This is a genomic window from Streptomyces sp. NPDC041122, from assembly GCF_055592445.1.
The window spans coordinates 162,570-245,569 of record NZ_JBVIYQ010000013.1; the positions used below are offsets into that span (position 1 = coordinate 162,570).

At 73.5% G+C, this 83,000-nt stretch carries 69 protein-coding genes and 1 pseudogene (1 of these 70 only partly in view); 31 read left to right on the forward strand and 39 right to left on the reverse strand.

Annotated elements, in window-relative coordinates; all coding sequences use genetic code 11:
* From ACZ6B8_RS36840 to ACZ6B8_RS36860, 5 genes are all read right to left on the reverse strand, one after another.
* A protein-coding gene (locus ACZ6B8_RS36840) for an HD domain-containing protein (RefSeq protein WP_471610056.1) crosses the window boundary here: on the reverse strand, positions 1-4,656 show its 5' portion. 168 nt of this gene lie to the left of the window's left edge; the window shows 4,656 of its 4,824 coding nt (coding positions 1-4,656); its start codon is at positions 4,654-4,656; its stop codon lies beyond the left edge, outside the window.
* 10 nt (positions 4,657-4,666) lie between these two features.
* On the reverse strand, positions 4,667-5,035 hold the full coding sequence (locus ACZ6B8_RS36845; RefSeq protein ID WP_471610057.1) for a Pepco domain-containing protein: 369 nt from the start codon (positions 5,033-5,035) through the stop codon (positions 4,667-4,669).
* Between the two features lie 61 nt (positions 5,036-5,096).
* Complete coding sequence (locus ACZ6B8_RS36850) at positions 5,097-6,323, reverse strand: Cmx/CmrA family chloramphenicol efflux MFS transporter (protein WP_471610099.1); 1,227 nt, start codon at positions 6,321-6,323, stop codon at positions 5,097-5,099.
* 306 nt (positions 6,324-6,629) lie between these two features.
* On the reverse strand, positions 6,630-7,706 hold the full coding sequence (locus ACZ6B8_RS36855; RefSeq protein ID WP_471610058.1) for a GNAT family N-acetyltransferase: 1,077 nt from the start codon (positions 7,704-7,706) through the stop codon (positions 6,630-6,632).
* Between the two features lie 42 nt (positions 7,707-7,748).
* Positions 7,749-8,441, reverse strand: a complete 693-nt coding sequence (locus ACZ6B8_RS36860) for an HD domain-containing protein (RefSeq protein ID WP_471610059.1) — start codon at positions 8,439-8,441, stop codon at positions 7,749-7,751.
* A 131-nt stretch (positions 8,442-8,572) separates the two neighbouring features.
* Between ACZ6B8_RS36860 and ACZ6B8_RS36865 the strand changes: the two genes are divergently transcribed.
* Positions 8,573-9,247 carry a maleylpyruvate isomerase family mycothiol-dependent enzyme gene (locus ACZ6B8_RS36865; RefSeq protein WP_471087989.1) on the forward strand — a complete coding sequence of 225 codons (675 nt, stop codon included), beginning with the start codon at positions 8,573-8,575 and terminating at the stop codon, positions 9,245-9,247.
* A gap of 12 nt (positions 9,248-9,259) precedes the next feature.
* Here the strand turns inward: ACZ6B8_RS36865 and ACZ6B8_RS36870 are convergent, their stop codons facing one another.
* Positions 9,260-10,240, reverse strand: coding sequence for a hypothetical protein (locus ACZ6B8_RS36870; protein ID WP_471610060.1), 981 nt, complete (start codon positions 10,238-10,240; stop codon positions 9,260-9,262).
* 164 nt (positions 10,241-10,404) lie between these two features.
* Here ACZ6B8_RS36870 and ACZ6B8_RS36875 point away from each other — a divergent pair, with 164 nt between their 5' ends.
* The 3 genes from ACZ6B8_RS36875 to ACZ6B8_RS36885 all read left to right on the forward strand — a co-directional run bounded on the left by ACZ6B8_RS36875 (position 10,405) and on the right by ACZ6B8_RS36885 (position 14,361).
* A complete protein-coding gene (locus tag ACZ6B8_RS36875; protein ID WP_471610061.1) occupies positions 10,405-12,720 on the forward strand; it encodes a heavy metal translocating P-type ATPase in 2,316 nt (771 codons plus the stop codon).
* Positions 12,721-12,931: 211 nt separating this feature from the next.
* Entirely contained in the window at positions 12,932-13,639 is a 708-nt protein-coding gene (locus tag ACZ6B8_RS36880) for a copper homeostasis protein CutC (protein WP_471087983.1), read from the forward strand.
* 122 nt (positions 13,640-13,761) lie between these two features.
* Entirely contained in the window at positions 13,762-14,361 is a 600-nt protein-coding gene (locus ACZ6B8_RS36885) for a DUF2165 domain-containing protein (protein ID WP_471087981.1), read from the forward strand.
* A gap of 15 nt (positions 14,362-14,376) precedes the next feature.
* Here the strand turns inward: ACZ6B8_RS36885 and ACZ6B8_RS36890 are convergent, their stop codons facing one another.
* Together ACZ6B8_RS36890 and ACZ6B8_RS36895 are read right to left on the reverse strand one after the other, a co-directional pair.
* Positions 14,377-16,461: a HelD family protein gene (locus ACZ6B8_RS36890; protein WP_471610062.1), complete on the reverse strand. Its 2,085-nt coding sequence runs from the start codon at positions 16,459-16,461 to the stop codon at positions 14,377-14,379.
* Between the two features lie 398 nt (positions 16,462-16,859).
* Positions 16,860-19,490, reverse strand: a complete 2,631-nt coding sequence (locus ACZ6B8_RS36895; RefSeq protein WP_471610063.1) for a helicase-associated domain-containing protein — start codon at positions 19,488-19,490, stop codon at positions 16,860-16,862.
* Positions 19,491-19,902: 412 nt separating this feature from the next.
* Between ACZ6B8_RS36895 and ACZ6B8_RS36900 the strand changes: the two genes are divergently transcribed.
* Entirely contained in the window at positions 19,903-21,543 is a 1,641-nt protein-coding gene (locus tag ACZ6B8_RS36900; RefSeq protein ID WP_471087975.1) for a DNA repair helicase XPB, read from the forward strand.
* 103 nt (positions 21,544-21,646) lie between these two features.
* On the opposite strand, the gene ACZ6B8_RS36905 is transcribed toward ACZ6B8_RS36900, so the two are convergent.
* Together ACZ6B8_RS36905 and ACZ6B8_RS36910 are read right to left on the reverse strand one after the other, a co-directional pair.
* A complete protein-coding gene (locus ACZ6B8_RS36905; RefSeq protein ID WP_471610064.1) occupies positions 21,647-21,994 on the reverse strand; it encodes a hypothetical protein in 348 nt (115 codons plus the stop codon).
* Entirely contained in the window at positions 21,957-23,057 is a 1,101-nt protein-coding gene (locus ACZ6B8_RS36910) for a glycosyltransferase 87 family protein (RefSeq protein ID WP_471610100.1), read from the reverse strand. The genes ACZ6B8_RS36905 and ACZ6B8_RS36910 overlap by 38 nt, the downstream gene beginning before the upstream one ends.
* 646 nt (positions 23,058-23,703) lie before the next feature.
* Here ACZ6B8_RS36910 and ACZ6B8_RS36915 point away from each other — a divergent pair.
* Complete coding sequence (locus ACZ6B8_RS36915; protein ID WP_471610065.1) at positions 23,704-24,789, forward strand: hypothetical protein; 1,086 nt, start codon at positions 23,704-23,706, stop codon at positions 24,787-24,789.
* Between the two features lie 19 nt (positions 24,790-24,808).
* Here ACZ6B8_RS36915 and ACZ6B8_RS36920 read toward each other — a convergent pair whose 3' ends face one another.
* Genes ACZ6B8_RS36920 through ACZ6B8_RS36935 form a run of 4 tightly spaced genes read right to left on the reverse strand, consistent with a single transcriptional unit; the run spans position 24,809 to position 28,874 of the window.
* Positions 24,809-25,798 carry an ABC transporter substrate-binding protein gene (locus ACZ6B8_RS36920; protein ID WP_471610066.1) on the reverse strand — a complete coding sequence of 330 codons (990 nt, stop codon included), beginning with the start codon at positions 25,796-25,798 and terminating at the stop codon, positions 24,809-24,811.
* A gap of 57 nt (positions 25,799-25,855) precedes the next feature.
* On the reverse strand, positions 25,856-26,749 hold the full coding sequence (locus ACZ6B8_RS36925; RefSeq protein ID WP_471087967.1) for an ABC transporter ATP-binding protein: 894 nt from the start codon (positions 26,747-26,749) through the stop codon (positions 25,856-25,858).
* Positions 26,746-27,879, reverse strand: coding sequence for a FecCD family ABC transporter permease (locus ACZ6B8_RS36930; protein ID WP_471087965.1), 1,134 nt, complete (start codon positions 27,877-27,879; stop codon positions 26,746-26,748). The genes ACZ6B8_RS36925 and ACZ6B8_RS36930 overlap by 4 nt, the downstream gene beginning before the upstream one ends.
* Entirely contained in the window at positions 27,876-28,874 is a 999-nt protein-coding gene (locus ACZ6B8_RS36935) for a FecCD family ABC transporter permease (protein ID WP_471610067.1), read from the reverse strand. The genes ACZ6B8_RS36930 and ACZ6B8_RS36935 overlap by 4 nt, the downstream gene beginning before the upstream one ends.
* Positions 28,875-29,013: 139 nt before the next feature.
* On the opposite strand from ACZ6B8_RS36935, the gene ACZ6B8_RS36940 reads away from it, so the two are divergent.
* Complete coding sequence (locus ACZ6B8_RS36940) at positions 29,014-29,643, forward strand: HAD family hydrolase (protein WP_471087961.1); 630 nt, start codon at positions 29,014-29,016, stop codon at positions 29,641-29,643.
* A 37-nt stretch (positions 29,644-29,680) separates the two neighbouring features.
* Here the strand turns inward: ACZ6B8_RS36940 and ACZ6B8_RS36945 are convergent, their stop codons facing one another.
* The gene (locus ACZ6B8_RS36945) at positions 29,681-29,932 is read right to left on the reverse strand and encodes a hypothetical protein (protein WP_471610068.1); all 252 of its coding nucleotides are present in this window, start codon (positions 29,930-29,932) and stop codon (positions 29,681-29,683) included.
* 192 nt (positions 29,933-30,124) lie between these two features.
* Here ACZ6B8_RS36945 and ACZ6B8_RS36950 point away from each other — a divergent pair, with 192 nt between their 5' ends.
* A complete protein-coding gene (locus tag ACZ6B8_RS36950; protein WP_469251846.1) occupies positions 30,125-30,508 on the forward strand; it encodes a cold-shock protein in 384 nt (127 codons plus the stop codon).
* Between the two features lie 90 nt (positions 30,509-30,598).
* Here the strand turns inward: ACZ6B8_RS36950 and ACZ6B8_RS36955 are convergent, their stop codons facing one another.
* The 4 genes from ACZ6B8_RS36955 to ACZ6B8_RS36970 form a co-directional block, all read right to left on the reverse strand.
* A complete protein-coding gene (locus tag ACZ6B8_RS36955; RefSeq protein WP_471610101.1) occupies positions 30,599-31,474 on the reverse strand; it encodes a 1,4-dihydroxy-6-naphthoate synthase in 876 nt (291 codons plus the stop codon).
* A 97-nt stretch (positions 31,475-31,571) separates the two neighbouring features.
* Positions 31,572-32,420 carry a futalosine hydrolase gene (gene mqnB / locus ACZ6B8_RS36960; protein WP_471610069.1) on the reverse strand — a complete coding sequence of 283 codons (849 nt, stop codon included), beginning with the start codon at positions 32,418-32,420 and terminating at the stop codon, positions 31,572-31,574.
* A complete protein-coding gene (locus ACZ6B8_RS36965; protein WP_471087957.1) occupies positions 32,390-32,899 on the reverse strand; it encodes a DUF2771 domain-containing protein in 510 nt (169 codons plus the stop codon). The genes mqnB and ACZ6B8_RS36965 overlap by 31 nt, the downstream gene beginning before the upstream one ends.
* A 321-nt stretch (positions 32,900-33,220) precedes the next feature.
* Positions 33,221-34,615, reverse strand: coding sequence for an MFS transporter (locus tag ACZ6B8_RS36970; protein WP_471610070.1), 1,395 nt, complete (start codon positions 34,613-34,615; stop codon positions 33,221-33,223).
* Positions 34,616-35,361: 746 nt separating this feature from the next.
* On the opposite strand from ACZ6B8_RS36970, the gene ACZ6B8_RS36975 reads away from it, so the two are divergent.
* Complete coding sequence (locus tag ACZ6B8_RS36975) at positions 35,362-36,300, forward strand: DUF3027 domain-containing protein (RefSeq protein WP_471087953.1); 939 nt, start codon at positions 35,362-35,364, stop codon at positions 36,298-36,300.
* Between the two features lie 999 nt (positions 36,301-37,299).
* Positions 37,300-40,506 carry a sacsin N-terminal ATP-binding-like domain-containing protein gene (locus tag ACZ6B8_RS36980; protein WP_471610071.1) on the forward strand — a complete coding sequence of 1,069 codons (3,207 nt, stop codon included), beginning with the start codon at positions 37,300-37,302 and terminating at the stop codon, positions 40,504-40,506.
* A gap of 115 nt (positions 40,507-40,621) precedes the next feature.
* On the opposite strand, the gene ACZ6B8_RS36985 is transcribed toward ACZ6B8_RS36980, so the two are convergent.
* Both ACZ6B8_RS36985 and ACZ6B8_RS36990 read right to left on the reverse strand, forming a co-directional pair.
* On the reverse strand, positions 40,622-41,002 hold the full coding sequence (locus ACZ6B8_RS36985; protein WP_471610072.1) for a hypothetical protein: 381 nt from the start codon (positions 41,000-41,002) through the stop codon (positions 40,622-40,624).
* Complete coding sequence (locus ACZ6B8_RS36990; protein ID WP_471610073.1) at positions 40,999-41,319, reverse strand: hypothetical protein; 321 nt, start codon at positions 41,317-41,319, stop codon at positions 40,999-41,001. The genes ACZ6B8_RS36985 and ACZ6B8_RS36990 overlap by 4 nt, the downstream gene beginning before the upstream one ends.
* A 93-nt stretch (positions 41,320-41,412) precedes the next feature.
* On the opposite strand from ACZ6B8_RS36990, the gene ACZ6B8_RS36995 reads away from it, so the two are divergent.
* From ACZ6B8_RS36995 to ACZ6B8_RS37005, 3 genes are all read left to right on the forward strand, one after another.
* Positions 41,413-41,637 (forward strand): hypothetical protein, encoded by a 225-nt coding sequence (locus ACZ6B8_RS36995; protein ID WP_471610074.1) that lies wholly within the window; start codon positions 41,413-41,415, stop codon positions 41,635-41,637.
* Positions 41,638-41,963: 326 nt separating this feature from the next.
* Complete coding sequence (locus tag ACZ6B8_RS37000; RefSeq protein WP_471087932.1) at positions 41,964-42,140, forward strand: hypothetical protein; 177 nt, start codon at positions 41,964-41,966, stop codon at positions 42,138-42,140.
* 225 nt (positions 42,141-42,365) lie between these two features.
* Positions 42,366-43,241, forward strand: a complete 876-nt coding sequence (locus tag ACZ6B8_RS37005; protein ID WP_471610075.1) for a calcium-binding protein — start codon at positions 42,366-42,368, stop codon at positions 43,239-43,241.
* A gap of 7 nt (positions 43,242-43,248) precedes the next feature.
* On the opposite strand, the gene ACZ6B8_RS37010 is transcribed toward ACZ6B8_RS37005, so the two are convergent.
* Both ACZ6B8_RS37010 and ACZ6B8_RS37015 read right to left on the reverse strand, forming a co-directional pair.
* On the reverse strand, positions 43,249-45,660 hold the full coding sequence (locus tag ACZ6B8_RS37010; protein ID WP_471087925.1) for an HAD-IC family P-type ATPase: 2,412 nt from the start codon (positions 45,658-45,660) through the stop codon (positions 43,249-43,251).
* A 177-nt stretch (positions 45,661-45,837) separates the two neighbouring features.
* Positions 45,838-46,098 carry a DUF2530 domain-containing protein gene (locus tag ACZ6B8_RS37015; protein ID WP_471087922.1) on the reverse strand — a complete coding sequence of 87 codons (261 nt, stop codon included), beginning with the start codon at positions 46,096-46,098 and terminating at the stop codon, positions 45,838-45,840.
* Between the two features lie 200 nt (positions 46,099-46,298).
* Between ACZ6B8_RS37015 and ACZ6B8_RS37020 the strand changes: the two genes are divergently transcribed.
* Entirely contained in the window at positions 46,299-47,753 is a 1,455-nt protein-coding gene (locus tag ACZ6B8_RS37020) for an NCS2 family permease (protein WP_471610076.1), read from the forward strand.
* A gap of 27 nt (positions 47,754-47,780) precedes the next feature.
* Here ACZ6B8_RS37020 and ACZ6B8_RS37025 read toward each other — a convergent pair whose 3' ends face one another.
* The gene (locus ACZ6B8_RS37025) at positions 47,781-47,984 is read right to left on the reverse strand and encodes a ribbon-helix-helix protein, CopG family (protein ID WP_471087916.1); all 204 of its coding nucleotides are present in this window, start codon (positions 47,982-47,984) and stop codon (positions 47,781-47,783) included.
* Positions 47,985-48,126: 142 nt separating this feature from the next.
* Between ACZ6B8_RS37025 and ACZ6B8_RS37030 the strand changes: the two genes are divergently transcribed.
* Entirely contained in the window at positions 48,127-48,564 is a 438-nt protein-coding gene (locus ACZ6B8_RS37030; protein ID WP_471087913.1) for a MarR family winged helix-turn-helix transcriptional regulator, read from the forward strand.
* A 102-nt stretch (positions 48,565-48,666) separates the two neighbouring features.
* Entirely contained in the window at positions 48,667-50,013 is a 1,347-nt protein-coding gene (locus ACZ6B8_RS37035) for an MFS transporter (protein ID WP_471610077.1), read from the forward strand.
* Between the two features lie 66 nt (positions 50,014-50,079).
* Here ACZ6B8_RS37035 and ACZ6B8_RS37040 read toward each other — a convergent pair whose 3' ends face one another.
* The gene (locus ACZ6B8_RS37040; protein WP_471610078.1) at positions 50,080-50,622 is read right to left on the reverse strand and encodes a GNAT family N-acetyltransferase; all 543 of its coding nucleotides are present in this window, start codon (positions 50,620-50,622) and stop codon (positions 50,080-50,082) included.
* Positions 50,623-50,646: 24 nt separating this feature from the next.
* Between ACZ6B8_RS37040 and thpR the strand changes: the two genes are divergently transcribed.
* Positions 50,647-51,255: an RNA 2',3'-cyclic phosphodiesterase gene (gene thpR, locus ACZ6B8_RS37045; protein WP_471610079.1), complete on the forward strand. Its 609-nt coding sequence runs from the start codon at positions 50,647-50,649 to the stop codon at positions 51,253-51,255.
* A 180-nt stretch (positions 51,256-51,435) separates the two neighbouring features.
* Here the strand turns inward: thpR and ACZ6B8_RS37050 are convergent, their stop codons facing one another.
* The 3 genes from ACZ6B8_RS37050 to ACZ6B8_RS37060 form a co-directional block, all read right to left on the reverse strand.
* The gene (locus tag ACZ6B8_RS37050) at positions 51,436-52,425 is read right to left on the reverse strand and encodes an aldo/keto reductase (protein ID WP_471087900.1); all 990 of its coding nucleotides are present in this window, start codon (positions 52,423-52,425) and stop codon (positions 51,436-51,438) included.
* Positions 52,426-52,490: 65 nt separating this feature from the next.
* Positions 52,491-53,081: a Uma2 family endonuclease gene (locus ACZ6B8_RS37055; protein WP_471610080.1), complete on the reverse strand. Its 591-nt coding sequence runs from the start codon at positions 53,079-53,081 to the stop codon at positions 52,491-52,493.
* Between the two features lie 81 nt (positions 53,082-53,162).
* Positions 53,163-53,714 (reverse strand): MarR family winged helix-turn-helix transcriptional regulator, encoded by a 552-nt coding sequence (locus ACZ6B8_RS37060; protein WP_471610081.1) that lies wholly within the window; start codon positions 53,712-53,714, stop codon positions 53,163-53,165.
* A 15-nt stretch (positions 53,715-53,729) separates the two neighbouring features.
* On the opposite strand from ACZ6B8_RS37060, the gene ACZ6B8_RS37065 reads away from it, so the two are divergent.
* Positions 53,730-54,266 (forward strand): carboxymuconolactone decarboxylase family protein, encoded by a 537-nt coding sequence (locus tag ACZ6B8_RS37065; RefSeq protein WP_471610082.1) that lies wholly within the window; start codon positions 53,730-53,732, stop codon positions 54,264-54,266.
* A gap of 41 nt (positions 54,267-54,307) precedes the next feature.
* Complete coding sequence (locus ACZ6B8_RS37070; RefSeq protein ID WP_471087888.1) at positions 54,308-54,448, forward strand: hypothetical protein; 141 nt, start codon at positions 54,308-54,310, stop codon at positions 54,446-54,448.
* A gap of 15 nt (positions 54,449-54,463) precedes the next feature.
* Here the strand turns inward: ACZ6B8_RS37070 and ACZ6B8_RS37075 are convergent, their stop codons facing one another.
* Entirely contained in the window at positions 54,464-56,569 is a 2,106-nt protein-coding gene (locus ACZ6B8_RS37075; RefSeq protein ID WP_471610083.1) for a tetratricopeptide repeat protein, read from the reverse strand.
* Between the two features lie 69 nt (positions 56,570-56,638).
* Complete coding sequence (locus tag ACZ6B8_RS37080) at positions 56,639-57,355, reverse strand: SGNH/GDSL hydrolase family protein (protein WP_471610084.1); 717 nt, start codon at positions 57,353-57,355, stop codon at positions 56,639-56,641.
* Positions 57,356-57,440: 85 nt separating this feature from the next.
* Between ACZ6B8_RS37080 and ACZ6B8_RS37085 the strand changes: the two genes are divergently transcribed.
* A complete protein-coding gene (locus ACZ6B8_RS37085; RefSeq protein ID WP_471087878.1) occupies positions 57,441-58,460 on the forward strand; it encodes a TolB-like translocation protein in 1,020 nt (339 codons plus the stop codon).
* Between the two features lie 47 nt (positions 58,461-58,507).
* Here ACZ6B8_RS37085 and ACZ6B8_RS37090 read toward each other — a convergent pair whose 3' ends face one another.
* Complete coding sequence (locus ACZ6B8_RS37090; RefSeq protein WP_471087875.1) at positions 58,508-59,266, reverse strand: TetR/AcrR family transcriptional regulator; 759 nt, start codon at positions 59,264-59,266, stop codon at positions 58,508-58,510.
* A gap of 126 nt (positions 59,267-59,392) precedes the next feature.
* Here ACZ6B8_RS37090 and ACZ6B8_RS37095 point away from each other — a divergent pair, with 126 nt between their 5' ends.
* Both ACZ6B8_RS37095 and ACZ6B8_RS37100 read left to right on the forward strand, forming a co-directional pair.
* Positions 59,393-60,394: an ATP-binding cassette domain-containing protein gene (locus ACZ6B8_RS37095; protein ID WP_471610085.1), complete on the forward strand. Its 1,002-nt coding sequence runs from the start codon at positions 59,393-59,395 to the stop codon at positions 60,392-60,394.
* The gene (locus ACZ6B8_RS37100; protein WP_471610086.1) at positions 60,391-61,221 is read left to right on the forward strand and encodes an ABC transporter permease; all 831 of its coding nucleotides are present in this window, start codon (positions 60,391-60,393) and stop codon (positions 61,219-61,221) included. The genes ACZ6B8_RS37095 and ACZ6B8_RS37100 overlap by 4 nt, the downstream gene beginning before the upstream one ends.
* Before the next feature lie 105 nt (positions 61,222-61,326).
* On the opposite strand, the gene serC is transcribed toward ACZ6B8_RS37100, so the two are convergent.
* The 7 genes from serC to ACZ6B8_RS37135 all read right to left on the reverse strand — a co-directional run bounded on the left by serC (position 61,327) and on the right by ACZ6B8_RS37135 (position 68,112).
* On the reverse strand, positions 61,327-62,445 hold the full coding sequence (serC, locus tag ACZ6B8_RS37105) for a phosphoserine transaminase (protein WP_471087866.1): 1,119 nt from the start codon (positions 62,443-62,445) through the stop codon (positions 61,327-61,329).
* Positions 62,446-62,616: 171 nt separating this feature from the next.
* The gene (locus ACZ6B8_RS37110) at positions 62,617-63,837 is read right to left on the reverse strand and encodes a cytochrome P450 family protein (RefSeq protein WP_471610087.1); all 1,221 of its coding nucleotides are present in this window, start codon (positions 63,835-63,837) and stop codon (positions 62,617-62,619) included.
* Positions 63,834-65,105: a cytochrome P450 gene (locus ACZ6B8_RS37115; protein WP_471610088.1), complete on the reverse strand. Its 1,272-nt coding sequence runs from the start codon at positions 65,103-65,105 to the stop codon at positions 63,834-63,836. The genes ACZ6B8_RS37110 and ACZ6B8_RS37115 overlap by 4 nt, the downstream gene beginning before the upstream one ends.
* A complete protein-coding gene (locus ACZ6B8_RS37120) occupies positions 65,102-65,746 on the reverse strand; it encodes a GTP-binding protein (protein WP_471087860.1) in 645 nt (214 codons plus the stop codon). The genes ACZ6B8_RS37115 and ACZ6B8_RS37120 overlap by 4 nt, the downstream gene beginning before the upstream one ends.
* Entirely contained in the window at positions 65,727-66,083 is a 357-nt protein-coding gene (locus ACZ6B8_RS37125) for a DUF742 domain-containing protein (RefSeq protein WP_471087857.1), read from the reverse strand. Before ACZ6B8_RS37125 ends, ACZ6B8_RS37120 begins: the two co-directional genes overlap by 20 nt.
* The gene (locus ACZ6B8_RS37130) at positions 66,080-66,541 is read right to left on the reverse strand and encodes a roadblock/LC7 domain-containing protein (protein WP_471087854.1); all 462 of its coding nucleotides are present in this window, start codon (positions 66,539-66,541) and stop codon (positions 66,080-66,082) included. The genes ACZ6B8_RS37125 and ACZ6B8_RS37130 overlap by 4 nt, the downstream gene beginning before the upstream one ends.
* Positions 66,538-68,112 (reverse strand): sensor histidine kinase, encoded by a 1,575-nt coding sequence (locus tag ACZ6B8_RS37135; RefSeq protein WP_471610089.1) that lies wholly within the window; start codon positions 68,110-68,112, stop codon positions 66,538-66,540. The genes ACZ6B8_RS37130 and ACZ6B8_RS37135 overlap by 4 nt, the downstream gene beginning before the upstream one ends.
* Before the next feature lie 396 nt (positions 68,113-68,508).
* Between ACZ6B8_RS37135 and ACZ6B8_RS37140 the strand changes: the two genes are divergently transcribed.
* Positions 68,509-71,217 carry an FAD-binding and (Fe-S)-binding domain-containing protein gene (locus ACZ6B8_RS37140; protein WP_471610102.1) on the forward strand — a complete coding sequence of 903 codons (2,709 nt, stop codon included), beginning with the start codon at positions 68,509-68,511 and terminating at the stop codon, positions 71,215-71,217.
* 411 nt (positions 71,218-71,628) lie between these two features.
* Here ACZ6B8_RS37140 and ACZ6B8_RS37145 read toward each other — a convergent pair whose 3' ends face one another.
* On the reverse strand, positions 71,629-72,540 hold the full coding sequence (locus ACZ6B8_RS37145; RefSeq protein ID WP_471087848.1) for a LysR family transcriptional regulator: 912 nt from the start codon (positions 72,538-72,540) through the stop codon (positions 71,629-71,631).
* A 182-nt stretch (positions 72,541-72,722) separates the two neighbouring features.
* Between ACZ6B8_RS37145 and ACZ6B8_RS37150 the strand changes: the two are divergent.
* From ACZ6B8_RS37150 to ACZ6B8_RS37185, 8 genes and pseudogenes are all read left to right on the forward strand, one after another.
* A pseudogene (locus ACZ6B8_RS37150) lies at positions 72,723-73,637 on the forward strand (EamA family transporter); the annotation flags it as partial.
* A 230-nt stretch (positions 73,638-73,867) separates the two neighbouring features.
* A complete protein-coding gene (locus ACZ6B8_RS37155; protein ID WP_471610090.1) occupies positions 73,868-74,677 on the forward strand; it encodes a TIGR03084 family metal-binding protein in 810 nt (269 codons plus the stop codon).
* 83 nt (positions 74,678-74,760) lie between these two features.
* On the forward strand, positions 74,761-76,464 hold the full coding sequence (locus tag ACZ6B8_RS37160) for an acyclic terpene utilization AtuA family protein (protein WP_471610103.1): 1,704 nt from the start codon (positions 74,761-74,763) through the stop codon (positions 76,462-76,464).
* Complete coding sequence (locus tag ACZ6B8_RS37165) at positions 76,461-78,065, forward strand: acyl-CoA carboxylase subunit beta (RefSeq protein ID WP_471610091.1); 1,605 nt, start codon at positions 76,461-76,463, stop codon at positions 78,063-78,065. The genes ACZ6B8_RS37160 and ACZ6B8_RS37165 overlap by 4 nt, the downstream gene beginning before the upstream one ends.
* A 54-nt stretch (positions 78,066-78,119) precedes the next feature.
* Complete coding sequence (locus ACZ6B8_RS37170; RefSeq protein ID WP_471610092.1) at positions 78,120-80,021, forward strand: acetyl/propionyl/methylcrotonyl-CoA carboxylase subunit alpha; 1,902 nt, start codon at positions 78,120-78,122, stop codon at positions 80,019-80,021.
* Positions 80,018-81,214: an acyl-CoA dehydrogenase family protein gene (locus tag ACZ6B8_RS37175; RefSeq protein WP_471610093.1), complete on the forward strand. Its 1,197-nt coding sequence runs from the start codon at positions 80,018-80,020 to the stop codon at positions 81,212-81,214. Before ACZ6B8_RS37170 ends, ACZ6B8_RS37175 begins: the two co-directional genes overlap by 4 nt.
* 35 nt (positions 81,215-81,249) lie before the next feature.
* Positions 81,250-81,984, forward strand: coding sequence for an enoyl-CoA hydratase family protein (locus ACZ6B8_RS37180; protein ID WP_471610094.1), 735 nt, complete (start codon positions 81,250-81,252; stop codon positions 81,982-81,984).
* Complete coding sequence (locus ACZ6B8_RS37185) at positions 81,972-82,586, forward strand: TetR/AcrR family transcriptional regulator (RefSeq protein WP_471087830.1); 615 nt, start codon at positions 81,972-81,974, stop codon at positions 82,584-82,586. The genes ACZ6B8_RS37180 and ACZ6B8_RS37185 overlap by 13 nt, the downstream gene beginning before the upstream one ends.
* Positions 82,587-83,000 lie beyond the last annotated feature (414 nt).

Here is an 83,000-nt window from a genome sequence, read left to right on the forward strand (position 1 = left end):
GGAGGCCAGCGTGGCGAGGGAGACCCGTGTGCGGGGCCTCTCCCTGCGCCAGGCCTCGACGTCCGTCCAGGCGCCCGGAGTGAGCGCGTCGAGCAGCGTGATCTCGGCTTCCGTCTCGTGCTTGCGGGACGGGGAGGGCTCGGCGATCTCGAAGCCGAGGCCGGTCAGCTGCTCGGCCACGGAGTCCGTGTACGGGCCGTCGCCGGCGTCTTCGGCGTCCATCGCGTGGGGATCCATGCCGACGTGCAGCGCGACGGCCCTGAGCTCCATGGGCGGGACCGGTCCGTAGTCGTTCGGGTCGGGCAGGTTCGCGTAGAGCACGGCGGTCACGTCCTCGTCGGACAGCCGGGACAGCGCGGAGGGGTCCGGGGTGCAGGCGTACCCCAACGAGACGAGGCGGGAGGCCGCCTCGGCGAGGGAGATGTCGGCCGCGTTGGCCCGCGACGCGATGCTGAACAGGGTGACGGGTGCCTCGTCGTCGGCTTCCGCGAGACCGGCCCCCACGACTCCCGTGCCCAAGAAGGCGATTTCCTCCCGCGTCGGCAGCTCCCCCTCGTCGTCGGGCGGGACGGGCACGTCGTACCCCAACCCACGGAGCTGCGCCGCCGCGGAGGCCACGGACTGGCCGGTCCGTCGGGAGACCGCCGTCAGGTAGCGGAGCGGGACCGGGCGGTCCACGTCCGGCGAGTCACTCTCGTACTCCAGGAGCGCCCGGTCGTCGTCGGTCAGCGTGTCCGGCAGGGAGGCGCGCGGCGGAACAGCGAACCCGAGGCCCTCCAGGAGCAGGGCGACCTGATGGAGCCCGACGCCGGTGGCCTGCGCCACCGACGCCAGCTGTGCCGGTGAGATCTGCCGGGCCGCCTCCGGGGCGGGAGGTTTCGCGTACCCGCTCCACAGCATCTTGAGGACCGATTCCTCGTCGGCGGTCCATCCGTGCCGCTCGGGACACTGCTCGGTCACCGTGAATCCGAGTTCCCGCAACCGCTGTGCGGCCCGGGAGGTCGGGATCTCGGCCAGTGCCGCGCTCATGCAGACCTGCGCGGCGGGCAGTGCCGCCCCGGGTTCGAGCCAGCCGTCCGGGTCGCCGAGCGGGCGCAGCAGGGGAAGGTCCTTGCGGAGCACGGCGGTCGCCCCGTGCAGCGGCGCGGTGCGGTAGCCGAGTGATGTGAGGCGGCCGACGGTCTCGGCAGCGGACAGGCCGGTGAGCTCGACCCGCTCGAAGACGTCGGCCGCCGTGAGCTCCTGGCCCGGGTCCTGCCAGTGGGACAGCGCGTCGAGGCTGAGCACACCGAAACCCGCGAGCGTCGTCGACGGGTGGCCGAGCAGTCGGCGGCCGGTCGCCTGGGGACCCCTCACCCAGGACTCCAGGCCCAGATCCCAACGGGGGAACAGCGTCACATCTCCGTGCCGTGCCAGCAGTGCGATGTCCGACGGCCGCGCGCACGGAAGGTCCTCGAGGTCCGACGGGGGCAGTGTGAGCGGCGCGCCGAGCCCGGCCCGGTACAGCGTGAGGAGGCGCCAACGCAGCACCTCTTCGGGCAGGTTGAGCAGGAACGAAGCGGTGTGGTGCCGCGCGCCTTCCGGATAGCGACCGGTCACCAGGGGGAGCAGGGTCTCGTCGGGAGGGAAGAAGCCGACCTCCGCATAGGGCAGCGAGACGTCCCCCAGCTGCCAGGGCTGGTTGACGCGCTGGGCCTCCTCGGCGACCCGGTCTCCGAAGGAGACGGAATGCTCGCAGACACGGGTCAGCCACTGGGCGGTGGGCAAGGGCGTCCCGGGTGCGAAGAGGCTGGGCACCGCGGCCGTCATCCGCTCCTCGACGTGGTCCCGGTCGAAGGAGCGGAGGTTGCGCCGGTCCACCGTCAGTTCGGGGCGGTGCTCTCCGTGCAGGTTGACCAGGGCGCCGTACGGGGTGGTGCGGTGCATCAGGTTGTCGGCACTGGCGTACACCCCGTCCGCCAGGACCCAGCCCCGGCTGTCCACCCACCAGAGGTCGGGGTCGTCCGAGGGAAAGCAGACGCCGCCTCCCCGCAGGCTGACCCAGCTGCTGGTCAGTTGCAGTTCCATGCCGATCGGCGACGGTTCTCCCGGTAGCCACTCGTGCTGCCGCGACCCGTGCTCGGCCGTCGTACGGTACGGCGCCACCCACAGCACCTTCTGCAGCGCGGTCACACACGACACGGGGGCGCCGTGCTGGGGCAGGAGCAGCCGCACCGTGGTGCCCGAGGCGTCCGCGGGGCCCAGGTCCTCCACCCGGAACAGGTTGCCGGGTCCGGCAATCGACACTTGGAGGAGGCGGCCGGGGCGGCCGTCCCGGCCCATCCGGCACGTGCGTACGACGATCTCGTCGGCCAGCATGAAGTAGCTCAGGACCCCGATGCCGAAGCGCGAGTTGGGGTGCAGTTCGATCTTCGGGTCGGGCAGTTCCGCCCAGGCCGCCTGCTCCTCGATGTACTCGGGCAGGTCGACGAAGCGGGCGCCGCCCTGGGAGAAGACGTTGCTCAGTTCGTCGATGCCCATGCCGATGCCGTTGTCTCGACACTCCAGGTAGGGCCGGCCGTTCTCGCCAACCCCCTGGACGAACGCGATCCGCCCCTCCCAGCGGACGGACGTCCGGCCGGTGCGGTGCAGGTACTGCGTACGGCAGTCCGCGTAGCGCACCGCGTCCAGCGCGTTCTGGTACAGCTCCCGGACCGCCAACTCGCGCTCGCCATAGAGCTCTTCGCCCATCAGCAGCTCTTGGACCCGGTCCTCGGCGAGCTGGAAACGGATGCCGTTGGACAACTGGTCCGGTGTGTTGCCACCTAGCCGGACCCGTGAGCCGTCCGCGTACGGTGGCAGCGTCGACAGAGGGGCGAGCGTCGGGTTGTGCGCCTTGTTGATGTCGCGGAGCAGGCTGTCCACCCGCGACGCGTGCTCGCGCAGGGCGATCTGCACCGCAGGGTGACCGCACACCGCGTTCAGGGAGCGGCCCGTGCCCGACGTGCGCCAGTCCGAGGTCCGGACCGTGGCGCGGAGTTCCTCCAGGTTCACGCTGTCCGAGATGCCCAGGTGCTCCACGACGATCTCGGGGAGGTCGACGGGGTCCACCGCCATCGCGTACGCCGCCTTCGTGAGCGCGGCGACCAGCGGCTCGCGTACCTCGTGCTCGTCGGGCGCGCTCGCGGCGACCGTGTCGCGGTCGTGCAGGCCGTCACCGCGCGCGGTGGCGAAGGGGGCCGCGCGGTGCTCCTGGAGGAAGCGCATCAGGCGTTTTTCCGAGAGGGACTCCGTCACCCAGCGAGGGTGGTCGGAGCCGTTCGCGGGAGCGCCGACGAGGAGTTTCAGGGACTCCGCCGCGTACACCTCCGGCTGCTGGATCAGCCAGCGGTGGTAGAGCCACCAGCGGATCCGCTCCACCGAGCCGTCCGTCACCTTGGCCTGCTCCAGAGCGCGCAGCCTGCGCTTGATCCGCGGGAAACCCTGGGCGAACTTGCGGAAGCGGTCCTGGTCCGGGACCGGCCCCTTCGCGTCGTTGGCCAGCACGTCGCGGCGCCGCTCCGCCTCCTGCGTCCAGAAGGTCTGCTCGACCAGCGGGAGGAGGACGGCGAGCGCGGCCTCGGAAGGAGAGAGCTCGACGCCGTCGGCGAGCCGGTGCGTCAGGAAGCCGAGCCGGTCGTGCGTGCGCAGGGCCAGTTCCGCGTCGTGCCACGGGTCGGCGTGCAGGGCGGCCGCCGCCTTCTCGTACCCGGCGGCGAGACCCGTCGCGAGTGTTCCGCAGAGCTCGTGCAGGGTGTCCCGCGTCGGTCCCGGGCGCGTGCGCTGCCACACGGGGTGCTGGGCGACCGACCGGATCCACGGGTGGGCCTCGCTGTGCCGGTCGGGGCCGGGCAGGAGCGGGAAGTCCTGTTCGCCGGGCGGTAGTTCGGAGACCACCCTGATCTGTTGCGGGGCGCGGTCCGGCCGCTTGTAGGCACGGTGCAGGGCGGTGACGCGGATCTGGGTCTCCTGGAAGAACTCCTGGAGACGCATCGCGTGAGGGATCTTCTCGATCACGTCGCCGACGGCCCGCGTGAAGAGACTGAACGACTCGCCGGGCGCGATGCCGGTGTCGGAGCCGGGGGCCGCGCTCTCCGACTCCTTCACGAACAGCGCCTGCTGCGACGCCGAGCACCCGTACACGTACGCCACCTTGCGGCGCAGTGTGGCGGCGATCGTCCGGCGGGTCCAGCTCCGCAAGCCGGGCGGGCTCGCCTTCGCATCCCGTTGGACACCCTCACGGCAGGCGTCGATGAGGAAGACGACGTGACTCGCGGGTGAATCCTCCAGCTCCCTGCGCCAGTCGATCTCGATGCACGCGTCGGAGAACGGTTCGACGTCGTAGGTCGCGTCCTCGGGAACCAGGAAGTCCTGGCCCTCGAAGTGGTAGCCGTGTCCGCTGAGCAGGATCCACAGCGTGTCGTCCGGCCGTGCGTCCCGCAGGAAACCGCGGACCTGGGCGTGTACGGCGCTGGGAATGATGCCGCGCTTGTTCTCGACGATCTCCGCCGACCGAAACCCGCGGTCGGTCAGGACGTCACGCAGCCGCGCCAGATCGTCCTGGATGAACGGCAGGCTGTCGATGTGCGGCTCGTCGTAGTCGCTCGCGCCGATCAGGAGGGCCTTGTGCTGTGACACGGTCGCGCGCTCAGGCCGTCGGGCGCTTGAACGTCAGGGTCAGGCCCCTGGTCCCCTGTACCTGTCCGGTGCCGATGAGCTGGATGGAGCCGCTCGCGGTCACCTGGAACGAGAGCTGCGCCTCCGCGAAGGCGAGCGTGTTGTCCCGGTCCGCGACCTCCTTGAAGACCTGCTGCAGTGCGTCGACCGTCTCGGCGAGGTTCTTGCGGAGCGGGCCGAGCGGTACGGAGCGCAGTACCGAGTCGCCGTCCCGGCTGAAGAGACCCTTGGAGTCGGCGCCCGGGCCGCCGAGGTCCGTGTCCTCGTCGGTCGCGTCGACCCAGAAGGCCAGCGACTGGCCCTCGAACCAATCCGTCGCGTCGTCGTTCGCTCTCGTCATGCCGCCCCACCCCTGATTCGAGAGCCCCGGGGTCGCCGTGATCCCCGGGGCCCCGTCAACTTTAGTTCCAGGAAGGGTTTTTGGTGTCATCCTCGGAGCGGTTGGAGGGGGAGACGAAGGCCGTGGTGACGACGCGACTCGGGGTCCTCCGGTGCAGGCGCAGGGACAGCGCCACCGCGACGATCGCCGTCGCCGTCATCGCCGCGCCGGCCCACGCCGTGGCCCGGTAGCCGAAGTCGAGGTCGATTACCGTGCCGCCGAGCCAGGGGCCGCCCGTGTTGCCGAGGTTGAACGCCGCCGTCGTGGTCGCGCCCGCGAGGGTCGGGGCGGCGCCCGCGACGTTGAACATACGGGCGTTGAGCGCGGGCGCCGTGTAGAACGCGGAGACGCCGAGCAGGAAGCTCAGCGTGATCGCCGCCGCCGGGGTGGCCGCGAACAGGGCCAGGGCGATCAGGAAGACGGTGGACGCGGCGATGCCGCTCAGCAGGACGCCGAAGAGGTGGGCGTCCGCGACGCGCCCGCCGATCGTCGTGCCGACGAGGGCGCCGAGACCGAAGAGGCCGAGGATCGTCGGGACCCAGCCCTCGGAGAGGCCGGCCACGTCCGTGAGGAGCGGGGAGAGGTACGAGAACGCGCAGAAGACGCCGCCCGCGGCGAGGGCGGTGACGGCGACGGAGAGCCAGACCTGACGGTCCGCGTAGATCGAGACTTCCCTCTTCAGCCGGGGCTTCTCGGCGGGGAGCGGGATGCGGGGGATGAGGGCGAGCACGCCGACGAGCGCGACGGCGGAGGCGGCACCGACCGCCCAGAACGCGGAGCGCCAGCCGAGGTTCTCGCCGAGGAAGGCGCCCGCGGGGACGCCGAGCACGTTGGCGATGGAGAGACCGCCGATCATGACCGCCATGGCGCGGGCGCGTTGGTGGAACTCGACCATCGCGATGGCGACGGCGGCGCCGACGGCCCAGAAGCCGGCACAGGCGAGTGCGCTGACCACGCGGGAGGCGAACAGGATCTCGTAGGTGGGCGCGAGGGCACCGGCGACCTGGCCGAGGCCGAAGACGGTGATGAGGGCGACGAGGGTGGTGCGGCGGGGGAGCCGGAGGGTCGCCACGGCGAGGAGGGGGGCGCCGATGACCATGCCGATGGCGAAGGCGGAGATGAGGAGGCCGGCGCGGGGGATGGAGACGTTCATGTCGTCGGCGATGGGAGGGAGGAGTCCGGAGAGCATGAACTCGCTGGTGCCGAGGGCGAAGACGGCGAGGCCGAGCATGTAGACGGCTATGGGCATGCGGGCGGCCGCGCCGGACTCGGGGGTGGGGGCGGAATTCGGCATAACAGTGGTGAACGCCGGGGTGGCACCTGTCATTCCGTGGGGCGGGGCCGTGGTGCCCGAGCTGTCGGCCCGTCTCGGGTTCCGGGGGCCCTACGCGGACCCTGCGTCGCGGGACAGACGGGTGGGCGGGCGGCGAACATCCGCCGCCAAGCGGCGGGCCTGTTCGGCCCCGCAGAGGGAGCGAGGGAGGAACCCCCATCCCCCGACCCCGCCCCCGCCCCCGCCCCCGGCGAGAATCCGCACCGGGGCGAAGGAAGACGTTCAGGCCCGGCGCAGGCCGTATGCGAAGTTCGTGTCGCGGTCCGGCAGCCGCTCGTATCCCGCCCGCGCCGCCACGGCCTGGGACGGGACGTTGTCCGGCTCGACCACCGCCAGGAGCGACGTCACCTCCGGGTGCGTGAGGGCCCACTGCGAGAGCGAGCGCAGCGCCCCCGAGGCATACCCCCGCCCCCGCGCCCCCTCCACCAGGTCGTAGCCGACCTCCACGCAGCCGTTGTCGTCCGGCGGCCCGTGGAAGCCCATGCCGCCCACGGCCAGCTCGTCGTCGGTGCGGACCAGGACGTACATGCCCCACTCGGGACGGTGCACCCCGGCCGCGTACGCCTTCGTCACCATCTCCGCCGCCCGGCGCGACCCGTCGAAGGGGCCGTCGCCCAGCCACTCGAAGCCGCCCGTGCCACCCGCGGCGAGGTCCGCCGCCGCGGCGGGCGTCACCTCGCGCAGGGCGACGGGGCCGGCCGGCAGGGAGTCCGCGTTGCGCCAGCGCCAGTGCGGGAGCCGGGCGCGGCCCGGCAGCGTGCCGCGGCCGGTGGCCCACAGGAGCGTGGTCCACGGGGTGCCGCCCGCGGGGGCGGGCGGGACGTGCGGGAAGAGGTGGGTGAGGACGGCCTCGCAGAGGGCGGCGGGCGGCTCCGCGGCGACGTCCAGCGCGGCGGCGATGTCGTGGGTGTGGAGCAGCGCCTCCGCCACACCCATGGCCGCGAAGCCCGCCGCGTCCGCGCTGCCCGCGGGGTACGGGTGGAAGGCGCGCACCCCGCGCGGTGTCGTACGGACGACCGCCGCCAGGATGCCGCCCGTCGCCTCGATCGCGCGGATCGCGCCCTCGGGAGCCGTGCCCTTGTCGAGCACGGCCTCGAAGGGGACGTACGCGTCGGTGGGGCGGCCGGTCAGCTGGCCCGCGTACGCGACGAAGTCACCGGCGATGTGTTCGGCCGTGTACAGACAGCTCCAGTCGAGCCCGCCCGCCTTGACGTTCCAGTCGCGGTCCAGCGCCGCGCGCAGCACCTTCGCCGTGTGCGCCACGGTCTCGTCGATCCTGTCCCCACCCATGAGAAGCATGCGGTGAGGGTACGGGAGCGGGGCCCGTGCGGTCCGCCCCTTTTACGGGGCCAGCAGGGCCAGCTCGGTCGCCAGGTTCTCGCGGGCCGGCGCCTCCCAGTTGGCCGCGCCGTACGGGGTGCGGAACAGCCGCGGCAGCGAGATCAACTGGCGCAGCACCTCCGCCCTGCCCTGGCGGAACGCCTCGTCCGGCACGAAGCCGTACTCCTCGCGGACGGCCGCCGCGTAGGCCGCGTACGCGTCCGGGGCCGCCGCCAGGATCGCCAGGTCGGCGTCGCACAGCGCCTCGCCGTTGCGGTCGCCCTCGGCGGGGTCGTGCGTGACGGTGAGGCGGACCAGCCGGGCGACCTCGGCGACCTGTAGCTGCGTCAGGCCCGCTTCGGTGAGGGCCCGTTCGGCTAGGCGGGCGGACCGCTCCTCGTTCTCGGAGCGGTCCGGCGCGTACACCGCGTCGTGGAACCAGGCCGCCAGCCGCACCAGTTCGACGTCGTCGGCGTGCTCGGCCAGGACGTCGAGGTGGTCGAGGACCGCCGCCAGGTGGGCGGTGGTGTGGTACTTGCGCTGCGGTTCGGACCAGCGGGCCAGGAGCCGGTCCGCGTAGGGCGCGGGGTCGGGGGCGCCTTCGCTCGACCGCGACAGGGTCGCGTGCCAGCGGGTGCGGAGCGCGGCGTGCAGCGGCTCGTCGTGCGGCTCATCGCGTGGCTTGTCGTGCGGCTCGTTGTCGTGGTCGGCCATGTGGCGACTTTAACGCGGCCGGTGCGGGGCGGGATCGCCCGTGTCGGGCGGGGCGGGGTCGCGCGTGGGGCGGGGCGGGATCCGGTGGGCGGGCCATTGCACCGCGCCGTCGCGCCCTGTTGGCTTCGCCCATGACTCTTGCCGACGAGACGTACGAACCCGAACGCGCCGGGCGCCTTCTCCACGCCGAGCGCGACGCCCTGGTCCCGCTGCTGCGGGCCGCGCCCGACGAGGCGTACGCGATCCGTACCTGCTGTCCCGGCTGGACCGTGCGGCATGTGCTCGCGCACTGCGGCTCCGCGCTCATGCGGGTGGTGGAGAGCCGCTTCGAGGAGGGGGTGTTCAGCCCGGAGGCCAACGACCGTGACATCGCCGAGCGCGCCGACTGGTCCAACTCCCGTGTGGTGGACGAGTTGGAGCGCGGCATGACGGAGGCGGGGCCCGCGCTCGCCGCCGCCCGGGGGCGTCTGGACGGCGTCGCGCTGGGGGAGTGGGTGCACGCGGGTGACGTACGGGAGGCGTGGGGGAAGCCGGGTGCGTACGCCGGGGACGGGCTGGTGGACGCGCTGGAGCTGCTCGTCCGGTTCAGCAGGTCGGACTTCGCGGCCGCCGCGCCGCCGCTGCACGCGGACCTCGACGGCCGCGACGAGCCCCTGGTCCTCGGCACCCCCGACGGCACGCGCCCGCCGGCCCGCTACATCGGCGACGCCCCGACCCTGATCCGCCTCTGCACGGGACGTCCCCTGACCGGCACGCGATACGAACTGGCGGGCGCCACGGAGCAGGAACTGGCGCTCTTCGGCTGAGGCGCGCCGGCCCTAGTGCCGGTGGGCGTCGGCCCCGTCGGCCCCGTCGGGCGCCGTGCGCCCGCCTCCGCCCTCGCCCCCGCCCCCGCCCGCGCCCGCGTGGACCGTGAACGCCGCCGTGTGGACCTCGCCCCCGTGCCGGAAGTCCAGGAACAGGCGGTACGCCCCCTTGCTCGGGGCCGTCGCGCCGAAGGTGATGCCGGGGCCCGCCTTCGTCCTTCCGTCGCCCGGCGCGCCCACCGGGTGCACGTGGAGGTGCGCGAGGTCGCCCGCGCGCAGGGCGACCAGGTGGCCGTACGCGCCCAGATAGGGCTGCAGGTCGGTCACCGGCCTGCCGTTCCGCGCCACGTTCAGCGTCAGGTCGCCGCCCGCGCCCGTCTTCAGCTCGCCCTTCAGGGTCACGTCGTATCCGTCGACCCGGGCGGTCGTGGCGGGCGCGGGCAGCTCCTTCGGGCGGTACGTTCCCGACGCCCCGAGGTCCGCGCCCAGCGTCACGCCCTCCTTCGCGTCCCCCTTCGCGCCCTCGGGGCGGAAGTCGGCGAAGACGCGGTAGCCGCCCGCGTCGGGCAGGTCGACCGGTGTCGACCAGGTGCCGTCCGCGGCCCGCTCCGGGTGCAGATGGCGGTAGACGGTCAGGTCGCGTGAGGCGACGACGAGGTGGAGTTCCCTGTCGTGCTCCGTGCGGTACGCGGTGACGTTGCGGCCCGAGGCGTCCTCGACGACGGCGAACCGCAGCCGCTGCTTCTCGCCCGCCCGTACCCGGGGCGTCTTCAGGTCCAGCGTGTAGCCGCGGTCGGAGATCTGCAGGCCGCCGGGCTTCTCCTTTGCGTCCTGGCCCTCCCGCCGGTCGCCGTCGTGTTCGTCGTGTTCCCCGTGCCGTGCCGCCGGGGCCTCGTCGGTGACGGGGTCGATGCCCCTGCCCACGCCGTACGCGGTGCCGAAGGTCGCGGCGACGGCCGTGGCGAACGCGGTGATCTTCAGTGCGGTGTTCATGACGGCTCCTGGTATCCGGTGTCCGATGCGGCCGACAATACCCCTGGGGGGTATGAAGTCAAGCGTTTCGGCGCCCTTGCGCCTGGTACCCCCCAGGGGTATACATGGGCTCGTCAGCGATACCCGCCCTGGGTATCGGCAACCCGCCCGTACAGGAGCAGCCCATGGCCGCGTCCGCTCCCGCCTCCGCACCCGACAGTGCGCCCGCCCCCGCACCCGTCTCCGCGCCCTCCCGCCGGGTCGAGCTCGCCATCGGCGGCATGACCTGCGCCTCCTGCGCGGCCCGTATCGAGAAGAAGCTCAACCGCATGGCCGGCGTCACGGCGACCGTCAACTACGCCACCGAGAAGGCCGAGGTCAGCTACCGCGGCGACGGTGTCTCCGTGCCGGACCTGATCGCCACCGTCGAGGCCACCGGCTACACCGCGCGGGAGCCCACCCCCTACGCCGCCGGGAACGAGCCGGGTGAAGGCGGCCCGGGCGCCGAGGGCGACGGTGAACTGCGGCCCCTGCGGCAGCGGTTGACCACCGCCGTGCTGCTCTCCGTGCCCGTCATCGCGATGGCGATGGTCCCCGCGCTGCAGTTCACCTACTGGCAGTGGCTCTCGCTGGCGCTGGCCGCGCCCGTCGTGACGTACGCCGCCTGGCCCTTCCACCGGGCCGCCGTCACCAACGCCCGGCACGGCGCGGCCACCATGGACACGCTGATCTCGGTCGGTACGTCGGCGGCGTTCCTCTGGTCGCTCTGGGCGCTGTTCTTCGGCACCGCGGGCACGCCCGGCATGACGCACCCCTTCGAGCTGACCATCGCCAGGAGCGACGGCGCGGGCAACATCTACCTGGAGGCCGCGGCCGGCGTCACCGCCTTCGTCCTCGCCGGGCGGTACTTCGAGGCCCGCTCCAAGCGGAAGGCGGGCGCCGCCCTGAAGGCGCTGCTCGAACTCGGCGCCAAGGACGTCACCGTGCTGCGTGACGGTGGGCGTGAAGTGACCGTCCCCGTGGGCGAGTTGGGGGTCGGCGACCGGTTCCTGGTGCGGCCCGGCGAGAAGATCGCCACGGACGGTACGGTCGTCGAGGGCTCGTCGGCCGTGGACGCCGCCATGCTCACCGGGGAGTCCCTGCCCGTCGAGGTCGCCGTCGGCGACGCGGTCACCGGCGCCACCCTCAACGCCGGCGGGCGGCTCGTCGTCCAGGCCACCCGGGTCGGCGCCGACACCCAACTCGCCCGGATGGCGCGGCTCGTGGAGGACGCGCAGAACGGCAAGGCCGCCGCCCAGCGCCTGGCCGACCGGATCTCCGCCGTGTTCGTGCCCGTCGTCATCGGGCTCGCGCTCGCCACCCTCGGCTTCTGGCTCGGCAACGGCGCGGGGCTCACCGCCGCCTTCACCGCCGCGGTCGCCGTACTGATCATCGCCTGCCCGTGCGCCCTCGGGCTCGCCACCCCGACCGCCCTCCTGGTCGGCACCGGCCGCGGCGCCCAGCTCGGCATCCTGATCAAGGGCCCGGAGGTCCTGGAGGCCACCCGCCGGGCCGACACCGTCGTCCTGGACAAGACCGGCACCGTCACCACCGGCAGGATGACCCTGCTCGCCACGCACACCGCCCCCGGCACCCCGGTCACCGACGTCCTGCGGCTCGCCGGGGCCCTGGAGCACTCCTCGGAGCACCCCGTCGCCCGGGCCGTCGCCGCCGCGGCGGCCGCCGAGGTGGGCACGCTGCCCGTGCCCGAGGACTTCGCGAACGTCGCGGGCCTCGGCGTGCAGGGCGTCGTCGAGGGACACGCGGTCCTGGTCGGCCGCGCCCAGCTCCTCGCCGGCTGGGAGATCCAACTGCCGGAGCCGCTGGCGCGCGCCCGGGCCGGGGCGGAGGCCGCCGGGCGTACCGCCGTCGCGGTCGCCTGGGACGGCGAGGCGCGGGCGGTCCTGGAGATCGCCGACGCGGTCAAGGACACCAGCGCCGAGGCCGTCGCGCGGCTGCGCGCGCTGGGCCTGACCCCGATCCTGCTGACCGGCGACAACAAGGCCGTCGCCGCGTCGGTCGCCGCGGAGCTCGGCATCGCGCCCGGTGACGTGATCGCCGAGGTCCTGCCGCAGGACAAGGTCGACGTGGTGAAGCGGCTGCAGGCCGAGGGGCGCGGCGTGGCCATGGTCGGCGACGGCGTGAACGACGCGGCGGCGCTGGCCCAGGCCGACCTGGGCCTGGCGATGGGCACCGGCACGGACGCGGCGATCGAGGCGGGCGACCTGACGCTGGTACGGGGCGACCTGCGCGCCGCGGCCGACGCGATCCGGCTCTCGCGCCGCACCCTCGGCACGATCAGGTCCAACCTCTTCTGGGCCTTCGCCTACAACGTGGGCGCGCTGCCGCTGGCCGCCGCCGGACTGCTCAACCCGATGATCGCGGGGGCGGCCATGGCCTTCTCCTCGGTCTTCGTGGTCGGCAACAGCCTGCGTCTGCGGCGGTTCGAGCCGCTGGCGTAGACCGCCGGCGGCGGGCCGGCCCCCGGTCCCCCCTCCGCGATCACCTCTCCACCCCGGCGCGAGCGGCTCGGCTCGCGCCGGGATGTTCTGCGCGTAGGCTGGTAATTGGACTAGACCTATGCCAGGTTTCCGGGGGTGAATCCGGGAGCCGGGCCGCCACGGTCAGCCACCCGAGTCCGAGCCGCAGCGACCCCAGAAGGAAGAGACATCCATGAGCAAGCGTGCAGTCCTGGAGGTGATCGCCCTCGACGCCGAGGACGCCGTCGCCGCCCAGGCCGGCGGAGCGGACCGCCTCGAGCTGGTGACCGACATGGCCGCGGACGGCCTCACCCCGTCCCGCGAGACCTTCGCCGCCATCCGCTCCTCCGTCGACATCTCGCTGCGCGTCATGCTCAGGCTGGCCGACGGGTTCGCCGCGGGCGACGTCGACGCACTGGTCACCCGCGCCCACGAGCTGCGGGGCGAGGGCGCCGACGAGTTCGTGCTCGGCTTCCTCGACGAGGCGGGCGGCCCCGACCTGTCCGCCGTGGAGAGCCTGGTCGGCGCGCTCGACGGCTGCCGCTGGACGTTCCACCGCGCCATCGACCGCGCCGCCGACCGCGACGCGCTGCGCAAGCAGCTCGCGGACCTGCCCGGCCTGGACACCTACCTCACCGCCGGCTCCGCGGCCGGCGTCGACGACGGCCTGCCGACGCTGCTCGCCGAGGCGGCCCGGCGCGGCGAGCCCGGATACGAGCCGCAGCTCCTGATCGGCGGCGGCCTGCGCCTCGACCACCTGCCCCGGCTCAGGGCGGCGGGCGTCGACGCGTTCCACATCGGCGGGGCCGCACGCCCCGACGGCTGGTCCGCCCCGGTCTCCCCGGCGGCGGTCGCCCAGTGGCGGGCCGCGCTCGACGGACAAGAGGTTCTCGACGGATAAGAGGTGGGGGCGGGGCGGCGGGCGTGGGCCGGATCCGGCGGCGCCCGGTGCCTCCGTGTGCCGCCGGGTTGATCGCCCTCTTGAGGGACGCGATAGAACTGGGTCGACACGGAGGGGATTTCATGCCGACACCAGCACACCAGCCGCGCCCCGCGGAGCGCATCCTCGCGGCCGGGACACAGCCCGTCGCCGCGATGCTGCTCACCGGGACCGTCGCGCTCTACATAGCGCTCGTCGCGTTCGGGAACATCACCGACTTCGGCACCAACCAGCAGTTCGTACGCCATGTCCTGTCGATGGACACCACCTTCAAGGGCAACGGCCTGAGATGGCGCGCGGTGGATTCCACCGCCCTCCAGGACACCGCCTACGTCGCGATCATCGCCTGGGAGACCCTCGCCGCCCTGACGCTCCTCGCGGCGACGGTCCTGTGGGCCCGGGCGCTGCGCCGCCCCGCGGGGACCCCGCGCACAGTCGGTCTGCGCCGGGCCCAACGGGCCGGGTCCATCGGCCTGTTGATGATCCTCGTGCTCTTCGGGGTCGGGTTCATCGGCATCGGCGGCGAGTGGTTCGCCATGTGGCAGTCGCAGGCCTGGAACGGCCTGGACGCGGCCACGCGCGTCGTGACCCTCGCGGGCATCGTGCTCGTCGTCACGCACCTGCCGTCCGCCGGGGCGCCGGCCCCGGCGGAGGCCCATGACCTGGAGAAGACCGGGAGTTGAGCCGGGCGCCCGAGCTCAGCCGAGCTGGGCCGGAAGGCCGGCGCGGTGCACGACGACCAGTCCCGACACGGCGCGGGTCAGCGCGACGTAGAGCCGTCGCAGCCCCGTCCGCTCGTCGGGCTCGCCGTCGACCACGGCGGCCGGCTCGTCCAGGACCACGTAGTCGTACTCCAGGCCCTTCGCGAGCGACGCGGGCACCAGCGTCAGCCGGGTGTCCGGCGTCGTCTCCTCGCCGGGGGAGAGATACGTGAGACCCGCCGCCGTCAACGCCCCCGCGAGCGCGGGGATACGGGCGTCCGCGGCGATCAGCCCGATGGACCCCTCCTGCCGCAGCGACTCGACGCAGGCGGCGAGGCAGGCCGCGTCGAGGGCGTCGGAGTCCGACGCCTGCCCGCCCCCGTCCGCCACCCGCCGTACGGCGAGCGAACCCGGCGACTCCCGCACCGACTCGACCGCCGTCAGGCCGGGCGCGATGTCCGGGAGCAGCCGGGACGCGTACGCGATGACCTCGCGCGGCACGCGGAAACCGGCCGTCAGCTCCTCCACGACCGCGTCGCCCTTGCCGAGGTGCGCCAGCGCCTCGTCCCAACTCGGCGTCGCCCAGGGCGTGGTGCCCTGCGCGAGGTCGCCGAGGACCGTCGCCGAACCGGTCGTGCAGCGCCGCCCCACCGCGCGGTACTGCATCGGTGACAGGTCCTGCGCCTCGTCGAGCACGACATGGCCGAGGGAGTGGGTGCGGGTGACGAGGTCGGTGGCCTCGTCGATGAGGACGGCGTCCGCGGCGGACCACGTGGCGGACTTGACGCTCCGGGCGGGCTTGGCCCACAGCACGGCCTTCTGCTCGTCCTCGGTGAGGATCCCCGCGGCGTGCTCGGCGAGGAAACCGGCATCGGACAGCAGCCGCAGCACGAGCTTCGCGGGATCGACGGGCGGCCAGAGCGCCTTCACCGCCGCCTTCACGGCGGTGTTCCGCGCCACGGCGTCCTGCACCCGGTCGTCCGGCGCCTCGCCCGCCTGCTCCATGCGGACGAGGACGGCGTGCGCGATGCGCTGCGGCAGGGCGTCGCGGGCGGCGCCGTAGCGGATGTCGCGGGCGAGCAACTCCGCGACGATCTCCTCCAGTTCGTACGCGGGCACCCGCCACCGGCGCGAGCCGCGCACCACCACGACGGGTTCGGTGGGCGGGGTGACGTGCGAGCGCACGGCGTTGCGCAGCACCGCGGCCATCCGCGCGTCGCCCTTGACGACGGCGGCGACGGCGTCGTCCGTGCCACGCACCTCCACATGGGCGACCAGATCGTCGACGGTGGCCTGCTTGACCTCCAACTCGCCGAGCGCGGGCAGGACCTGCTCGATGTAGTGCAGGAAGGAGGCGTTCGGGCCGATGACGAGGGTGCCGGTGCGGGCGAGCCGGTCCCGGTGGGCGTAGAGCAGATAGGCGACCCGGTGCAGGCCGACGGCGGTCTTGCCGGTGCCGGGCCCGCCCTGCACGCACACGCTGCCGCCGAGCCCGCTGCGGACGATCTCGTCCTGCTCGGGCTGGATGGTCGCGACGATGTCCCGCATCGGACCCACGCGCGGCCGCTCGATCTCCTGCTGGAGCAGCTTGCTGGTGCGCTCGTCCTCGGTGGCGTCGCTGAGGTGCTCGTCCTCGTACGCGGTGAGGTCGCCGCCCGTGTAGCCGAACCGGCGGCGCAGCGCGATGTCCATCGGGTCCTTCTTGGAGGCCCGGTAGAACGGCTGCGAGACCGGCGCGCGCCAGTCGACGACCATCGGGTCGCCGCCGGCGTCGTGCACGTGCCGCCGCCCGATGTAGAACTGCTCCCCCTCGGCGCCCTCGGCCTGCTCGGCGCCGGGTGCGTGCAGGTAGTCGAGCCGGCCGAAGAACAGCGGTGTGTGGGCGAGATCGGCGAGCGACTTGATCCGCTCGTCGAGCTGCCGCTCCAGAACGGCGGCGTTCACCCAGTTCGCGGTGACGTCGCGGATGTCGAGGGCCTCGGCGTCCTCACGCATGGCGCGCAGCGCGGAACGGGACGCGGCGAGGTGGCCTCGTTCGCGGGCGAGCGGATCGGCGGGGTCGGTTTCGGCGTGCGCGTGCACGGGGTGCCTCCGGCGGTTCAGCGGTGTCGTGTGCGGGCCTCGGCTCGGGTGGTGCTCAGGTCGAGGTGCCACCCGGTTTCCGTCCGGACGGCGCCGCTCCGCGGGGGAGGCGGGGAAGGGGGCATCCTAGAGCGCGTCCCACAATCCTGACGAATGCTTTTCCCAAGCCGACCCTCACCAGAGGGGGACGCCCCGTCAGGGGCGCGAGGAACGGCGCGCCCAACCACAACACCGCCGCACGAACCCACGAGCCCCGCCCTCTCCAGGGGTGCGGGGAACTGCGCGCCCAGCCACAACGGCGCCGCACGAACCAACGACCCCCCAGGGGCGCGGGGAACTGCGCAAAAAAACCACGACGACCCGCACACCCCCACGGCCAAGGGGACCCCCGGTCAAGCTCACCCCTCGGCGAGCTCCGCGACCCCCGTGACGCGATGCAAGGGATACGTTCGGACCTCGTCCGCCGTGTGGTCGTACGCCGTGACGAAGCCCCCCTCCACGCGGACCGGCGCGATCACGCGCTGACTCGCGGAGCCCTCCGCGTTCACGTAACCGATCCACACCGCCTCCCCGGTCAGCACCGCGGCCTGCATGGTCGCAAGGGTCTCCGCCGCGGTGGTGCGCGGCAGCCTGCCGTCCGCCGCGGCCGGCACCTCCTTGCGGGGCGCCGTCGACGCCAGGTCACCCGCACGGATCGCCCGTACCGCCGCGTCGATGAGCGTGGCGCCGGGCAGCGGCGGCCCGTCGGGCACCGGTTCGGGCGCCGACCGGGGCGGCGTGCGGTGCGCGTGGGCGCGGGTGATCAGGACGTCGCCCTCCGCGCTCTCCGCGGCGGGCGCGAACCCCATGGCGCGCAGCCCGTCCAGGAGCGCGCCGGGGTCCGCCTGGGCGGCGAGCACGGTGGGCGCGAGCCGACGCAGCCGCAGGCTCTGGGCGCGCTTGTCGGCCATGATCTCGTTGAGCAGGGCCTCGTCGTCGCAGCGCACGTACGCGGAGGCCGCGCCGATCCGCAGGTGGCCGTGTTTCCGCGCCACGTCGTCGATCAGATACGCGAGGGGCTGCGGAACCGGCGTACGCGAGTGGGCGGCCAGGAAGGCGTGCAGGTCGGACGCGGACTGACCGGCGTCGAGCGCGCGGCGTACGGAGCCGGGCGTGAAGCGGTAGACGGTGGCGCCGCCCTTCGACTCGACGTCGGCGAGCACGGCGAGGGCGTCGGCGAGCGGCCGCCGGAGCGGGCCGGGGGCGACGGCGGTGAGGTCGGCCTGCAGCAGGACGTGGTCGAGGGGCTCGGGCAGGAGCGGCGCGAGGAGCCGGGCGGCGCGGGCGGCGGCGACACCGCGCTCGGCGAGGTCCTCGCCGCCACCGGCCACGGCGCCGGCCCCCGAGGCGGCGCCGGCCTCCGCAGCGCCGCTGGGCAGCAACGCCCGCCCGTGCGCGGAGAGCGCGCCACGCCCCGTGACACCCAGCAACTCCGCCTCGTCCAGGGTCCATTGAGCGATACGGGAGCGCAGGTCGCGCGGGGTGGGTGAGTCGGAGGGGTTGGCGGCTCCGCCCAGGGCGGAGCCGTGGGAAGAAACCGCCGCACCGGAGCCGCCCGGGGCGGCGGCCCCCTGGGCGCGCCCGGCGGCCGGCCGCTCCCAGCCGAGGCGGGCCAGCAGCGACTCCGGCAGGGGCGCCGTGCCCTCGGGCAGCGTGGCGAGCAGCGCCAGGACCCGCCGGCGGACCTCGGGGGCCGCCGAACGGTCCAGGTGCGGGCCGAGCGCGGAGAGCGTGCGGTCCTTGCCGTCACGGCCGCCGACCAGCCCCGCCGTACGGGTGGCCGCGAGCCAGGCGGTGGCGAGCGCCGCCCAGCGCTCGCCCGCGGGCAACTCCAGCCACTCGTCGTACGCGGGCGTCGCGGCGTACCGCTCGTCGGCCTCGCCGTCGGAGGCCAGCAGGCCCGCCGCGTAGGCCAGTTCGACCCAGAACGCGGCGAGCGACTCGGACGTGTCGAGCGCCACGGCGGTCCGCTTCAGGTCGCGCACGCTCAGGCCGCCGGCACGCAGGACGGTGGGGCCGCCCTCGTCCCAGTCCTTCAGGAGCTCCTCGACGGTGGCGAGCGCGGTGTACGCCTGGCCCGCGGCGGTCGCGTCCACAACCTGTGGACGGTGTTCGCGCGCGCCCGCCACGGGCGGCGGCGTCGGCTCGGGCGCACGGTGGGCGCGGCCCGCGCGCAGGTGCAGGGCGGCCTCGCGGGGCAGGACGACGGTGCCGGGCGCGGTCGGCAGCAGCAGCCCCCGGTCGATGAGCCAGCGCAGATGGCGGGCCGGATCGGCGGTGACCTGCCCGTACGGCGGCCCCCACACCAGCCGGGACAGCACCTCCACGGACTCCGCGGGCGCCTCGTCGAGCAGCGCCGACATCCGGGTGCGGTCGGTGAACAGCGCGGTCAGCGCCTGTACGGCGGAGACCGGGTCGTGGGTGGTGGGCAGCCCCGCCGCGGCGACGATGTCCTGCACCCGGGTCGGCGACATCCCGGCCGTGGCCTCGGCGACGGTGGGCCCGAGGCCGGTCGGGGAGGGGTGCTGCGGGGTCGGGGCGAGCAGCTCGCGGGCGGTCCGCACGAGCCGCAGCCGGTCGTCCGGGCCCCACACCAGGGCCTGCTCGTGCAGGGTGGCCAGCGCGCGGGGCAGCGCGGCCTCGACGTCGGCGTCCCCGTCGTCGCCGCCGAGCAGGCGCAGCACCTCCTCGTACGAGGTGGGGTCGGATGCCACGGCCAGCACCTCGGCGACCTGCTGCGCGAACCGGTCGAGCCGCTCCAGGGCGCGTACGACGGAGGCGCGGGTCCCCGCGCGGGTGGCGAGCTGGGTCAGATCCGTGGGCACGGGGCTGAGCAGGTCGGGCCGCGCCCGCAGCAGCCCGGCGAGCGCGCCGTCCGCCCGCGACCGCAACGCCTCGGCGAGGGACCGCGGCGCGTCGGCCCCGCGCGACGCCGCGGAGTCACGGGCGCTCGCGCCGGCGCGGTCGGTGGGCTGCGGCTGGGTGCTCATCCGGTTCACGGTAGCGGGTCGGGGGGAGAGGACGGGGTTGGCGAGCACGGGTGGCGGCACCGTACGGGAGACCGCCTACCTCGAGGGCAAGGCGGAGGGGGAAGCCAAGGGTGGGGCCAAGGGCGGGGCCACGGCCATTCTCCGGGTCATCGGGGGGGGCGGGGGATCGACGTGTCGGAGGAGACCCCGCGAGCGGATCGGTACCTGCGCCGATCTGGCCGTCCTGAACCGCCGGCTGGAGCGTGCCGTGCACGCCGGGGCCGTCGTCGAGCTCTTCGTGGAGGACGGCACCGGGCCCCGCGGGGCCCGAACATCCTGAGGGGGCCGCTCGCGCGGCTGTAGCGGACGTCACCGTCGCGGAGCCCGCGCATGCGGCACACTGGACGTTTGGCCTTAACGAAAGGGCGCTCGCGTGAACGGTCCCCTCATCGTCCAGTCGGACAAGACCCTCCTGCTCGAGGTCGACCACGAGCGGGCCGACGCCTGCCGCCGTGCCATCGCGCCCTTCGCCGAGCTGGAACGGGCCCCCGAGCACATCCACACCTACCGCGTCACCCCCCTCGGCCTGTGGAACGCGCGGGCCGCCGGCCACGACGCCGAGCAGGTCGTGGACGCCCTCGTGGAGTTCTCCCGCTACCCCGTCCCGCACGCCCTCCTCGTGGACGTCGCCGAGACCATGGCGCGGTACGGGCGGCTCACCCTTTCCAAGCACCCCACCCACGGCCTCGTCCTCACCACCACCGACCGGCCGGTCCTCGAGGAGATCCTGCGGTCGAAGAAGGTGCAGCCGCTCGTCGGCGCGCGCATCGACGCGGACACCGTCGCCGTGCACCCCTCCGAGCGCGGCCAGGTCAAGCAGACCCTGCTGAAGCTGGGCTGGCCCGCCGAGGACCTCGCCGGGTACGTGGACGGCGAGGCGCACAAGATCGACCTGGACGAGAGCGGCTGGTCGCTGCGGCCCTACCAGCAGCAGGCCGTCGAGGGGTTCTGGCACGGCGGGAGCGGTGTCGTCGTCCTGCCCTGCGGAGCCGGCAAGACCCTCGTCGGCGCGGGCGCCATGGCGCAGGCCAAGGCCACCACGCTCATCCTCGTCACCAACACCGTCTCCGCCCGCCAGTGGAAGCACGAGCTGGTCAAGCGCACCTCCCTCACGGAGGACGAGATCGGCGAGTACAGCGGGACCCGCAAGGAGATCCGGCCCGTCACCATCGCCACGTACCAGGTGCTCACGACGAAGCGGAAGGGTATCTACCCGCACCTCGAACTCTTCGACTCCCGCGACTGGGGCCTCGTCATCTACGACGAGGTGCACCTGCTGCCCGCGCCCGTCTTCAAGTTCACCGCCGACCTCCAGGCCCGCCGCCGCCTCGGCCTCACCGCCACCCTCGTACGGGAGGACGGGCGCGAGTCCGACGTCTTCTCGCTCATCGGGCCCAAGCGGTTCGACGCCCCGTGGAAGGAGATCGAGGCGCAGGGTTACATCGCGCCCGCCGACTGCGTCGAGGTCCGCGTCAACCTCACCGACGGCGAGCGGCTCGCTTACGCCACCGCCGAGGCCGAGGAGAAGTACCGCTTCTGCGCCACCACCGCCACCAAGCGGAAGGTCACGGAGGCGCTGGTCAAGAAGCACGCGGGCGAGCAGACCCTCGTCATCGGCCAGTACATCGACCAGCTCGACGAGCTCGGCGAGCACCTGGGTGCGCCCGTCATCAAGGGCGAGACCACGAACGCGCAGCGCGAGAAGCTCTTCGACGCCTTCCGGGAAGGCGAGCTCTCCGTCCTCGTCGTCTCCAAGGTCGCCAACTTCTCCATCGACCTGCCGGAGGCGACCGTCGCCATCCAGGTCTCCGGCACGTTCGGCTCGCGCCAGGAGGAGGCGCAACGGCTCGGCCGGGTGCTCCGGCCCAAGGCCGACGGGCACGAGGCGCGCTTCTACTCCGTCGTCGCGCGCGACACCATCGACCAGGACTTCGCCGCCCACCGGCAGCGGTTCCTCGCCGAGCAGGGGTACGCGTACCGGATCGTCGACGCGGACGAGTTGCTGGCGGGCTAGCCACCCTCCCCCCTCGCGGGGCGGGCGAGGACCGGTGATCGGCTCGGGGCGGGCGAGGACCGGTGATCGGCTCGGCCCACTCGGCTGAGCCGATCACCGGTCGTCAGCCCGCGAACAGCACCGCCGGCATCGCCACCACCGACGTCAGCGCGAACGCCGTCCGCAGCCACGCCGCGTCCGAGTCGCGCGGCGTGAGCCAGCCCGCCGCCAGACAGCCGACGCCCCCGAGGGTCCCGAGGACACAGCGGACGACCAGGTCCTGGTGCGCCGTCGACGACGCGTCGCCGAGCTCCGCGTCGAGCCCGACGATCCACCAGGCGAGGGCGAGGAGCAGCAGGACGGCGGGGGTCGCGAGGCCCAGTGCGAGGTTGCGGGCGGGTCGGGGGACGGGGTGCGCCGCGGCGTCGGCGGCGTTACGCGCGGCCCACTCGGCGCGGGTCTCTGAGCTCATGGGACGAGTCAACCGCCGTGCGGGGGAGCGGTACCTCCGTCCGCGTACTCAGGTACGTACTCAACATCGGCAGCAGCGCCAGCGCGAGGAGCGGATACGGCGCCGCCAACGGCTGCTGCCACCACGGCAGGTGCAGGTCCAGGTCGCCCCGGTGCGGGAGCAGCCAGAACGTACGGGCCGTGAAGAGCGCGGCCACGGCGGCCGCCGTGCGCGTCCTGCCCTCGGCGGCCAGGACCGCGAGCAGCGGCACGCACCACACCCAGTGGTGGGACCAGCTGATGGGGCAGATCAGCAGCGTCGTGAACGCGGTCAGGAGTACGGCGCGGGGCTCGGTGGGCGCGCGCTGCACCAGCCACAGGCCGAGGGCGGCCGTGAGGGCGGCGGGGACGGCCCAGGCGGCGCCCGGTGCCGCGTCGTGCAGCAGGCGGGCGGCCAGGCCCTGCAACGACTGGTTGTCGACGATCCACGCCTTGCCGACGCGGCCCGTCTCGAAGACCCGGCGGGTGAAGAACTCGACGCTGGCGGCGGGCAGGACGAGCGCGCCGAGCGCCACGGTGCCGGCGAGGCCGGCCAGCGCGGTGACGCCCTCGCGGACGCGTCCGCGGAGGAAGAGGTACGCGATGAAGACGGCCGGCGTCAGCTTGATCCCGGCGGCCACCCCGATGGCGAAACCTCTGCCGAGGGCGGTGGGGGGCCGGGTGAGGTCCCAGAGGACGAGGCAGGCGAGGACGAGGTTGATCTGGCCGAACAGCACGGTCTGGAAGACGGGTTCGAGCCAGAGGGCGAAGGCGGTGGCGCTGATGACGGTGCTGGTGGCGGTGGGGAGGGCTGGGCCTGCGAGGCGGCGGGAGAGGTGGACGAGGAGGGCGAGGAGGGCGATGTTGCCGAGCAGGAAGGCGGTCTTGAGGGCGGGGAGGGGGAGCCAGGTGGTCGGTACGAAGAGGATGGCGGCGAACGGGGGGTAGGTGGCGGGGAGGTGCCAGCGGGTGACGGTGAACCCGTACAGATCGCCGCCCCCGGCGACGGCGGCACCTTCGGCTCGGTAGACGAGGGTGTCGGCCATGGGGATGCGCTGGGTGGCGCAGAGGGCGAGGAGGAGGGCGAGGGAGGTGGCGAGGGCGGCGACGCTGAGTGCCGGTCGCGTCGCGATCCGTGACTTCACGGGGGGACAGTAGTGGATGGGGTGGGTGGGGGGCTGGGGTCTGCGCCTGGGGTTCGTCTGTGGGTGCGGGGCCGTGGGGGTATGTGCGTACTCGCCATCCCTGCGCCACTGCCTCGCGGACAATGTTGCTATTGCGGGCTCGGTGCTCCGTGCGCACATACCCCCACGTCCCCTCCCGTCTCGTACGCGGGTGCGGCCCGCCCGCCTGCTCCTACTCCGACTGTGCGGTGCGGGGCAAACGGGTGGGTGGGTGGGGTACATCCGCCGCGAAGCGGCGGGTCTGTTCGAACCCGCGGGGAGAAGACGGGCGATGGACCCACCCGGAGACATCCGCCGCGGAGCGGCGGGCCTGTTCGAACCCGCGGGGGGGGAAGGCGGGCGAAGGACCCACCCGGAGACATCCGCCGCGAAGCGGCAAGGCTGTTCGGGACCGCAGGGAACAGACGAGGGCAGAACCCACCCGCATAGGCGCCCCCGCCAGAAAAAGGTACCGTCGAGAACCGCACAACCCGCGGCGCGTCAACGCAGCCGCCCCGGAGGGGACTTCGTGGGGATCGAGAGCGATCAGCTGGTCTACGACTATCTGAGCCGGGTCGGAGACCTGGCCCAGCAGCGGCAGTTGCCGTCCGGCGATCGGATGAGACTCGTCGCCGAGTTGCGCAACCGCATCGAGCGCGGCCGGGACCAGTCCGCCGGCGGCGACGGCCCCGCCGTCGTCCGCCGCATCCTCGCCCGCATCGGCACCCCGGAAGAGGTCGTCGAGGCGGCCGGCGGCGCCTCCGGCGACGTACGGGATGACGTACCGGATGCGCGGGACGTACGAGAGGCCGCGCGGCCCGAGCCCCGTCCCGCCGTCCCCACGCAACGCAACCGCCGCCGTCCCCCCGCCGAGGACGGCGGCGGGCGGCTGCGCCGCATCGTGCCGCGGCCCCGCCGCCCCGCCGCCCCGGATCCCGACGACTCCCCCGACTTCGAGGGCGCCGCGCCACCGCACCTCGCCGGCGCCGACGAACTGGGAACCAGTGGTTCCCAGCCCGACTGGTGGCGGGTGGACAGCAGTCCGTTCGGGGGCGCCGACACCGTCCCCGGCTTCGTCGGCGGCGTGGAGATCCCCGAGATACTCAAGCCGCCGCCCGCCCGCGACGACGAGGGCCGGCCCGGCAAGGGCGGGGCCGAAGCCGATGACGCGGACGCGGAAGAGGACGGCACGGACGGCTTCGCGTACGTGGAGGACGACGGGGCGCGGCACCGGCGGCGGCTGTGGCGGCTGCCCCGCCGCGGCGACGGCGCCGCCTTCAGCAACCCGCTGCTCCTGCTCGCCGCCGCCCTCCTCACCGTCGGCGCCGTCCTCGGCAACTTCCTCGCCCTCGGCGTCGGCTGGCTCATCGCCTACGCCTCGCGCCGGCTCTCCCGCGCCGAGGTGAAGCTCGCCGTGCTCGGGCTGCCGGGGCTCGCCCTGGCGGCCGGGATCGGCTGGCTGTGGGGGCGGTCGGAGGGCCGGTGGGGGGACCCGATCCGGGACGGGCACATGAGCGACGCCATCGCCGACACCTGGCCGTGGGTGGTGCGTGGCGCGGCCGTCGCCTCCGCCCTCTTCCTGCTGTGGCGGTCCCAGCGGCAGCAACGGTCGTGAGCCGTACGGGGGTTGTGGGTCAGGGGTTGGGGGTCAAGTCCTTCTGCAGTTCGTCCAGGATCTTGTCCGCCGCCGTGTAGCCGATGCCCTGGATCCACAGCTCGTCCTCGACCGTGTGGACGTCGCCCGACTTCACCGCCCTCATGTTCTTCCACAGGCTGCTGCCCGTCGTCCGCGTCTCCTTGGACTTCTTCGGATCGCCGTACGTGGAGCGGAAGATGACGTCGGCGTCGGCGAGGTCGATCTTCTCGGGCGACAGGTCGTAGGAGAAGCCGTCCTTCGCCTTCGCGGAGATCGGCGCGCGGCCGAGGCCGACGTCCTTGAGGATCGTGGCGATGTAGCTCCGGTCGCCGTAGAGGCGGATGTCGGCGCCCTCGATGAAGCGCAGGATGTTGACCTCGGTCCGCTCCGCCTTCGCCCGGCCACCGATGGCCCTGGTGACCCGCTGGGCGTGGGCCCGGTAGGCGGCGACGGCCTTCTTCGCCTCGGCCCGCTTGCCGAGCGCCTCGGCGTGCAGCCGGAAGTTCTCCTTCCAGGGGTAGCCGGTGGTCTCCGTCATGACGGTCGGCGCGATCGCCTCGAGCTGGTCGTACTTGGCCGCGTGCCGGATCTTCGAGGTGAGGATCAGATCGGGCTTGAGCGCGGCGATGGCCTCCATGTTGGGGTTCATCATCTCGCCGACGTCCTTGACGCCGCTGACCTCGTCCTCGGGCAGATAGCCCGGGAACCCGGACTCCGCCTCGACGTGCGTGGCGCCGACCGGGCGCACGCCGAGCGTGAGCGCCGAGTCCAGTTCGGCGGTGTCGAGGACGACCACCCGCCGGGGTGCCTCCGGGACCTTCACGTCGCCCATCGCCGTCCTGACGGTACGGGTCCTGCCGGAGCCCGCCGCGTCGTCGGAGCCCGACGAGCCGCAGGCGGTCAGCGCGAGCGTGCCGGTCACGGCGGCCAGGGCGCCGGTGAGCAGGGCCCGGCGGCGCGACGGGGTGCGGGGGAGCGGGTGGGTCATGAGTTCGCCTTTCACGTGGCCTTGGGGAGAGCCTTGGGAGGGTGCAGGCGGTGCGGCTCATGGGGATGCGACGGATCCGGGGGCGGGATCGGGGGCGGGGCCCGGAGGGGGGTCGGGGGCGGACGGTGCCGTCGCGTCCCGCGGCGGGGACCACGGCGGGCCCGGGACCACCAGCGGGGACCCCGTCACCGGGTCCGGCACCACCACGCAGTCCAGGCCGAAGACCTCCCGTACGAGATCCCTGGTGACGACCTTCGCGGGGGCGCCCTCGGCGACGACCTCGCCCGCCTTCATGGCGACGAGGTGGTCGGCGTACCGCGCCGCCTGGTTGAGGTCGTGCAGGACCACGACGACCGTCCGGCCCGGGGCGCCCCGCGGTGCCGGCGCCGCCAACTGGCGGATCAGGTCGAGGACTTCGACCTGGTGGGAGATGTCCAGGTAGGTGGTGGGCTCGTCCAGGAGCAGCAGGCCGGTGTCCTGGGCGAGGGCCATCGCGATCCACACGCGCTGGCGCTGGCCGCCGGAGAGCTCGTCGACGGGGCGTTCGGCGAGGGCGCTCACGTCGGTACGGTCCATCGCCTCGGCCACCGCCCGCTCGTCCTCGTCGGACCACTGTCTCCACCAGCGCTGGTGCGGCTGGCGGCCGCGGGCGACGAGGTCGGCGACGGTGATCGCCTCGGGGGCGGCGGGGGCCTGCGGGAGCAGCCCGATCTGCTGGGCGACCCGCTTGGTGGGGAGCCCGGCGAGCGACGCGCCGTCCAGGAGCACGGCGCCGCTCCTCGGTCTGAGGAGCCGGCCGAGCGCCCGCAACGTCGTGGACTTGCCGCAGGCGTTGGGGCCGACGATCACCGTGACCCGGCCGTCGGGGATCACCAGGTCGAGGCCCTCGACGACGGTGCGGTCCGCGTAGGCGAGGGTCAGCTCGCGGGCCGTGAGACGGGCGGCGGTCACGACGGGCCTCCAGAGCGGACGGGGCGGCTGCCGCCGGTGCGGACGGCGTGGCTGCCGCCGGTGCGGTGGCCCCGCACGATCAGCCAGATCAGGTACGGGGCGCCGACCGCCGCCGTCAGGACGCCCACGGGGAGTTCGGTGGGCGAGAAGAGGCGGCGGGCCAGCAGGTCGGCGACGACGACGATCAGAGCGCCGAGCAGCGCCGAACCCAACAGCGGGATCTGTGCGGTGCGGGTCAGCCGGCGGGCGGTCTGCGGGGCGAGGAGCGCCACGAAGTCGACGGGTCCCGCGGCGCCGGTGGCGACCGAGGCGAGGACGACGCCGAGCAGCACCAGGCCGAGGCGCACGTGTCCCAGACGCGTCCCGAGGGCCGTCGCCGTGTCGTCGTCGAGGGTGACCTCGCGCTGGGCGCGGGCGGCCCACAGGACGCACGGCAGGAGGACGAGCAGGGTCAGGGCGAGCGGGGTGGCCTCGGCCCGGCCGCGGCCGTTGAGGGAGCCGGTCATCCAGATCTGCGCCTGCTGGGCGACGAGGTAGTCGCCCTTGGTCATGAAGAGCGTCGTCACCGAGCGCAGGGCGACGGCGAAGCCGATGCCGATGAGGACGAAGCGGGTGGCGTGCAGCCCGCCGCGCCACGCGAAGACGTACACGAGGGCCGCCGCCGCGATGCCGCCGAGCACGGACAGACAGGGCAGGACGGTGGTGGAGGTGACCCCGTAGGTGAGCGCGCCGACCGTCAGCGCGCTCGCGCCCTGGCTGACGCCGATGATGTCGGGGCTGGCGAGCGGGTTGCGGGCCACGGTCTGGATGAGCGCGCCGGCCACGCCGAACGCGGCGCCCGCCAACAGCCCGACGGTCATACGGGGTTCGCGCAGCGTGCCCACGACCAGCGCGTCGGCGGAGGGCCGCCCGAGGAGCACCCGCACCACCTCGACGGGCGATACGAAGGACTCGCCGACGCAGAGGTAGGCGAGGCAGCCGGCGGCGAGCAGCAGGGCGAGCGCGGCGGCCACGGCGGCGGCCCGCCGGTGCACGAGGAAGGTGGCCCGGCGCAACCGGAGCACGGCGTGACCGGCGGGCCGGCCCCGGGCCGCGGGCCGGGTCCGGGCGGTGGACGAGGTGGCGCTCACGCGGCCACCGCCCTGCGGCGTACGAGGGTCACCAGGAAGGGCACCCCGATGAGCGCGGTCATCACGCCGGCGGGGACCTCGCCGGGCGGGAAGAGGATGCGTCCGGCCGTGTCGGAGACCAGCAGCATCACCGGGCCGAGGGTGGCGGCGAGCGGCAGCACCCAGCGGTGGTCGGTGCCGATGAGGGCGCGGGCGATGTGCGGGACGGCGAGGCCGATGAAGGCGATCGGCCCGGCGGCGGCCACGCCCGCCCCGGTGAGGACCGTCGCGCCGAGCCCGCCGGCCACCCGGACCGCCGTGACGTTCTGGCCGAGCCCCTTGGCGACGTCCTCGCCGAGCGCGAGCGCGTCGAGGCCGCGGGCGACGGCGAGGACGAGCACCAGGCCGACGAGGAGGAACGGCCAGAGCCGGCCGACGATCTCGGCGTCCCGGCCGGAGAGTGAGCCGACCTGCCAGAACCGGAACTCGTCGAGCGCGGCGGCCCGGGTGGTGAGCACCCCGGTCGTCACGGAGACGAGGAGCGCGTTGATCGCGGCGCCGCCGAGGGCGAGTCTGACCGGTGTCGCGCCGCCACGCCCCGAGGCCGCGACGGCGTGGACGGCGACGGAGGCGGCTCCGGCGCCGGTGAACGCCCACCAGACGTATCCGGGCAGCGTGTGCACCCCGGCGAAGGCGATGGCGAGGACGACGCCGACGGAGGCGCCCTGGCTGATGCCGAGGATGCCGGGGTCGGCGATGGGGTTGCGGGTCATGCCCTGCAGGACGGTGCCGGCCAGCGCGAGCGAGGCGCCGACCAGCACGCCGATCACGGTGCGCGGCAGCCGCATCTCGCGGACCACCTCGGCGGATCCGCCGTGCCCGCCGTGCAGCAGCGCGTCGGCCACGGCGGAGGGGGCGACGGCGCGGGCGCCGACGGCGAGGCTGAGCAGGACGGCGAGCAGCAGGGCCACCACGGCCGCGGCCAGCACGGCGGCACGTCGGACGGGCACACGCATCGGCTGGGCTCGTTTCCGGGAGAGGACGGCACGGGGCGGAACGTGGCGGCTCGGCGGGAGTTACGGGGCCGGTGGGGCTTGGTAAGGCTTGGCTAAGTCTACGTGCGGGCGGGGCCGTCACCCTCGGCAGAATGGGTTCATGAGCTCACACACCCTGACCGTCGGCTTCGACCTCGACATGACCCTGATCGACTCCCGGCCCGGTATCAAGGCCGCCTACGAGGCGCTTTCCGCGCGGACGGGAACGTACGTCGACGCCGACCTGGCCGTGACGCGGCTCGGCCCGCCCCTGGAGGAGGAACTGCGGAACTGGTTTCCGGAGGAGAGGATCCGGGAGACGGGCGACCTCTACCGTGAGATCTACACCACACACGCGATCGAGCCGACGCTCGCGATGGCCGGGGCCCGCGAGGCCGTCGCCGCCGTCCACGCGCACGGCGGCCGCGCGATCGTGGTGACCGCCAAGCACGAGCCCAACGCCAAGCTGCACCTGTCGCACCTCGGCATCGAGGCCGACGCCGTCATCGGCTGGCTGTGGGCGGAGGCGAAGGCCGAGGCGCTGCGCGAGCACGACGCGTCGGTGTACGTCGGGGACCACACCGGTGACGTACGCGGTGCGCGTACGGCGGGCGCGCTGTCCGTCGCGGTGGCGACCGGACCGTGCGACGCAGCGGAACTGCGCGCGGCGGGCGCGGACGTGGTCCTCGGCGGCCTCGCGGAGTTCCCGGCCTGGCTCGACGCGTACGTGGCGCGGGGCGCCGCCGGCTAGTCCGCCGCCCGGCCGGTTCGCGTCGTGAGGTGTGCCGTCAGCCGGTATTGGAGCGTGCCTGGCGTCGCTGGGAGGCGATGCCGCGGAGCACGCCGGCCCCGGCGATGAGGAAGCCGACGCCCATCAGCATGCACACCGCGTACGCGATGGACGGAAAGGGGTCGGTGCCCAGGAACAGCGGGGCCACCGTGACCAGTGTGGCCACGGCTCCGACGAAGAAGACGATTGCTCCGGTCCGGACCATTCCATCGCCCGGTCCGGCGGAATTCGCTTGGGTTTTGTCACGCACCCCACCAGGGTAGTTCCCAGCGCGAAGGAAGAATCCGGGGACGTCTTGTCACCGGCCCCCGGACCAATAGTCTTGGTTCCGGCGGGTCGAGCGACCCGCTGTAGTGCTATCCAGAGCCGTTTTCGCTCCGCCGTACCGGACGGGCGGAACCGGCACAGACGAGTACGACGAGTACGAGGACGAGGACTTCACGTGCCTACCGGCAAGGTCAAGTGGTTCAACAGCGAGAAGGGCTTCGGCTTTCTCTCCCGCGACGACGGCGGCGACGTCTTCGTGCACTCCTCAGTACTGCCCGCCGACGTCGACACACTCAAGCCCGGCCAGCGCGTGGAATTCGGCGTCGTCGCCGGGCAACGCGGTGATCAGGCCCTTTCCGTGGCGATTCTCGACCCGACCCCTTCGGTGGCGGCCGCGCAGCGCCGTAAACCCGATGAACTCGCCTCGATCGTCCAGGATTTGACGACCCTGCTCGAAAACATCACGCCGATGCTGGAGAAGGGCCGCTACCCCGACAAGGCGTCCGGCGCGAAGATCGCGGGCCTGCTGCGGGCGGTCGCGGACCAGCTGGACGTGTGACGCGCGCCGTGTGACGTGCGGCGCGCTCCTCCCGCCGGGAGGCGCGCACGTTCCCGGCGGGAGAACCGCTCGAATGTCGCTGGGACGTCCCTAGGGGAACGCCAGCGCGTCGGGGCCGAGGGGCGGGACGAGTCCCTCGGCCGCGGCACGCGTGAGGAGCCCCCGCACCGCCGCGTAGCCGTCCTCGCCGAGGTCGGCCGTGAACTCGTTGACGTACAGACCGATGTGCTGGTCCGCCACGGCGGGGTCCATCTCCTGGGCGTGCGCCAGGACGTACGGGCGGGAGGCCTCCGGGTCCTCCCACGCCATGCGGACCGACGCGCGGGCCGACTCGGCGAGCCGCTCCAGCGCCGCCGCGCCGAGGCTCCGCTTCGCGATGATCGCGCCCAGCGGGATGGGCAGGCCCGTCGTGGCCTCCCAGTGCTCACCCATGTCGGCGAGGCGGTGCAGGCCGTAGTTCTGGTACGTGAAGCGCGCCTCGTGGATCACCAGGCCCGCGTCGACCTTGCCGTCGCGCACCGCCGGCATGATCTGGTCGAAGGGCAGCACCACGATCTCGCCCACGCCGCCGTCGGACAGCGTGTCCGCCGCCCACAGCCGGAAGAGCAGGTACGCCGTCGACTTCTCGCTCGGCACGGCGACCGTCCGGCCCGTGAGGTCGACGCCCGGTTCCCGGGTGAGGACCAGCGGACCGCAGCCGCGGCCGAGGGCGCCGCCGCAGGGCAGCAGCGCGTACTCGTCCAGGACGTACGGCAGCACGGCGTACGAGACCTTCAGGACGTCCAGGTCCGGCGAGCCGGCCAGGTCCCCGGGGGCCGAGGAGTGGGCGGCCGCGGCGCGCTCCGCGATGCCGTTGGTGATGTCGATGTCCGCGAACGTCACGTCCAGCTCGGGGGCGCCGGGCACCCTGCCGTGCGCCCACGCGTCGAAGACGAACGTGTCGTTGGGGCAGGGGGAGTACGCGATGCGGAGGGGGCTGGGGGCGGGTTCGGCTCCGGGGCCGGGGGTGGAGCTGGGGACGGGGGTGGCGTCGGGGGTTTCGCCGTTCGCGGGGTTCAGGGGGTCAGGCGTGGGTGTCATGTGTGTTCCAACTCCTCAGGACCGGCGCGCACTTCCCGAACGCGTCGCTCAGCGCGGCCAGCGCGTCGGCGATCCGCCAGGCGGCGCGGTCGCGCGGGCCGACGGGGTTGGAGACCGCGCGGATCTCCAGGACCGGCAGGCCGTGCAGGGCCGCCGCCTCGGCGACGCCGAATCCCTCCATCGCCTCGGCGAGGGCCCGCGGGTGGCGTCGCCGCAGTTCGGCTGCGCGGTCGGCGGAGCCGGTCACGGTGGAGACGGTCAGGACGGTGCCGGTTGCCGCGGTGGCGGTGGCGGTGGTTGTGGTGTCGGTTGCCGCGGTGTCGGTGCCCGCGGTGCCGGTTGTCGTGGCGCAGGCCTCGACCAGCTTCCGTACGAGCGCGGGCGGCGGGCGGTGCGTGATCGCGCCGAAGCCGAGCTCGGTGACGGGGGCGAAGCCTTCGGGGGTCTCGGCGCCCAGGTCGGCGACCGTGATCTCGTCGGCGATGATCAGGGAGCCGACGGGGGCGTCGGGTGCGAAGCCGCCGCCGATGCCCGCCGAGACGACGAGGCCGTAGGGGTGGCCGGTGGCCGCGGCGCGGGCGAGTGCGGTCGCCGTGCCCGCCGCGGCCGCGGCCGGGCCCACGCCCACGGCCAGCACGTCGATGACCGGGCCGCCGCCCCTGGCCGACGTCGTCAGCGCTCGGGCCACCGCGTCCCGTTCGGCGGGGACGGCGGTGGCGACGAGGACGCGCGGGGAGTGCACGGGGGCGGTGTGCGGGGCGTGCCGGGCGTGCGGGGCGCTCTTGTGCGGGGTGTCCGTGGTCAGGAGTCCTTCTCGAACTTGAACGACCACAGGCCCGTGGCCTTCGTCCCGGAGCCCTTGCCGCCCTCGAGGAGGCTGACGGTCGACTTGCTGCCGCCACCGCCGTACTGCTGGTTGAAGAAGACGCTGCCGGGGATGACGACGTACGTCTTCTTGCTGGCCTCGGTCAGCGGCTGACCGTTCATCAGCAGGGTCCAGCCCTTGTCGGCGATCTTGGGGTCGACGCCGAAGCGGACCTTCTCGTCGGGGTCGACCTTGATGGTCTTGACGTCCTTGTCCTGCAGGCAGGGCTTCAGCTGCGACGTCTCCAGCTCCTTGCCGTCGTTGTAGCAGGAGGCTTCGGTGTGCACCGAGTCGCCGCCGACCGTCACGGTGGCCAGCGGCGTCGGCTTGTCACAGGCGGAGAGGGCGAGGAGTCCGGCGGAGACGGCGCCAAGCGCGGCCACGGTGCGGCGGCGGCGCGCCGCGCGGTTCACATTCGCGGCTCCGCCGCGGAGCAGGGAGGTCATGGGCGAAGGCTATCGGGCGCGTCGGGGGGTGCTGTTACGCGGGGGTCGCGGGCGTGCCGTGGCGTGGGCGGCTGCGCTTCGGGGTGGGGTGCGTTTTGGGGTGTGCGCGGTGAGGGGAGGGGGGTGGGCTGGTGTTGTGTGGCGGGTGGCGGTTCTGGTCGGCAGGGGTGTGGGGGTGGCGGGGCCGTGGGGGTATGTGCGTACTCGCCATCCCTGCGCCGCGCCGCACGGACATGGGCGCCAGTGTGGGCTCGGTGCTCCGTTCGCACATACCCCCACGTCCCCTCCCGGCCGCTTTCGGCCGTCGGTCGTGGTGGCGTCTCACTTCACCCGGGAACGGTGGGGGCCGGTGCGGTGGGAGGAGGTGAGGAGGCCCCGGGCCGTCGACAGCCAGCCGATGGCCACGATCGCCGCCGCCACCGAGAGGCCCAGGGGGCCGATGAGGGGCAGGACGATGCCGATGCCGCCGCCCAGTACCCAGGCCATCTGGAGCAGCGTCTCCGAACGGGCGAAGGCGGAGGTGCGGACCTGTTCGGGTACGTCCCGTTGGAGCAGGGCGTCCAGGGAGAGCTTGGAGAGGGCCTGCGCGAAGCCGGCGCAGGCGCCCAGGCAGGCGACGCCGACCGCGCTGAAGAACAGGGCGGCCGTCACGGCGACGCCCAGGACCACGGCGACGACGGTCACGATGATGACCTCCGGCGCCCGTGACTTCAGCCAGGCGCCGACGGCCGTGCCCAGGGCGTTTCCCGCGCCCGCCGAGACGCCCACTATGCCGAGGGAGACCGCGGCGCTCTGGCCCGCGAGCGGGTGCTCGCGGAGGAGGAAGGCGAGGAAGAAGATCAGGAAGCCGGAGAGGCAGCGCAGGGCGGCGTTGGCGACCAGGGCGTGGGTGACGGCGGGGCCGACGGTGCGCAGGCCCATGCGGCGTTTGCGGGTGGTGTCCCCGGCGGCTTCGGCGCGGGCGTGCAGATGCAGGTGCTCCTCGTCGGCGGCGAGCAGCGCCTTGCTCTCGCCCTTGGACGAGTCGACCTTTCGCGGCAGCGAGAAGGAGAGGAACATGCCGGAGATGAAGATCACGAAGGCGCCGTAGAGCGGCCAGCGCGGTCCGAGCGCCTGCAGTCCCGCGCCCGCGGGTGCCGCGACGGCGGTGGCGAGAAGGCCGCCGAGGGTGACCCGCGAGTTGGCCTTGACCAGGGAGAAGCCGAGCGGCAGGAGCCGCGGTACGACGGCGCTTCTGACCACGCCGTACGCCTTCGAGGCGACGAGCACGCCGAGCGCGGCCGGGTACAGCTCGACGCTGCCGGTCGCGACGGCGCCCGAGAGGACCAGGGCGAGCAGGGCGCGGGCCAGCATCGCGCCCGCCATCGCGGCGCGGCGGCCGTGCGGGAGGCGGTCCAGGAGGGGGCCGATGACGGGGGCGAGGAGGGTGAACGGCGCCATGGTGATGGCGAGGTAGAGGGCGACGCGGCCGCGGGCCTCGTCGGTCGGCACCGAGAAGAAGACGGTGGAGGCGAGGGCGACGGTGATCATGACGTCGCCGGCGCCGTTCACCGCGTGCAGTTCGATCAGCTTGCCGAGGCCCGACTCGCCCGCTCCGTGGGCGTGGGTGACCTTGCGGATGCCGCGGGCCGTGCCGGTGAACGGGAGGTGCAGGGCGCGGCCCAGCGCGCGGGCGGTCCGCCTCGCCGGGCCCGGCGAGACGGTTCCTACGGACATCGACCTGGTGGGGGCCACTCCGTCATAGTGCCCTGTTGGGGGGCGGCTATCGCGAATACTGGCTGTGAGCCGTGGCGAACCTCTCCGCCGCTCCGCGCCGGGCCTTGTCCGCGCCGGTTGCCCCGCCCCGCAACCGCCCTTCTCCTCCGGCTCCCGGCACCGGGTGGGCGCCCTCCGCCGCTCCGCGGCGGCCCTTCCGGCTCCCGGCACCGGGCTGCGGGTCTGCTTCGCCGCTCCGCGGCGGGTTGCCCGCCCGCCCACCCGTTTGCCCCGCGACGCCGGGTGGGCGCCCTCCGCCGCTCCGCGGCGGCCCCTCTGGCTCCCGGCACCGGGATGTGGCCCTGCGTCGCCACTCCGCGGCGGGTTGTCCGCCCGCCCACCCGTTTGCGTGGGGTGTGAGATGGGCGGGTGGGTGGGGAAAACGCCGCGGAGCGGCGGCGCGTGAGGGGTTCGGGGCCGGGGGAGGTGGCGCGGAGAGGGGCCACCGACGCACCCCCCGGAGGACGGCTCGGGACGCGACGACGTACGTCGGTGTAGGCCCAGGGGCCAGGAGAAGGTAGCGTGCGTAGCGCGCCGCGGCGGTTGTTCCTGGCCGCGCGCCTCTCGGTCATCCCGCAGAATGGGTGACGTAGGTGCGCCCGGGAACGTCGGGCGCGGACGTTGACGCGGCCCTCTGGTCCGCTCCGCCCGCTCTCCCGCGTAAGGGTGGCGCACTCGTGAGACGGCGTAGGAGAGAAGCGATACTTGTGAGCGCAGCGACAACGCGAAGCCGTACCCCGCGCACCCCGCGTACCCCGGACCGCCTGTGCGCCGAGGCGGTCGGCCTGGCGCGTGCCGCGGCCGAGGAGGCCGCCGCGCCCGGAGTGGTCGGCGAGCATGTCGAAGTCGTCGTCGAGGGCGACCGCGTCGTCACGCACCTCTTCGAGTGCAAGGAATTCGGTTACCGCGGCTGGCGCTGGGCGGTGACGGTCGCCCGTGCCTCGCGGGCGAAGGTCGTCACGCTCGACGAGACGGTGCTGCTGCCGGGCCCCGACGCGCTCCTCGCCCCCGAGTGGGTGCCGTGGAGCGAGCGGCTCCGGCCGGGCGACATGGGGCCGGGCGACCTGCTGCCGACGGACGCGGAGGATCTGCGCCTCGAGCCCGGTTACTCGGGCGAGGAGGAGCCGCCGCCGAACTCCGTGGTGTCGCAGGAGATGGCCGAGCTCGTCGAGGCGGAGGACGCCGAGGTCACCGCGGGCCCGCCCGCGGAGCTGCCGGTGCCGCCGGCGCGGGGCTCGATCGCGGCGGTCGCCGAAGAGCTGGGCATGCGGCGGGCGCGGGTGCTGTCGCGCTACGGCCTGCATGTGGCCGCGGACCGCTGGGACGAGGTGCACGGCGCGAAGACGGCGATGGCGCAGGCGGCGCCGGCGGCGTGCGTCAGCTGTGGCTTCCTCGTACGGATCGGCGGTTCGCTCGGTCAGGCGTTCGGTATCTGCGCCAATGAGTTCGGGCCCGCGGACGGGCAGGTCGTGTCGTTGTCGTACGGGTGCGGCGGGCACTCGGAGGCGGCGGTCATGCCGAAGCCGCCGCGGCCGGCGCCGCCGGTCCTGGACGAGACCCGGGTGGACGTACTGCCGCTGCGGCCCGCGGCGGACTCCGGTTCGGTGAGCGCGGCGGGTCCGAGCGAGGACCTCGGCCACTCGTAGTTCCGGCAACGGGTGACGGTTCCATCCGGCACTGTCCGGCGCCCGGCACGCACGGTTCCGCTCCGGCACCCGGGCCGCTCAGGCCTCCGAACGCCCCTCGCCGGGCGACGGACCCGGCGACCCGCCCGCCACGGGTTGCCTCTGTTCACGGTGCACGGACGCCGCTCGCCGGGCTGATGCGCGCCCTCGGGGCCCGGAACTCGGCCGGTGCGCGCCCCTCGTGGGGGTGATGGTGGCCGCCTTTCGGTGTCCGGTGGGGCCGGGCCCCGGTCGGCGCGGGCCACGCCCGGCCGCGGTGCGTGCGCGCCGCTCGCGGGCCGGCGTTCGTCCGCCTTCAGCGGTCCCGTAGCCCGGCTTGAGCTCCACGGGGTGGTGGCGGATTCGTCCTCGTGTCCGGTGTGGCCCGGGCTCGGGTGGTGCGGGGCCGGCCTGATCGGGGTGCGCACGCGCTTGCGGGTGCCGTGGGATCGTCCGAGGGCCCGTCGTACGTCCGCCGGCACCGGTGTGTGCACCCGCCACCGGGGCACCCGTGCCGCCGCCCGATCCGCCTGCCCCGGGGCGCCCGCCCCCGGCGAGCGGTCCGGCCGAGACGCACCGGCCAGGCCTCCGCCAGGCCACCGCACCCGCGCCCCGCCCCAACCCGGGCACGCCCCCCCCGCCGAGCGCCCCCGCGCCCCGTTCACCCACCCTTCGCCGCCGAGCGGGGCCTCCCGGGTGAACCGCCAAGCACCCCCGAGCCCCCGCCGCTCGCCCCGTCACCCTCCGCCGCCTGGCGGGACCCGCATCGCGAACCGCCGAGCACCCCCCGCACCTCCTCACCCTTCACCGCCCAGCGGGCCGGGGCGGTGTGGGCGAGGGGAGTGGGTGGGTCCCCGTACTCTTCGTAGGACCAAGACCGGGTGACCGACCGGGAACGATCCGGCGGGGGCCTCGCGCCCTGCCGGGCGGGGCCGTCGCGGGGGCCGGATCGTGTGGGCGACGCAGAGGAGAGAGACGACCGTGAGCAAGAACGTGTGGCCGGCGGCCGAGGGTACCGACCCCTTCGGCACCGCCCGCCTCCGCCGCGGAGTCCTCGACGCGTGGGCGGCGGCCCCGGCCCGGTTCCGGGAGGACGCCAACGCCGAGGAGGACCTCGCCCTCGGCGGCTACCGCGACCGGCTCGTGGTCGAGCTCGCCCAGAACGCCTCCGACGCCGCCGCCCGCGCGGGCGTCCCCGGACGGCTCGCCCTGACGCTGCGCGACGGCGTCCTCGCCGCCGCGAACCGCGGCGCCCCGCTGGACGCCGCCGGCGTCGAGTCCCTCTCGACCCTGCGCGCCTCCGCGAAGCGGGAGGAGACCGCCGAGCAACAGCGGCACAGCGTCGGCCGGTTCGGGGTGGGTTTCGCCGCCGTGCTCGCGGTCAGTGACGAGCCCGCCGTGGTCGGCCGGACCGGTGGCGTCCGCTGGTCGCTCTCCGAGGCCCGTGAACTGGCCGCGGAAACCGCCCGGTTCAGCCCCGGCCTCGGCGACGAGGTCCGTCGCAGGGACGGTCACGTCCCGCTGCTGCGGCTCCCGCTGGCCGCCGAGGGCACCGCGCCCGAGGGCTACGACACCGTCGTCATCCTGCCGCTCCGCGACGCCGCCGCCGAGGATCTGGTCGCCCGGCTCCTGGACGGCGTCGACGACGCGCTGCTGCTCGCCCTGCCCGGCCTCGACGAGGTGAGCGTCGAGACCCCGGACGGCGCCGTGCGCACCCTGCGCCGCCGCACCGAGGCCCCGTACACCGTCGTCGAGGACAGCCGGGACGGCACGACGCGGTGGCGGACCGTCAGCCGGCAGGGCCCCCTGGAGCCCGCGCTGCTCAAGGACCGGCCGGTCGAGGAGCGGCTGCGGCCCCACTGGTCCGTCACCTGGGCGGTCCCGGCGGGCCCCGACGGCGCCCCCGTGAAGCCCCGCACCACCCCGGTCGTGCACGCGCCGACGCCGAGCGACGAGCCGCTCGGCGTACCGGCGTTGCTCATCGCCTCGTTCCCGCTCGACACCGCGCGGCGGCACGCGGCGCCCGGGCCGCTCACCGACTTCCTCGTGCGGTGCGCGGCGGAGGCGTACGTCGAGCTGCTCGCCGCGTGGCGGCCCGTGGCCGAGGAGATCATCTCCCTGGTGCCCGGGCCGCTGGGGCGCAGCGAGCTGGACGGGGCGCTCCGGCAGGCCGTTCTCGAACTGCTGCCCCGCACCGCCTTCCTGCCGCCCGCCCTGCCGCCCGCCCTGCCGCGCGGCAAGGACGGCGGCACGGGCGGCGACGCCTACGGCAGCGAGGACGGCGATGCGTACGCCGACGAGGGCGACGCGCTGCCCGAGGCGCTCCGGCCGCGGGACGCGGAGGTCGTGGAGGGGGCCGGCGCCGACACCGTGCGGGTGCTCGCCGAGGTGCTGCCGAGTCTGCTGCCCGCCGGGCTCGAACGCCGTGCCGAGCTGCGCACCCTGGGCGTCGCCCGGGTGCCGCTCACCGAGGCGATCGACCGGCTCGCGGGTTTGGAGCGGGAGCCCGGCTGGTGGCGGCGGCTGTACGACACGCTGGCCGGGGTGGACCCGGACCGGCTGTCGGGGCTGCCGGTGCCGCTGGCGGGGGACACGCCCCGGACGCGTACGACGATCGGGCCCCGGCAGGTACTGCTGCCCGCCTCGGGCGACGAGCGCGACCCCGCCGCCCTGGCGCGGCTCGGTCTGAAGGTCGCCCACCCGGACGCGGTGCACCCGCTTCTGGAGAAGCTCGGCGCGCTGCCGGCCACGCCCCGTGCGGTCCTGACGACGCCGCAGGTGCGGGCCGCGGTCGCCGCCTCGCTCGACGACGACACCTGGGACGAGGAGGCGCTGGACGCCGAGGAGTTGGCGGACGTCGTCCTCACCCTGGTGCGGGACGCGAACCTCGCCCCTGGCGACGAGCCGTGGCTCGGCGCGCTCGCCCTGCCCGACGAGGAGGGCGAGTTGGCGCCCGCCGGTGAGCTGGTGCTGCCCGGCAGCCCCTTCGCGCAGGTCATGCGGGAGGACGAACTCGCCTTCGTCGACGAGGAGCTGGCCGCTCGCTGGGGCGAGCAGCCGCTCGCCGCGTGCGGGGTGCTCGCCACGTTCGCCCTCGTACGGGCCACCGATGTCGTCCTCGATCCCGACGAACTGGAGCCGCGCGAGGGCGACTTCGCGGAGCCGGACGACGCGGGGCTGCTCGACGCCGTGGACGTGTGGTGCGAGGACGTGCTCGACCGGCTGCCCGACACGCCGGTGCCGCCGGTCGCCACGGAGATCGTCGCGGTGCGGGACCTCGACCTGGTCGACGACGACTGCTGGCCGCAGGCCCTTGCGATGCTGTCGCGCCCGCCGCTGCGGGACGCGCTGACGCAGCCGCTGCGGGTGCTGCTGCCGGACGGGACGACGGAGACCGTGCGGTCGTACGCGGCGTGGTGGCTGCGCGGCCATCCGGTGCTCGACGGCCGCAGGCCCGCCGGGCTGCGGGCGGAGGGCGGCGATCCGTTGCTGGCGGGCCTGTACGACGCGGCCGACGCCTCCGGGTTCGGCGACGAGCAGGTGCTGCGGGCGCTGGGTGTACGGACGTCCGTCGGCGCCCTCTTGGAGGAGCCGGGCGGCGCGGCCGAGCTCCTCGACCGGCTCGCGGACCCGGAGCGTACGGTCTCCGCGCCCCAACTGCACGCCCTGTACGGGGCGCTGGCCGACCTCGACCCGGAGCAGGTGACCCTGCCGGACGAGCTGCGCGCGGTGGTGGACGGCGAGGTCGTGGTGGTCGACGCGGCGGACGCGGTGGTCGCCGACGCCCCGGACCTGCTGCCGCTGGCGGGCGGGGTGGCGCTGCTGCCGGTGCAGCCGGGCCGGGCGGGGGATCTGGCCGAGCTGTTCCAGGTGCGGCGGCTGAGCGAGACGGCGGCGGTGGAGCCGTCGGGTGAGGGCGTCGAGCACGAGGTCCCGGAGCCGGTGCGGATCCTGCTGGGCCCGTCGGCCCCTTCGACGTACGTCGAGTACGACGAACTGGTCGCGGGCGGCGTGGAACTGGACTGGCGCCGCACCCCGGACGGCGTGGTGCACGCGGCGACGCTGGAGGGCGTGGCGGCGGGCCTGGCCTGGGCCGCGGGTCAGTGGCCGCGGCGCTTCGAGGTGGCGGCGCTGCTGGAAGATCCTTCACGGACGGGGGAGTTGGCGCGGGACCGCTGGTTCGACTGACGGTTCGCCGGCTCCAGCGGGGCGGTTGTCGCGAAGCGCTGGCTCGACCGCCCGTCGAATGCGGCCGGTGGGGCACGCCATCATCCCCACCTCCCGATTGCCGGCTGCACCAGGTCTACGACGCGGACGCCGAATCAGCAGCCCTCTCCACCGCTTCGAAAATGTCCGCATCGGTCTCCCGCTGCCACGGGGGAAGCTCGGGCCAGTCGGCGACGTAGGCGGGCTTGGGGTCGCCGAAGTGCAGGTACATCTGCGCGGTCCACGCGGTGGCGACGAACCGGCTCTTCTGCTCGCGCGACAGTCGCGTCGCATGTCCTTCGGACAGGGCGAGGAGCTGGGCGACCTGGTCGAAGACCGCGCCGGCCGCAGCGCGTTCCCAGTCCGGGGTGTCTTCCCACGGGGTGATGTAGGAGGCTTTGGGGTCGCCGGGGAAGTGCTTGAGCACTCCGGCGATCCACGCCTCGCGGAAGACCTGCCCACCGTCGATGTCACTCACGACGTCCACCCTTCGCTGCTCGGCCAACCGGTCAGCGCACCGATGCGGGCGTCGAGTTCGGCGACTCTGCGATCTCCGGACAGTGACGCGTAGGCGGTGCGCAGCGCGCCGAGTCTACGAGCCACGTATCCGGAACAGGACTCACGGGCCAACTTCAGGGCCTCGCCTGCGTAGGTGGTGAGCTGCTCGACGTCACGGCGTCTGGCACCGATCGCCGCGAGGTCGGTGAGGACGGCGCCGCGCCTGCGCGGGGCGAGGCCCGGTGCGAGAGCGTCGAGTCGCAGGGCGGCTTCCCCTTCCGGGGATGCCTCGTTCACTACGAAGCACCGGAGATCTCCGCGCACCTCCTCGACCACGGGTGGGCCACGCCTACGCGGGCCGGTGACGTGTATGCGCTCGGTGCGAGCCTGATGATGGCTGCCACCGGCCGTCGCGCCGTCAGCTACCCCGATCACGCCGACCGGCCCGAACAACGCGCCGCGATCGTCCGGGGCAACCGCCGCTCGGTGAATGTGAAGGGCCCGCTGCGGCTGCTCATCGAGCAGATGCTCCGCCGTGCCCCAGAGCGGCGCCCCGCCATCGCGCACATCGTCCGCACGCTGGAGACGCTCTCACCGCTACGGATTCATCCCTGACGGAAACCGGATGCCCACCACCCGCGACGCCCGCGCGACCTGTTTCTGGGAGGCCGCGCCCAGAAGCGAACGGCCCCGCGCGGAGTCGGCACGGGGCCGCTGGTTCGACTGACGGTTCCTCCTCGGGTGGCTGTGAGCCCTTGTGTCCCCGTTGTGCTTGATCCAATACTTTGAGTAAGGTTCAGGCCAAGGGGAAATTCGGGTTGACCACCCGAGTTCCATGGAATCCATGTGGGTGGGGGAACAATGCGCGCACCGTGTGGTGGGCAGACCGTGGGGGCCGGGCGGAGAGCGCCGGCCGCCGCGCCGGGCACCGGAGAGATCCGATGAAGTCTCTCCTCGCGCAGATCGCCGTGATCCTGATCGTTTTCCTCGGCCTGCTGGTCGTGCTGGGGTCGGGGGTCGGCATGCTCGAACTCCTGCTGTGGGCGGCCGCGCAGGCCGCGCTCATCACGTACGCGATCCGGCGCTACCGCCGGTCCGCGCGCGTCTCCGGCGCCTGATCCGGGGTTCGTCTGCTGCGACGGGTCCCTCTGCCGTGCGGCGGGGGCACCCGTCGGCCCCCGTTCCCGCGAGGTCACGAGCTCTCCGTACTTTTCACACTCTGCGTACAACCATTGGCCAGGGATGTGGGTCTGATCTTGCGAGTCAACAGACTCCTAGATCACTGGGGCCCGCGTGACGGCGTGCAACGCACCGCGGGCCCCCTTCTCCACTTGGGGAAACACATGCGCATCCGTGCCACCGTGGCCGCACTGTCCGGCACCCTGGCCCTTTCCGCACTCGCCGTCCCGGCCGCTCAGGCCGCCGACGGTCCGTCCGCCGCTCCGCAGCTCGCCGCCTCCGTCGCCAAGGTCGCGCAGGGTGCCGACACCCGCGCCGACGCCGGCGTCGGAACCCGCGCCGCCGCGGGCACCGCCAAGATCACCAAGGTCTCCGTCAACGGTGGCAAGGACGTGGCGATCGGCACCACCGAGAAGAAGAAGTTCAAGGTCTCCGTCACCGCGACCGCCCCGTCGGGCATCGCGGCGGGCAGCGCCTTCATCTGGCACGGCCCGGACAAGAACCACGCCGACGCCGTCCTCGCCCCCGAGGACTTCGAGGGCACGTGCGTGGCCGTGAACGCGACCACCTCGACCTGCACCGTCACCGTCGTCGCCGACCCGAAGATCGACATCTTCGCGAACACCGCGGCCGGCGGCGGCTGGAAGGTCTTCGCCAACGTGGGGGCCAACGACGGGACCGGGGCCGGCGTCGAGGACGCCAAGGCCGACGCCGGCGTCCTGCGCGCCGCCCGCCTCACCACCAACGCCTCCCCCGAGCCCGTCAAGAAGGGCAAGACCCTCACGGTCACCGGCGCCCTGACCCGCGCCAACTGGGAGACCTCGAAGTACGCCGGCTACACCCAGCAGAGCGTCAAGCTGCAGTACAAGAAGAAGGGTGCCAGCAGCTACACCACCCTCAAGACGGTCAAGTCCGACACCAAGGGCAACCTGAAGACCACGGTGAAGGCCTCCGCCGACGGCTCCTTCCGGTACGTCTTCGCCGGTACGTCCACCACCCCGGCCGTGACCTCCACCAGCGACTTCGTCGACGTCCGCTAGTCCGCCGCTACGCCGGGAAGCGGCGGTCCACCCAGCGGTAGACGAGCTCCACGGCCAGTGAGGCCACCGCCGCGATCGCGACCGCCGCCCACGGCATCGTCGTGCCCACCAGCTTCAGCTGGAAGAAGTCCTGGAGCCAGGGCACGGTCAGCACGAGCAGGAAGCCGAGACCCATCGCGCCGATCAGACCGACCCGCCACCACGTGTAGGGGCGGGCGATGATCGCGAGCACCCACATGGCGATCAGGAACAGCGCCAGCGTGGCCGCGCTGGTCTCGGCCTCCCGCGCGCCCGCGCCGTCGTAGTGGTGCCGGGCCAGCAGGTACGTGACGAAGGTGGCGACGCCCGCGATCACGCCGCCCGGGATCGCGTACCGCATCACCCTGCGCACGAAGTGCGGTTTCGCCCGCTCCTTGTTGGGCGCGAGCGCGAGGAAGAACGCCGGGACGCCGATGGTGAGGGTGGACAGCAGCGTCAGGTGGCGCGGCAGGAAGAGGTACTCGACCTGTGCGCAGACCACGAGCAGCGCGATGACCACCGAGTAGACGGTCTTCACCAGGAACAGCGTGGCGACACGGGTGATGTTGCCGATGACCCGGCGGCCCTCCGCGACCACCGACGGCAGCGTCGCGAAGCTGTTGTTGAGCAGCACGATCTGCGCGACCGCGCGGGTCGCCTCCGAGCCCGAGCCCATCGAGACGCCGATGTCGGCGTCCTTGAGGGCGAGGACGTCGTTGACGCCGTCACCGGTCATCGCGACCGTGTGCCCGTGCGACTGGAGCGCGCCCACCATGTCGCGCTTCTGCTGCGGGGTGACCCGGCCGAAGACCGTGTGGTCGTCCAGCGCCTGCGCCATCCCGTCCCGTTCGGCGGGCAGCTTGCGGGCGTCCACGGTGTTGTCCGCGCCGGGCAGCCCGAGCTTGCCCGCGACCGCGCCCACCGAGACCGCGTTGTCGCCGGAGATGACCTTGGCCGCGACGTCCTGCTCCGCGAAGTAGCGCAGGGTGTCGGCGGCGTCGGGGCGCAGCCGCTGCTCCAGGACGACCAGGGCGCTCGCCCGCGCTCCCGCGGCCACGTCCGGGGCGTCGAGGTCGCCGGACGCGCGGGCGAGCAGCAGCACGCGCAGGCCCTGCTGGTTGAGCTCCTCGATCTCGCCGAGGGAGGGGTCGCCGTCGGGCAGCAGTACGTCGGGCGCGCCGAGGAGCCAGGTGGAGGTGGTGCCGTCGCCCTCGCTGAAGGAGGCGCCGCTGTACTTGCGGGCCGAGGAGAAGGGGAGCGACTCGGTGCAGCGCCACTCCTCGCTGTCGGGGTAGGCGTCGATGATCGCCTGGAGCGAGGCGTTGGGGCGCGGGTCGGACTCGCCGAGGGCGCCGAGGACGGTGCGGACACGGCTCTCGTCGTCGTCGCCCAGCGGGCGCACCTCGGTGACGTCCATGCCGCCCTCGGTGAGGGTGCCGGTCTTGTCGAGGCAGACCGTGTCGACGCGGGCGAGCCCCTCGATGGCGGGGAGTTCCTGGACGAGGCACTGCTGGCGGCCCAGCCGGATCACGCCGATCGCGAAGGCCACGGAGGTCAGCAGGACCAGGCCCTCGGGGATCATGGGGACGATCCCGCCGACCGTGTAGGCGATGGACTCCTTGAAGTTGTCGTCCTTGACGACGAGCTGGGAGATCACCAGGCCGATGGAGGTCGGGATCATCAGCCACGTCACGTACTTGAGGATCGTGGAGATGCCCGAGCGCAGCTCGGAGTGGACGAGGGTGAAGCGCGACGCCTCCTCGGCGAGCTGCGCGGCGTACGCCTCGCGGCCGACGCGGGTGGCGGTGAACGCGCCGCCGCCCGCGACGACGAAGGAGCCGGACATCATCCTGTCGCCGGGCTTCTTGATGACCGGGTCCGCCTCACCGGTCAGCAGCGACTCGTCGACCTCCAGGCTGTCGGCCTCCACGGTCTCGCCGTCGACCGGGATCTTGTCGCCGGGGCCGAGCTCCACCAGGTCGCCGAGGACGATCTCCGAGGTGGAGACCTCGGCGGCGGTGCCGTCGCGCCGTACGGTCGGTTTGGCCTCCCCTATGACGGCCAGCGAGTCCAGGGTCTTCTTGGCGCGCCACTCCTGGATGATGCCGATGCCGGTGTTGGCGACGATCACGAAGCCGAAGAGGCTGTCCTGGATCGGCGCGACGAAGAGCATGATCACCCAGAGCACGCCGATGATCGCGTTGAAGCGGGTGAAGACGTTGGCCCGGACGATCTCGCCGAGCGAGCGCGAGCTGCGCACGGGGACGTCGTTGACCTCGCCGCGGGCGACCCGCTCGGCGACCTCCGCCGCCGTCAGTCCGGTGGCCCGGTCGGCCCGGCCCGCCGGGACCGGCACCGGGTGGACCGGGTCGAGTTCTGCGCCCGCGTCGATATGCGTCATGCATTCGACGGTAAGGGCGGTCTTGCGGCTTCACCCCTCGAGTGCCCGAAAGATCCGACTCCGGTAGGACGTGGTCGGTCCCGTGGTCGTACGGCGTACTGCGGACGCAGGACGTCCGGCCCCCGGGGGACCGGGACCTTCGGCCCTACTGCCGCGGCGCGACTACCGCGCCCGCGGTCACTGCTGCGCCTGCGCCGCCTTCGCCCGCTTGATCGCCGCGTCCCGCGTGCGGACGTACCAGATGCCGATGAGGCCGAGGCCGGCGCCGGCCAGGCAGGTCCACACCCACCAGGTCGCGTCGCGGTCGTCGAACCAGCCGTAGAACGGGAGCTGGACCAGGAAGAGGACGAACCAGAGGATCGTGCCGCCGGTGATGGTGGCGACCACGGGGCCCTCCAGGGGCTCCGGCGCCTCGTGCTTGGGGGTCCACTTCGCCATGGGGACAGCTTACGAGGCGGCGCCGGGGCGGCGTACACCCGTTGCGCGCGTGGGGTCTACGCGCGGAGATAGCGATTTCTCTCTCATGTATTCATACTGAAACGGCTCGTTAATGGCCGATTGCTTTCGTACGAATGAACAAGTCGAACCGAAATCGGCGCCGAACGATCTTCCCCATCTCTGAGTCCACGAGGTCCCGCATGCCTTCCTCGGCCACCGCCCCGGTCGACGCCAGCAAAGAGCCGCCGAAGCCCCCGAAGAACGGGCTCGACGGTTTCTTCAAGATCTCCGAGCGGGGTTCGACCCTGGCCCGTGAGGTCCGCGGCGGCTTCGCCACCTTCTTCGCGATGGCCTACATCGTCGTGCTGAACCCGATCATCCTGGGCAGCGCCAAGGACATGTACGGGCATCAGCTCGACAACAAGCAGCTGGTCACCGCGACCGTGCTGACCGCGGCCTTCACCACGCTCCTGATGGGCGTCATCGGCAACGTCCCGATCGCGCTCGCCGCCGGCCTCGGCGTGAACACCGTCGTCGCCCTCCAGCTCGCGCCCCGCATGTCGTGGCCGGACGCGATGGGCATGGTCGTCCTCGCCGGCCTCGTGGTCATGCTGCTCGTCGCGACCGGGCTGCGGGAACGCGTGATGAGCGCGGTGCCGCTGGGCCTGCGCAAGGGCATCGCGATCGGCATCGGCCTGTTCATCATGCTGATCGGCCTCGTCGACTCCGGCTTCGTCTCGCGCATGCCGGACGCCGCGCACACCACCGTCCCGCTCCAGCTCGGCGGCGACGGACACCTCAACGGCTGGCCCGTCCTGGTCTTCGTGCTCGGCGTGCTGCTCACCCTGGCGCTGCTGGTGCGCAAGGTGCCGGGCGCGATCCTGCTCAGCATCGTCGTCATGACGGTCGTCGCGATGATCATTCACTCCGCCGCGGGCCTCCCGTCCGAGTCCTGGGGCCTGACCAGCCCCCAGTGGCCCGGCAACCCCGTCTCCACCCCGGACTTCGGGCTCGTCGGACAGATCAGCCTCTTCGGCGGCTTCGAGAAGGTCGGCGTCCTGACCGGCGTCCTCTTCGTCTTCACCGTGCTGCTCTCGTGCTTCTTCGACGCGATGGGCACGATCATGGGCATCGGCGACGAGGCGGGGCTGACGGACTCCCGCGGCAACATGCCCGGCATCAACAAGGTGCTCTTCGTCGACGGCATCGCGGTCGCCGCGGGCGGCGCCTCGTCCTCCTCCGCCACCACCTGCTTCGTGGAGTCCACGGCGGGCGTCGGCGAGGGCGCCCGTACGGGCTTCGCGAACGTCGTCACCGGCGGGCTCTTCGCCGTCGCGCTCTTCCTCACGCCCCTCGCCACGATGGTGCCGTCCCAGGCGGCCACGCCCGCGCTGCTCGCGGTGGGCTTCCTGATCCTCTCCGGCTCCATCCGGCAGATCGACTGGGCCGACTACACGATCGCGATCCCGGCGTTCGTGACGATGCTGATGATGCCGTTCACGTACTCCATCACCAACGGCATCGGCATGGGCTTCATCACCTTCACCGTGCTGCGGCTGGCCGCCGGGCGCGGCCGCGAGGTGCCGGTCGCGATGTACGCGGTGTCGGCCGTGTTCGCCTTCTACTACCTGATGCCGGCGCTGAACCTCACGTAGCCGCCGGGGGCGCCGTCCGCGGGGCGGTCACGCGGCCCCGTAGAACTTCTCCGTCTCCCCGTAGAACCTCGCCGTCTCCTCGACGGACGTCTTGAACCGTTCGTCGAAGTCGTCCCGAATGAGCGTCCGGACCACATAGTCCTGGACGCTCATTCCTCTTTTGGCCGCGTGCTGTCGGAGCCGGTCGAGCAGCTCACCGTCTATGCGCAGGCTGAGCACTGGCGATCCCATGCGTGTCAGGGTCACGGCGCCCCGCCGCCGGTGCGTCACATTCCGAAGTCACCTCACTCGTTCGGGTGACGAAATGGTTCGGCGTGAGTCAGCAGGGAATCCGAGTGGTCCTTAGCTAGGGTAATGAGTTACGCTAACGAACATGCCGGACCTCTCCCATGGCGACGACGCCGCCGCCGTGAACGCCTTGCGCTCCGCTGTGATGCGCCTGTCCCGTCGACTCAAGCACCAGCGCGTCGACGAGTCGCTGAGCCCCACCGAGATGTCGGTGCTCGGCACCCTTGCCCGCTGCGGCTCCGCCACCCCGGGCGAACTCGCCCGCAAGGAGCACGTGCAGCCGCCGTCGATGACCCGCATCGTCGCCCTGCTCGAGGCGAAGGGACTGGTCCGTCTCGAACCTCACCCCGAGGACCGCCGCCAGAAGGTGGTGACCCAGACCGAGACGGCCGAGGCCATGCTCGAGGAGAGCCGCCGCAAGCGGAACGCCTGGCTGGCCGGTCTGGCCGCCGAGCTCGACGAGGACGAGTGGGCGCGTCTGCGCGCCGCCGCTCCCGTCCTGGAGAAGCTCGCGCACCTGTAGTCCCGCGGCGCCCCGCGGGACGCGCCAGCAGCCCCGCGGAACCCCGCGGGCACTCCCGCGGACCGCGGGAGCCGTACCGACGCCCAAGGAGGCGAACCTACTTTGAGTACGGGATCCGGAGCAGACTCCGCCCCCGCACCAACCGCCCTCGACCAGTCCGCCCGCCCCCGTAAAGCCTCGATGTTCAGCTCGCTGAAGATCCGCAACTACCGGCTCTTCGCGTCCGGGGCGGTCATCTCCAACACCGGCACCTGGATGGCCCGGATCACCCAGGACTGGCTGGTCCTGAGCCTGACCGGATCCTCCGCGGCCGTCGGCATCACCACGGCCATGCAGTTCCTGCCGATGCTGCTGTTCGGTCTGTACGGCGGTGTGATCGCGGACCGCTTCGCCAAGCGGAACCTGCTCTTCGTCACCCAGGGCGCGATGAGCCTCAGCGGGCTCTTCCTCGCCGCCCTCACGCTCAGCGGCAACGTCCAGGTCTGGCACGTCTACTTCGCGGCGTTCTTCACCGGTCTCGTGACCGTCGTCGACAACCCGACGCGGCAGTCCTTCGTGTCCGAGATGGTCGGCCCCGACCAGGTCCGCAACGCCGTTTCGCTGAACTCCGCCAACTTCCAGTCCGCGCGTCTCATCGGTCCCGCGGTGGCGAGCGCGCTGACCGCGGCGGTCGGGCCCGGCTGGGCGTTCCTCGCCAACGGCCTGTCCTTCCTCGCGCCGCTCACCGGTCTGCTGCTGATGCGCACGGCCGAGCTGCACCGCACGCCGCGCAGGCCGCGCGGCAAGGGGCAGCTGCGGGAGGGCCTGAACTACGTCTCGAAGAACCCCGAGCTGATCTGGCCGATCGTCCTCGTCGGCTTCATCGGCACCTTCGGCTTCAACTTCCCGATCTGGCTGAGCGCCTTCGCGGACGACATCTTCCACGGCGGCGTGGGGATGTACGGGCTGTTCAACACCCTGATGGCGGTCGGCTCGCTGGTCGGCGCGCTGCTCGCGGCCCGGCGCGGCAGCTCCCGGCTGCGGTTCCTGGTGGGAGCGGCCGTCGCCTTCGGCGTGCTGCAGATCGTGGCCGCGGTCGCGCCGGAGTACTGGATGTTCGTCGCGCTGATCGTGCCGATGGGCATCCTCGGCCTGACGGTGAACGTCACCGCCAACTCCTCGGTGCAGATGGCCACGGACCCCGAGATGCGGGGCCGCGTCATGTCGCTGTTCATGATGGTCTTCACCGGCGGCACCCCGCTGGGCGGCCCGCTCTTCGGCTGGCTGGCCGACGCGTACGGCGTCCGCGTGAGCATGGCCCTGGGCGGCCTGATCTGCGCCCTGGCCGCGGCCGGCGTCGGCCTGATGCTGGCCCGCGCGGCGGACCTCCGCCTGAAGGTGGACCTGCGCCGGGGCCGGCGGCACGTGCAGTTCGTGCCGAGGGAACGGGAGCTGGCGACGGCGGCCTGACGCCCGCGGGCCGGCTGCGGCGGGCCGGAACGGCTGGACCGTGCCGCCCGCCGCGGGTGAGGCGCCTCAGACGCGACGGGCCAGCACCTGGCCCGGCCAGGTGCCGTCCGGGCCCGCGAAGGGGACGGTCCGTTCGAAGCCGTTGCTCTCGTAGTACGCGATGAGCTTGCCGTCGTCGCCCGCGTAGCAGTCGACCCGGAGCAGGGACATGCCCTGTCTGCGGGTCTCCTCGGCCGCGTGCGCGAGCAGCGCGCGGCCCACGCCGCGGCCGGCGTGGCGGCGGTGGTCGGCGGCCAGCAGGTGGACGTAGCGCTCGGGTTCGTCGGCCCGCGGGATGATGTCGCCGCCGGGCCCGTCCGTGAGCGTCACCGTGCCCACCACCTCGCCGTCGATCTCGGCGATCCAGGGCTCGCCCGTCGTCAGGTACTTCTCGATCATCGCGACGGCCTTGGGATTGGCGGACCAGGGCTTGGTGCCCCACTGGCCCGTGCGGCCCTGCGCGACGAGCCACTCCACCGCCCCGTCGAAGAGGGCGGTGACGGCGGGGATGTCGTCGGGGCCGCCCCTCCTGATCCGCACCGGTGCCATGTCGATGTTCATGTCATTCATGCGCGGAGGCTAGCGTCACCCTCCATGAGACTCTTCGCCGCGGTCCTCCCTCCCGACTCCGCCACCTCCGAACTGGCCGCCGCGGCCCACGCGTTGAAGCAGCTGCCGGGCGCCGGCGAGCTGCGCTGGACGGCCCGCGACAGCTGGCACTTCACGCTCGCCTTCATGGCGGACGTCGACGAGGCGACCGTGCCGGACCTCGCCGCCCGCCTGGAGCGGGCCGCGCACCGCACACCGCCCTTCTCCCTCGCCCTGCGCGGCAGCGGGCACTTCGGGGAGCGGGCGCTGTGGGCGGGCGCCACGGGCGACGTGGAGGCGCTGCGGCTGCTCGCCCGGCGGGCGGACGCGGCGGCGCGCAAGGCGGGCATCGCGATGGAGGAGCACCGGCACTACCGCCCGCACCTGACGCTCGCCCGGGGCCGCGGCGAGAGGGATCTCGGGCCGTACGTGGACGCGCTGGCCTCCTTCGAGGGCACCGCGTGGACCGTGGGTGAGCTGACGCTGGTCCGCAGCGATCTGCCGCGCGGCGGGGTGCCGGGGGAGCGGCCGCGGTACGAGGCGGTCGGGCGCTGGGTACTGGGAGGCGGCGCGGGGGCACGGGGTGGCGCGGGGGCGCCGGGCGGCGCCGGTTAACCTCGACGGTGTGGACCCGAAAACCAGAAACCGGATCATGGCCGGTGTGCTCGTGCTGATGTTCGTCGTGGTGGCGGTGGCGGCCGCGGTCGGCGGTTAGGACCGGTAGGCCCCCGGCCGACGCGGGCCGCCCCGCTCATCTCCCGTACGAGCCCGCCGGGTGCTGTCTCCCGCCGGGAATCACCAGGCGAACGACTCCGGCGACGGGCCGGGGCCCGGGAAGATCTCGTCCAGCGCTTCGAGCAGCTCCGCGGAGAGTTCCAGCTCGACGGCGCGCAGCGCGGAGTCGAGCTGTCCGGCGGTGCGCGGGCCGACGATCGGCGCGGTGACGCCGGGCCGCGTCAGCAGCCAGGCCAGCGCGACCTCGCCGGGCTCCAGGCCGTGCTTGTCCAGCAGGTCCTCGTACGCCTGGACCTGCGCGCGGACCTCCGGCTTGGCGAGCTCGGCGGCGGCGCGTCCGCCGCTGCGCCGGGCGCCCTCCTGCTTCTTCAGCGCGCCGCCGAGCAGCCCGCCGTGCAGCGGCGACCAGGGGATGACGCCGAGGCCGTACTCCTGGGCGGCGGGGATGACCTCCATCTCGGCGTCGCGCGCGGCGAGGTTGTAGAGGCACTGCTCGCTGACGAGGCCGTAGCCGCCGCGCCGCGCGGCCGTCTCGTTGGCCTGGGCGATCTTGTAGCCGGGGAAGTTGGAGGATCCGGCGTAGAGGATCTTGCCCTGCTGGACCAGGACGTCGACGGCCTGCCAGATCTCCTCGAACGGGGTGTGCCGGTCGATGTGGTGGAACTGGTAGATGTCGATGTAGTCGGTCTGCAGCCGCTTCAGCGAGGCCTCGACGGCGCGGCGGATGTTGAGCGCGGAGAGCCGCTCGTGGTTGGGCCAGGCGGGCTCCTCCTGGGGAGCCATCTTCCCGTACACCTTGGTGGCGAGCACGACCTTGTCGCGCCGCTCGCCGCCCTGCGTGAACCAGGTGCCGATGATCTCCTCGGTACGGCCCTTGCCGGCGCCCTGGCCGTAGACGTTGGCGGTGTCGAAGTAGTTGACGCCCGCGTCGAGCGCGGTGTCCATGAGCGAGTGGCTGTCGGGTTCGTTGGTGAAAGGCCCGAAGTTCATGGTGCCGAGCGTGAGCCGGCTGACCTTGAGCCCTGTGCGTCCCAGCTGCGTGTACTTCATGGGGCCCCAGCCAAGGGGGTGGAGTGGGCTCTAGGCAAGGGGGAGCGGTGGTGCGGACGGGCGGGTCAGTCGTGGGGGAAGCCGTCGGTCTTGAGGACGAGGTCGAGAACGGTGCCGGTCAGGTCGATCTCCTCGCCGAAGTCGGACTTCGACTCCGTGCGGTACTCGCCGTCCTTGGGGTCGGTGTAGACGTGGCAGCGGGCCTGGTAGGGGTCGGCGACGAGGTACACGGGAACCCCGGCTGCGGCGTACGCGGCCTTCTTCGGGCCGTAGTCGTTCAGGCCGGTGCCCCGGGAGATGACTTCGGCGACGAACTCGACGTCTCGGTACTGCCAGCGGCCTTCCCGGTTCGGCTCAGCGCCGTCCTTCAGCTTCGCGAGGTCGGGGCAGAAGCCGTTCTGGTCGCCGGGGAAATCAATGCGTACATCCGTCATCAGCAGGGTGTCCCGGCCGAACCTGTCGTCCACCGCGTAAAGCACCCTCCGGATGATCTGCCAGTGCACGTTCCGCTGCGGCACCATGGAGACAGCCCCCTCGACGACCTCTGCCTTGATTCCTTCGGGGACCATCCGCTCGATGAGCTCGAACCACCGGTCCAAGTCCCATTCGACGTCGTTGTCGGCCATCTCGATCCTGTCGGTCTCTACGACGGTCATCGTGGCGCTCCTCCCCGGCCGCCCCCGGTCGAGTACGGCCGCGCGGTACAACGATACGCACGGAGCCGGGGTCACGTCCGGTCACGGGCCGCCCAGCCAGCCCGCCGCGTCGAGCCGGAACGCGTCCGCGGGGACGACCCCGCGCAGGCCGGCCTCCAGGTCACGGAGGCGGCGCGGGCCCATCGCCCCCGCCCACTCCGCGCGCAGCTCGTCGAAGACGGCCGCCGAGCGGCGCAGTGCGTCGATGCCGTGCGGGGTGAGGCGGACGAGCTTGCGGCGGGCGTCGGCGGGGTCGTCGGTGCGGGCCGCGTAGCCGAGGGCGATGAGCCGGTCGACCGTTTTGCCGGCCGCCTGCTTGGAGACGCCGAGGCGCCGCCCGACCTCGCTGGCGGTGGCGCCCTCGACGCCGATGGCCTGCATCGCGAATCCGTGGGCGGGGTGGATGTCCGGGTGGCCCTGGCGGGCGAGTTCGGCGTGCAGGCGGTCGATGAGGGTGCGGAACCCCGCGAAGAGGAGCAGGGGCAGTTCGTATCCCCGGCCCGGGTCGGCCGCCATGTCTCCCGCGTCCCCCCTTTCTCCCTTGCCGTAACCGACAACCTGGTTTACCTTCTTGTCGTCAACCATGTTGTCCATTTTACGGGCCCTCGCATGACCCCGCGGGCTCACTGGGGGTACGTGATGTTCACCGAGCACACACTGGAAACCGCGCCGGGCGCCTCGCGGGAGGCCATGCGGAAGACGGCAGTCGCCTTCGGGAAGGTGCCGGAGGCGGTGGCGCGCCTCGCGGAGTCGCCGGAACTCCTGAACGGGTTCCTGGAGTTGAGCGCGACCTTCGAACGGTCGACGCTGGACCCCCTCGCCCGGGAGGTCGTCATCATGACGGTCGCCGTCCGCAACGAGTGCCACGTCTGTGTGGCCCTGCACGCCGGGAAGCTGCGGGCGCTGGGCGCGCGGCCGGAGTGGGTGGCGGCCCTGCGCGAGCGGCGCGCGCTCGACGACGAACGGCTGGAGGCGGTACGGGTGTTCACGCTGGAGGTGCTTGCCGCCGCGGGCGCCGTCGCGGAGGAGCGGCTCGCGGCGTTCCTCGCCCACGGCTACAGCGAACGGAACGCCCTCGAAGTCGTCCTCGGCATCGGTACGTACACGATGTCGACGCTGGCGAACCGGCTCACGCGGGCGGCGTGAGGAGCGGGACGGTCACGGGCGGCGGTCACCTGCGGCGGCGTGTGCCAGGGAGGTGGTACGTCGGCGTACCCGCGCTGGACGGCTGTACGTGCCGGCTGGGCTGGCAGTCCTACCCGACGGCCAAGGACCCGTTCGTGGACGCGGAGTTGCTGCGCGAGGCGGTGCGGCGCGCGGCGGGGTGAGCGGGCGTTCGCGCCTCAGGAGCGGCGCCCCGACAAGCGGCTCAGCAAGGCCAATGCCCTGGGCGAGCGCGTGCGCGCGTGCCCGTATCTGTCGAGAAGATCGGTGAAACCGCGCATCACGTCGGCTCGGCCGCTGCTCAGCGCCCCGTCGTAGAGGGATGTCGCTTCGTCGTCGCGGCCGGACTCGGCGAGGAGAAGGAAGAGGTTCTCCGTCGCCGGGGGAAAGCCCTGGTGATGGGCGTGACGGTAGAGCCGCTCCGCCTCGTCGGGGCGGCCCGCGTCCTCCAGCAGGAAGGCAAGGTTGTTCGAGGCCTCCGGCAGGCCTTGTACGTGGGCCTTCCGGAAGAGGGGCACGGCTTCCTCCGTCCGTCCGTCCTCGGCAAGCAGATTGGCGAGGTTGAACGTCGCCTCGCGTACTCCGGAGGCGTGGGCCCGGCGATACAGCGGCTCCACTTCCGCGTGGCGGTCGGCGTCGCGCCGCCCCCCGTCCAGGGTTACGGCGAGGCTGTAGGTGGACAGTGCGTGTCCCCTCGCATGGGCGTGGCGCAGGAGCGGCAGTGCTTCGTGGGTCCTGCCCTCTGCGATGAGGAGCAGGGCGAGGTTGTAGGTGGCCTCGATGAGGCCCCGGTCGTGAGCGTGCCGGTGGAGCCGTTCCACCTCCCCGGTGCGGCCCTGCCCGGCCAGGAGGCAGGCGAGGTTGAAGGCGGCGTGAGGATCCGCGCCGTGGAGGTGCGCGTGCCGGTACAGCTCCTCGGCCGCGTCGAGGTCGCCTCTCTCCTCCAGGAGGCACGCGAGGTTGTTCGTGGACTCGGTGTGGCCTCGGGCGTGATCGCGCCGGTACACCGCTTCCGCCTCCTCGCGTCGGCCGGTCCTCACCAGGAGGCAACCGAGGTTGTACGCGGCGCTGTTGCCGTCGTCGAGGTCGACGAGCGGGCGCCACGCGAGCTCGGCTGCCTCGAACGCCTCGCGTCTGTAGGCGTTCAGCCCGATGAGGAACCGGTCCTCGTTCTCCGGGGCGTGGGCGAGCGCGGTGTCCCAGACCCGGTCCGGGACGGCGGCTTCCGCGGCGTCGACGAGGTAGTCGAACGCCGTCCAGTGGTCCTCGGGCGCGGGAACGAGCAGGCTCGTCACGCCGTGACGTACGCGCGCGGCCCAGGCGAACGCGTCCTCCAGCGGCTCGGGACGCAGCAGCGTTCCGCCGGCACCGGACAGATGCGTTTCGTGCACCTCCGCAAGGAGAGCCCGGGGATAGGGGCCGCGCAATCCCGCCCGTGCGAGATCGACGGCCGCCGCCACCAGCGCGGCGCCCCGCGGATGCCCACGCGCGGACCACGCGTGCCGCCACTCCCGGAGCAGCACGGGGCCGGCGGCCAGGTACTCGGCGATGCCGTAGGCGGCACGGTGCCGCAGGGCATCCGTGATGCGAGGGTCGTCGCAGGCCCCGGCCCGGGCCAACTCCGCGGCGCTCCACAGCCGGTCGAGATCGACGACCTCGGCGAGCCGCAACACGCGGGAGGCGACTCCGTGATCGTGACCGTTCAGATCGTCGGGGGAGGCGGTGAGTGTCTCGTACGGTTCCGTCCGCATCGTCGCCACGACGGGCACTCCCGACCGGACGAAGTCGGCCAAGACCTGGGGACGGAGCCCGTCGGGGCCCAGGTGGCGTTCCAAGTCGTCCAGCCACACCACGCAGCGCACGCCGGACCGCTCGACCGCTCCGGCCGAGGCGGAGAGGCTCCCGCCGGCCGGCGGAACGAGCACCCGGTGCTCCGGCAGCAGCTTCCGCACCGCTTCGAAGGCGGCCCGCGTCTTTCCGGCCGTGGAGTCCCCGACGACCAGTACGAGTCCGCCGGACACCGCGGCTTCCCGTACCCGGTCCCTCAACTCCCCGTCCACGTCACGCGTCACGTACGGCGGCAGCCTGCTCCCGTCCTTGCCGGGCCGCGCCCGATGCGCGCCCGCGGCCAGCGCGTCCCAGTCGGCGACGAGGGGCCAGCGGTCGGGGTCGAGGAGGTCGTGTGGTGGGTGGCTCTCGTCCGGCGGTGCGATCGTCAGCTGCTGGATCGAGCGGGCCTGGACGAGGTTGCCCTGGCGGCCGCCGTGGACTCGGTTCTCCCCCATGACGCACCACGCTAGCCCGTTCACCGGTCCGAGGCCCGGGGATGCGCCGGGCAGGCAGGGGGGCCGGCGCTAGGCCGCGGAGGCACCGCGGGCGTTCGCGGGGGCGTAGGGCCCGCCAACGCCCCAGGCCTGGGAGAGGGACTCCGCGAAGGCGGCGGCCAGTTTGTGTTCGCCGCTCGCGTTCGGGTGCGTCCCGTCGTACGTGTCCGCGTGGATGTCGTACGACCGCGGGTGCGAGGCGAGGAGGAGCGGGGAGCGGGGGGTGTCCAGGTCCGCCACCGTCTTCGCCAGGAGTTCGTTGAAGCGGGCGACCTCGGCGGCGAACGGCGCGTCCGACTCCGCGCGGATGTTCGGTATGACGGGGAGCAGGACCATCCGGACGTGGGGGTTCGCCGAACGCGCCTCCGTCACGAAGGCGCGCACGTTGGCCGCCGTCTGGTCCGCGTTCGTGTAGAAGCCGAGGTCGATCAGGCCCAGGGAGATGAGGAGCACGTCGGCCGGGTCGCGGCGCAGCGCGTCCGCGATCCGCGGGGCCATGTGCAGCCAGCCCTCGCCCCAGCCCGCCAGGTGACGGCGGGGGAAGTCGGGGTGCGCGGCGGCGCCCGCGTAGTCGTGCGAGACGGGCTCGCCCGCCGCCTTGTCGTAGAGCGCGGTGCGCGGGCCGGCTATGGCGACGTCCCCGGGGCCGAGGGCGTCGCACAGGTGTCGCCACATCCGGTAGCGCCAGGTGTGTTCCCCGGCGCTTCCGATCGTCATCGAGTCGCCGACGAACATGAACCTGAGCATCCGCTCATCATCGCGGATGGGAGGTACCGGCTGCGATGTGAGGCTGCGCACGCCGCCCGCGGGGACGGATGGCACTCTTGGGCGCATGCGTTCGCTTCGGGCTGTTCCGTCTGTTCTCGCCGCTGCCGTGCTGGCCCTCGCCTTCGCCGTGGGCGCGCCCGCCGCGCCCGCCGCGGCCGACGGCCACGACGGGTTCACCATCAAGGATCCGCGGATCGTCGAGTCCAGCGGCCTGGCCGCCTCCCGCGCCCACCCGGGCGTCTACTGGACGCACAACGACCAGGACAAGGGCGCGTTCCTGTACGCGGTCGACTCCAAAACCGGCGAGACCGTCGCCACGATCACGATGACCGGGGTCGGCGCGCCGCGCGACGTCGAGGCGATCTCCGTCGGCAGCGACGGAAACATCTACGTCGGCGACATCGGCGACAACCTCAACGGCACCTGGAAGAACGTCTGGATCTACAAGCTGCCCGAGCCCAAGGTGCTGAAGGACCAGGCGGTCCGCGCCACGCAGTACGTCGTGAAGTACGCCGACGGCGCCCGCGACGCGGAGGCGATGATGGTGCACCCGAAGACCGGCCGCATCTACATCGTCAGCAAGAACGAGGAGGGCGGCGGCCTCTACGAGGGCCCGGAGCGGATGTCCGCGTCCGGCACCAACGTCTTCCGGCGGGTCGCCGAGATCGACCTGTGGGTGACCGACGGCGCCTTCTCGCCGAACGGCGAACAGCTCGCCGTGCGCGGCTACTTCGGGGGCGTCTGGTACGCGTGGCAGGGCGACGGCGAGAAGCCGCGGCGCAAGGGCAGGCTGAGCGTGCCGCTGCAGCGCCAGGGCGAGTCCGTCACGTACACGACCGACGGCACGACCCTGATGTACGGCACCGAGGGCCGGCAGAGCGCGGTGGAACCGGTGGAGGCGCCCGGCGGGGGCGGCAGCGGCGGCGCCGACTCCTCGTCGGACAACGGCGGTACGGCCCGTGAGGGCGACGACCCCTTCTTCGGCGGGAGTCTCAGGACGGGGGCCGTCGTCGTCGGTGCCGTGCTGCTCGCCGTGTTCGGGCTGAAGCGGCTGGGGCGGCGGGGGCGGCGGGGCGGCAGGTGAGGTGAGCGGCGGGGGCCGGCCACCGACTATGTGCGGGCGCGCCCCTACTATGTCCCGGCGCGCCGGGACACCAGTACGTCCAGGCCGTCCAGGAGCCGCTGCAGGCCGAACTCGAAGTGGTCGAAGTCCGAGCCGAACGCGTCGCCGGTGAGCCCGGCCAGGGTCGGGTAGCGGCCGCTGCCCATGGCCTTCTCCAGGGCGGGCAGCTGGGCCTGCCAGAACGCCTCGTCCGTCAGGCCGGTCCTCGCCGACTCGGCCTGGTGCACCTGGGTGCGGGCGACCCCGGTGACGTATCCCTCGGTCATGACGATCACGCCGATCAGCTCGGGGTCGGTCAGGCCCATCGACGTGATCCGGGACAGGGTGCGGTCGAGGCCGCCGACGGAGCCGGGGCCGAGCACCGGGCGGGCCGGGTTGACGTGCAGCAGCCAGGGGTGGCGCCGGTAGAGGACGAGGGTCTCGCGGGCGAACTCCTCGATGCCCTCGCGCCAGCCGCCGGTCCATGAGCCGTCGTCCGGGAGCGGCGTGTACACGTGGTCGAGCATCAGGTCGACCAGTTCGCCCTTGCCCGGCACATATCGGTAGAGGGACATCGTGCCGGTACCGAGCTCGGTGGCCAGGCGGCGCATGGAGAGCGCTGCGAGCCCTTCGGCGTCCGCGAGCCGGACCGCCTCGGTGACGATGCGGTCCAGGGTGAGTCCCGGCTTGGGGCCCCGGGCCGGGCGCTCGCCCTCGCCCCAGAGCAGCTCCAGGCTGCGGGAGATGTCGCTGCCGGTGCGCCGGTCCTCGCCGTTGGTGCTCGTCATGGCACTCACCCTAATCGCCGGGACAAAAACTGGGTACGCCGTACCCGCACAACTGGGTACGGTGTACTCTCAACTGAGTACGGCGTACCCAATGGGGTGCGTGAGGGGCGCGGGAAGGGGACGGCGATGGACGGGAACGGCTTCGCGGTACGGGCCGAGGGGCTCGAGAAGCGCTACGGGGAGCGGGGTCGGCGGGAGCGCCGTGGCGAGCGTCGCGAGAAGTACGCCCTGAACGGCTTCGACCTGCACGTCGAACAGGGCACGGTGCACGGCCTCCTCGGTCCGAACGGCGCGGGCAAGACCACTGCCGTACGGATCCTCGCCACCCTGCTCCGCCTCGACGGCGGCCGCGCGGAGGTGGCCGGCGCCGACGTGGTGCGCGAGCCCGCGCTGGTCCGCGGCCGCATCGGCCTCACCGGGCAGTACGCGGCGGTCGACGAGGTGCTCACCGGACGGCAGAACCTGGAGATGTTCGGCCGCCTCTTCCACCTCGGCGGCCGGCGGGCCGCCCGGCGCGCGCAGGAACTCCTGGCCCAGTTCCACCTGGAGGACGCGGCCGAGCAGGGCGCCGGGCAGTACAGCGGCGGCATGCGGCGCAGGCTCGACCTCGCCGCCTCGATGATCCTCGCCCCCGCCGTGCTCTTCCTGGACGAGCCGACCACCGGACTCGACCCGCGCAGCCGCCTCGAAGTCTGGGACGCCGTACGGGAGTTGGTCGCGGACGGCACGACGGTGCTGCTCACCACCCAGTACCTGGAGGAGGCGGACCGGCTCGCCTCCCGCGTCACCGTCATCGACCGCGGCCGGGCCATCGCCGACGACACCCCCGACGGCCTGAAGAACACGGTGGGCGGCAGCCACCTCGACGTCGTGGTGCGTGAGGCGGCCGACCTGCCCGCGGCCGCCAAGGCCGTGGCCCGCGTCTGCGACGGCGAACCGGTCACCTTCGACCTGGAGCGCCGGGTGCAGGCCGCCGTGACCGACCGGGTCGGCGCCCTCACCGAGGTGGCGCGCACCCTGCGGGACGAGGGCGTCGCGGTCGAGGACATCGGGCTGCGCAGGCCCAGCCTCGACGACGTGTTCCTGCGGCTGACCGGCGAGAGCCGCGGGACGGAGGCCGCCGCATGAGCGCCGCCCTCACCGCCGACGCCTCGCGCGGGCGCCTCTTCTGGGCCCTCGCCGACTGCTGGAACGTCACCCGCCGCTACCTCACCCACTTCCGCCGCCAGCCCGTCAACATCGCCTGGCAGCTGGGCTTCCCCATCATCAGCGTGCTGCTGTACGGGTTCGTGTTCGGCGAGGCGATGAAGGTGCCCGGCGGCGGCGAGGACGGCGACTACCGGCAGTTCCTGATGCCGGGCATGTTCGTGATGACGATGGCCTTCGGGTTCATGAACACGGCGATGGGCATCGTCACGGACTCCACGAAGGGCGTCATCGACCGTTTCCGCTCGATGCCGATGGTGCCGTCGGCCGTGGCGACCGGGCGCGGCCTCGCCGACCTCGTCGTGGCCTGCGCCGAGCTGACCATCCTCGCGCTGACCGCGCTCGCCATCGGCTGGCGCTCCAGCGCGGGCGTGGCCGACACCGTGCTCGCCTTCGGGCTGCTGCTGTTCCTGCGGTTCAGCCTGATCTGGGTCGGCGTCCACCTCGGCCTGGTCGTGCCGACCCCCGAGGCGGCCGGCGGCCTCTACGCGGTGGCCTTCCCGCTCACGATGATCTCCAGCGTGTTCGTGGCGCCGTCCCTGATGCCGGACTGGCTGGCACCCGTCGCCGCGTGGAACCCCGTCTCCTCGACGGGCACGGCCACCCGCGAGCTCTTCGGCAACCCCGGAGCGGGCGGCGACAGCTGGGTCGAGCAGCACGCGGTCCTGATGGCGGTGGTGTGGCCGGTGGCGATCTCGCTGGTGTTCCTGCCGCTGGCGGTGCGGAGGTTCAGGCGGCTGAGCCGGTGAGGTTCGGGGGCGCCCCGGTGCGGGGCGCCCCTTGCGGGGCGCCCTTGGGGGCGCGGGGAACCGCGCGACCAGCCACAGCGCACCCGCAGCTGAAACCGACCGTCGTCAGAGCTTCTCGATCACGTAGTCGATGCACTTCGTGAGCGCCTCGACGTCCGCCGGGTCGATCGCCGGGAACATCGCGACGCGCAGCTGGTTGCGGCCCAGCTTGCGGTACGGCTCCGTGTCCACGATGCCGTTGGCGCGCAGCGCCTTGGCGACCGCACCCGCGTCGATCTCGTCCGCGAAGTCGATCGTGCCGATCACCTGCGAGCGCTTGGCGGGGTCCGTGACGAACGGCGTCGCGTACTTGGACTCCTCGGCCCAGCCGTACAGCGTGCGCGCGGACGCGGCCGTGCGGCCCGTCGTGAAGTCCAGGCCGCCCTGGGAGTTCATCCAGTCCAGCTGCTCGGCGAGCAGGAAGAGCGTGGCGAGGGCCGGGGTGTTGTACGTCTGGTTCTTGCGGGAGTTGTCGATCGCCGTGGGGAGACTGAAGAACTCCGGGACGTGCCGGCCGGACGCGTGGATCCGCTCGGCGCGCTCGATCGCCGCCGGGGAGAACGCGGCGAGCCACAGGCCGCCGTCCGAGGCGAACGACTTCTGCGGGGCGAAGTAGTAGACGTCGGTCTCGGCGATGTCGACGGGCAGGCCGCCGGCGCCGGACGTGGCGTCGACGAGGACGAGGGAGCCGGCGTCGGCGCCCTCGACCCGCTTGACCGGCGCGGCGACGCCGGTCGAAGTCTCGTTGTGGGTGAAGGCGTAGACGTCGACGCCCGCCTCCGCCTCCGGGTCGGGGTGCGTGCCCGGGTCGCTCGTGATCACGGTCGGCTCGGCCAGCCACGGGGCGAGCTTGGACGCCTTCGCGAACTTGGAGGAGAACTCGCCGAAGTTGAGGTGCTGCGACTTGTTCTCGATCAGGCCGTGCGTCGCCACGTCCCAGAACGCGGTGGAGCCGCCGTTGCCGAGGATCACCTCGTACCCCTCGGGGAGGGAGAAGAGGCCGGCGATGCCCTCGCGCACGCGCCCGACCAGGTTCTTGACCGGGGCCTGGCGGTGGGAGGTGCCGAGGAGGGAGGTACCGGTGGCGGCCAGGGCGTCCAGCGCCTCCGTACGCACCTTGGAGGGGCCCGCGCCGAAACGGCCGTCGGCGGGCTTCATGTCAGCGGGAATCTGGATCTCAGCCACGGGGGGAGCCTAACGGCTCGGGGCACGGGGTTCTGGTGGTGTCCGTCGACTGAGACCGTGCCCCGGTCCGGGGTGGACGTCGCGGTGCCCTGCCCCGGACCCCGCTCCTCAAGCGCCGGAGGGGCTGGTTCCTCGCGTTGCGCGCTCGTCCTCAGGCGCCGGACGGGCTCCCTAATCACCGGCCGTAGGCCCCAGCAGCACCGGCAGCTCGTACAGGTCGTTCTGCGTCACCACCGGCTTGTTGCGGAGGGACTTGTGGGGGATCGCCAGGGTCAGGTCCGGGAAGCGGGCGTACAGGGACGGGAGGGCCACGCCTGCTTCCAGGCGGGAGAGCGCCGCACCGGGGCAGACGTGCGGGCCGTGGCCGAAGGAGATGTGACGGGTCGGCGACGTGCGGGTGATGTCGAAGGCGTCCGCCGTGGGGCCGTGGGCCCGCTCGTCGCGGCCTATCGCGCCGTACGAGACGATCAGCGCGTCACCCTTGGGGATCACCTTGCCGCCGACGGGCACGTCCTCCGCGGCGAAGCGGATCAGGACGTGCGAGGTCGGGGTCGAGTAGCGCAGGGTCTCCTCGATCACCGCGTCCCAGCCGACCTCGCCGGCGCGGACCAGGGCGAGCTGGTCGGGGTGGGCGGAGAGGTTGACCACCGCGTTGACGATGAGGGAGATCGTCGTCTCGTGGCCCGCCGCGACCATCAGCTGGAGCGTGGAGACGATCTCCGCGTCCGTGAGGTGGTCGCCGTCCTCCGAGGCCTGGATCAGCGCGCTCGTCAGGTCGTCGCCGGGCTCCGCGCGGCGGGCCGCGACGACCTTGCCCATCATCTCGGCGAGCTCGCCGAGCGTCGCCACGACCTCCTCGGGGGGCGTCTGCGTGGAGAAGAACTGGTCGAAGAGGACCTTCAGGCGCGGGTGGTCCGCCGCGGCGACGCCCATCAGGTCGCTGATGACGTACATGGGGAGGGGGTAGGCGAACTCCGCCTTCAGGTCGACCGGGCCGGGGCCCGCGGGGAGCCCGTCCAGGAGGGCCGTCGTCAGCTCCGCGACGCGCTCCCGCATCCGCTCCACCCGGCGCGGCGTCAGCGCCTGCGCGACCAGCGAGCGCATCCTGCGGTGCTCCTCGCCGTCCACCGTCAGCATGGAACGGCCCGGGTTGGCGAGGCCGATCAGCGGCCAGTCGGCGGGGATCTCGCCGCGCCGCCAGGCGCCCCAGACCCCGATGTCCTTCACCAGGCGCTTGTCGGTGAGGAGTTGGCGGGCCTCGGCGTGGTGGGTGACCGCCCACACCGGCACGCCGCCCGGCAGCTCTGCCTCGGCGAGGGGCCCCGCGGCGCGCAGCCGCGCGCTCTCCGCGTCGAGGTCGGTGACGAACGGATCCAGGGCGATGCGCGTCATCTGAGGTCTCCAAACGCTGAGGTCGGGGTCGGGGTGAAACTCACCGGCAGATCGGTCAGGCCGCGCAGCCAGGGGGAGGGGCGGCGGGTCAGGGCGTCCGCGGGGACCGCGAGGTCGAGGTCGGGCAGGCGGTCGAGGAGGACCTCGATGCCGGTGCGCGCGATGACCTCGGCGACCTCCTGGGCCGGGAAGGGGCAGCGGTGCTCGCCGTGCCCGAAGGAGAAGTGGGCGCTGTTGCCGCCGGTCAGCGCCGAGCCGTCGGTGCGGACCTGCGGGTCGGAGTTGGCGGCGGCGAGGCCGAGCAGGAGCAGGTCGCCGGAGTTGATGCGGCGGCCGCCCAGCTGGGTGTCGCGGGAGGCCCAGCGGCCCGCGACGTTCTGCGTCGGGGTGTCCTCCCACAGGACCTCGTTCATGGCCTCGGCGACGCTGTGCCGGCCGCCGAAGAGCGACGCGGCGAAGCGGTCGTCGGTGAGCATCAGGCGCAGCGAGTTGCCGATCCAGTCGGCGGTCGGCTGATGGCCCGCGGCCATCATGACCATCAGGTCCTGGGCGATCTCCTCGTCCGTGAACCCGTCCTGGCCGTCAGCCGCCTGGCTCTCCAGCATGTACGAGGCGACGTCGTCGCCCGGCGCGGTGTGCTTGTCGGCGATGAGCCGCGCCATCGACTCGGCCAGGTGCTGCGCGCCCGCGAGGGCCCGTTCGCGGCCGTCGATCATGTCGTTCATCGCGGTGACCAGGCCGGGGCCCCGCTCGTCGGAGAAGCCGTAGATACGGGCGAGGACGCGGACCGGGAGCAGCATCGCGTACTCGGCGACGATCTCCGTGGCGCCCTTGCCGCAGAACCGGTCGATGAGCTCGTCCGCGAACTGCTCGGCGTGCGCCTTGAGTTCGAAGGGGTCGACGCCTTCGAGGGCGTGCGCGATCATCGCGGCGCGCCGGGTGTGCCGCTCGCCGACGGTGTAGAGGATGGAGGGCTGCTTGTGGCCGATCATCGGCAGCAGCGGCCAGTCGGCGGGGATGTTCGGCCACTGGTTCCACAGCTCGGAGTCGCGGCTGTAGAGCGCCGGGTCGCCGGTGACCTGGTGCAGCTCGCGGTAGCCGAGCACCAGCCAGGCCGGTATGCCGCCGTCGAGCAGCACCGGGGCGACGGGGCCGTGGTCGCGCCGCATCTCCCGGTACAGCGTGGCGGGTTCGGTGCTGAACCGCGGTCCGGAGAGCGGGACGGCGCCGGGTGCGGCGGCGCCGGCGCCGGTTACGGGGCAGGTCACTGGGCGGTCTCCTGGGAGGCGTGTCGCCGCTCTGCGTACAGCGACGTGAGGTGTTCCACGAGCGTGATCAGCACGTTCTTGACGGACTCGCGGGAGCGGGCGTCGCAGTCGACGAGCGGCACCCCGGGGTCGAGGTCGAGCGCCTCGCGCAGCTGCTGTGTGGTGTGCGCGGGGCCGCCGAAGTCGTTGCGGGCCACGATGAACGGCGTGCCGTGGTGCTCCAGGCGGTCGATCGCGTACCAGGAGTCCGCCAGGCGGCGGGTGTCGACGAGGACGACCGCGCCGAGCGTGCCGGAGAAGAGGCGGTCCCACAGGAACCAGAAGCGTTCCTGGCCGGGGGCGCCGAAGAGGTAGAGGATGTTGTGCGCGTCGAGCGTGATGCGGCCGAAGTCGAAGGCCACGGTCGTCGACGTCTTGGCGCGCAGCCCGTCGAGGCCGCCGGTCTCGTCGATGCCCCGCCCGGCCTGCGTCATCGTCTCCTCGGTGTTGAGGGGACGGATCTCGCTGACCGAGCGCACGAGCGTCGTCTTGCCGACGCCGAAGCCCCCGACCACGACGATCTTCAGGCCGTTGTCGGCGGTGGCGGTCAGTTCCGTGCGGGAGGCCCCGGTAGCGCTGCGTTCAGAGATTGCGGAGTCCAACGAGCACCTGCTCCAGGATGTCGGGGTCGGGAAGGCTGTGGTCGCCGGCCGCGCGCGGGTGGCGGGCGCTGATCCGGCCCGCGTCGAGCAGGTCGGACAGCAGGATGCGGGTGATGCTCACCGGCAGGCCGAGGTCGGCGGCGACCTCCACGACGGCGGTGGGCAGCCGGCACATCCGCAGGATGGCGGTGTGCTCGGACTGCATGCCGGGGACGGGGCCGGACTCGGCGACGACGAGGGTCACCAGGTCGAAGGGGGTGTCGGGCGCCGACCGGCTGCGTCCCTGCGTGAGGGTGTACAGCCGGTCGGGGGTGTCGTCCCGGCCGGGGCGGCTCATGAGGCGGGCAGGGTGCGGGGGCCGTCGTCGGCGCGGGGTGCGGCGCGCAGGTACTCGCCGAGCTGCTCGACGAGCTCGCTCATGGTGTGCCCGACGAGGCCCGCGTCGGCGTCCTCGGCGGCGATGACCGCGAGGTGCGCGCCCTCGCCGGCCTCGACGATGAAGAGGATGCCGCCGTAGAACTCGGCCATCGCGGAGCGGACCCCGCCGCTGCCGTCGCCGAACTCGGCGGACGCGCCGTGCGACAGGGACTGGATGCCGGCGGCTATCGCGGCGAGCTGGTCGGCCTGGTCGACGGAGAGCTCCGGGGTGCGGCAGAGCTTGAGGCCGTCCCGGGAGAGCACGAGGGCGTGCCGGGCGCCGGGGGTGCGCTCCAGGAGACCCACGAGGAGCCAGGTGAGCTTCTCGTCGGTGGTGCTGCCGGGGGTGGAGCTGCCGGGGGTGGTGCCGGTGGTCATCGGGGGGTGTCGCCTTCCGGGTGCGGGGAGGTTGCGGTGGCGTCCTGGTCCTCGGACGGGCCGGAGGTCTCCGGGTCCTGCCCGGGGGCGCGGACGGCCTGGCGGAAGCTGCTGAAGCGGGCCGCGGTGCTCTTCGCGGCCTCGGCGTGGGACCGGATCCGGGTCTCGCCGGTGTCGCTGTCGGCGCGGGCCCGCTCGGCGGCGGCGAGGGTGCGGCCGCGGGGGCGCTTGGGCAGCGGGGCCTCGGGAGCCTCGGCTTCGAGGGCCTCGAGGGCCTCGAGGGCCTCGGGGGTGGCTGAGGCCGGGCGCGCGGGGTCCGTCGGTGGGCGCGGGGCCGCGGGGGGAGGTGCGTACTCGCCGTCCCTGCGCCGCGTCGGGAGTTCCTGGACGCCGGCGTCGGCTCGGTGCTCCGTGCGCACGTCCCCCCGCGTCCGCTCCGGCGTGCTCGCGGGTGCCGGGAGGGCTGTCGCGGCCGGCAGGGGTGCCGGAACGGGGGTCGGGGCCGTCTCCGAGGGCCGGGACAGCAGCTCCTGGGGGATCAGCAGGAGTACGCCCGTGCCGCCGCGGGCCGAGGGACGGAACGAGACCGTCAGGCCGTGCTTGCGGGCCAGCCTGCCGACGACCGCGAGGCCGAGCCGGGTCCCGGACAGGCCGCCGAGCCCCTCCGTCCCGCCGGACACGGCGTGTTCGGCGCGGCGCTGCTGCACGGGGCCCATCACGAGGCCGCTGTCCTCGACGGAGATGATGACGCCGGCCGCGACCTCCTCGATGTAGACGTGCACTTCGGAGGTGGGCGGCGAGAAGTTCGTCGCGTTGTCGAGGAGTTCGGCCAGGGCGTGCATGACGCCCTCGGCGGCGTGGCCGGCGACCGCGACCTCGCTGGCCGAGTGGACGCGCACGCGCTGGTAGCCGCCGATGCGGCCCATCGCGCCGCGCAGGATCGACTCCATGACGATGGGGCGGGCCCAGCGGCGGCCCGAGCGGGCGCCGGTGAGCACGGCCACGGAGTCGGCGATGCGGCCGGCCTGCGCGGTGCGGTGGTCGAGGTGGAGGAGGTCGGTGAGGACGTCCTCGTCGGCGTGCCTGCCCTCCATCTCACGCAGGTCGGCGAGCATGCCGGTGGCCAGCGCCTGCATGCGGCCCGCGGCGTTGGCGCAGGCGGCGAGGGCGGCGGCGCGCTCGGACTCGGCGCGCCGGGCGCGCACGGTGAGTTCGGTGCGCTCCCGGGCGAAGTACTCGGTGAGCGCGGTGCGCTCGCGGGTGAACTCGTCGGTGCGGGCGGCCTGCTCCTGCACGATGCGCCCGGCGTCCTGACGCACCGTCTCGACCCGGCGGCGCAGCAGGGTGTTGGCGCGCACGGTGTGGAAGGCGAGCGTCACGGCGGCGGTCAGCGCGAGGGCGGCGGCACCGGATCCCCAGGCCAGCGGGGTGCGTACGGAGGCGGGCGCGAGGGCCACGGCGGCCCCGGCGAGCGCGGCGCAGGCCACGGCGCAGGCCAGCAGGACGAAGGCGGTGGGGCGCAGCGGAGGGTGCTCCGTCCCGGGGCGCGCTAGGGGGGTTTGCGCGGTCATCAATCGGGGTCCTCGATCGGAAGCGACACACTCTGCTCAAGTTCTGCTCAAGTGAGGATCACTATAGGAGAGTTGTCGACCGAGTTGGGAATCTTCCCGTCCGGATCGGGAGATAACGGGTGCGGCGGGGTGGCCACGAGGGGCCGGTGCGGGGGCATCCTGGACCGCATGAGCGATCTCGACGGCGCCTTCGCAGGACCCGGACGGAGTGCCGACGGACGGGTGCCGGGGGACCCGCACGGACGTGGGCGGCGTACCGCGGGACGTACCGACGGGCGTGCCGACGGACGTACCGGCAGAGGAGCCCCGGCCGACCCGGAAGGGCTCGCACGGCAGTTGCGCGCCGCCGTGCGCGGCGAGGTGGACCTCTCCGTCACCGCGCGGGCCCTGCACACCATGGACGCCTCCAACTACCGCCGGATCCCCGCCGCCGTGGTCGCCCCGCGCGACGCGGACGACGTGGCGGCGGCCCTCGCGGTCTGCCGCGAACACGACGTGCCGCTCGTGCCGCGCGGGGCGGGCACCTCCATCGCCGGGCAGGCCACCGGCACCGGCGTCGTCCTCGACTGCACCCGGCACCTCAACCGCGTCGTCTCCCTCGACCCCGAGGCGCGGACGGCCGTGGTCCAGCCGGGCGCCGTCCTCGACGACCTGCGCGCGGCCGCCGCCCCGCACGGCCTCACCTTCGGCCCCGACCCCTCCACCCACAGCCGCTGCACCCTCGGCGGAATGATCGGCAACAACTCCTGCGGCGCGCACTCGGTGGCCTGGGGCACGACCGCCGACAACGTCGCCTCCCTCACCGTGACGGACGGCCGCGGCACGTCCCGCCGTCTCGCCCGGGGCTGGGACGGTGCACCCGAGGGCCTGCGCGCGCTGGTCGAGGCCGACCTGGCGCTGCTGCGCACCGGCTTCCCCGACCTCCCGCGCCGCATCTCCGGATACGCGCTCGATGCGCTGCTCCCCGAACACGGACCCGACCTCGCCCGCGCCTTCTGCGGCTCCGAGGGCACCCTCGGCGTCCTCACCGAAGCCGTCGTACGCCTCGTCGAGGCGCCCCGCGCCCGCGCGCTCGCCGTCCTCGGGTACGCCGACGAGAGCGCGGCGGCCGAGGCCGCGGCCGGACTGCTCCCCTACGGGCCGCTCACCGTCGAGGGCATGGCGGCCGACCTGGTCAGGGGCGCGAACGGGCTGCCCCGGGGCGGCGCCTGGCTCTTCGTCGAGACCGGCGGCGCGAGCCCCGCCGAGGCCCGCGCGCACGCCGGCGCCCTGGTGCGGGCCGCCGCGGCGGAGACGGTGGACGCCCTGATCGTGGCCGACCCGGCCGGTCAGCGGGCACTGTGGCGGGTGCGTGAGGACGCCAGCGGTACGGCGACCCGGATGCCGGACGGCTCGGAGGCCTGGCCCGGCTGGGAGGACTGCGCGGTGCCGCCGGCCCGACTGGGCGGCTACCTCAGGGACTTCAGGGCGCTGCTCACCGACCACGGCCTGCGGGGCACCCCGTACGGGCACTTCGGGGACGGCTGCATCCACGTCCGCATCGACTTCGACCTGCTCACCGGCGACGGCGTCGCCCGCTTCCGCCGCTTCTCCGAGGAGCTCGCCGACCTGGTCGTCGCCCACGGCGGCTCCCTCTCCGGCGAGCACGGCGACGGGCAGGCCCGCGCGGAACTCCTGCCGAAGATGTACGGGCCCGAACTCGTCGGCCTCTTCGAGCGCGTGAAGGACCTCTGGGACCCGGCGGGCCTGCTCAACCCGGGCATGCTGGTGCGGCCCGCCCCGCTCGACGCGAACCTGCGCTTCGCCCCGCTGCCGCGCGAGCCGGTCGACGTCGCCTTCGGCTATCCGCACGACGGCGGCGACTTCTCGGCGGCGGTACGCCGATGTGTGGGTGTCGCCAAGTGCCGTACGGCCACGCCCGCTTCACCCACCGCCGTGATGTGCCCGTCCTTCCGCGTCACCGGCGAGGAGGAGCACTCCACGCGGGGACGGGCCCGGCTGCTGCACGAGATGCTCGCGGGCGAGGTGGTCACGGACGGCTGGCGCTCCACGGAGGTCAGGGACGCGCTCGACCTCTGCCTCTCCTGCAAGGGCTGCCGCTCCGACTGCCCGGTGGGCGTCGACATGGCCACGTACAAGGCGGAGTTCCTGCACCACCACTACCGGGGCCGCCGCAGGCCGGCCGCGCACTACGCCATGGGGTGGCTGCCCCGCTGGCTGCGGGCGGTGTCGGCGACGCGCACGGCACGCCTCGTGAACACCCTGGCCCGCGTCGCCCCCTTGGCCGCGCTCGCCAAGCGCCTCGGCGGGATCGCCCCGGAGCGCGCGGTCCCGGAGCTGGCGCCGCGCACGTTCCGCCGGTGGTGGCGCGGAAGGCCGCGCGCCGGGGGCCCGCCCGACGTCGTGCTCTGGCCCGACACCTTCACGGACCACCTCTCGCCGTCGGTGGGCCGGGCCGCGGTGGCGGTCCTGGAGGACGCCGGGCTCACGGTGGCGGTGCCCCCGAGCGGGGTGTGCTGCGGCCTGACGTACGTCTCGACGGGCCAGCTGGACCGGGCCCGCGCGGTGCTCCGCGCCACCCTGGACCGCGTGGAACCGTTCCTGGACGCCGGTACGCCGGTCGTCGTCCTGGAGCCGAGCTGCGCCGCGACCCTCCGCTCGGACCTGGCCGAACTCCTCGGCGACGACCCGCGGGCGGCCCGCCTCGCGGCATCCGTCCGCACGTTCGCCCAGGCCCTGGAGGAACTGGCCCCGCGGTGGGAGCCGCCACGGATCGGCCGCCCCGCGGCCGGCCAGACCCACTGCCACCAGCACGCGGTACTGGGCGACGCGGCGGAGCGGCGGCTGCGCGAAAAGGCGGGCCTGGCAGGGGAGTTGGCCGGTGGCTGCTGCGGCCTCGCGGGGAACTTCGGTTTCGAGCGCGGCCACTACGAGGTGTCGAAGGCGTGCGCCGAGGAACACCTGCTGCCGTCGGTGACGGCGGCCGGCGAGGACGCGGTGATCCTGGCCGACGGCTTCTCCTGCCGCACCCAGCTGACGCAGCTGGCCGGGGTGCGGGGACGGCATTTGGCGGAGGTGCTGGCGGAGGGGCTGGGGCGGGGGTGAGGGGAAGGTAGGGGTGTGGGTGGGTTGGGGGGGGCGATGCGGACGGCTGGGTCACGGGTGTGCCACCCCCCCGGCTCCGGTGCCGCGTGGGGAACGTTCAGGTGGCTCACTCAGGGGCGCGGGGAACTGCGCAATCCCCCGGCTCCGGTGCCACACGGGGAACGTTCAGGTGGCTCACTCAGGGGCGCGGGGAACTGCGCAATCCCCCGGCTCCGGTGCCACACGGGGAACGTTCAGGTGGCTTACTCAGGGGCGCGGGGAACTGCGCAATCCCCCGGCTCCGGTGCCGCGCGGGGGAGCGTCCAGGCGGCCCACCCAGGGGCGCGGGGAACTGTGCAAACCCCGGGCCCCGGAGCCACGCGGGGAACCGCGCAATCGCCCCGGGTTCCCGAGGCGGACGGGGGCGGCCCGTCACATGCCGTCCGTCTCCGCCAAGACCTCGTGGGCCAGGGCCACCAGCGCCGCCAGGGCCGGGTGGTGTGACGGGCCGTCGCGCCAGGCCAGGACCACCGGCAGGGGCGGAGCGTCGGTGAGGGGACGGTAGGCGACCGCGGGGTGCGGGTGCATGCCGGGGGTCGCCGTCGTCGTCACGCCCACCGCGCGGTCCGCGGCGATCGCGGCCAGCCAGTCGTCGGTGTTGGCGACGGTGATCGTGGACGTGGGCCGCGCGTCCGCGGGCCACAGCTCCAGGGTGGTCGTGCCGGAGACCGCGTTGAGCGCGACGGTGCGCGGCGCCAGGTCCGCGAGGCGCAGGGCCGTGCGTTCCGCGAGCGGGCTGTCGGCCGGGACCGCCGCGACCCGGTGCTCGATGTGCAGGAGCTCGGTGACCAGGCCCGGCACGTCGACCGGGCCGCGCAGCAGCGCCACGTCGACCGCGCCGCGGCTCAGCCCGGCGGTGCGGTCGTCGATGCGCAGGAGTTCCAGGGGCACGTCGGGGTGCGCGGCGCGCCAGCGGCGCAGCAGCGGCGTGGTGGCGGGACCCGCCGCCGCCCACGCGTGCCCGAGCCGCAGCGGCCGCCGCACCGAGCGCCCCGCGTCCAGCGCGTCCTCGAACGCGGCGACGGCGACCGCCGCCCGGTCCCGGAAGGCGTGGCCCGCCGCGGTGAGCGTGAGGTGGTGCGTGGAGCGGTCCACGAGCCGCGTGCCGAGCGCGTCCTCCAGGGCGGCGAGGGTGCGGGAGGCGGCGGGCTGGGTGATGCGCAGCCGAGCGGCGGCCCGGGTGACGCTGCCCTCCTCGGCGACGGCGAGGAAGCAGCGCAGGTGGCGCAGTCCGACGGGCTGATCAGTCATGTCCGGGGAGCATAACGACAGCGCAATCGGCATTTCACAAGCCGTGCCGAGCGTCGTAGCTTCGATATGTGGACGTGGGTTGCGTACAGCAGTGAAGGGGCCCCACAATCCTGTCTCAGTGCACTGTCTTATACGGTGCAGTCCAGGAAACTGAACCCCGGCCCCGCCCGGGGAAACCCGGGAAGTGCGGACCGCACACCAGGAAAGGCTCGCCCGTGAACGTCTCCCGCAGCGACCAGGCAGCACCCGCGGCAGCGGCCGAGACCGGGCTGCGCGGCCGTCTTGGCCACCTCGGACCCGTCGGGCTCGTCCTCGCGGGCGGGATCTCCGTCCAGTTCGGCGGCGCCGTCGCCGTGAGCGTGATGCCGAGGGTCGGCGCGATCGGCATCGTGACGCTGCGCCTCGTCTTCGCCGCGCTCGTGCTGCTCGTCGTGTGCCGCCCCAAGGTCCGCGGCCACTCGCGCGCCGACTGGGGCACCGTCGTCGCGTTCGGCGTCGCCATGGCCGGCATGAACGGCCTCTTCTACCAGGCCGTCGCCCGTATCCCCATGGGCCCCGCGGTCACGCTCGAAGTCCTCGGCCCGCTCGCGCTCTCCGTCCTCGCCTCGCGCCGCGCGGTGAACCTGGTCTGGGCCGGGCTCGCCCTCGGCGGCGTCTTCCTGCTCGGCGGTGGGGGCGGCCTCGACGGCCTCGACCCGGCCGGTGTCGCCTACGCCCTCGGCGCCGGCGCGATGTGGGCGACGTACATCCTCTTCAGCGCCCGCACCGGACGCCGCTTCCCGCAGGCCGACGGTCTGGCGCTGGCGATGGCGGTCGCGGCGGTGCTCTTCCTGCCGCTCGGGATCGCCGAGACCGGCTCGCGGCTCGTCCGGCCGGACGCGCTGGCGCTGGGCGCGGCCGTCGCGGTGATGTCGTCCGTGCTGCCGTACACCCTCGAACTCCTCGCGCTGCGGCGGCTGCCCGCGCACACCTTCGCCATCCTGATGAGCCTGGAACCGGCCATCGCGTCCGTCGCCGGGTTCCTCGTCCTGAGCCAGGCCCTGTCCGTCGCGGAGGCGCTCGCCATCGCCCTGGTCATCGCGGCGAGCATGGGTGCGGTGCGGACGCAGGTGGGGCGGCGGGGATCGCGGGCCGGCGAGAGCCTGGTGGCGGAGGCGGCGGCGGGGCCGGCGGCAGCGGGCCCGGAGGCTGCGGGGTCGGCGGCCCGAGGAGTCGACTGTCGCAGCGGCGGCCGGCGGGTCGGGGATCCGTCCGGACATCGCGCGGAGGCCGTCCGAAAAGTAATGCAAGCACGCTTGATTGTTTCTCCGAGCGCTGCCATGCTCCCAGGCACATCGCCCTGCCCCGAGGGGAGCGTTCCGTGCCCGATGCCCTGTCCGTGCTCGACGACCTGCGCGGCGAGAGCGAGGAACTCGACCGCCTGGTAGCGGAGTTGAGCCGGGAGCGCTGGTCCCTCGCGACCCCCGCGCCCGGCTGGACCGTCGCCCACCAGATCGCGCATCTGGCCTGGACGGACCGGGCGGCCGTGCTCGCCGCCACCGACCCGGACGCCTTCGCCGTGGAGGTCGAGAAGGCGGTGGCCGCCCCCGGCTCGTTCGTGGACGAGGGCGCGGCGGAGGGTGCCGCGCTGCCGCCCGCCGACCTGCTCGCGCGCTGGCGCGCCGGGCGCGAGGAGCTGTGGCGGATCCTGGGCGAGGCGCCCGCCGGCACCCGCCTTCCCTGGTACGGACCGCCGATGGCCGTACCGTCCATGGCGAGCGCGCGGCTCATGGAGACCTGGGCACACGGCCAGGACGTGGCCGACACGCTCGGCGTGCGGCGGGCCGCGACCGGCCGGCTCCGGCACGTGGCGCGGATCGGGGTGCGCACCCGCGACTTCTCCTTCGCGGTACGGGGGCTGAGCGCACCCGGCGAGGAGTTCCGGGTCGAGCTGACCGCGCCGGAGTCGGGGGAGGTGTGGGCGTACGGGCCCGAGGGCGCCGCCCAGCGGGTGACCGGGCCCGGCCTCGACTTCTGCCTGCTCGTGACGCAGCGCGCCCACCGCGCCGACCTCGCCCTGCGCGCGGAGGGTCCGGACGCGGACGGGTGGCTGGACATCGCGCAGGCGTTCGCGGGGCCACCGGGTGCGGGCCGTGCGCCCGCGCGTACGCCCGGGGGAGACGCGCGGTGACCCCGCCCCCGTCCCCGCCCCCGTCCTCGTCCCCGTCCCCGTCCCCGCGTCCGACGCCACCGCCCCCGCGCCCCACGCGGCCCCTGCGCATCGGCAACGCCTCCGGTTTCTACGGGGACCGGTTCAGCGCCCTGCGCGAGATGCTCACCGGGGGGCCGCTCGACGTCCTCACCGGTGACTATCTCGCCGAGCTGACCCTGCTCATCCTCGGCCGCGACCGGCTCAAGGACCCCTCCCGCGGCTACGCGAAGACCTTCCTGCGGCAGCTGGAGGAGTGTCTCGGGCTCGCCCGGGAGCGGGGCGTGCGCATCGTCGCCAACGCGGGCGGGCTCAACCCGGCCGGACTCGCCGACGCCGTACGGGAGTTGGCCAGCCGGCTCGGGCTCGACGAGGTGCGGGTCGCGCACGTCGAGGGCGACGACCTCGGCGCCCGCTTCCCCGGCGCCCTGACCGCCAACGCCTACCTCGGCGGCGCCGGCATCGCCGCCTGCCTCCAGGCCGGGGCCGACGTCGTCGTCACCGGCCGCGTCACCGACGCCGCCCTGGTCACCGGGCCCGCCGCCGCCCACTTCGGCTGGGGCCCGACGGAGTACGACAAGCTCGCCGGTGCCGTCGTCGCCGGGCACGTCCTGGAGTGCGGCGCGCAGGCCACCGGCGGCAACTACGCCTTCTTCGCCGAGCACCTCACCGAGCACGGCAAGGGCCTCGACGCCCTGCGGCACCCCGGGTTCCCGCTCGCCGAGATCCACGAGGACGGCTCGTCCGTCATCACCAAGCACGACGGCACCGGCGGCTTCGTCGACGTCGGCACCGTCACCGCGCAGCTCCTCTACGAGACCCAGGGCGCCCGGTACCTCGGCCCGGACGTCACCGCCCGCCTCGACACGGTCACGCTCACCCAGGCCGGACCCGACCGCGTCCGCGTCGACGGCGTGCGCGGCGAGGCGCCGCCCCCCACCCTCAAGGCGGGCCTCAACCGGCTCGGCGGCTTCCGCAACGAGGTCGTCTTCGTCCTCACCGGCCTCGACATCGACGCCAAGGCCGGCCTCGTCCGCGCCCAGATCGAGGACGCCCTCGACCGCGCCCCGGCCCGCCCCGCCGACGTGCGCTGGGAGCTGGCCCGCACCGACCGCCCCGACGCGCCCACCGAGGAGGGCGCCAGCGCCCTGCTGCGCCTCGTCGTACGGGACGCCGACGCCGACACCGTGGGCCGCACCCTCAGCGGCGCCGCCATCGAGCTCGCCCTCGCCGGCTACCCCGGCTTCCATGTGACGGCGCCGCCCGGGAAGGGCTCGCCGTACGGGGTCTTCGAGGCGGCGTACGTCGAGCGCGCCCGCGTCGACCACGTCGCCGTCCTGCCCGGCGGCCGGCGCGTCGCCGTCCCGCCGGGCGACGACACCCTCGTACCGGAGGAGCTCGCGGCGCCCCCGCTGCCCGCCCCGCTCCCTCAGGGGCCGACCCGCCGCGCCCCCCTCGGCCTGGTCGCCGGGGCCCGCAGCGGCGACAAGGGCGGCGACGCCAACGTGGGTGTGTGGGTGCGCACCGATGACGCGTGGCGCTGGCTCGCCCACGAACTCACCGTCGACCGGTTCCGTCAACTCCTGCCGGAGACCGCCGACTTGACCGTCGTCCGCCACGACCTGCCGAACCTGCGCGCCCTGAACTTCGTCGTCGAGGGACTGCTCGGCGAGGGCGTGGCCGCCCGGGCCCGCTTCGACCCGCAGGCCAAGGGCCTCGGCGAGTGGCTGCGCGCCCGCCACCTGGACATACCGGAGGTACTCCTGTGACCGTCCTCGCCTCCGCGCTCGACCCCGCGAGCGCCGAGTACGCCGAGCACCGCAGGGCCATGCTCGACCGGCTCGCCGCGCTCGACACCGAGCAGGCCAAGGCGCTCGAAGGGGGCGGCGAGAAGTACGTCCAACGGCACCGCAAACGCGGCAAGCTGCTCGCCCGCGAACGGATCGAACTGCTCCTGGACCCGGACACGCCCTTCCTGGAGCTCTCCCCGCTCGCCGCCTGGGGCAGCGACTACCCCGTCGGCGCCTCCATGGTCATCGGCATCGGCGTCGTCGAGGGCGTCGAGTGCCTGATCACCGCCAACGACCCGACCGTACGGGGCGGCGCCTCCAACCCCTGGACGCTGAAGAAGGCCTTCCGGGCGCACGAGATCGGCCACGCCAACCGGCTGCCGTCCATCCACCTCGTGGAGTCCGGCGGCGCCGACCTGCCGTCCCAGAAGGAGATCTTCATCCCGGGCGGCGCCCTCTTCAAACACCTCACGCAGTCCTCGGCCGCGGGCATCCCGACCATCGCCGTCGTCTTCGGCAACTCCACGGCGGGCGGCGCCTACGTGCCCGGCATGAGCGACCACGTGATCATGGTCAAGGAACGGGCGAAGGTCTTCCTCGGCGGGCCGCCGCTGGTGAAGATGGCGACCGGCGAGGAGAGCGACGACGAGTCGCTCGGCGGCGCCGAGATGCACGCCCGCACCTCCGGCCTCGCCGACCACCTCGCCGAGGACGAACGGGACGCGCTGCGCCGGGCCCGCCGCGTCGTCGCCCGCCTCAACTGGCGCAAGCGGTACGCCGATCCGGACCCGGCGACGGTCGCCCCGCCCGCGTACGACGAGGACGAGCTGCTCGGCATCGTCCCCGAGGACCTCAAGAAGCCCTTCGACCCGCGCGAGGTCATCGCCCGCGTCGTCGACGGCTCCGACTTCGACGAGTTCAAGCCGCTGTACGGGAGTTCGCTCGTCACCGGGTGGGCGGCCCTGCACGGCTACCCGGTCGGCATCCTCGCCAACGCGCAGGGCGTGCTGTTCAGCGAGGAGTCCCAGAAGGCCGCCCAGTTCATCCAGCTGGCCAACCAGCGCGACATCCCGCTGCTCTTCCTGCACAACACCACCGGCTACATGGTCGGCAAGGAGTACGAGCAGGGCGGCATCATCAAACACGGCGCCATGATGATCAACGCGGTGTCGAACTCGACGGTGCCGCATCTGTCGGTGCTCATGGGGGCGAGCTACGGCGCCGGGCACTACGGCATGTGCGGGCGCGCCTACGACCCCCGCTTCCTCTTCGCCTGGCCCAGCGCCAAGTCCGCGGTGATGGGCCCGCAGCAGCTCGCGGGCGTCCTGTCGATCGTCGCCCGGCAGTCCGCCGCCGCCAAGGGGCAGCCCTACGACGACGAGGCGGACGCCGGGCTGCGCGCCATGGTGGAGCAGCAGATCGAGTCCGAGTCGCTGCCGATGTTCCTGTCCGGGCGGCTCTACGACGACGGGGTCATCGACCCCCGCGACACCCGCACCGTCCTCGGCCTCTGCCTCTCCGCGATCCACACCGCCCCCTACGAGGGCGCGCGCGGCGGCTTCGGCGTCTTCCGGATGTGAGGACCTTCCCTGATGGACGTGAGGACCTTCCCCGATGGACGTGAGGAACTCCGCATGATTACTTCCCTGTTGGTGGCCAACCGGGGCGAGATCGCCTGCCGCGTCTTCCGCACCTGCCGCGAGCTCGGCATCGCCACCGTCGCCGTGTACTCCGACGCCGACGCGGACGCCCTGCACGTACGCGAGGCCGACACGGCGGTCCGGCTGCCGGGTGCGGCGCCCTCCGACACGTATCTGCGCGGCGACCTCGTCGTGAAGGCGGCGCTCGCCGCGGGCGCGGACGCCCTCCACCCCGGCTACGGCTTCCTCTCCGAGAACGCCGGCTTCGCCCGCGCCGTCCTGGACGCGGGCCTGCTCTGGATCGGCCCGCCCCCCGAAGCGATCGAGGCGATGGCGTCCAAGACCCGCGCCAAGGAGCTGATGGGCGTCGCGCCGCTCGGCGAGGTCACCGAGGCCGACCTGCCCGTCCTGGTGAAGGCGGCGGCCGGCGGCGGCGGACGCGGCATGCGCGTGGTACGGGAACTGGACGCCCTTGAGGGCGAGCTGGCGGCGGCGCGAGCCGAGGCGACGAGTGCCTTCGGGGACGGTGAGGTGTTCGTCGAGCCGTACCTGGCGGCGGGGCGGCACGTCGAGGTGCAGATCATGGCGGACGCGCACGGCACCGTCTGGCCGCTCGGCACCCGCGACTGCTCGCTGCAGCGCCGCCACCAGAAGGTCGTCGAGGAGGCCCCGGCACCCGGCCTCGTCCCGGAACTCGTCGCCGACCTGCACGCACAGGCCGTACGCGCCGCCCGCGTCACCCACTACCGCGGCGCCGGCACCGTCGAGTTCCTGGTGGCCGACGGGCGGGCCCACTTCCTGGAGATGAACACCCGCCTCCAGGTCGAACACCCCGTCACCGAGGCCGTGTTCGGCCTCGACCTGGTCGCCCTGCAGATCCGGATCGCCGAGGGCGAGCCACTGGCCGGCGAGCCGCCGGCCCCCCAGGGCCACGCCGTCGAGGCCCGCCTCTACGCCGAGGACCCGGCCGCGGACTGGGCGCCGCAGACCGGCACCCTGCACCGCCTTGACGTGCCCGGCGACGTCCGTCTGGACACCGGCTACACCGCGGGCGACACCATCGGCGTGCACTACGACGCGATGCTCGCCAAGGCCGTCGCCCACGCCCCCACCCGTGCCGAGGCCCTGCGGAAACTGGCCGGCGCCCTGGAGCGCGCCACCGTGCACGGCCCGGTCACCAACCGCGAGCTGCTCGTACGCTCCCTGCGCCACCCCGAGTTCACCGCCGCCCGGATGGACACCGGCTTCTACGACCGGCACGCCGCCACGCTCACCGCGCCCGCCCCCGACCCGCACGCCCCGCTGGCCGCCGCGCTCGCCGACGCGCACGGCCGCTCCCGCTTCGGCGGCTGGCGCAACCTGCGCTCCCAGCCCCACCTCAAGCGCTACCGCACCGAGCCGGACGGCACCGAGCACGAGGTCCGCTACCACCACACCCGGCAGGGGCCCGCCGCCGAAGGCGTGACCGTCCTGGAGGTGACGGCGGGGCGCGTGGTGCTGGAGGCCGACGGCGTACGGCGGACGTACACCGTCGCGCGGTACGCGGACCGGATCCACGTCGGCACCCCCCGGGGCGACACCGCCCTCACCCCGCTGCCCCTGCTGCCCGAACCCACCGCCCGCCGCGTGCCCGGCTCGCTGCTCGCCCCGATGCCCGGCACCGTCGTGCGCGTCGCCGCAGGCATCGCCGAGGGAGCGCCGGTCACGGCCGGGCAGCCCCTCGTCTGGCTGGAGGCCATGAAGATGGAGCACCGCATCTGCGCCCCCGCCTCCGGCACGCTCACCGCCCTGCACGCCGCACCCGGCCGCCAGGTCGAGGTCGGCGCGCTGCTCGCCGTCGTAGAGGCCGCCGACCAGGCCGCCCAGCCGCTCGCACAGGAGGAACAGTCCGCATGAGCATCGCTCGCAGCACCGCTCGCAGCACCGTCCTCGAAACCGAAGAGCACCAGGCCCTGCGCTCCGCCGTCGCCGCACTCGGCCGCCGGTACGGCCGCGACTACCTCGCTCGCGTCGCCGCCGAGGGCGGCCACCCCGACGAGCTGTGGGCGGACGCCGCCAAGCTCGGCTACCTCGGCGTCAACCTGCCCGAGGAGTACGGGGGCGGGGGCGGGGGCATGGCCGAACTCTCCATCGTCCTGGAGGAGTTGGGGGCGGCCGGCTGCCCCCTGCTCATGATGGTCGTCTCGCCCGCGATCTGCGGCACGGTCATCGCCCGCTTCGGCACCGAGGAGCAGAAGCGGGCCTGGCTGCCCGGCCTCGCCGACGGCTCGCTCACCATGGCCTTCGGGATCACCGAGCCCGACGCGGGCTCCAACTCCCACCGCATCACCACCACGGCCCGCCGCGACCCGGACTCCGACTCCGGCGGCTGGCTGCTGAGCGGCCGCAAGGTCTTCATATCGGGCGTCGACATCGCGGACGCGACCCTCATCGTCGGCCGCACCTCCGACGCGCGCACCGGCAACCTCAAACCGTGCCTGTTCATCGTCCCGCGCGACGCGCCGGGCTTCGAGCGGCGGCGGATCGACATGGAACTCCAGGCCGCCGAGAAGCAGTTCGAGCTCGTCCTCGACGACGTACGGCTGCCCGCCGACGCGCTGGTGGGCGAGGAGGACGCCGGACTGCTCCAGCTGTTCGCCGGCCTCAACCCCGAGCGCATCATGACGGCCGCGTTCGCGCTCGGCATGGGCCGGTACGCGCTGTCCCGCGCCGTCGAGTACGCCAAGGAACGCAGCGTATGGAAGTCCCCGATCGGCGCCCACCAGGCCATCGCGCACCCGCTCGCCCAGTCCCACGTCGAGATCGAACTGGCCCGCCTGATGATGCAGAAGGCCGCCCGCCTCTACGACGAGGGCGACGACATCGGCGCCGGGGAGGCCGCCAACATGGCCAAGATCGCCGCCGCCGACGCGTGCGTGAAGGCCGTCGACCAGTCCGTGCACACCCTCGGCGGCAACGGCCTGACCAAGGAGTTCGGCCTCGCCTCGCTGATCGTGGCCTCCCGCGTGGCACGGATCGCCCCCGTCAGCCGGGAGATGATCCTCAACTACGTCTCCCACCAGACGCTGGGCCTGCCCAAGTCCTACTAGGTCTTACCAGGCCCTACCAGCCCGAGGAGCGGTCCATGAGCCTCGTCGTCTCCGCACCGGAACGCGGCGTCACCACCGTCACCCTGGACTTCCCCGACCGCCGCAACGCGCTCTCCGCGGAACTGGTCGGCGCCCTCGCCGCAGCGCTCGACGGCCTGGGCGCGGACCCGGACGTCCGGGCGGTCCTGCTCACCCACACCGGCACGACGTTCTGCTCCGGCGCCGACCTGAAGGCGCCGCCCGCACCGGCCGACTTCGTGCGGCTGATGCGGCGGATCGTGGAACTCCCCAAGCCGGTCCTCGCCCGCGTGGACGGGCACGTCCGGGCGGGCGGCCTCGGGCTGCTCGGCGCCTGCGACCTGGCGGTGGCGGGCCCGGCCGCGTCCTTCGCCTTCACCGAGGTGCACATCGGCGTGGCCCCCGCCGTGATCTCCCTGCCCCTGCTGCCCCGCCTCGACCCGGGCGCGGCGTCCCGCTACTACCTCACCGGGGAGCGGTTCGACGCGGCGGAGGCGGCACGGATCGGCCTGGTCACGGTGTACGGGCAGGACGTGGACGTGGCCCTCGCGCCGCTGCTCGACGGGGTCAGGGCGGCGGCGCCGGGCGCCCTGGCCGAGACGAAGAAGCTGCTCACGGCTAGGGTGCTCGACGCATTCGACGACCACTCGGACGCCCTGACCGCCCTGTCCGCCCGCCTCTTCGGCTCCACCGAGGCGCGCGAGGGCATGACGGCGTTCCTCGAACGACGGGAGCGCCCATGGGTGCTGTGACCGCCGCGGACCGGGGCCCCGGTGAGGTCCCGGCCCGCTCGCCCAAGCAGGACCGCAGCCGGGCCACCCGGCAGCGGCTACTGGAGGCCGCCGTCTCCTGCCTCGCCGAACACGGCTGGGCGGGCTCGACGGTCTCCGTGGTCGCCGAGCGGGCGGGCGTCTCGCGGGGCGCGGCGCAGCACCACTTCCCGACCCGGGAGGACCTCTTCACTGCGGCCGTCGAGTACGTCGCCGAACAGCGCTCCACCGCCCTGCGGGCCCTCCCCGCGCAGGACCGCGCCTCGGTGGTCGCGGCCCTGGTCGACCTCTACACGGGCCCGCTCTTCCGCGCGGCGCTCCACCTGTGGGTCGCCGCGTCGAACGAGCCCCAGCTGGGCTCCCGCGTCACGGAACTGGAGTCCCGCGTGGGCCGCGAGACCCACCGCATCGCGGTGGAACTCCTGGACGCGGACGAGTCCCGCCCCGGCGTCCGCGAGACGATCCAGGGCCTCCTGGACATGGCGCGCGGCCTGGGCCTCGCGAACCTCCTGACGGATGACGGGGTGCGGAGGGAGCGGGTGGTGGCGCAGTGGACGGTGCTGGTGGAGGGGGCGCTGGGGTAGGGGCGTGGGGGGGGCTTTGGTGGGCCGGTGCGTTTGCCGGTGGCCGGGGGAGTCTTCGGTGGGCCGGTGCCTTTGTCGGTGACCGGGGCCGCCCGGGTGTTTGCGGAGTGTGGCGCCTCCGGGCCGGCAGTAAAGGGCGCTCCTTCGTCGCGTCGGCTTCGCCGATTGCGCTGCGCTCCACCCTTGACTCCCGTCCCTCCACCGCACGTTGACGTTCGACCCGGACGGCCAGGGGATGGCGGCGGACCTCGCTGTTCGGGTCATCAGCTTTCGCTGCCGGGTGCGGTCCGGCCCATCGTGGGCGGACGCCCCGGTGCGCGCTCGGCCCACGGCCCGTCTGGTCGGGTCATCGGCCTTCGCGGCCGGGTGCGGTCCGGCTCATCGTGGGCGGCGGCCACGGTGCGAGCTCGGCCA

What these genes read in the sequence shown, in the direction of transcription:
- ACZ6B8_RS37145 (WP_471087848.1), bottom strand. Translation starts at nt 72,540, where the DNA reads ATGCCGATTGCGCTGTCGTTATGCTCCCCGGACATGACTGATCAGCCC.
- ACZ6B8_RS36885 (WP_471087981.1), top strand. Translation starts at nt 13,762, where the DNA reads ATGCCGACACCAGCACACCAGCCGCGCCCCGCGGAGCGCATCCTCGCG.
- ACZ6B8_RS36935 (WP_471610067.1), bottom strand. Translation starts at nt 28,874, where the DNA reads ATGCGTGTGCCCGTCCGACGTGCCGCCGTGCTGGCCGCGGCCGTGGTG.
- ACZ6B8_RS37080 (WP_471610084.1), bottom strand. Translation starts at nt 57,355, where the DNA reads ATGCTCAGGTTCATGTTCGTCGGCGACTCGATGACGATCGGAAGCGCC.
- ACZ6B8_RS36895 (WP_471610063.1), bottom strand. Translation starts at nt 19,490, where the DNA reads ATGAGCACCCAGCCGCAGCCCACCGACCGCGCCGGCGCGAGCGCCCGT.
- ACZ6B8_RS36870 (WP_471610060.1), bottom strand. Translation starts at nt 10,240, where the DNA reads ATGAACACCGCACTGAAGATCACCGCGTTCGCCACGGCCGTCGCCGCG.
- ACZ6B8_RS36850 (WP_471610099.1), bottom strand. Translation starts at nt 6,323, where the DNA reads ATGCCCATAGCCGTCTACATGCTCGGCCTCGCCGTCTTCGCCCTCGGC.
- ACZ6B8_RS37060 (WP_471610081.1), bottom strand. Translation starts at nt 53,714, where the DNA reads ATGGACAACATGGTTGACGACAAGAAGGTAAACCAGGTTGTCGGTTAC.
- ACZ6B8_RS37135 (WP_471610089.1), bottom strand. Translation starts at nt 68,112, where the DNA reads ATGACCGCGCAAACCCCCCTAGCGCGCCCCGGGACGGAGCACCCTCCG.
- ACZ6B8_RS37180 (WP_471610094.1), top strand. Translation starts at nt 81,250, where the DNA reads ATGAGCCTCGTCGTCTCCGCACCGGAACGCGGCGTCACCACCGTCACC.
- ACZ6B8_RS36910 (WP_471610100.1), bottom strand. Translation starts at nt 23,057, where the DNA reads ATGGCCGACACCCTCGTCTACCGAGCCGAAGGTGCCGCCGTCGCCGGG.
- ACZ6B8_RS37025 (WP_471087916.1), bottom strand. Translation starts at nt 47,984, where the DNA reads ATGGGATCGCCAGTGCTCAGCCTGCGCATAGACGGTGAGCTGCTCGAC.
- ACZ6B8_RS37040 (WP_471610078.1), bottom strand. Translation starts at nt 50,622, where the DNA reads ATGAATGACATGAACATCGACATGGCACCGGTGCGGATCAGGAGGGGC.
- ACZ6B8_RS37005 (WP_471610075.1), top strand. Translation starts at nt 42,366, where the DNA reads ATGCGCATCCGTGCCACCGTGGCCGCACTGTCCGGCACCCTGGCCCTT.
- ACZ6B8_RS36875 (WP_471610061.1), top strand. Translation starts at nt 10,405, where the DNA reads ATGGCCGCGTCCGCTCCCGCCTCCGCACCCGACAGTGCGCCCGCCCCC.
- ACZ6B8_RS36845 (WP_471610057.1), bottom strand. Translation starts at nt 5,035, where the DNA reads ATGACGAGAGCGAACGACGACGCGACGGATTGGTTCGAGGGCCAGTCG.
- ACZ6B8_RS37130 (WP_471087854.1), bottom strand. Translation starts at nt 66,541, where the DNA reads ATGACCACCGGCACCACCCCCGGCAGCTCCACCCCCGGCAGCACCACC.
- ACZ6B8_RS36965 (WP_471087957.1), bottom strand. Translation starts at nt 32,899, where the DNA reads ATGACCTCCCTGCTCCGCGGCGGAGCCGCGAATGTGAACCGCGCGGCG.
- ACZ6B8_RS37030 (WP_471087913.1), top strand. Translation starts at nt 48,127, where the DNA reads ATGCCGGACCTCTCCCATGGCGACGACGCCGCCGCCGTGAACGCCTTG.
- ACZ6B8_RS37075 (WP_471610083.1), bottom strand. Translation starts at nt 56,569, where the DNA reads ATGGGGGAGAACCGAGTCCACGGCGGCCGCCAGGGCAACCTCGTCCAG.
- ACZ6B8_RS37085 (WP_471087878.1), top strand. Translation starts at nt 57,441, where the DNA reads ATGCGTTCGCTTCGGGCTGTTCCGTCTGTTCTCGCCGCTGCCGTGCTG.
- ACZ6B8_RS37000 (WP_471087932.1), top strand. Translation starts at nt 41,964, where the DNA reads ATGAAGTCTCTCCTCGCGCAGATCGCCGTGATCCTGATCGTTTTCCTC.
- ACZ6B8_RS37050 (WP_471087900.1), bottom strand. Translation starts at nt 52,425, where the DNA reads ATGAAGTACACGCAGCTGGGACGCACAGGGCTCAAGGTCAGCCGGCTC.
- ACZ6B8_RS37090 (WP_471087875.1), bottom strand. Translation starts at nt 59,266, where the DNA reads ATGACGAGCACCAACGGCGAGGACCGGCGCACCGGCAGCGACATCTCC.
- ACZ6B8_RS37185 (WP_471087830.1), top strand. Translation starts at nt 81,972, where the DNA reads ATGGGTGCTGTGACCGCCGCGGACCGGGGCCCCGGTGAGGTCCCGGCC.
- ACZ6B8_RS37110 (WP_471610087.1), bottom strand. Translation starts at nt 63,837, where the DNA reads ATGACGCGCATCGCCCTGGATCCGTTCGTCACCGACCTCGACGCGGAG.
- ACZ6B8_RS36905 (WP_471610064.1), bottom strand. Translation starts at nt 21,994, where the DNA reads ATGAGCTCAGAGACCCGCGCCGAGTGGGCCGCGCGTAACGCCGCCGAC.
- ACZ6B8_RS37010 (WP_471087925.1), bottom strand. Translation starts at nt 45,660, where the DNA reads ATGACGCATATCGACGCGGGCGCAGAACTCGACCCGGTCCACCCGGTG.
- ACZ6B8_RS37170 (WP_471610092.1), top strand. Translation starts at nt 78,120, where the DNA reads ATGATTACTTCCCTGTTGGTGGCCAACCGGGGCGAGATCGCCTGCCGC.
- ACZ6B8_RS37055 (WP_471610080.1), bottom strand. Translation starts at nt 53,081, where the DNA reads ATGACCGTCGTAGAGACCGACAGGATCGAGATGGCCGACAACGACGTC.
- ACZ6B8_RS37125 (WP_471087857.1), bottom strand. Translation starts at nt 66,083, where the DNA reads ATGAGCCGCCCCGGCCGGGACGACACCCCCGACCGGCTGTACACCCTC.
- ACZ6B8_RS37095 (WP_471610085.1), top strand. Translation starts at nt 59,393, where the DNA reads ATGGACGGGAACGGCTTCGCGGTACGGGCCGAGGGGCTCGAGAAGCGC.
- ACZ6B8_RS37065 (WP_471610082.1), top strand. Translation starts at nt 53,730, where the DNA reads ATGACCCCGCGGGCTCACTGGGGGTACGTGATGTTCACCGAGCACACA.
- ACZ6B8_RS36865 (WP_471087989.1), top strand. Translation starts at nt 8,573, where the DNA reads ATGACTCTTGCCGACGAGACGTACGAACCCGAACGCGCCGGGCGCCTT.
- ACZ6B8_RS37175 (WP_471610093.1), top strand. Translation starts at nt 80,018, where the DNA reads ATGAGCATCGCTCGCAGCACCGCTCGCAGCACCGTCCTCGAAACCGAA.
- ACZ6B8_RS36970 (WP_471610070.1), bottom strand. Translation starts at nt 34,615, where the DNA reads ATGTCCGTAGGAACCGTCTCGCCGGGCCCGGCGAGGCGGACCGCCCGC.
- ACZ6B8_RS36855 (WP_471610058.1), bottom strand. Translation starts at nt 7,706, where the DNA reads ATGCTTCTCATGGGTGGGGACAGGATCGACGAGACCGTGGCGCACACG.
- ACZ6B8_RS37015 (WP_471087922.1), bottom strand. Translation starts at nt 46,098, where the DNA reads ATGGCGAAGTGGACCCCCAAGCACGAGGCGCCGGAGCCCCTGGAGGGC.
- ACZ6B8_RS37100 (WP_471610086.1), top strand. Translation starts at nt 60,391, where the DNA reads ATGAGCGCCGCCCTCACCGCCGACGCCTCGCGCGGGCGCCTCTTCTGG.
- thpR (WP_471610079.1), top strand. Translation starts at nt 50,647, where the DNA reads ATGAGACTCTTCGCCGCGGTCCTCCCTCCCGACTCCGCCACCTCCGAA.
- ACZ6B8_RS37140 (WP_471610102.1), top strand. Translation starts at nt 68,509, where the DNA reads ATGGACGCCTCCAACTACCGCCGGATCCCCGCCGCCGTGGTCGCCCCG.
- ACZ6B8_RS36860 (WP_471610059.1), bottom strand. Translation starts at nt 8,441, where the DNA reads ATGGCCGACCACGACAACGAGCCGCACGACAAGCCACGCGATGAGCCG.
- ACZ6B8_RS37020 (WP_471610076.1), top strand. Translation starts at nt 46,299, where the DNA reads ATGCCTTCCTCGGCCACCGCCCCGGTCGACGCCAGCAAAGAGCCGCCG.
- ACZ6B8_RS36940 (WP_471087961.1), top strand. Translation starts at nt 29,014, where the DNA reads ATGAGCTCACACACCCTGACCGTCGGCTTCGACCTCGACATGACCCTG.
- ACZ6B8_RS36920 (WP_471610066.1), bottom strand. Translation starts at nt 25,798, where the DNA reads ATGACCCACCCGCTCCCCCGCACCCCGTCGCGCCGCCGGGCCCTGCTC.
- ACZ6B8_RS36995 (WP_471610074.1), top strand. Translation starts at nt 41,413, where the DNA reads ATGATGGCTGCCACCGGCCGTCGCGCCGTCAGCTACCCCGATCACGCC.
- ACZ6B8_RS36880 (WP_471087983.1), top strand. Translation starts at nt 12,932, where the DNA reads ATGAGCAAGCGTGCAGTCCTGGAGGTGATCGCCCTCGACGCCGAGGAC.